Source organism: Candidatus Nitrosotalea sinensis, assembly GCF_900143675.1.
GTDB classification, from domain to species: Archaea; Thermoproteota; Nitrososphaeria; order Nitrososphaerales; family Nitrosopumilaceae; genus Nitrosotalea; species Nitrosotalea sinensis.
The window spans coordinates 57,300-172,642 of record NZ_FRFC01000001.1 but is presented as its reverse complement, the minus strand read 5'-3'; the positions used below and the strand labels follow the sequence as shown (position 1 = coordinate 172,642).

Here is a 115,343-nt window from a genome sequence, read left to right as displayed (position 1 = left end):
TGTTGCAGAGAACCTGACGGCAAAAAAAGAAATTACAATTATAACTGATCAGTATACCTCCCCAACGTACGTCCCAAATCTTAGTCAAATGCTGATAGAAATATCAACAAGAAAAATACTTGGTGTGATTCATCTTGCAGGTGCAACAAGGATATCACGATTTGATATGGCAACCCTTGTAGCCCAGAAACTAGACCTTGAGAAGAATCTGTTAAAACCTGCAAGTATAAATGACATGAACTGGATTGCAAAAAGACCCAAGGACTCTTCCTTGGATGTCTCAAAGGCAACTCAAATCCTCAAAGTAAAACCTCTCTCAGTGGAAGAGGGGATAGATCACTTCATATGTGAAATAAAAACTGGATCAAATTGAAATATACCGCACCTAATAACAAGGATCGAAAATGAAGGGAATCATACTTCATGGCGGTCATGGTACAAGACTGAGACCGCTTACACATGCTGGTCCAAAACAGCTTCTTCCAATAGGAAACAAACCAATGTCACAGTATGCACTTGAGGATTTCAAGGATGCTGGAATTACAGATATTGGAATCATAATTGGTGATGTCTACCCACAGAAGGTAAAGGACTTTTATGGTGATGGAAAAAAATTTGGGGTAAATATCAACTATATCTACCAGGACAAGCCAGCTGGAATCTCGCATGCAATAAAATTATGCAAGGATTTTATCGGAAATGATCGATTTGTAGTGTATCTTGGAGATAACATACTACGGAAAGGATTGGTAGATTATACAAAAAAATTCCAAGCATCCTCTGCAGATGCCATGATGTTATTATGTGAAGTAGATGATCCATCAAGATTTGGTGTAGCAGAGCTTGATGGTAAAAAAATAAAAAAGATAATGGAAAAGCCAAAAAACCCACCATCAAACCTGGCAGTAATTGGAGTCTACTTTCTTACTCCGAAAATATTCGACATTATTGATGTTCTCAAGCCATCCTGGAGGGGAGAGCTGGAAATTACTGAGGCATTACAGCTTTTAATGGAAAAAGGAAATACAGTAGAATATGATATAGTAACAGGCTGGTGGAAAGATACTGGTACTCCTGAAGATATCCTACACGCAAACCAGTTGGTTCTGGATACTATAGGAACACAGAACCAGTTCCGTATAGACAAGGAGACCCAAATACGGGGAAACATTGCTATTGGAAAAAACACAAACATATCAAGAGACTCGTTTATCACAGGTCCTGTCATAATAGGTGAGAACTGTAACATTGGCCCTGCTGCAAGGATAGGACCTCATGTATCAATTGACAACAACTGTTCCATAAAACAGTGCGATATTGAAAATTCTATAGTCATGGCAGACTGTAAGATAGATGCCAAGATCACCATTGTAGATAGCATAGTTGCACATGCATCCGAAATTACTAACCACCATCTAAAGAAGCACCAGTTTCTCTTGGGTGAGAGATCTCAGGTAAGGCTGTAGCTTGGAAAATATACAGGCAGCAGCAATCTGGATAACAGGAATCCCGGCTTCTGGCAAGACTACGCTATCCATGATGCTAAAAGATTATTTCCAGAAAAAAAATATGTCTACTATAATCTTAGACGGAGATGAAATACGAAAAACATTATCTAAAGACCTTGGTTTCTCGCCTGAAGATAGGAAAGAACACAATAGACGAGTAATCGAAATTGCAAAGTTGTTGGTAAAAAATGGAATAATTACAATAGTCCCATTGATATCACCGTATCGAGAAATCAGAAAATTTGCAAGAAAAGAAATTCCAAACTTTGTCGAAGTTTATACCAAAGCTTCCATAGAAGAGTGCATCAAGCGTGATCCAAAGGGATTGTACAAAAAAGCAATGGCAGGAGAGATACAAAACATGACTGGATTACAATCCCCGTATGAGGAACCGCAAAACCCAGAACTTGTCTTAGATACAGAAAAACATTCCAAGGAAGAATGCCTTGAAATGATCCTGTCCAAACTAAAAGAGCTTGGATACCTCAGCAATTAAACTCTGCATTATTGTCATTTTTTCAATATAATCAAAATCCTGTTCAATCTCTGTTTTGCTTATGAAAAGTTTAGTTATCAAACCTGATTTTTGATTTAAACATTTGGTACAATTTGGTAGTACAATTCCTTACTGAACCTTAATACTGATACGGTATCATGCACCTCAAATGAAAAAATTAGTTGCCTTGCTCCTTGTAGCAATACTTGCAGGCTCGGTAACCATTCCAAACGTATTCTCAGATGACGGACAGGATGACCAAAATGACAACAACAAAACCAACACACAAGAAAACTATACTCACAATGAAAATGAAACTTCAGACAACCAAGAAAACGACAACAAACTCCACATGAAATTTGGATACTCTAACGCAACAAGCATAAACATCACACTTCCAAACGGCACCCAGATGACATTCTCATACTCTAATGGAACAAATCCAGGACAGCAGATATCTTCATTTGTACACCAGATACGCGACATCTTCAAGCAACAGGAAAACCTCTCAAAGCAGGCAATAAAAGATTGCAGGCAAAAGGCAAGAGATGCCAGTCCTTCTGACAGGAAAAACATCATGGACCAGTGCAAGACAAATCTCAAGCAGATAAACCAACAGTTCAGATCAAGTCACAAACAGCTTCAAACAGACTTTAAGCAGTTCCGAGAGATGGTAATCACTGACAGCAAGCAAAACCACACAAAATCAACACCACCAAATGACAAAGCACCACACACAATTCAAACTCACACCAAACAACATGGAAATGAACAAAATCCAAGACAGCATGGAAAAGGTCATACACAAAACCATGGAAGACAAGACTAGAAGGCCACCTCTCAACTAATTTTTAATTTTTTTAACCATTAAACACAAAAACGTCTATTTGGCATACCTGTAGATTCCGATGCATTGAAGTCTGACATTACAATAATTGGTGCAGGCATACTTGGTTCTTCGCTTGCCTATTTCCTCTCGCACATGACCACAAAAAAGGTCCTGGTGCTAGACCATGCTCCAAGGGCAGGATATCATACCAGTTCAAGGAACACAGGCAAGGTCCACGCGCCATTTTTGTATGATCCTCAAAAAAAGAAGCTGTTTGCCAAGTCTGCAAGGCTCGGATTTACAATGTGGGAGACTTATGCCAAGCAAAAAAACATTGCATTCAAAAAAGATGGCGTACTTGAAGTTGCACTTGACGAGCCTGGAATACAAAGGCTTGAAAAGTACATGTCATGGGGAGAACAAAACGGACTGGATAAAAATGAGATCTCACTTTTGGACAGCTCTGAAGTAAAAAAACTAGAGCCAGAGGTGGTATGCCAAAAGGCAATCTTTTGCAAAAAGGACGCATCAGTAGACTATGGCATACTGACAGAAAATATTATCAATGATGCTGTAAACCAGGGTGTAACATTTCTGCCAAACACAAATGCCCAAAATATATCAGACAAGGGAGACCATATTGACATACATACAGACAAAGATACGATACAAACCAGTCTGCTGATAAATGCCGCAGGTGGAATGTCAATTGATATTGCGCATATAATGGGTGTAAGAAAAGATCTCACCGACATTCACTTTAGGGGAGAGTACTGGGAAGCAGAGCCTGAATACAAGGACCTGACCAAAACAAGCGTATACTCTGTCCCAAAGCATCTCGAGTATCCGTTTCTTGACCCGCACTGGATAGTGCGCTCTGACGGAAGAAGAGAAGTAGGACCAAACGCAGTCCCAGTCTTTAGCCCCTATGGGTATGATATCTCTGAGAATGTAAAAAAAATGATACCAAAGATGCTTGAGATGCTATCATCTGGTGCATCAAAGATGCTCTTTGACTCTCAATTCATCTCACTTGCGTCAGGCGAATTTTTATCATCTGTATCAAAGACAGTAATGATAAACCGGGTACGGGAATTTCTTCCAAAAGTAGAGCCAAAAAAATTCAAGAAAAGAGGAACTGCAGGAATCCGGGCATCAGTAATTGACAGGAACGGCAAGTTTGTCCCAGATGCACTAGTTGAACAAAGTGGTAATTCAGTTCACATACTCAACTACAACTCTCCTGGAGCAACAGGCGCATTACCGTTTGCCGTATATATCATATCACAAATGCAAAATGCAGGACTGGTCAAGATAGAAAATGACAAGTGCGGTCTGTGGAGCTTTGAGAAGATATCCCAAACACTGGAATAGATATGTCCTAGTTCTAAAAGCAAAGTGATCAGAATCACATAGAAAACGATTCTTCAAAACATGGTTTGTACTGTTGTATGTATCAACAGATAAATAATTGGTAAGACAATCTTACTTTATGTCTAATGATATGATGTTTACTACAGTAAGCAGCAAAGGTCAAATAGTAATACCAAAGAGGGTACGCAAAAAACTGGATATAAAAAATGGTAATATATTTACAATAACAGAAAAGAGAGGTCTAATAGTCCTCAAAAAAATAGATCAGAATCTAAGCCATGATGATATCATGACACTACAATCAATCAATGAGGCATGGGATGAGATTAAAAACAATAAAGGTGGCAAGTCTACAACATCCAAATTCTTTACGGAATTTGCCAAATGGTAATCCAGCAAATAGTATGGTCCGATAAATTCAAAAAAGAAGTTACAAAAATTAAAGATAACAAGTTAAAAGGTACATTACAAAAACAAATCCAAAACTTGGTTGAATGTCCAGAGTTGGGAAAACCATTAAGATACAACTTGAAAGGAGAAAGAACTGTTTATGTCAAGCCATATAGATTAATTTACGCATATGATGGAGCAATTCTCTATCTTCTTCGATTTGAACATAGAAAAAAAGTATACAGGAAATGATACATGCTGGTCTACAATGATATGACACGTGAAATCCTCTCTTGACGACACCAGCCTGATCTAATAATTATATGAAAAAATGATTTGAATCCAGCCCATGAAAATGAAATTGTTTGAATATGTGATACACTAATCTTTGGTTTTATTTTACAATCAATACCGGACACTTGGCATACTGGACAAGTGAGCTTGCAACGCTTCCAAGAACCAATCTCTTAAAGCCTCCAAGACCCCTGGAACCTGATACTATGATATCCACATTATTTTTTTCTGCATATGACAGTATGGCATCTGATACTGAGGATGTCTTTAGTATGACTCCCTTGAATGATACCTCGGCATCTGCTGCACGCAATTCAAGTATTTCAACAAGCCTTGATGCTGCCTCTCTCTGCCTTTCCAGTATTGTTTCTTCTTCTATTGTGGAATATTCTGGGAGCTGATTCTGTACTAGAATGCAGCTTGCAACTAGAACCTTGGAATTGTATTTTTTTGCTATATCTAACGCATACTCAAATGCCCTGTCTGCATTTTTTGAGCCATCATGTGGAACCAAAATCTTACCAATCTTCATTATATCGCAATACCACAGGTTCTCATTTAAACACCAGACCACAATCTCACAGTTGACATGATTGTACCCACAAAACTAATTACTAAAAATGCCAACCGTTGACTTTAATGCTGGTACCAAGTCACAAACAAAATAATGCGCTATACCATAACAGGCGGAGCCGGCTTTATAGGAAGCCATTTGGCAAAAGCCCTTGTAAGTAAAGGCCACTCTGTTGATGTCATAGACAACCTATCAACAGGAAGCATGTCAAATCTTGATGATATCAAAAACAAGATCTCATTTCACAAAACCGACATACTTGATGCTGATTCTCTTGAGGGTATAATACAAAACACAGACGGCATATTTCACCATGCCGCGCTTACATCTGTCCCGGAATCATTTACAAGACAACAAGAGTATGAAAACGTCAACGTAAATGGAACAGAAAATATATTCAAGATAGCAAAAAAACTCCACGTCAAGGTAGTATTTGCGAGCAGCTCAAGTGTATATGGTGATACAAAAACAATTCCAACCAAAGAATCCCACAAGCTGGACCCAATCAACCCGTATGGCATCACAAAACTAAACGCAGAACAACTTGCAACAAAATATTTACAATTTTTTGACGTTGTGGGCCTGAGGTATTATAATGTATACGGAGATACAATGCCAGGCGCAGGTGTAATATCAAAATTCTATTACTGTATACAAAACAACATGCCTCTTGAGATAGACGGGGATGGCAAACAGCTTCGCGACTTTGTGTACATTGATGATGTTGTAAACGCAACCATCTCATCGATGGAAAAAAACACCGGCTCTTGTTTTATCAATGTAGGCTCTGGAGTTGCAACCTCGATTCTAGAGCTGGCAAATTTGTTTTTAAAATATTCTGGCTCTGCTTCAAAAATTATATTCAAACAGCAGGACAAGGGAAATGTGATGACAAGCCAGGCTGATATCTTGTTTGCAAAACAGCTCTTGGGCTGGAAACCGCAAACTACATTAGAAGACTGGATAAAGAATCTATACAAATCATGAAACTTGTCGGAATTCCAGCATACAATGAAGAAAAGACAATAGGAGATATAGTGAAAAAATCACTAAAGCATTCTGATAGAGTCATAGTTGTTGATGACGGATCTACTGATAACACTGCTGATATCGCAAAACAAAGTGGTGCCACTGTAATATCGCACAAAAAAAACCAAGGATATGGCGCATCTGTGATAACATTATTTGACAGGGCACGAGAAGAAAATGCCGACATTCTTACAATAATTGATGGTGACGGCCAACACGACCCGGAACAAATTCCTCTCCTAGTGGATACATTGCAAGAAAATAATGTAGATGTAGTCATTGGATCTAGATTCCTTGAATCAAACTCAACCACGCCAGGATACAGAAAACGTGGAATCAAGATTATCACATCTGCTGCAAACTTTGGATCTGACTTTAAGGTAAGTGACGCCCAGTCAGGTTTTAGATCATACTCTAAAAAGGCAATATCGTCAATTCATCCAACTGAAACAGGCATGTCAGTGTCTACAGAAATTTTACTAAAGATATCAAACAAGGGGCTCTCTATTGCCGAAGTACCAATCACGGTGTCATACAATGGAGAGACATCTTCAGAACATCCAATACCGCATGGCATCTCTGTTCTACTTAACACGCTAAAGTTTGTATCAGTCAAGCACCCGCTTCCATTCTACGGCTTTCCGGGGATAGTCCTTGTCATAGTCGGGTCCGTACTTGGATACCAGTTCCTTGACGCATATCTGAACAAGCAGGCAATCTTCATAGGTTCACTTATGGCCACCATAGTGCTGTTCCTACTTGGTGCAATACTGTGCGTTACTGCAGTTATCTTGTTTTCAATGGCTACACTAATTCGGGAAAAAAGCTGAAAAATCTAATGGGATCTGCAATAAAAGGCCAAATTTGTAAGTTCTATATGGTATTAGAATATATTTTTCATAATTGTACCATCATACATAGAAATTAACTAACTTCATACAAAAAAATGAACAATTCGTCCATTATGCTTATATATCAAATTTCGACCAAAAACTGCAATAACTATGTACAACGAAACAACAAAGAAAATAACTAGTCTAACACTATTAACAATACTTCTAGCTAGCAGCGCTGCAATCGCATTGCCAAACGCAATGCCAGCAGCACATGCAGCAAGTAACGCAAACTTGTTTGTCTCTGCTGAGAACTCTCAATGGAACAACTACTTTGCCGGTCCTCAAGTAATCCAAGTAGTCGTGGCTGATCCTGATATAAACAGATTAGACCAGGCTTATGGAGAACCTGTCGTAACCGTCAACGGTAAGAGATTGAGAATGGCTCAAGCAACAGACGGAAATTGGTATGCATACTTTGCAGATAGCAAGCAGTCTCAGATAGCAGATTCTACACAAGGTTCAACATCCGGTAAGGGTCTTGACTTTGGTAAATTCTGTTCACTAGGCTCTGCACAAACTGCAGCTGGTGTTGATTTCACAGAAACAAAGGGAATTGCAGTAGCAAGAGCAGCAACCGGCGCAACTGACGGTTCTCAGAACCCAAGTGCAACAGTCGGTGCTACATGTACTGCAGCATCTACTGGTTCATTGTTGAATCACGTTATCAGAGAGAACAAAACACTCAACGGTAACGCACCTGGTGGCAAACTAGGTCAGATTGCAACAAACAATGCTGCATTAAACGCAGCTTGGCCAGTAGTCCAGCTCTATGACTTTGCATCACTCCCATCTTCTGTGACAGTAGATTATCAAAAGAACGGAGGCGACCAAATTGTCAATTTGACATTTGACCGAATTCCATCTAACTTGATCACAACTACCGTAGACAGATCAGCATATCCAGAAAATGCAAACGTATTCGTAACAATGAATGATCCACAACTTAACATTGACCCAACTGAAGAGGATTCTTGGACATGGGGTGCAAATGCAACAAATAGTACTTTGTACTACCAAGCATTTAACAGAAACGGTGCAGCAGATGCAGATGGCTCTACAGCAATGCAGAACCTCGTCGGCAACCTGACCAGTTTCATGTTCAACCACAACGGTAAGCTCACCATAAACCCAAGCGCATCTGGAACTCGAGTAATCGACTTCCAAAAGAACGGTAAAGAAGCACTTAGCCCAACAAGAGGTGATCCAGCAGTAGTTCACACAGCATCTGTTGTGAAGAACTCCGAGCCAATCACCTTCATTGAGTCAGGTGGTGTCAATACCGGTGTCTTTGCAAACTGGGACGGTTCCAAGACCGCCAACATCATTACAGTAAACTCTGATGTAATCAGAGGTCAATCTGCAAGCTTGAGATACAATGATATCTCACAAAGCATTGTAGGAGGATTCTCATTTGGTTCTATTACCCAAAGTGTTACAAACAACACCTGGGCATCTGGCCAGAGATCCACTGTAACATTGACTGATGGCGACGCAAACCTCAACAGCAAGCTAACCGAACACTTGAACTTGTATGATCCAAAGGTACTTAGAATATCCACAATGAAGATTGGAACTCCATTCTCATTGTCAAGTGGTAACCCAACTTCACCATCTGAGACTTCGTCTATAGTTGGTGTAACTGGTCCAACCCACACAGGTGCCGGCTTATACTCATTCAACTTTGTAACCGGTAGCAAAGGCAATGCAACAGGTGTAAACCTTGCAAAGGATGAATCATTCAGCTTTAGACCAATATTCAATTACACAAACTCTACAGTTTCAGTAGCAATTAACACAGGCAGTGGAATGTTCGTAGACTTAAAGACAACTGCAGATACACTATTCAAGACCATTCATCCAACAAACGCGACGAATGGTGAAGGATTCAAGGGATTCAATTTCCTCAACTATGACTTGAGATCGCTCTCTGGTCTTAATGGGGCAACTGGAAACTCCATCGCTAGCGTACAAGTATACCTTGTACACAAGAACGGAGCAATCTCTACATCCAGTGGTTTGCCAGTTTCTGGTCTAACAGGCATCTCTGTCGCAAACTCTACCAACTTGCAGGACTTCATCAACCTTAACGTTACAAACGCTAACGTTGATAATCCAAACCAGTTGAGAGCTAACCTATTTGGTACAGTTCCAAAGACTGACAACATAGGTCTGTTATTCGTGTTTACTGTATCTGGAAGCTCCACAAACTCGGTAATTCTATCGACAAGCGGAGAACCAGTAGTGGCTGACTTCTTCTCAGTAGGTTTGATTGGTGATGGCTCAACAAACGCTCAACGAATCAACAACGGAATTTACAGATTTGAACTTGAAGAGACCGGTGACAACACTGGAGTCTTTACAGGTACAAACCAGTATCTGATGTTGAACCAGTTGAACATTTATGATACAAACACCTACACTCAATTGAGAACAATCAACCATGACGTAAAGTTTGTAGCTATACAAGATATGCTCCAATCAGAAGCTCGAGCACCACAAGTCACATACTTGGACTTGGGAGCAGACGGTGTTAACACACAAGTTTCTGCACAGCAAGATCTTCCAACACACACTGGAGTGATATCCTTTGATAGTAAGACATACAAGATAGGCGATACTGTGACAATCACACTTAACGACGCAGACCTCAACGTTGATAATGATTTAATTGATATCTACACAGCAGTCAAACCAACAACTAACGCATTTGGTGCCATTCAACCGAGTGGACAAGATATAGCTACTGACACAGTCGGTAAGGCAAATCTTGGTAAATTATCAGATGGCAGAGCATTTGGTAGACTCGTAGATATACAATTCGGTCAAGCCAACATTAGATGGTCCAACTCCAATATCACAAGTACAACTACAACCCACAATACTGCATCATGCTTCACAAACAGCACTGGTTCATATGTTGACTCAAACGGTGGAACCTCTGCCGGATTTGCAACAAGCTTATCCGCAACAGGATTCTCACTAGTTGAAACTGGTCCATCAACAGGCATCTTCACAGGTACCTTTGAAGTTCCAGATCAACTTTGCCAGGATGGCACTATTGTCGGTGCAGTAGGACAGAACATCAAGGTCAACTATGTTGACTTTAGAGATGCTTCTGGCAAACTTGTTGAAGTATCAGACAATGCCGGTATCAAGGGCAACACTGGTTCAGTCAAGCTTGACAAAGCTGTCTATCCAGTACCATTTGGTACAGTAGGTACAACTGATACAAACGGAGACTTTGCACAGCAAAAATCATCAAGTAGCCTTAATGGTGTATTCCCACTACATCGCGACATTGTCGGACAGACAGCCGCAAACGGTGGAGGCATCATTAATGCAAACGTATTGCCAAGTGGTGATACTATAATCCACATCAGAGTAAATGATCAAGATTATAACACCTCACCAACCGGTACCGACCACATTGCAGTATCCAATGGATTTGCAGCAGGTCACGGTGTCGTTGCAGTACAGATTTCAAGATCTGGCTACTCTATGCTCTTGGCAACAGCTGGAGCCCAATCTGCAGCAACAGGCAAGATCGTCAATCTCAACCAGACCACAGGTCTACCAGCATATGGTAGCCACGTGTGGAGCTTGGTAAGAGAACTCGGTCCAATGACTGAAATCGCTCCAGATGCAGGCATATTCCAAGCTGATTTACCAATCAAGCTAACTGATGGTCCAGCAGGCGCAGACTGTCCTAAAGTGAACAACTATGACGGATCAATTTCCGGTAAATCCGGTTACACCACAAACGTTAACGATAGATTCTACTACGCTAACGGCAACGGTGCAGATCCAAGCGGTAATCCATATTGTGTAAGACAAGGTGATGTTCTCACTGTAACTTACAACGATACAAGCGATGCCTCAGGTCATAGCCAAACTGTCACAGACTCTTCCACATTTGACTTAAGAAACGGTGTACTACAATCTGACAAGTCTGTATACATCATTGGTTCAGACATGATTCTCACACTCGTGGAACCAGACTTTAACCAAGATTCACAGGCAGCAGAAACTGCACCTCTTGACTTGATTGAATGGGATTCCCATGCATTCAAGGGTACAATGGGTACATTGGGTGGACAGGCCTCAGCATTTGATGCCAAGCCAAACACCTTTGTAGAGACCGGTAAAGACACAGGTATCTTCCAATCTGTAATCAAGATTCCAAAATCACTTAAAGGAAACTTGCTAGAGAGAGGAGAACAGATCCACTTAGAATACACTGACTGGGGTCCAGCAGGTTCCAAGACTGTAGGTAAGAACAACCAAGACATACAGTTGACTATCTACACATCCAACTTTGGAGCAACTGTTGAGCTTGACCAGAAGGTATACACATGGACTGACCGTGTCTACATCACCGTAGTTGCACCAGACCACAACTTTGACCCGAACTTGATCGACACCATTGGAGACAATAGTGAGAATCAAGTTACCGTATCAACTCGAGGCAACAACCTCAGCCCATACAAATTGGTTGAGACTGGAGTCGACACAGGTATCTTTACTGGATACGTCATCCTACAAGGTGACAAGTCCATCGTAGGTACAGGTGGAGTTGACGGTGCTGGTATGTTACCAGTCGGTTCACAAGGAGTAGTCTCTGGAAGCGGTCCAACTGATGGATTCCTCCCAGCAACTGAACAAGATGGTGTATCAGTTTCATTTGAATTCACAAGAGACCAGACCGTAACAGGCTCTGCTCTTATCAGATGGAACATCGGTGAGATCAAGTGGTTAGAAGCAAGCTACCCAGCCAACGGCCAGGGAGTATTGCAGATAGTTGACCCAGACATGAACCTTAATCCAAAGGCAGTTGACAAGTTCGACACCAACGTATGGTCTGACTCTGATTCAGGTGGTATCAAACTCACCATGACAGAGACTGGCGAAGCAACAGGTATCTTCCAAGGTACAGTGTACTTTACCACTAACTTCCAGTCCTCTGGAAACAGACTCCACGTTGCTGAAGGTGACACCGTAACAGGTGAATACCGGGACAGAACATTGCCACCGCCATACACACCAAACGATCAATTGAGATTGACAGCTACAACCTTCATTGGTACTATAGTGCCACCACTCGAAAGAGCACCGGCATCTAACCCAAGAATCGTTGACAGCTTTGGCAATGCAATTACTGGTGCAGTCAAATCAGGACAGCAGATACAAATTACTGCTGACTTGACAAACGGCCAGGACAGAGATCAACCATTTGCATACTTGGTACAAATACAAGATGCTAACGGTGTAACGGTGTCATTATCCTGGATCACAGGTACATTGACTGCTGGTCAATCGCTCAATCCGGCACAATCTTGGACTCCTCAATCCTCTGGAACATACACTGCTCAAATCTTTGTATGGCAGAGCATTGACAATCCAAACGCATTGTCGCCGCCTTTGACAACTACTATCAACGTAGCATAAGACTAGTCTAAGCAAAACAATAACTTTCCCCCTTTTTCCTTTTTATCTTAAAACAAAGACCTAACGCAAGTTATGAAATAATTTCTTCAACTCTAAAATCTATGAAGATATTGTATCTTACATAATCAATATCCTCACACGACAAATATCTTGTCACAAATTTTCTTGTACGAGATAATTTCTAATGCGTATATTGTTGTGTACCGTACTATTCTTACTAGTATCATTATCTGCTGCATATGCAGACAAGACTTCTGCTGTTCAATCTATCTATATCACTGATGATTATATTGATGTCAAATCAACTGTAGAAGGCGTACCGCAGTCATTGCATATTCCCAAGTCATCTCTCTTATTTGACATTGTAGGAAACTATGATGATACCAGAACACTTGTCTCACTTTCAATCCAGAAAAAACCTGAACTACAAAATACATACCAAAAAGTAGCTGTTACCAAATATTCGCATGATGCAGTCTTCATTTATCCAAGTTTTACCCAAGCCGCATACGAACATGGGGGATTTTATGATTATTACCGCAAAGAATGTGATGATAAATGCCTTACAGTAAAGATACCTGACAGAGTAAACGGATTCCAGTCCTCAAGCATTACAGGTGCATGGATACTCAAGCTGCTCAACTATTCATATGTAAAAGACCAGGATGTAGACCAAAATCCAGACATATTGCTCCAATACCATAAAGTCATTGTACTACACAATGAATATGTCACAAAAAAAGAGTTTGACGCAATAACACGACACCCAAATGTAGTATTCCTGTATCCTAACGCACTATATGCCCAAGTCAGTACAAACTATGACAACAACACCATAACGCTGGTAAAAGGACATGGCTATCCTGATCCTACAATCAGAAATGGCTTTGGTTGGAATGATGACAATTCACAATACGAGTATGACATAACCTGCAACACCTGGAATGTCTACCAATCTGGAAATTATTCCATGCTAAACTGTTATCCTGAATTTGCGCTATTGCATGATGTTTTGTTGCTAGATACAATACATGACCAAAACCCATCCCACTTTTCAGACGACATTATACACTGGTCAAAAAATCCACGTGACCAAAAATATACAGGTACCTTGTTGCATGATTATCAGATACAGGCAAGTCATATCCCACAATGGGTACATACATGTGCAGATCTCCTAGAATCTAACAAAATATCACAAGATGATTTTTCAAATATGCTCCAGTATTTGTACCAAAAATCCATGCTTGAGTAAATATGTCATATAAAAAGGGGAAACAAAAACTAGTAGAAATTTGTAGCAAAGTAAAAAAACCCGATCATTGGTAATCTACAAAACGCTTAAATAGAAAATTAATTGCACGTCAATTCAGCAAATGAAAAAGATCATTGCTGTTTCAATTATTGCTCTAGTTGCGTTAGCTCTTGTACCCCAGTTTGCACATGCTCAAACTGAAGACAAGTCAGCAAAACAATACATCAACCTCAGAGCAGAGGTATGGAACGAGTTCTTTAGAATGACAACTGCTGCCTTTACAGTAGGTGCAGTGGTCTCAGGCACCATGATATGGCTTGTCTGGAGATTCCGTGAATCCCATCCAAAGAACCAAACCCCTACAAGATGGGAGAAACTTGACGATCCTACCACTGGAACATACGAGAAGGAGGGCCATTAGGTATGGGTCATGATACAGCAGAATGGGTATTTGTCGGCGTTGTTATTGCTATTTTGTTATACGTAGGTGTAGATTCTTGGGTTGTACAAAAAGAAGTAGAAGAAGTTCCAGCAGATGCAGAAACAATCAAGGTTACAGGCCAGCAGTGGTTCTGGAGCTTTGAGCATGAAGATGGAACAAAGGAAATTAGCACTTTACACTTGAAGAAAGGGCATGCGTACAAGTTTGAGATTTATTCAAAGGATGTAATGCACTCATTTAACATTCCAGACTGGGTAGTCTTTGAAGATGCAGTACCAGGCCATGTAAACCATGCATGGTTTGCACCAGATCAGACAGGTGAATTCCCAATCCAATGCAGAGAATACTGTGGACTATTACATTACAACATGAGAGGATCACTAGTAGTGGAGGACGACAAGTCTTGATAATTATCAAAAACATTTTATGTGCAAAAATTTCTGATATGAGAGAGGGAGCAATATGGTTCTAGAATTAAAGAAGCCACGTCCAATTTGGCAAATAATGTTCTCAACACATCACACTGATGTGGGATTGCTCTATACCATTACTGGTCTAGCATTCTTGTTTATGGCAGGAGTCTTGGCAATGATGATAAGAACTCACTTGTTCTTCCCAGGACAAAACTTCCTAATCTCTGATTCTGTAACCTTTAACAGAATATTCACAGTTCACGGTCTTACAATGTTATTCTTGTTTGCACTTCCAGTTGCAAACGGTGTCGGTAACTATCTTGTACCACTAATGGTACGTTACAAAGATATGGCTTATCCAAAACTAAACGCAATTGCATTCTGGATGAACCCAATCGGCGGTGCATTGCTCTGGCTTGGATTCTCTGACACATCCTGGGTATCATACGCACCATATTCAGTCATTCGTGCACCAGGTCCAGCAGCAGACATGATGATATTTGGTTTGAAGATTCTCGGAATTTCTTCAATCTTGTCTTCAATTAACTTCATAGTTACAATACTCAAATGCAAGCACCCAGACATGCCATTGCGCAAAGTCCCATTGTTTGCATGGTCCATGATGACCGTATCATTGATGACACTTGTAGCAATGCCATCATATGCAGCAGCACTTATCATGTTACTTACTGATAGACTCGGAGTATCTGGATTCTTCAATCCTACAGCAGGAGGAGATCCAATTGCATATCTCCACTTGTTCTGGTTCACTTTCCACCCAGAAGTATACATCTTCTTGTTACCGTCTATTGGAATGATGTATGAAATTATTCCACGATTCTCAAGAAAGCCACTCTTCAGCCAAGGCAGTGGTGTCTTTGCATTTGTCATGTTAGGTATGATAGGCTTTGCCTCATGGGGACATCACATGTACTCTACAGGTATGGACTTTACAACCAAAGTTGTATTCATGATTGGAACGTTAGCTGCAGTACCTGCATCAGGTATGCACGTATTCAACTTCCTTGCCACAATGTGGGGAGGAAGAATCAAGTTTGCTGCACCAATGAAGTTTGCAGTAGGTGGAATTGCATTATTCTTCTCTGCAGGCGCAGGTGGTGTGCTCAACTCTGCAATGCCACTTGACTTTATCAGCCATGGAACCTACTGGGTCGTAGGACACATGCACTTGTTCCTTACAGGTACAATTGCATTTGGATTCGTAGGAATGGTATACTACATGTTCCCACTAATTACAGGAAGAATGTACAGCGAGAAACTCGCAAACATCCATTTCATTGGAATGTTGTGGGGTTCTGTCCAAGTCTTCTACACTCAACACTTGCTTGGACTTGAAGGAATGCCAAGAAGAATTTATGATTATCCAGCAGAATACACATCATGGACACAGCTTAACCAGATTGCAACAGTCGGTGCATGGATTTTGGGTGCAAGCTTTGTAGCATTCTTGATAAACTTGATCTACTACTCTGCCAAGGGCAAAGAAGCAAACATGGACGATCCATTTGGCATTGGTGGAAAATACTACTATCCATACCAAGTAAAGAACCCACACCACGTAGGATATTGACATGAGCCACACAGAACACGAAGCTCCTATAATGAGGACAAGCCCTGCTAGATTGGGCAAGATGCTTGCAATCTTGTTAGGTATTATGGTAGTCGGTGGAGCAATCTTTTTCCTCAATTATGATTATTGGAACTCTTATCTTCCAACCGCAGGCAAGATCCAAGAAGGTCTTGGCTCCCATGAAGGAGGTGGAGGCGGTGGAGGTAAAGTAACTGGAAAGACCATTGAAACAAACTTGGAATTCATGGAATCTCCAGACTTTAAGGTATACGCATTTAACGCATTATCTGGTGACGGCAAGAACCCAGAAATTCATGCAAATGTAGGTGACAAGATAGTAATTCATGTTAAAAACGGGGGTAAATCATTCCACGCATTTGGTATCACTGATGCCAAGGAGGGAACAGGCCCAATCATAGATGGTACTGCAGTAGGTACTGCTGACAATCCATTAAAGCCAGGCAAGGGTGGAGATGCAACATTTGTTCCATCAAAAGCTGGTGAATACTATTACATTTGTGTAGTTCCAGGCCACAGAGAACTTGGAATGGAAGGAAAAATAGAAGTTGCTCCAAGTGGTGGAAGCGCAGAAGCATCTGGCGCAGCAGTAGCACCAACTGGAAACAAGGTAGAATTTACAGTAAGTTTTGTAATGAGTGCTGACTTTAAACAATATGCATTTAATGCATTGCCAGGTCAGCCAGGTACTAATCCTGATATCAAAGTAAAGTCAGGTGACACAGTAACAATTCATGTGAAAAATGACAGCAAGTCATTCCACGCATTTGGAGTTGTAGTAGATCCAGACAATCCATCTGATGTACTATGGAACTCTGCAGTTGGCACACCAGACAATCCATTAAAACCAGGAAAGAGTGGTGATGTTACATTTGTAGCAGGAGCACCAGGAACTTATCACTATATCTGTACAGTTCCGGGACATGCGGCACTTGGAATGGATGCCAAATTCATAGTTGAATAATCGATGTACTACAAGTATCTCGCCCTTGCTTCTCTAATCATTCTATATTCTCTAATGTTCATTGGTGGATATTTGCAAGCAAGCGGTCAAGGACTGACATGTCCCAAGTGGCCTTTATGTCCAAGTGGATTGCTACCATCTGCAGAATTTCTCACTGAATGGATCCACCGATTCATTGCTGCAACAACCGGAGTTCTGATAGTTGCAACAGCAGTAGGAGCATGGAGAGTAAAGGGCTCGCACAAAAAAATAAAGATAACCGGTACACTTGCAGGAATCTTTGCAGTATCTCAAATAGGACTTGGAGCAGTAGTGATTAACACACAACTACATGCTGTTGTAGTTGCAATCCACAATGGTGTTGGGATACTACTATTTGCAATGACTTTGCTTACAGTCTTGTTTGCATTTAGAATTCAACGTGGACCAAAGATAGAAACTAGTGCTTAGGCTTTATCTTTCTTCTTGTTATTAATGCCCATGCAACTATAACAACAAACGCAATTCCGCCTGATGATATGATATACGGAAACAGATTTCCAAATATGTTAAGAACTGTAATGTTGTATGTAAAGGTCAAAGTTTTACCGTTTGGACCTACATCGTATAGGTCGACATCAACTACATGGTTTCCTGTTTCATGAAATGTATAATATGTGGACCACTCACCCTTGTCAAAGCTCTGGACTGGAATTGTACCAACAAGCTGATCGTTATAGTATATTCTTGCACCCATTCTGAAATTGCTTACTTCACTTACCTGCGTATTTAGTGAATTGAATATGTTAGATGCTGACTCGTGATTTAATACTCTAAAGCTTAGCTTGAATGGTTGATTTGCATCTGGTATCTCTGGATCTGTTGCCACCTGGACTTCATAGTTTCCAATTGTCTGATCATCTGAATTCAAGTTGTTGTGTGCACTTGCATAGTTTGGAGCAGGTAGTAAAGAGACACCAAGTATCAGAAAAACCATTATCGCAGTACTTTTCAATATCAGGTATAGGATGGTACTTTCTTTAATATAATGTTACAATCATCCGATCAGTGGAAATTAACAAAAGCTTTAAATCAAGTTTAGAGAAGATTGCCAATGATGACCACTGTCACTAAGACAATTGATATCAAAGAAAAGACCTTGAATGTATTCACATACTTTGCAAGACCTGAACACATCTCCGACCAGTTCGAAGAAAGAGTTGGAATGACTGTAGTTCCAATGGATGTCAAGGCAGGAATGGGAGTAGGAACAACATTTAGAGTAATCGGTGACTTTGATGGCAAGAGATTAGAGTGGGACTGTGAGACAACAGAATTCATTCCAGAAAGAAAGGTAGCAGCCAAGATGATTCAAGGACCATTCAAGAAATGGGAAATTGCAGTAAATTTTGAAGACCTTGGTGAAAAATTAACCCGAGTTACCATGACAGTAGACTATGACATGCCATTTGGCCCATTGGGCGCAATAATGGATAAAGCAAAGTTTGCCAAGGTAGCAGAAAAAGGAATGGAGACTGCTTTGTACAGAGTAAGAGGCCTTCTTGAAGGCAACGGATCAATTCCAGTATACATTACACTTGATGCATACAGAAAACTCTTGGCAGAGAAAGAAAAAATGAACAATGCTCCAGTTTCTACTGTACTGACAAAGATATTAGAGAAATATTCTCAAGTCGAAGCAGTAAACTAAATCACTTTCTTTTTGACTCAGTTTAAATAACGAACATAGCGTGAGCTTTCTTGCGGGGTCTATGGCTCAGCCAGGTAGAGCGAGGGACTCTTATGATCTTTCGGAGATATCCCTATGTCGTGGGTTCAAATCCCACTAGACCCGCCTTTATAGTAAAGACCAAAATTATTGTCCGTGATTGTGTTTACGACTGCTACCCAGCTTTCTATTACCTCCTTGATCATCACCACTATGGTGATGTTTAGTATTGTCATTAACTGTTTCATTGATGTTTTCTGTTGTTGTCTCATTCTGGGTAGAGTTGGTCGAATTGATAGAGCCGAACTGTAGCAGGTACTTACCTGAAGAATCAAATTTTTCAACACGATTGTTTCCCGTATCAACAATGTAGACATTGCCTGAATCGTCAAATCGTATTCCATGTGGATTAATTAGTTGACCATTACCGGTACCGTTTGATCCAATCTGTGAGAGATAGTGTTTTGAGAGATCTAGTTGTACAAGACGCCCATTTCCACTGTCAAGAACATAGATGTAACCTGATTTGCCAACATGTATACTAGTGGGATTGTCAAACTGTCCCTTGCCAGAACCTTTTGTACCAAATTGAGATATGTAATTTCCGGAAGAGTCGAATATCTGAATTCGATTGTTTTCGGAATCAGGAACATAGATGTTACCCACGCTATCCCTAGCTATACCTGTTGGATAGTTAAACTGACCATTACCTGAACCTGTTGAGCCAAACTTTACGACAAAATGATATGCTGAATCAAATTTGACTACCTCATTATTTCCGTCGGTGACATAAAAAAAGCCATCTGATCTACTTTTAATTAGAATTGAATGTGGAGAATTAAGCTGTTCGCTACCAAATTGAGATATGTAATTTCCGGAAGAGTCGAATATCTGAATTCGATTATTTCCTTGATCAACTACGTAGATATTGTCTGCATAATCACATTGAATGCCCCTTGGACCATTAAATTGACTATTGCCAGAGCCATATGAGCCAAATCCAAACAAAAAATTCCCTGAACTATCAAAAACTTGAACTCGATCGTTGCCAGTATCTGTGACATAGATATTTCCCAAACTGTTAATTGCTATGCCAATAGGATCTTTAAGCTGACCATTGGGAAAGATAATATTATTTAAGCTAACAATTGCATTTTCAGTGCTGGTTTGATTTGATTGATTGCTAGATGGGTTGATTATTCCATTATTAATCAAATATTGGATCCCTTTAGTAAAATCATCATCTGATATCTGACCTTTTGACCACCATCCAGCATTGGTTCTTACCCACTGCGGTATCGAATGGGATGTGTTTGTCATTGATTGGGAATTTGGAATGGAGATAATCTTTTGTTGTACCAAATATTGAATGCCTTTTAGAAAATCGTCATCCCCAAGCGAGCCTTCGGACCACCACCTTGCATTATTCTTTATCCATGATGGAATGTTGTATTCTTCAGCGAAGGCTATTAATGAAAAAGTCATTGTTATCATCAAAAAAGATGTGATTACTAGAAAGTACCAGTTCATCAACTACTAGTCAAGAATGTAGGAGATTAACCTGTCGGGATTTTATGATTTTAAGGTTCATTGACGAGACGAAGGAAGAGAATTGGATGTAATTTTTGGAACCTGAAATGAACTTTATGGTTACGAATCACACTAGACCAGCTTTTGTTATTCAAAGAATCATTTTGCTGTACTTTTGGTAGTACTAGCCGTCTAACACTTGTATGATGCACATCATCATGTAACTTTACTGCAAGACTCAGGGACTTGCCTGTTTTATTACCACATGATCTTTTTTATTTATCCAACGTAACGAGAGATACCAAAATGCTACAATTGAACCAAGAAAGATGAGATATCCAGAGTACATATGATACGTCTCTAACGTATCATACCCATAATGATATCCCACTATGCCTAAAAGTGGAACTCTCATCATGGATACAAGATATGTTCCAATCCCTCCTCCAACAAAACATACTGCGAGTTTTCTGATGGATGCACGGCGGCCCTGATCGGCCAACATCAGAATGAATGCCGCAAGAAACAAAATGGTTGTATCTGCACCACTACAGCTATTTACTACATCAAATGATTGAATCATTGAATTGCCTGAAAATATTATCTGCCCTCCTGTGTTTGAGACATTATATCCTAAAAGATTCAACACATACACTGAAAATTTTATTGTCACACCAGTAAGAAAGCTACCATATGATGAATTTACTATATAGTCGTGCAGTCCAGTGTCCCATGCCATCCACGACATGAATACTGCAAGGGCCATGAAAAGCATCATGCCTCTAAACTTTGAATAAAAACTTGTGCCAGAAAATCCTACATGAAATCCTGCCACAAATACTGCAATGCCTATTGGTGGAAGAAAAAGCATCTTACCATTGCCTGTCTGATAGATGAAATACAGACCAAAGGCAAATGACATTAAAACTAACCCAAATACTGTCTTTGAGGATAAACGCGACCTTATACTCTGTAACATATGCTTATTCTGATCTAGTATTTTATTAGATTCTTTTGTTTCCCGGTGGTGATTTTCTAGGCAATGACTTGATATCTTCCAGAATAGAAATGATTCCATCCACGGAACAATCCTCGGTGATATGTATTTGGAACTCTCTTGTATCGTATGTGAGAGCCAATATCTGCAGTGGACCAGTTTGCTTTTTTTGGTCCCTGTAAGAGCCATTTCAAAAGTCTTGGGTCTACAGTCATCTTGATGTACTTTGGTATGGTATTTTCAAATTCTGATGAAATTCTCTTAAACCCAGTACCATCTCGAGATATAATCACCATTTCTGCATCTGATATTGGCAACACAATTACAACATCTGAAGTAAAACCAATATTGTTTCTCTCTTTCTCAAATCTCTCATATGCTTGTGGTATCAACTGGTAGATTTCATCAGCACTTGGCACAGGCGTGTTTTCATAATCAAATTTTACACTTGCGAGTTTTTCTCTGGCATACTTTTCTTTTTCTTTTTCATCAATCCTGATGTATTTCTCTGATGTCTCTCCAGTATCAAGATCAAGATAGCTATCATAGTTTAATAAAATTGGTTTGCTATTCTGTGGACCATTTTGTACAAACCAATCAAAAGCAACCTCAAGCTCAGGCTCTCCACGATATCTGTTTAACTGGTAATTCTTTCCAGCAAGTGTGTATCTTCCTGCAAAAGGAATGTAGAACCTAGGCTCTAATATTTCGATATACTTTCTAGCGGATTCAAGCTTATTTTTTTGTTTAATCTCTGCTTCCATTGTCTTTTCTTTGACATCAAGCTCATAGCAATGTGGATATGATGTTGCACTGGAATACCCCAGCAACAATACATCTACATTCTTGTATTGCTGTTTGATCTGAGTTGCAGTACTTTCTCCTATCTGTAGTGGACAATCATTTACATTGACTATTACCTGGCCATCGTCATTATCCATCACTACAATTGTATCTATCTGGGCTGTCTCAAATTTTGACTGGATTCCAACACAACCCATCAACTTACCGCATATCTCTGGATTGCAATTATCTCCTGCAAGTATGTTGATATGAAAATCACCCTTGAGTCTTGTTCTTAAATTATGCTCAAGTTCAATTACTCTAAAACCCATGCTTTCTATGGTATTTTTTAGAAACTTGATTGGAAAGTTGTGAATCAGCACAGGTATTTTCTTGTCAAGCTTCTCAAGTGTCTTGAGGCTGCAGTGGTCAGGATGTATGTGACTGATATATATGAAATCTATTGACTTGAAATTCTCTGCCTTGAAATAATATGGAGGATACATTCCCCATGACCCGAAATATTCCTCTCCTACAAGCCAAGGATCGCACAACACCTTGACTCCTTTATCCTCAATAATCACTGATGCAGAATAAAGTTGGGTTACTTTCATTTTGTCTTTTACTATATTGATATAATTAATTAGGGTTTAGTCTGATATTTTGTGGCATTCTTCTTTTTCTTCTGATATCAAATAAAAAACAAAACAAATTTTCTACAATAATTAATCGTGTAATCGAAAAAACAATTCATGCAAAATAACCGACAGATCTATAAAGAGGGTTTTGGGAGGTTTGCAAATACATGGAAAAATTTGAACAATGGTGGAAAGGTTTGGTTAAAGAACTTGAAGAAGATATTGAAACAATGGGATCAACTATTATAAAATAAACTAGTGATTACACTGACAGTCAACAAGTTTTGTATCAAATGTACAATCATGTGGACCCTCTGATCTCCCGTATGTTGGAATTTTTTTCATACAATCTTCATGTCGCCCCTTTCTGCAAAACCAGCAGATGGGATTGGCAGTCTCATTGCACTCCATGCCATTCTAAAAGACTGTGACATCCCCTGGTGCAGGAGTGCGACTGGATTCCTTGTGAAACTCGACAAATTCCTTGTGAGACTCTTCCTGGTGCTTTCTTAGTGCCTCTAGATTCTCAAAGACATTGCTACAAAGATAACATTTTGGCTTGTGTTGGTCTACCATTGAAAGTACCATTTTCAATAACTTGTTACCTGTCTGACATACTTGAATCTTTCATGCTACTGGAGTAAACCAATCCAAGTATCGCTCATCTTTTCCTCTTGATACCTCAAAGAATGTATCCTGGAGCTTGCGCGTGATCTCTCCTGGTTTGCCGTTTCCAACTGGTACATTATCAATCTCAGTCACAGATTTTACCTCTGCTGCAGTACCTGTCATAAAGACCTCGTCTGCAACATAGAGGTCTTCTCTGTCAATGTCTCGCTCAATTACCTCCAATCCTTCTGATCGTGCAATTTTTATCACACTGTCTCTTGTTATCCCGTCCAGTATTCCTGCATTTAGTGGAGGAGTTGATATCTTGCCGTTATTTACAATAAAAATATTTTCTGCACTTCCCTCTGATACTTTTCCGTGATAGTTTAACATGATTGCCTCATCATATCCATCTCTTAATGCCTCTACTCTTGCAAGAGCGGCATTTGCATAATTTGATGCAGCCTTTGCTTGCATTGGCTGAGATCTTGAATCAATTCTCAACCAACTTGAAACCTTGCATCTTGCTCCACGTGTCTTGCCAGCACTTGATTCTCCTGCGTTCCATTCCCAGCATGCTATTGCAACTTCAACTTTGTTTGGTGTAGGTGTCAGTCCCATAACGCCATGACCATAATATGCAAGCGGTCTGATGTAGCATTCTTTGAGCTTGCTTGCCTTTACAGTATTGATTATTCCTTGTGATATCTCATTTTTGTTGTAAGGCATCTTCATTGAATACATCCTGGCAGACTTGAAGAGTCTCTCTACATGTTCTGGTAATCGAAATATCATTGGGCCTTTTGGAGTATTGTAACATCTAATTCCTTCAAATATTGCAGTTGAATAATGTAACGCATGTGTTAGTACATGTACCTTGGCATTGTTGTATGGTACAAGTTTGCCATTCATCCATATCTTACTCTGTGTTTTCATATCAATTGGCACAAGGTCTGGTAATTTAAAGAATTGATCAACATTCTAAATTGTCATACCTGAAAATAGCCTGTCTTTAAATTATACAAAACCAAATAGTATGTCATGCCTCTATCTGTATTGTCATTTGTCTCAATTGCCTTGTTTGTAATTGGCATTGCAGGAAATGGTTTTGAGATGAGAAAGATTCGTATCTCCTCAGGCAGTGCTGAACCAAAAAATGTCTTTTTAGACAAGCGAAATTTCAAGTGGTATGCATTAATTGGAATTGCCCTTGTACTATGGGCAGTCAATGGTTCCTATAAGTGATCTATATAGATCAGCTCTAAATATTTCCTGATCGTACTGTATATCAGCGCGTGTTTTGGGTAACGCCGGGCTGATTCTAGATAAAGAGGCCCAAGAACAAACCCACTTTGACATCCTACAGGTATGGACTTGTAGGGGTCAAATGTTTATACTATTGATATTTTCAAAAGATAGAAATCCAAGTAGGTTATCTGAAAATATGTCATGGTTGCAAGAAAAACCGGAAAACACAAGCGAAAAGCAGACCAGCGTGCTGCTCGAAGAAAAAGGAAAAAGTAAATCACAATTCTAAAACTTACTATTTGCCTAGACGAACTTTATTTTTGATCTTTCAGCATGTACTGCTCGTATTGCCTTTTCGATGTTATCTCCACTATCTTCTGTTACAATAATTATCCTTGATGTCTCTTCTTGTGCATCCATATTTAGTATGTTCAGTCCGGCTTCTCCTATTCTGGAGCTTGCCTTTGACGCAACCTGCTGGACTCGCCACATCTCATCTCCTATCAAAGTGATTACACCCCTGTTGTATGTAATTGATGCAAGAGAGTCAAACCCTAGTATGTATCGCTCATTTCGCTTGACATAATCACCATCTAAAAATAATATCCTTGTAAATTCAATGTCATCTCTTGTAAATGGAGAAAGTACTACAAACTCACTGTATCTTCTGTCCTTGTCAAGTGAATTAAAGAGACGTTCAGCAGATTCTTTTTCAATTCTTACTATGGCACAATTCTTCTTTCCTGTTACTATCTTGAGTGGGTGACCGTTTTTCTGACCTGGACTGCGTTCTATCTTTGTAATCTTTTCAGGCTTTCCCATGTCTGTAATTATTATTGGCATATCAACGCCGTTCTCAACAATTTCTTTTATTGCAATTGGATCAAGAATCTTCATACCAAACATTCCTGCAATTCTTGCCTCGTTGTATGACAGGCTGGTAATGCTCTCCAGCTCTTCTTTTACAACTCTAGGATCTGCAGACAAGACGGCACTGTCCTTTTCAAAATCAATTCTGGTATCGTATTTTTTACTAAACAAAATGCCAAGATCTGCAGCAGTCCTGTCAGAACCTCCTCTCTCATATGTAGTTTCAAGCCCATCCACCGTCTTGCCGATAAATCCACCTATTGACAGGACATCATTTTGTTCAAGTAGTTTCTCAGTATCGCCCAATCTTTCTGCGGATTCTCTGGCAAGAAAGTTTGCAGATTCCAAGTTGTTATCCGTGATTATAGGCCATGTGTCAAATGGTATGACATTTGATTTTATTTCAGAGCTCTGTATTACATAGTTCATCACATGTGACATTAGTATCTCTCCAGAATATGCAAGAAGTCTTGCCCTGTTTTCATTTGCAAACTCTCTTTTCTGTATTATCTCAGACAGGACTGATTCCACCTTGTCCAAGAAGGAATTGATGGTAGCATTACATTTGTCCTGTAGTTTCTTGTCGACCATCTCAACTATTTTTTGATATGGCTTTTTTACTGCCATTATGTCTGTCCTTTCTCCTTTTTCCGCATTTCGTCCAATCTCCAGCGCAATGTCTGTAAGTGATCTTTGTTTACCGTTATACACAGTAAGTGGAGCAGAAAAGACTGCAATTACCTTCGAGTCTTTTTTTAATTCATTTATTCTCTTGATTATGGTGGGTATCAGTACACCGTCAACCCCCACTGCACTGCCACCAAATTTTGAAACAACTAGTTTTGTCAAAACTTTGTTAACTGATGCCAAGTCCTTCTATAAAGTATTTGATGAACATAAAGCAGATATTCTTACAATCATGCCATGACTAATTTTCTTATCATTTCTGCTGCCTTTTTTGCACCATCAAAGGGTTTAGGCTCTCTTTTTTGGTTTATCTTTTCTAGAATTATTCTATCAAGATGTAATATATCATCATAGGTGTACCCAAGTTCTCTTGCATTGTCTTCTTGCTCAAAGTGTCCCTTTATTGGAATGAATATCCCGGGAGTTCCATAATGCCTTGCTTCATCAATTGTGGACTTGCCTGCAAGAGATACCACTAGATCTGCAGCAAATATTACTTCGTGCAAGTTGTTGACAAACCCAAGATTTCTAATTCCTGGATTATTGATGTCAAGAGATGGTCCTGATACTATGACAAGATCTGTCTCTGACTTTATCTTGGAATGTGCTTCTATTGCTTTTTCTATCAAGAATTTTCCAGAATCAGTTCCTCCAATGCTTACAACAATTGTTTTTCTTGTAAATCCAAGTTTTTCTCGTATCTGTTCTCGTGACTGGGTTGTATCCCGTACAATGGGTCCAACACGCACCATGTTGTCTTGATTATCTCCAGCCTCTGGCAATATGACAAGATCACACTTTTGGATTATTTTCTTCATTGATTTGTTCATCTTTTTCTCAATCAAAGAGCCAATCCCGCTTGCAAAGCTTGTTTCAAGTATGTCTGTCACTAAAATTGTCTTTAATCCCTCTTCTTGTGCAACAACAAGTGATGCAAAATCTTCATCACTTGCAACAACTCTTGGGCTGTACTTTCCAAGTACCTCTGATGATATTGCCTTACACTGTTTGTAATATGAATAATATCCAAACAGCCACCGTAATGGCTTTTCCATCTTTCCGTTTTTCACCATGAAAGGCGGTGGTCTGTACAAGTCCTCCACATCAAATCCATTTTGTGAGATAATTCTTGGAGCAGCACCACCGCTTACAAATCTCTTTGAGATATCTGTAAGATTTCCAGCAATTGCAATGTCTCTTGTTGCATGTCCAAGTCCTATCGGGCTTGTGAAAAACACCAAGTCAAGCATGTATTTGGTATTTTTCTGAGCACCTTTTATCTCTAGGTGATTTCTCAAAGTTTAAATTCATTTTTCATTGGAGCTTGCTTGGGTTCATAGTCCAGGTCGGTTATGACGTCGCCCTTACACGGCGAAGATCCAGGGTTCAAATCCCTGTGGACCCACTTAAAATCCTCTAAAGCCAACCGGTCTGCACAACTCAGGATGTGATTTTAGATATGATATCTTCTCCATCATCGCCTGTTTGTCCTGTGGAAATGTTCCACCTATAGGATACGCATTTGACCCATGGTTTGCACGAAATACTACCTCGGCACTAGGTTCTATCTTAGATACTAGTAATTCGAGCTCTGAAAGTGCCTCAGAGTCATCAATTGGAAGAAACGGCTCCTTGAACTTGGTCAAAAACTCATCACGAATACCGTCCTCCAAATGTAGGGTTAGCGCACCAACATAGTTTGGCGCAGCTGCACTCAAGACTTTTGCAGTATCTTCAATGTGCTGTCTAGAGTATGTCTTTCCTCCAAGGCCCAAAATTATCATACATGATATGGTATATCCTGCATCTTTTGCTTTTTGACATGATTTTATTATTGTCTGACCTGTAGCACCTTTTGTAACTTTTTTCAGTATGATATCAGATCCACTTTCTATGCCAATGTAAAACATGGTCAATCCAGCAGTGTATATTTTCTGTAATTCCTCTGGGGATTTTTTCAAGATATTTTGCGGCATGGCATAACACGAGATGCGCTCAAGATTTGGAAATCTAGGTCGTATGTAATCTAGAATTTGTATCATGGTGTCAGTTGGCAGATTTAATGCATCACCATCTGCAAGAAATATTCTGGTGGTACCAGGCATATGTCTTGCAGCAAGATCTATCTCTGATTTTATCTCCTCTAATGGCCTTTCTGAATATTCTTTTGAACGATACATGTTACAGTATGAACATTTGTTAAAGGAACATCCTAGTGTTACCTGGAATATGAGAGACCTTGCCTCAGACGGGGGCCGGTACAGGGGATAATCATAATCAAACATTTGCATCTTCTTGCTCCTTGTCTACTTATCAGTTATTCGGTTATCCTGAAAAATAATTTTTTCATCATGGTTTTATGATACCTCATATCCAACAACAGTCTATTAATTAACCGAGTATACAAAAAAGACAGATGCCCACAGATCCTCATGCAAAACGTCTGCTGTGGTTTGTATTTGTGGGATCAAAAGGGGGGCTAAACAGAATTCGCCTTGTATCATGTATACGCAACAAACCCCTTAATGCAAACCAACTTGCCAAAGAGATGAATCTTGATTACAAGGCAATCCAGCACCACGTCAAAGTTTTAGAGAAAAACAATCTGATAACTCGAGTAGGAGACAAGTATGGAGCTGCCTTTTTTGTTTCCACCTTTCTTGAAGTAAACATGTCTGTCTTTGATGAAATTGTAAGCAAATTGGAAAAAAGTACATAAACAAAGCAGACTCTAGCTCTTTCAAATGGAACCCACAATGACTGCCAGTACAATAGTGTCAGGTGCAAACATGGTTGCACTTGGAGTTCTCATTGGAGTCTTTGTCAAGATGTATTCAAAGACCAAGGCACAATTGCCTCTTGGAATGATATTTTTTGCAGGTCTTTTATTTTTACACAACATGATTGGAGTCTATGCATACTTTACTATGATGGAACTTTATGCAACAGCCTTGTTGCCATATATGCTGGCAGTACATGTTGCAGAGCTTGCGGGAATACTTGTGTTATTGCGAATCACTCTGCAATAGACTTGATTTATTTGTAAGATGAGAAAACTCATCTTATGCAACAAAAATACAAAGAATATCTCAAGCTAAACAAGAATATACTTTTAGGATTTCTTGCATCAATTGTTGTCTCCGCATTTGTTGCACAAGAATTTGCAAACCAACAAAGCTACGTCAATGCAACAATAACTTTGGGTGTTGATTATGTTGTATATTTTTCCACCTTTGGCATATTGTTTTATTTTGACAACAAGAAAAAATATCTCCTTGATACAGGCAAGCTTGACAAGGTAGGTCTTAGAAGAGACCTTGTAAAAATAATCTCTTCTCTTGGAATAGGTGAGGTTGTCTATACAATTTGCAGGTGGTCTTTACAGTATTATTTACTAACAAATTCCTACCAAGCCTATGTTGCATCTCTTACATCTCAATCAATTTCCACAGTAATCTACATGGCAACTGTAAACTTGAGTGTAAAACTAATGAGGCTGTACAAAGATGGCCATTAGCATATACGTAGACGGCTCAGGAGGACCAAATTCTGGATTTGGTTTTTTCGTAAAAGAGACAGGCAAGTCATATTACAAAAAAGAGCCCAACATAACAAACAACCAGGCAGAATACATGGCAGTAGTGTCTGCACTAGAGCAATTCCTGGGTACCACAGACGAGATTGTCATATACAGTGATTCTAAAAATACAGCAATGCAGCTAAACCACGAGTATGCAATAAACAATGACCAACTTCGAATCCTGGCACAAAAAGCATGGGACTTGATCTCCAAGTTTTCAAATCTAAAGATAATATGGATCCCAAGAAACCAAAACCTAGCTGGCAAAATGATGGGCAGCTAATTCTCTGTGATAAGCTTATTATACAAATAAACTTGAAGCGATCTCGTTCAAATGAGCGAATCAATTTTTCTCTCACCAAAATCTATTGCTATAATCGGAGCCTCTGACAAGGAAGGAAGTGTAGGTAGAGCAATTACGTCTAACATACTAAAAGGATACACTGGAACGATACTTCCAATCAGCCCAACAAGGGATACAGTATTTGATAAAAAGGCATACAAGAGTGTCCTTGATGTTCCAGAACCAATTGATCTTGCAGTTATAGTTACAAAAAATGATGTCGTCCCATCTGTACTTGAAGAGTGCGGAAAAAAAGGAATCAAGGGAGCAATTGTAATCACTGCTGGATTTAAGGAAGTAAACGAGGAAGGTGCCAAGCTTGAAAAAAGACTTGCAGAGATTGCCAAACAGTATAACATCAGAATCATTGGTCCAAACTGTCTTGGTGTGATGAATCTTGCACCACAGACAATGATGAATTCTACCTTTCTCAAGGTAACCCCCAAGTCAGGAGGAATCGCACTTGTATCTCAGAGTGGCGCAATCTGTGCAGCACTTGTAGAAGACGCAAGTGCCCAAGGCATTGGATTTTCATCTGTAATAAGCATGGGCAATAAAGTTGACCTCAACGAGGTTGATATTTTAAAGATGCTTGCAGAACATGAGCAGACCAAAGTAATTGTCATGTACCTTGAAGACATGACAAATGGACGAGAATTCTTGAAGATATGCAAACAAATCACTAGATTGAACAAACTCAAAAAACCAGTTCTTGTACTAAAATCAGGCCGAAGTCCGGAAGGTGCCAAGGCAGCCATGTCACACACTGGTGCACTAATGGGCTCTGATGAAATCTATGATGCGCTGCTTACCCAATCTGGCGCAATCAGAGTTGACACCATGGAAGAGCTCTTCGATTACGCAGTTGCTTTTTCAAAACAACCATTGCCACTAAAAGGCGACCTAGTCATAGTATCAAACGCAGGAGGTCCTGCAATCATTTCAACTGACGCATGTTCTAGAATGGGAATCAAGATGGCAAACATTGAAGATATCAGACCTCAGATAAATGCAGTAATTCCTCCCTGGGGAACATCCAGAAATCCAGTTGATATTGTAGGGGATGCTGATTTTAACAGATTTGATCATGTATTGAATTTGGTTCTTGCACATCAAAATGTAGGCTCTGTAATTGCAATGTGTACACCTTCTGCAACTCTAGATTACAACAAGCTTGCCGAAGTAATTGTTGCAGCATCAAAGAAATACAACAAGACAATTCTTGCAAGCCTCATGGGCCTTGATGAGGGAATACGCAACCGAGAAATTCTTGCAGAGGGAGGAATCCCATACTATACTTATGCAGAAAAAGCAATTCGTGCACTCAAAGCAATGTTACGATTCTCCCAGTGGTCACAAGCACAAGAAGGAACTACACAACAATTCAAAGTAAACAAGAAAAAAGTAGAACAGATATTTGCCAAGGTAAAATCCGAAGGAAGAAAGAACCTGCTTGAAGAAGAAGGACAAGAGGTCTTGAAAGCATATGGCTTTCCGGTACCAAAAAGCATTCTTGCTACAAAAGAAAAAGAGTCTACGGTTGCAGCCAAAAAAATTGGTTATCCAGTTGTAATGAAGATTGCATCCCCGCAAATAATTCACAAATCTGATGCAGGCGGAGTAAAGGTGGGTCTAAAGACACCTCAAGAAGTAAAGAGGGCATTCAAAGAGATAATTAAAAACGCCAAGAAATACGACAAAAAGGCGGTAATCAAAGGAGTCCTGGTACAGGAGATGGTCAAGGGCGGAAAAGAGACAATTGTCGGCTCTAAGCAAGAGCCAGGATTTGGTTCTGTAGTGATGTTTGGCATGGGAGGAATCTATGTTGAAGTACTCAAGGATGTAACATTTAGAGTTGCACCAGTAACGGATGCCGAGGCAGACGAGATGATATCTTCTATCAAGACAAGCAAGCTATTGCAAGGTGTAAGAGGAGAAAAACCATCTGATGTCAAAAAACTATCTGACTGTATCCAAAGAATCTCTCAGCTTGTCACTGATTTCAAAGAGATAAAAGAGCTTGACATGAATCCAGTCCTAGTCTTTGAAAAAGGCAAGGGCTGCAAGGTAGTAGATGTCAGAATCGGTCTTGAATAAAAGAGCCGATCTTTGTTATAATATTTATATTACTTGCAAAGCGATTAGCAGATATGCCAATTAGAACAGCTGAGGAATACATCCAAAGCCTGAGGGGCCGCAACATGAAGGTCTATCTTTTTGGCGAGCTTGTAAAAGAGCCTGTAGACCATCCAATGATAAAACCTTCAATAAATGCAGTAGCAGAAACCTATGCTCTTGCAGAAAGAGACGGAGAGATGGCAACTGCAAAATCATCAATTACCGGATTACAGGTAAACAGATTCTTGCACATTGCAGAAAGTGCAGATGATCTTGTAAATCAAAATAAAATGCAAAGAAAGCTAGGCCAGCTTACAGGAACATGTTTCCAGAGGTGTGTTGGCATGGACGCACTAAATTCATTATATTCTGTTACTTTTGAGATTGACGAAAAATACAAGACAAATTATCACAAGCGCCTGACTGACTTTATCAAAATGATACAGCAGGAGAACTATGTAATTGGTGGCGCAATGACAGACCCCAAGGGAGACAGAAGCAAGGCACCACACCAGCAAGAAGATCCAGATGTATTCCTGCATGTTGTAGAAAAAAATGACAAGGGAATTTTTGTAACAGGTGCCAAGGCACACCAAACAGGGTGCATCAATTCACACTGGATTATAGTAATGCCTACGATGCGACTTCTTGAAGGTGACAAGGATTATGCAGTAGTTGGCGCAATGCCTGCAGACGCTCCAGGAATCACATACATCTACGGACGCCAGTCCTGTGATACTCGAAGCATGGAAGAAGATGACATTGATGCAGGAAACGCCAAGTTTGCAGGACAAGAGGCACTCATAGTATTTGACCGAGTTTTTATTCCGTGGGACAAGGTATTCATGTTTGGCGAGTATGAATTTGCAGCAATGCTTGTAGAGCGATTCACCTGTTATCACAGAAGAAGCTATGTATGCAAGACAGGCCTTGGTGATGTTTTAATCGGTGCAGCTGCTTCAATTGCAGACTATAATGGAGTCCCAGACGTATCTCATGTCCGAGACAAACTTGTAGAGATGACTCACCTAAATGAAACAATATACGCAACAGGAATTGCATCATCCTCACAAGCTCATCGCACCAAGTCAGGTGTCTGGTTAAATGATGACATGCTTGCAAATGTAACAAAACACAACGTTACAAGATTCCCATATGAGATTGGCAGACTAGCACAAGACATTGCAGGAGGATTGGTTGTCACACTTCCATCTGCAAAGGATCTTAACAATCCAACCACAGGCCCAATACTCAAAAAATACCTGCGAGGCCGCAAGGGTGTTGATGTTGAAAATAGAGTAAGAATATTGAGATTAATTGAAAACATGACTTTGGGCAGAAATGCAGTTGGATATCTAACAGAATCTATGCATGGTGCAGGCTCCCCCCAGGCTCAAAGAATTCAGATTGCACGACAAATGCAACTTGGCTACAAGAAAAAACTTGCCAAGAATCTTGCAAATGTAAAAGAAAATCCAGAAAACGACCAAGAGCAATCTGACTATTTCCAGCGAGTCTTTAAAATGAAATAAAATTATCTCAAATCTGCTTTATCATCTGAAGACTTGTCTTCTGGTTCTATACCTGTATAGGAATTGTCTCCTGTAAGACTTTTGCTGTCTGGATTCTCTGTAGAGTCTTTTTTCTCTGAGAGAATATCTGTACCGGATTTTGGTTTTCCAAACTGCTTTACAAGCATTATTCCAATGATTACAGCAATTATGATGTAGTTAATTGGAGGAGTAAGTATTCTTGTCACATAGCCTATCTGGGGAACCACATAAACTACTTTGCCAATATAGTCGCCTTTTGTGATTGGAAAGTCAGTTCCAGGTATAGAACCAGGATTTGCATCTCCCTTTGTTCGTATTACCAAGGGGTCCTTGTTTAGTATCTCCGCTACCCTATGCACTATGACCTTGTCATGCCCATCTGGCCTGTTAAATACAATGATATCTCCGACTTTAAGCTGGTCAAAACTGACATGCCCTTGTACAACTATGACATCAAATATGTTCAAGTTTGGTATCATGCTTCCGCTTGATACCACGTAAAACGGATTTTCAGTTCCAAATGCAACTCTTAATCCAATCCAAATTATTGCAATACCTATTACTACTATTATGATGTCCTTTACAATACCTGATTTGAGAGAAAGTTTACTCAATTGCTACTTGCTTTCTAAATTAGTAAGATAAATCTTGCTTAACAATGATTTGTCTTACTTGAGCTTGTTTCCACAGCTCTCACAAAACTTTGATCCTTGGCTGTTTGTGTATCCACACTTGACACATTTGGAACTGCTGCTCTCAAGTGTACTTCCAAGTAATACAATCTCGCCAATTTTTCTTATCTCATCCCACTTGACTGTAGTTTCAGTTCCATCATTTTTTGTCACAACTAGGACTATACTTGATTGATCAGGCTGAATGCCCATCTCTTTTACAATGCCAACCTTTCTTGCTTCAGTATCATAAACACCAAGGCCTGCAATAGAGCTAAATGTCTTTACACTGCCTGGCTTTGCAGTCTCTACTTGTGGTGTAACACTTGGAACACTTGTAGTAGAAACACTGGCAGAAATACTTGGAGTATCAACAACAGGTATTGCAGCTCCAACTGATGCGGCTTCATCTGGTTTACTAAAGTTTCTATACTCTGCAAGAATCGAGCCACATGTGGTACAGATGTACTGCCCTTTTTCAAGCAAAACTAGATTTTCTGCAACCATCTCGTTTGGACTTTCATATTCTATCTTTGGACTTCCTTCGTATTCTTTTTCACATGTGTTGCAATAATACTTGGAAATCTTCTCAGAATCTAATCTTCCAACTGGAGCCAAAAACAAGTCTGGTCCTCCAAGATTTCCCTTTCTCTGTTGATCATCATTTACTGTGGCCATTACAAAGCCTCCAGATCCTCTTAATTTTTTTAATCTCAATTCGCTGCTCATGTCTTGACTATCTACCTCTTGGATAATTATGTATATCATTTTGATGGGTCAAATCTATACCACGTATCAGAGCAAGAGATTATACAATTTCCAAAATTCATCTAATTTTTTTCAATATTTTGGAAAGAGTTATTAGAGCCAGAAGGGTATGTTAAACAAAAATTGACGGAAATAGGTGTTGAACTTTTCTCTGTCGTTTCAATAAAAAGATGATGAATAAATTTGACCACGTTTGAAGAACTAGGACTAAAAGGTACCATACTTACTGCTCTAAATGAAATTGGTTTTCGTGAACCATTCCCAATACAAGCAGGCGCAATTCCAGTGCTCCTGTCAGGACAGGATGTCATAGGACAAGCACACACAGGAACAGGAAAGACTGCAGCATTCTCATTACCAATAATACAAAATGTAACTCCAAGGGGAGGAGTACAAGCATTAATCATTGCACCAACAAGAGAGCTTGCAGTACAAATCTCTGATGAGATAACAAAATTCTCAAGACATTCTGGAATCAGAAATGTAACAATCTATGGAGGCCAGAGCATGAATGTACAACTGCAAGAGCTATCAAGAGGTGTAGAAATTGTTGTTGCCACCCCAGGACGTCTAATTGATCACATCAAACGCGGTTCCATTAAACTACAAAAAGTCAAGTGGGTCGTACTTGACGAGGCAGATACCATGCTTGACATGGGATTCATTGAAGATATCAAATTTGTACTGGACCTTGTGCCAGAAGATCACATTAACGCATTATTCTCTGCTACCATGCCTGCAGCAATTCTAATGCTTGCAGAAAAGTACATGAAAAACCCACAAAAAATATTCATTGATTCTGATGACCTCAGTGGAGAGGGAATCGAACAAGCATTTCTTGTAATCAAAGACAGGGAAAAGACTGATTATTTGTTCAAATTCATAAAAGAAAACGGTGCAGGACAGACAATTGTATTTTGTTCCACCAAGGACAGAACAAGGCGAGTTGCACACGAGCTTGAGCATGCCAGATTCAATACAGTATCAATCCAAGGAGACATGTCACAGTTTAGACGAGACAAGGCAATGTATCTATTCAAAAAAGGCAAGGCAGACATCCTAGTTGCCACAGATGTAGCAGCTAGAGGAATTGATGTACCAAAAGTTGCACTAGTGATAAACTATGATGTTCCAAACCAGGACATGGTCTATTTCCACAGAATCGGAAGAACTGCTCGTGCAGGAGAAAAGGGCAGAGCAATCACACTTGTATCATATTCATCAATAGGTGATTTCAAAGCAATATCAAACCAAACAAAGGTCCAGATGAAGGACCTCAACAAGGAACTTGGAATCGAGGTCAATATCCCAGATCCACTAAAAAGAGAAGTGCATGCAAGAAGAAGCTTTGGCAGACCAGGTGGAGGATATCGATCTGGTGGTGGATACGGCAGATCTGGAGGAGGTTATGGAAGAGGCGGAGACAGACGAGACAGACGAAGATCTGGCGATAGGAACTATTACGGATTACGAAGTCGCTGGTAAAAATAACCGTTCAATATATTTAGGGATTCGAGATTTTATATCTCATGGATAAAGCAAAACCTGTAAATTCAAATAACTGGGAAAAAGAAGTTATTGCTTCTCCGATTCCTGTGTTTGTAGATTTCTGGGCTGAATGGTGTGGTCCATGCAGGATGGTAAGTCCTGTAATAGAAGAGCTTGCCAATGAATATGCAGGAAAGATCAACTTTGTTAAGGTTAACGTTGACGAAAGCAACGATCTTGCATCAAAGTACAATGTCTTTAGCATACCAACACTTGCATTGTTCAACAAGGGCCAGGTTGTAGCACAACAAATAGGTGCAGCCTCAAAAGGTTCCTACAAGAACATGATAGACAATGCTCTTTCAAAAATCTAATCCTTTCTCTTTTTTCAATCTAAAATAATTAATATCGGTCAAGAAAAGACTTCATATGTCTTTTGGAGATATTGATACTCTAAACCTTCTATTTGACAAACTGCAAAATTTGCTAAATGATACACAAGGATACTATGAATCGTTCCTTGATGCCAATACCATGTACAAGCAAGGAAAGCTCTCCGACAAGGAGTTTTTTGAAAAACTAGGCGACTATGTTGTCTCATACTCATCACTAGAGTTTCTCTCAGTAAAGGTAATCTTTGAGCTCAAAAAATCACTAGATAAAATATCAAGCGGTCGTGCATCAGGTTCTACAGTACCAAGTCCAATGCCGCCTGGCATGGGACCTCAAGCCTCTCAAGTATCAGTCTCTACATTGCCTGGTCCCGGACAACCACCATCTATAATATCTGCAGCTGCAGCATTCTCAACACCGGGTGAGCTTCCACGACCTGACCCTGCATTGATGCCAAAAAGCTCAAGCGGTCCAGTATGCAGTTCCTGCAATTCTTCTGTAAAACCTAACGCCAAATTCTGTCCCAAGTGTGGAAACAAGATCTAATCTTGGTTTGCGCCACATTCAGTACAAAACTTGGCAGATACTGATATCTTTGAACCACATTCGGTACAAAACTTGGTACTTGACTCTGCAGTACTGATTCCTCCATAAAGCCCACCAATTGTCTTCATTGCACCAGTGGGTACAAAGGTGTCATCATCCACAAGCGGGGTAGGAGCAAAATCTCTTTCTTCTACAAAGTTCATTATTCTTGGCATCTGCTGGCCAGGATTTTTTGGATCAGGAACCATGTCTCCCAGCCAAAATGCAAATCTTGTCAGTGTAAGCTCTGGTGTGGAAAAAGTCAATGTATGACTAGACATGTAATCATCTGCCGCAGTTTTACCATTGAATACCTTCATCAAACTTGCTAATCAGACTGGCTGTATATTGTTTTTTGTTTAAATTTCAGGCAAGTATCCATTTTTGAAGAAATGGATGGAAAATATGCTCTAGTATTAGCACCTATTGGATAACAAACCATTTGTTATCGAAATAGATAAAAAGACAAGAACTAGGAAAGATGCGTTGATAAAAAACCTAGATATTTCAGCAAGAAAATTCTTTGTTGCATTACTTGTTCTAGTTCTTACCGCATCTCTTTTTCCACTGGATACTACCGCATTTGCTTCTTTTTCTAGCGGCCAACTTGCATCACATGTCTTAGGCCAATCATCCTTTACTACAAATGTAAATATTGTAACTGCACATGGTCAACAACTTCCAAACAATCTTGCATTTGACTCATCAGGTAACCTCTGGGTTACAGACACTAGTAACAACAGAATTCTAAAATATCCATCATCAAGTCTCAGTACAAACGGAGCATCAGCCACAGTAGAGCTTGGTCAACCAAGTGGTACTGCATTTACAAGCGGTACTGCAAATAACGGCGGAATATCTGCTAGCTCACTTGATTCTCCACAAGGCATTGCATTTAGCTCAGGTAACCTCTGGGTTGCAGATAATACTAACAACAGAGTCCTCATGTATCCATCATCAAGTCTCAGTACAAACGGAGCATCAGCCACAGTAGAGCTTGGTCAACCAAGCGGTACTGCATTTACCAGTAATACTTCAAACAACGGTGGTGTCTTTGTAAACTCGCTCTATGCTCCAAATGGTCTTGCATTTGACTCATCAGGTAACCTCTGGGTTGCAGATGCTGGTAACAACAGAATTCTAAAATATCCATCATCAAGTCTCAGTACAAACGGAGCATCAGCCACAGTAGAGCTTGGTCAACCAAGTGGTACTGCATTTACAAGCGGTACTGCAAATAACGGCGGAATATCCGCAAGTTCACTTGATTCTCCATCATGCCTCGCATTTGACTCATCAGGTAACCTCTGGGTTGCAGATGCTGATAACAACAGAATTCTAAAATATCCATCATCAAGTCTCAGTACAAACGGAGCATCAGCCACAGTAGAGCTTGGTCAACCAAGTGGTACTGCATTTACTAGTAACACTGGCAACAACGGAGGACTGTCTGCTAGCACGCTTTCTTTTCCTAACTGCCTCGCATTTGACTCATCAGGTAACCTCTGGGTTACAGATACTGCCAACCGCCGAGTCCTCATGTATCCATCATCAAGTCTCAGTACAAACGGAGCATCAGCCACAGTAGAGCTTGGTCAACCAAGTGGTACTGCATTTACCAGTAATACTGCAAATAACGGAGGACTGTCTGCTAGCTCACTTAGTTATCCAGAAGGTATAGCATTTAGCTCAGGTAACCTCTGGGTTGCAGATGGTGGTAACAACAGAGTCCTCATGTATCCATCATCAAGTCTCAGTACAAACGGAGCATCAGCCACAGTAGAGCTTGGTCAACCAAGTGGTACTGCATTTACAAGCGGTACTGCAAATAACGGCGGAATATCTGCTAGCTCACTTGATTTCCCACAAGGCATTGTATTTGATTCTTCAAGTAATATCTGGGTTGCAGATGGTGGTAACCATAGGGTAGTAGAATATTTGGCTCCATTTGTAAACGGGGAAAGCGCATCTCTTGTACTTGGCCAATCTGATTTTACCACCCATACAGCTTCTGTCTCACAAAGTGGACTGCACCTAGTAGTGCCTTCTTTTGTTGGTCTTGCATTTGACTCATCAGGTAACTTCTGGATTGCAGATGAAGGTAACAGCAGAGTACTACAGTATTTACTATCAATATCTCCTACAGTACCAGAATTTCCAGCAGGAGGTATGATGCTTCTCTTGGGAGTGTCTGCTATAGGATATCTCGCAGTGCGATATAGAATCATCAGACCATCTAATCTCAGAATAAAGATCTAAGTTACTAGATCAAAAATTACCGACAAAATCTAAACATCTTTTTTCAAAATATAATGTATGGACCGGGGGGGATTTGAACCCCCGACATCCGCGTTGCGAACGCGGCGTCACTACCACTAGACCACCGGCCCTTTTCTTATCAAGAAAACCATCTTCTTTTATTCATTTAGTCAAGACATAATACCGGGTTTTCAACAAAATCTGCAGATGACTGTAGATGCAGTAATCACAGGATCACATGTTGTTCTCCAAAATACCGTAATAGACAGAAACATTGTAATCAATGACGGAAAAATCACTGATATCACAAATGACCTTCCTGCATCTGATCTGAAAATAAAAGGAGACGGCCTTGTCTGCCTCCCAGGAGTCATTGACCCACACATACACTATGGAGTCTACTCCCCAATTGAGCAGGCTGCTCTTACAGAATCAAAAGTTGCTGCAATAGGTGGAGTAACAACAATGATGCGAATGCTCCGTATGGGCGGCTCGTACCGGAGAAATCTTCAAGCTCATCTAGAGGAGAGCTCAAAGGCACACTATGTAGATTATACAATTCATGCATCCATACTTGAAAAACCACAGATAGACGAGATGGAATTTTGTAAAACCAAAGGAATCTCTTCTTTTAAGATATACATGAATCTAGGAGAAGAAATTGGTCATGTCTACATGGACATGCAGCCAGGCGACAAGTCCCTACGAGAAGCTCATGTAGAGATGACACTAGACATGATAACAAAAATAATCCAGACTGCAGCATCATTAAATTGTTCGGTCCTTGTTCATGCCGAAGACTATCACATGTGCTCCTGCGGGATACATACTGCCAAAGAAAAAAACATGGACGGACTTGCCGCATGGTCCCAGAGCAGGCCTGCAGATTCTGAAGTAAAATCAATCAAGACAGTGTCAGAGCTTGCAAGAAAGTTTGGCTGCACTCTATATTTTGTCCATATAGGATCAAAAGCAGCAATTGATGCAATCGCAGAAGAGAAAAGAAATGGCACCAAAATATACGTCGAGACATGTCCTCATTATCTTACATTATCATACGAATCCCAAAAAGGGTACCTTGCCAAAGTAATGCCACCCATACGCTCTACAAAGGATGTAGAATCTGTCTGGAATGAGATACAAAACAACAGAATAGACACCATAGGAACTGATCACGTTGCAAACAGATTGCAACTAAAACTTGGCGGAGACAATGTCTGGGGCGCACTTGCAGGATTTCCAGGAATGGGAACCATGCTCCCGCTTCTCCTAAGCGAAGGAGTCAACAAGGGGAAGATAACTCTGCCCCAATTGTCATATATGACAAGCCTCAACACTGCCAAAATATTTGGCATGTATCCACAAAAGGGCATAATCCAAAAGGGCTCTGATGCAGACCTGGTTCTAGTTGACCTAAAAAAAGAATCCAAAGTATCTGCTAATACCATTGACGGATTTTCAGATTATAACGTATACGAAGGATGGTCCCTCAAGGGCTGGCCTGTAAAGACACTTGTTCGAGGAAACCTCATTGCAGATGATGGCATAATTATCGGCAAACCAGGCTATGGCAAGTTTCTTGCACGGGTATGATTTTTCCTAAATTGTAATAAATCCAGACTTTACTGCAGAAAGTGCAATGTTCAACCCAAACAAGACAAAAGTTACACCATAAAGTGACATCATGGCACCCTTTAGTGCTTTTTCTGAAATCTTTTTCTCAATTATGGTGTGAATAAACTTGCCACCATCAAGTATCGGCAATGGCAGCATGTTGAATATTCCTATGAAAAATGAAAGCATCCACATCCACAACAAGAACATGAACACCTCCGGGCTCCAATGAATATAGTATGGCACTACAGGTTGGTATGACGGAAGTGCTGCCCGTAATATTCCAAGCATTCCCTTTGTCGGGTCATCTTTTGAAGCTGTGACAACAACAGGAATCTGCAATGCCTTCCCGTACCGCAGTACTGATACTGTTGTAGTGTCTCCGGGCTTTAGCTTTACCTTGGCAAAGTCTTGCGGCAGTGAAATTTTATTTCCATCTATTGAAGTTATGATGTCATCTTTTTGCAGACCGGCCTTTTGTGCACCAGAACCATCTGTGACAGATATTATGGGTACACCAAGCGGATCATGGTAAAACATTCCCTTGATTGGGTCTGGCATCACAAGTGCAAATGACGGATTGAATATCAACAGTCCTGCAATTATGAATGAAAACAAAACATTTGATGTGGCACCTGCACCTATCACTCTAAGACGTGAAATCTTTTTTGCCTTGGAAAACTCTTCCTCGTCTGGTTCCACAAACCCTGCAAACAATGCAATAAAGACCGCAAATCCTCCTGTCTTTATCTTTATTTTTTCCAATGTTGCAACTATTCCGTGTGCTCCTTCATGTATCACAAGTACGATAGGAACTGAGAGCAAAAAGTAGATGATATTTGCACTTGACTGTATTGTCACACCTGGGATTAATACAGTCATCTCTGAGAAAGATTCTGGTTTTACAAAAAAGTTTGAGAGATTTGATGCCAAGTACCAAAATGCAGCCCCCATCATCACAAACCCCAAAACCACACTTGTGTTTGAAAAAATTCTTGTCGCACGCTGGGTCTTGTTCAAAATTCGTGTCAATGCAAGCTGGACATTTTGATTCTTGTATGTCAAGCTGTACGGCTTTATCTCAAAACCATGTTTATCAAGCTTGGATGCCTTGGCAATTGCAAAAACAATTACCCATGCAATCAAGACATAGATTATAGAATTATGCGTCAAAAAATCAAGAGCCAAGTTAATTGATACTCTTTTTAGTCAGGGCAAATTTATCGGTTGCTATGGGAGTCATAATTGTATCCACATATCCTGACGCAAAATCAATCTCAAAGGTCGCACATCATATGGTAGAAAAAAAACTGGCAGCCTGTGTCAACTATACTAAAATAAATTCCGTCTATTTCTGGCAAGGAAAAATCCATGATTCTGGAGAATTTCTTGCACTATTCAAGACTACATCAAAATCAAAACAATCACTCAAAAAAGAGATTGCAAAAACTCATCCATATGAAGTTCCAGAAATTGCAGAAATAAAACCAGATGATATCAACATACCATATCTCAAGTGGCTGCAAGACTCAACCCTGAAGGGCAAACCTAAGAAGAGACACAACTCCTCCAAGAGCTGACACCCTCAGTCCCGCATCCGTAGTAGAATCAACTGCATACACCTGAGCTCCTTTTGCCTCTACCTGATTTAGAAACTCTATCACCTTGTCCTCATCCTGGTTCTCAAATATTTTGTCAGAGAAAACCATAGATTCTACTGCACCAGCAGAGTTTGCCCTTGATGTCTCCTCAAAGCCCATCGTAAACTTGTTGCTCTTCTTGTTTGCCCTTGCCATTGTTTCATCTAGTATGGATGAAACCTTTGCAATCTTACTCTCATGCAATGTCTGCTTCATGATGTCAGACTTGATAAACGTGTAAATCCCATCTTCCCCTGACGCATCAATCCCATCAACTACCTGAATCTTGTGCACCTTGACAGACGGAATCTCTCCAAGAAAGTTTGCAAGCCTCTTTTTTGTCTCCCCCGGACCAAATACAATGATACCATCACCGTCCCGAGTTATTGTGGATATAGCACTTGATACATCCTTGAAAAATTCCTCAATGTTAAACTTGGTCTTGTATCTTTTCCCACTTGCACCCGAGTACATGTTTGGCAACAACTTGAGATGTGTACCGCTCAACCTCCCAAGACCACAGTCCGTTGTATCTATTGAAACAAGAACAAACGTACCCTGATCTTTTTTTCCAAAGACAAGTTTTTTCCCAATCTCAGTCCAATTCTTCTTTGTCAGAGTTATCGCATCCCCAATCTTTAATGTAAGAGAATGGTGAGTCCCCTTGCTCACTGACGGATTGTCCGATTCTAGTATTGTTCCCTGGACTCGCAGTCTGTCCACCACATCGTCAATAGAAATTTTCTCAACATCTAGTGCAACTCGAATCTTTATCCTCTCCCCCTTGTCTGGCCTTGCAAAGTCTTTTTCCTGTTTTACAACACGAGACGTATCCCCAACTATCTTGTCTCCACTATCTATTACCCTCCTTAGCGTAAACAAGTCGTCAGACTCTTCTGGTATGAGTGATACTGAATTGTCATCTATTTTTTTTGTTATCAACTAGTTATTCTCTAGAACAGAACTATAATAAAAAAGAAAAGTAATCTAGTTTGAAATCTCGTCAGTCTTGACCTGCTTTTTTTCCTCTGCCTTTTTCCTCAGATAGTTCTGGACCCATTCTTGTGTTATGACTCCAGATTCAGTCAAGTTGACAAGCGTGTTGGTTGAAGCATCACCTACCACCTTGCCTGTGTTTCTTCGTACCTGTCTCCACTTGAGATTGGTGTTACCGCTCTTTGATGAATATATTATTCCAAGCACTTCCTTGGCATTTACAAAAGTCATGTCGCGAATCTTTTTGAGGGTAACCTTGTCTGCTGCTTCTACGTAAATCAAGCCCGGTGATGTCTCGCGTTCTGGAAATACTTCATAGTCGTCCATGTAACTCTCGGGTATAAACGAGTTGCATGTACTTAGGATAACAAACTTCCTAAAACTTTCAAGTGAACACGTTGCATCGATTGTTACCATTTGTCTCTAGCAATCCAGCCGCCTTTTATCAAGCTTCTTGAAAGACTCAAGTAGGAACAAACAAAATTATTTCATTGCAGGCATTGATGACCAAATCCATTTGATTTGATGAGAAGGATCTTGAGTTCTGAGCCTGCACTTGATTTTTATCCATATGTGGTGTCTTGCTATACCATGAAATCCCACACCGAATATCTTACATACAATGTACCATCAAGGAGAGGCTTTGTCAACATCACACCTGATGTACGAAAGATAATTCAAAAAAGCACAATCAAGGAAGGACTATGTCTTGTAAATGCAATGCACATCACTGCTAGTGTATTTATCAACGATAACGAGGGCGGGCTGCACCATGATTATGAAAAGTGGCTTGAAGAAATCGCACCGCATGAACCAATATCTCAATACCGACACAACGATACCGGAGAAGACAATGCCGATGCACACCTAAAAAGACAAGTTATGGGAAGAGAGGTTGTAGTTGCAATAACAAAGGGCCAGCTTGACTTTGGCCCATGGGAGCAAATCTTTTACGGAGAATTTGACGGCAACAGACCAAAACGAGTTCTTGTCAAAGTAATTGGAGAGTGACTCTAAGATAGAGAGCCTCTCTTCTGGGCTCCCTCTTCCAATGGTTTTAGCTTGAAGCTCTGCTCGTGGTTCTGTGCTCCATGATGGCACTTGACACATCCAACCTTGAACCCATTGGAATCCTTGACAAAAGTTTCACATCCGCAAAAACATGTCATTTGCTATCGTTGTCCCAATCTGTGATATAACCCTTAGTTCTTGCAGCAGTTTCCACGAGGTATGTCATTGTTGTGTGGACACTTTCTTGGATGTTTTAGCATAGTGCACAATGCATCTGTAAACTGGGGACTCATATGGTGCTCTATTCCACAAACCATCTCTTCATCAATGTCCACCTTTAATGCGCTATCCATGAGTACCTCAAGTAATCTACTGTTTCGCATCATGTTGGAGCCAATCTCCTCGCCATTTTTTGTCAGCGAGACACCGCTCTTGTTATAGTTGACAAGCTTTGATTCATTTAGTTTCTTTAACATCTGGACAACACTTGGCTGTCTTACATTTAGCATCTTGGCAATGGTGCTTATCTTTACAGGATCCCCTCCTTCCTTGATGTGCCATATTGCCTTTAGGTACATCTCTACATGTTCTGCTTCAGCAGTTCCAACAAACAAGACTTCTTGATCTTTCATGATTCCACTAAACCTTGGTTGATTTTACGTCTTTTGATTCTTTTAACAAGTATTCAAAATATTCCCTTGCAAAGCCTGCCAAGCCTGAATGATCTGCCCATATTGCAACTGCCTCTTTTGTACCGGTTGTCCCAAGCTCCTCACCTAAAAGCAACACCACGTACCTCTTGTCAGATATTATACCTCCACCAAACAATCCCTTTTTGACCTTGACTGTTGCAAGCCTTGAAAGAGACTTGAGCGTTTCTGAATCAACATCCTCTGATACTAGAATAGTAATGTCCACCCCCCTGTCATGGAGCAGTCGAAGTTTTGGAAGAGCTTCTTTTGCAAGCTCTTCTGCTACTTTGGGTATGGCAATCATCACCTCACTTCTGCAAGAATCAACCATCTCAAGTATCTTTGTTGCAATGTTGATTACACCTGAAATTATCCAAATGTCCGGCTTTTCACTTATGCCACTCTGCTCATAAAGAGGAGTGAGTTCTTTGAGTACGATATTTTCATTATTTTTAAATTCCGTCTCAAACTGCTGCCTTGATGTCTGGATTGCAGTTGCTGGTGATTTTGCAAAATATTGCGTAGGCCTTGAATCGTCAGAGCCTATCCAACCCTTCTCCTCAAGCGTACCTAAAACCTCGTATATCTTTGAATACGGGACCCCTGATTTTTGACTGAGATCGGATGCAGTAATTGGTCCTGTCTTTAGCAATGACGAATATGTTTTTATTTCATAACTTGTAAGGCCTATTTTTTCCAGCGCCTTTCTTGTCTTATCAGAGAGGTTCACAGTACAGTTGATCGATATTCTTGTTATATATGTCTAGGATCTCAGTCATTCCACGAACAGGATCTACTAATTCATCTGGTGTCTTGTAGGAAATTGATTAAATACTATCTCCTAAGATATGCGTATAAGACATGGAATTAATTCAGATATCTAATCAGAAGACTCCTACTCTAGGAAAGAAATCAACTATAAGATTTACTCAGAGTATCTGTCCTGACTGTAACATGATACTTGACGCAGAAGTTTTCGAAAGAGATGGCAAGGTCTTCATGACAAAGACCTGCCCAACACACGGCGAATGTGAAGAACTCTATTTTGGCTCTTATGATATGTACAAGAAATTCAGTACATACTGGATTGACGGCAAGGGTGCACATGCTCCAAACGTAATGATTGACAAGTGCTCCTGTCCAAACAACTGTGGTCTATGTTCCAATCACTTGTCCCACAGTGGACTTGCAAACATGATAGTTACAAACAGATGTGATCTTACTTGCTGGTACTGCTTCTTCTATGTAAAGAAGGGACTAGAAGGTGCATACATGTATGAACCATCCCAAGACCAAGTAAGAGCAATGATGAAGACACTCAAGGCAGAAAGACCAATCCCAGGAAACTCGATGCAGATTACTGGTGGTGAACCAATGCTCAGAGAAGATATTGTTGATGTTATCAAAATAATGAAACAAGAAGGTGTTGATCACATACAGATGAACACCAACGGAATCAGATTTGCGTTAGACCCAGAAGCAATGAGAGAAGTCAGACTTGCAGGTGTCAACAACTTGTATCTCAGCTTTGATGGTGTAACACCAAGAACAAATCCAAAGAACCATTGGGAGATTCCATATGCACTAGAAAGTGCAAGAAAGACCGGAACAACTGTAGTATTTGTCCCAACTGTAATCAAATCAATCAATGATCACGAACTTGGCCCAATAATTCGATATGCACAAAAGAACATGGATGTAGTTCACGCAGTAAACTTCCAGCCTGTCTCCCTTACAGGAAGAATGGGCAAGAAAGAGCGTGAAAAATACAGAATCACAATACCAGACTGTATACAAAGAATTGAAGAGCAGACAAATGGTGAGGTAACAGTAGATGACTGGTTCCCAGTCCCAAGCTGCATGCCTCTAACAAATGTCATTGAAGCATTCTCAAGCAAACCAAAGTATGAACTGTCAATCCACTTTGCATGTGGTGCAGGAACATACATCTTTGAAGATGCAGAGACAAAGAAATTTGTCCCATTGACAAGATTTGCCGATATCCAAGGAATGCTTGAGCTCTTTGAAGACAAGGCAGAAGAGATACGCTCCGGCAAGAACAAGTACTTTACAATGCTTGAGGTAGTAAGAAAACTATCAAGCTTTATCGATAAAAAGAAACAGCCTGCAGGTCTTGACCTTGCAAAGATGTTTGGAAGCATACTGATGAAGAGATCATTTAACTCAGTAGGCTCCTGGCATGTCAAGGGATTGTTCCTTGGAATGATGCACTTCCAGGACAAGTACAACGAAGACCTTGAGAGACTCCAAAGATGTGATATTCACTATCTTACACCAGACTTGAGAATTGTACCATTCTGCGCATTTAACGTAATTCCAGAGTGGTACAGAGACAGAATCCAAAAGAAATACTCCATCTCCGTAGAAGAATGGGAGCAAAGAGTCGGTGCCAAGCTAGAAGACGGTCTTTACAGAGGAATCATGAGAAGAGGCTCTGGTGACGAACTAGCAGCAGGCTGTGCAAAGAGCCAGATGATGCACCAAGCATCCCAATCTCTAATGTAGAGTCTCTCTACAATTTCTAAACCCAAAGTTAATTGTAAGGTATATTCTTTACAGATTTCAATGAAGATTGGAATTATCCACGGCTTTGTTGGTGGAGGAGGAGGAACTGAAAAGACACTTGATGCCATAATTGAATCACTAACTAGTACGGGACACACGGTAACACTATATACAATATCAAAACCATCTGTTTCTTTCCCAAATGTCAAGACCGTATCCACACTCCCATTTCATCTGCCAGCCTTTGGCCTCTACCAGAGATACATGGAATCAAAACTAGTTGAAAAGGCAAAAGATGATGACTTGGTAATCCAGGCCTCTGGCGGACTGGCAGTTCCAGTAGATGAAAACCAAAAACTTGTAATCTATTGCCATCATGATTTCCAAAATGAAACAAAAAGGGACACAAGCAAGTACAAGGGTATGTGGTCATGGTACTACAAACCATACTATGCATTGAGCAAAAAATTTCTCAATCGCATATCTGACAAGAACATATTTTTAATATCAAATTCCAAATTCATCCACGATTCCATAAAGGAAAAATTCTCAAAAGATTCCAAAATCATCTATCCCCCAGTTGAGACACAACCATTCCAAAAAAATACACGAAAAACAAATTCTGCCATTACTGTATCAAGATACTCTCAAGAAAAAAATCTTGAATTTGCAGTTGATGTATTCTCTGATGTTGACATTGATTATACAATTGTAGGCAACACAAAGACGCGCCTAAACCAAATTTATTTTGAAAAACTCTCAGCACAGGTAAAAAACTCAAAAACCCACCTGCTACAAAACATCCCAAGACCTCAAGTCATTGAAAACCTCCAGCGCTCCAAAGTTTACTTTCATGCATCTGCTGAAACATTTGGAATATCAGTAGTTGAGAGCATTGCTGCAGGCTGCATACCAATAGTTCCTAATAATTCTGCTCACAGGGAGACTGTCCCATTTGACCAATTAAGGTACAAGCAAGACAACAAACAAGATGCACAAGACAAAATCAAAAAAGCACTTGCAGGAGATTACGACAAGTTCATCCCCTTACTGCAAAGCTCACTTACAAACTATGACAAGAACACATTCAAGTCTACCTTTGTAGATGTAATACAAGAAATCAGCTCTACTGGCTGATCTTGTATTTTTTCCAACGCTCTGTATCAAGACTCATGTCCATTGTAAGTCTGGGACCTGAATATTCCTTGATTGTCATGGGCTCTATCTCAGGTGTTGTCATCTTGGCAAGCTCAAACATTGATATTTTCTTGTCCCCAACTATGTGAACACATCCATCCATATTCTCCATGTGAACGTCTTTTACTCCTTGAGCTACATCTTGGGCAAAAAGATACGTCCCAAACCTGTCCGTGAATGCCTTTGGATACGGCCATCTCTTCTTTGCAACAAAGTTGGTCCTAATTATCAAATATTCTGAAAGCTTGTTTACCTCATATTCTCCAATCAATTTTGTCAGTGCGTAAAAGTTCTCAGGATATGGAATGGAGCTCTCCTTATACATCCCTGTATGCCCATCAAAGACACATGCAGTGCTGATATATACAAACTTGATATTTTTCTTGGCATCCTGTACTACATCAACCAAGTTTTTTGTACCGCCCACATTTGTCTTCCATGCAAGCGCCTTGTTCTCCTCACATGGCCTGATATGAGTAAGTGCAGCAGTGTGTATCACGGTGTCAATGTCATGGTTTTTGATATACTCTTCAACTGACTTTTTGTCAGTTACATCAAGTTCCCGGTGAGTGGGTGCCAATATGTCATCAAGTATTTTTTTTAGCTCCGTACCAAGTGCCCCACTTCCGCCAGTTACAAGAATGCTCATGTGTATCCTTTTATTGTATATGGTATTCTAAGTCTTTTCTAAGATTTGATGTCAAGCCTATCTATCTTGCCACGCAATATGTTGGCAACTCTTTGCGCAGTCTTGCCATCTCCAAGTGCTCTGTTCCATTCCGTGTTGTTCTGGTTTGATGTGACAAGCTCTACTGCAGATTCAATGTTCTTTGGATCAAGTCCTGAAAGTATGTTAGATCCTTCCTCTATGTATTCTGGCCTCTCTGTACTTTCTCGAATAGTCACACAAGGTTTCTTGAAATAAAGCGCCTCCTCTGGAACTGTTCCCGAGTCTGTTATCAAGCAAAATGCATTTTTTTCCAATTTTGAAAAATCAAAAAAGCCAAGAGGTTTTATCAATTTAATATTGCTTGGAATCTTTTGCTTTTTCATCTTGCTTACTGTTCTTGGGTGAATCGGGTATATCACCTGCTTTTTGAATTTTTTTCCAATTGCATTTAATGAAGAAAATATTTTTCCCAATGTTTCCGGATTGTCAACATTCTCACTTCGATGCGCTGTTACCAAAAAATATCCGTCTGTCTCAAGGCCCATCTCTTCCATGATGTTGCTTGCATCAATCTTTGGAGTAAAATGATCTATTACATCTATGATTGGATTTCCCACCACATAGATCTTGGCCGGATGGATGTTTTCCCGAATGAGGTTCTCTCTAGAGTATGCAGTATATGGCAAAAGAAGAGATGACAGATGATCAATTATTATCCTGTTTTTCTCTTCTGGCATCCTAAAGTCATAGCTTCTCATGCCTGCCTCAAGGTGTGCTATTTTGATCTTATGATGTGCAGCAGGAATTGCAGCAAGCCCGCTGTTTGTATCTCCTAAAATCAACAACACATCAGGTCTTTCTTTTTGCAGCACCTCTTCTGATTTTGTTATAATATCTGAAACCTCCGGCCCATACTTGCCAGTCCTTATCTTCAAGTCATAGTCTGGCTTGCGAATCTCCAAATCATCAAAAAATACAGAATTTAGCTCATAGGTATAGTTCTGGCTTGTGTTTACCATCACATGATCAAAATTTTTGTCAAGCAAAGAAAATATCCTGCTCAACCTAATTATCTCAGGTCTTGTTCCAAAGATTGTCATTATTTTCATAAGAGATATGGTTTGTGTTATTGCCAAATTTAAAAGGTTTTCAGGCTTGAACAATCCAGCAAATGGATTAAGACTTATTAAATCAAAAACTATCCATGAATTTGATTTGGATTATTCTTCTGTTCTTGACAACAAAAATATTCTGATAACAGGAGGAACTGGAAGTTTTGGGCACCAAATGATTAAAGAGCTAACAAGGTACAAGCCAAAAACAATTAGAATATTCAGCCGAGATGAAGACAAGCAGCACCTGATGAGACAAGAGTTTTCAGATTCTCCAATATTGAAAAAAATGCAGTTTGTAATTGGTGATGTTAGAGATTATGACAGAGTATACACTGCAGCAAAGGACATTGATATCATATTTCATGCCGCAGCACTCAAGCAAGTCCCAGCTGTCGAGTCTCACCCATTTGAGGCAGTAAAGACAAACATTATCGGAGCATACAATGTTGTCAAGGCATCAGTTGCAAGAAAGGTGCCAAAGGTAGTTGCAATTAGTACAGACAAGGCAGTAAAACCCGTAAACGCAATGGGAATGACCAAAGCACTCCAAGAAAAATTAATTCTATCAGATGATCTGTCAAAAGATAATACAACATTTTGCTGTGTCAGGTACGGAAACGTGCTGGGAAGCAGAGGCAGCATTGTACCTTTATGGGATGCAAAAATTGCCAAAAATGAGCCGCTTCCTGTAACACATCCTCAAATGACTAGATTCATGCTCACACTAAGCCAAGCAATCGACCTTGTCTTTTATGCCGTAAAAAATACCAAGGGGGGAGAGATATTTGTCAAAAAGGCTCCCGCATCAAAGATAGTCGATCTTGCCCAAGCATATGCACAAATAAAAACAAACAAGAAAAATTATCCAATAAAATACATCGGAATCCGTGCAGGAGAAAAGATAGACGAAATCTTGGTATCAGAAGAAGAGATGAGGCGCGTTGAAGAAAGAAAGGACCACTTTGTAATAAAGCGCGAAGAAGAGCTTGATGTTGATTCTCTTGGGAAAAACCTCAAGGTACAAGAATATGGCTCTGCAACTGTCAAGCACCTAAACCAAGATGAATTGATCAAATTAATGAAACAACTCAAATGGGTTATCTAAGTAACTATCTTTCTTTTCTGCGCATGTATGAATTTAGTATCTTGCTTGAAACAGATCGTGGAAGCACCTTGAAAATAATATCTCTTACAACGTGGCGACTTTTTACTGACAATGGTTTTGTCTTTTGATATTTCTTCAGAGATTTTTGGTATTTTTCTTGTAATTGAGGCTCTAATCTCTGTAAAACTAGTTGCCGTATTTTTTTTGCATTTGCCAAGTTCTTGTTCTGGTTTCTCACAGTCAACTGATTCTGATGTACCCTATATCCCATTAAAATTTTTGATACCAAATACAATTTACAATCATGCTGCAAGCACAATCTTAACCATAATTCGTAATCCTCCTGAAATCCTATTGTTTCATCATATAATCCAAACCTGTCAAATATTGATTTATGTATTAGAATTGTACCAGCATTTGCAAAAAAATGATCAAGAAGAATCGTATTTCGCTCAAACTGATTCGTGTTATTGTAATTAGGTTCAATAAACTGTCTGATGACCAGGCCTGTCCCATCTATTATGTCATAATCTGAATAGATGATTGTGTTCTTGTCTTGTATTTTTGCTGCTATGCTGACTAGCTCTTCTACTGCAGTAGGATACAAAATATCATCTGCTCCTAACCACTTGAACCACTCTCCAGTCATCATTTTTATCCCAGTGTTCAGAGCAGAGGCAGTTCCTCCATTTGGCTTTGATATTACCTTGATTTTATTCTCGTATTCTCTTAAAATTTCTAGTGACTTGTCGGTAGAGCCGTCATTTACTGCTATTACTTCAATGTCAGTGTATGTCTGTTCCAGTACTGATTTGACAGCTTCTCTAATGTATTGCTCTGCATTATACACGGGAATTATTACGGATACTTTCATTTTTTACTGATATTTTTTATTGTACGCAAAATCTTCCATCTTGTATATTGTTAATTGATAAAGTTTGAACATTGCACTGAATCGAGTTTTGATGTATTAAATTGTTTTGTGATGACACAGTTCATCTATTATTGTTTACCATCGATTATATATCAAAGTAAACAATAAATCAAAATGTCCAAGTTGCAGTTAAAAAAAGATTCAAATCAAATGGAGCTCCCAAATGTCTGCGAAAAATAACAAAAAACTAAAGATAAATCCTTTCAGAATATGGTATTACGTCAGACAAGGATATGGAACATATCTTGTATTCATCGTCGCAGTAACTAATCTCATGATTACCTCATATTACCTGGCAATCAAGGATATTCCTTCTATACATTACATATTTCCAAATTTTTTGGCCTTTGTATTGTTTGTAATATCCGTAGGGCTCCCATTGAGTTTCCTATTGGGATACTGGCATTACAAGAAAAGCAGAGCACAACATTCACAATTGGAAATTGAAGTTGAGGTCAGCCCCCTTACTCCAATGTTTATCCAAACATTTCTGATTGTTCAAAAACTAGCAAATCGTACAGAATTATCAAAAGAGGACATTGATAGAATAAATGCCATTAACGCAACAATGGACAAAATAATGAAGCGAGTAAAGTCTCACGAATAAATGTATATGCAAAAAGATCTGAACATTACAAGACCAATTCTACAACTTGTATGAATTTTTCATATCCCGTATTGTTCTCGAATCTCTTTTTTGATGAAACTCTGGGCATCCACATCTTTTATCTTTCTAGCAGGATTTCCTACTACAATTGTTCTTGGCAACACATCTTTTGTAACCACTGCACCAGCTGCAACTATTGCTTCTTGACCAATCTCTATGCCTGGACATATGGTTGCACCGGCACCTATGGCACAACCTAACCGTAAATTCGTTAATTGAATTGTATCTGGAACATCTCTTAAATGACCAATTGGGGAGTTATTTGTAAACGTGACATTTGGTCCCACAAATACATATGATTCAATTATGGTTCCATCGCAAACCTGTGTGTGATTGTGGATAACGCATCTCTTTCCTATTAGTACATTATTTTCTATGATGGTGTTCGATCCTATCGATGTATCATCGTCTATTCTTGCCTTCTCTCTTACTATTGCATTATGATTTATCCAACAATTATTGCCAATTGTTGCCTCAAAATATATTGTCACACCAGTTCTGATTAAAACATTCTTGCCTAATGTAATCTTGTATTCATCTATTTTTACATGCTCTTTATCCTTCTGTGATTCTTGGGCCTTGTAGTGTCCTGTTATGGTGCCATATCCTATTAACGAATTATCTTCTACTCTGCAATTATCTCCAATTGAAACAGATCTAAGAATGACATTGTCACCAATTCTACAATTATCCCCAATCAAAACTGATTCTAAAATTGTATTTCTTCCAATTTCACAATTGTTGCCGATCTTTACGTTAGTACCAAAAATAACATTCTCGCTTACTCTGCAGTTTGTTCCTAAAATGGAGTCTGAGTTTGTTTTTCTAATCATAGGTCTCAAATTCTATATGGTGAAATCTACTAGATTAGTGGATTGAAATCCCTCTGCATATTCTTTTCCAGATAAGAATCCCCAATATCTTTCTCTCTCAAATATTTCTCTTTTCCACCTGTCTTGTCTGCGAGCCCACTCTGTTGCATATTGAGATAGTAACTGTTCTTTAAATCTTCTATCTTTCTCATCATAGCTAAAAAACAAATTGGGCGTAAAAATATTCACATGATCGCTATACGAGTTAGATTGATACATAATAAAATTTTTTACATTTCTAAATGATGTTCTAGATATTTCCCATACTGCCCTATGATCTGTATTTACATCACCAAACCAATGAGTAAATACTAGATCAATTTTGTTTTTATTTGCAGCATCTTCCAAAACCTGCATTATTTTTCTATTGTATGCTAGATTGCTATTTGGCTCTTTTGGAGTTGCAATGTATCTTGCTCCTATTGACTGAAATGATCGTAATCCTCCTTCCAACGCCTCTTCTTCTTTCATGCCTTCTTCCATATTTTTTCCATAGTTGGAACTACACACAACAATGGTAAAAACATCATGTCCTTTTTCTTTCAATTTTTTCAAGGTCAAACCACATCCAAGTTCAATATCATCCCAATGAGCTCCTACAGCTAATACATTCATAATTATTTTCACATGTTTTGATTATGTGACATTTTTAAATTTACTGTTAAAACTCATCTTGTGAAAGCCTCAACTTAGAACGCTATAGGCAGATAACCATTTGACTCTCTTTATGTTTTACATAGTTAACTGCATTATAATTTAGTAAGTTTTCCCTGTAGAAATTCATTACACAATAATATAATACTGGTAATCATGTTCTTACATTATTGAACTGGCTAGGTAAAATAATTCAAAGATATGTTTCTACAGATGATACTGTACTTGACTTGGGTTGTGGTATAATGCAGGCCACTACAGACAATCTTGAGAAGATGCTTGGCCAAAATCTAAAAAATCAACTCATAAAAAAGATATCAAAATCTGACAATCTACGATGCAAATCCACGCTTGGTTGTGATCTGTGGGAAAAATATCTAAAGGTAGCAAATAGGCACTGGCCTGTAGTAAAACTCGGGATGAATGAACTGGACAAATTCATCGATGAAAGTTTTGACATTGTTTTATGTATTGATGTTCTAGAGCATCTAGAATTGCAAGAAGCATTGACAGCAATTGATCACATGAAAAGAATAGCCCGAAAAAAAGTAATCATCTATACACCATCTTCATTTTCAACAAATGAACAACATGTTGAAAATGCTTGGGGGCTTGGAGACAACCCGCACCAGATGCACAAGTGTTTTCTTGAACCAAAACTGTTGCAAAACATGGGATTTGAGATATCATTTCCAGAGCCTGACAAAAACACATTTGGCGTATTTACCAAAAGGCAATAGTTCCCTAACTTTTCGCCTCAATAAGTCCTGACATGTTTTTCTGAAAGTTTTCAACTGAAAACTGTTGTATGTGGTTTTTCAAATCGTCTCTTAGATGATCATACTTGCCTGAAATGGCATCTTGCAGTTTCCTGATTGCATCTTCTTTTCCATCAAATCGCAGCTGATCAAATGGGACAGTCTCCCTGTGAGCAGAGTTGTCAGGAACTATTGGTATGCAGCCTGCAGCAATGCTCTCAACAACAGATATCCCAAAAGTCTCTTTTGACGTATGAAAATAAACCTTGGATGAAACCAATAATTTTTCCATCTCCGTATGGGGTATATTGCAATAAAATTTGATGTCAGATCCGCCTTGTTGCGATTTTATTGCCTCAAATAATTTCAACTGGGAATCATATTTTGCATTTCCCACTATGGTGTACGCAAATCCTCCTTCTCTTGCAATCTCTACTGCATCCTCTAATTTTTTTTCTGGAGAATATCTTGATATGGTTATAACATTTTTCTGTTTTGCAGAATCAAAAAATTTCAAAAACCTGCTGATATTTACAGGCGGATACACAACCGACGAATTCTTCCCAAACTGCTTGGATATTTCTTTTCTTGTATATTCTGAATTTGAAATTAGCTCAACATTTCTGTCATGGATACATGATAAACTATTTCTGATATTTCTTTGAAGAATCCTGTAGTAAATTCCCTTCATTCCACCAAACTTCCTCTGAGCAAAGTTATTTTCTTCTAGAAACGTAGAGTGGCAATAAACCAGAACCCTCTTGGCACTAGTCCTTTCAAGCAAGAGTCCTCCACCCATGACAAGAATCAGATCATTTCTCTGAGATTCATCAAATAATTTTTTTGTCTCCAACATTCTCTGATACCTCCACAAACTTGGAAGTTTCTTCTTCTTGGTTACGTGTATCTTGAAATTTCCAGTCTCTGCAACATGAGGAGGCTCTACAGTGTACAGTGTAACCATATTGTCAGTTGTCTTTAGTTTGTCAATTAGCGCAAGCGTAGTCTGCTCTGCACCTCCAGTGACATCAAAAAAGGGATGAATTATTCCAATTTGCAAATGTGTTTTCCTTTTCCCAAGTCTATCATTTATTCTTAGATAAAGCCTATTATTTGTCCAGCCTCAATGAGTAATTGAATTGATTCTAAAAAAAGATCTTGTCTGCGGTCTTGGCGAGATCGGCACTCCTATACTCAAACTCATATCAAAAGCAATCCTTGCAGTAGGGTATGACATTAATCCAAAACTGATGGATGAAAAAAAATTCCTCAAATCAGAATTGCTGCCAACCGAATTGCTGCATGTATGCATACCATATAACAACAAATTTGAAAAAAATGTACTCTCTCTAGTTTCTAAATTCAAGCCCAGCGCTGTTGTAATACACAGTACTATAAGACCTGGTACTACAGAAAGACTTCAAAAACAACTTGCAATTCCTGTGATGTACAGCGCAACAAGAGGAGTCCACAAGAGAATGATACAAGACCTCAAGCGATACCAAAAATTTTACTCTGTATATGATTGGGCTCCAAATGCAAAATGGATGGAAAAAACATACCAAAACAGAATGAAAAAGGCAGGAATCAAAACAAAGGCAATGTCAAGCCCTCTTGTACTTGAGCTTGCCAAAATTGTTGTAGATACATCATACTATGGATGGCTGATTAACTATTCCCAACTCAGTAACATGATTGCCATACAAAACAAAGTAAGCTATGATGAAATGTGGTCTTTTTCAGATGAAATCCACAAATATCTCGGAAATAGGCCGAAAATGTTTCCAGGATTTATTGGAGGCCATTGTCTTGATGGGAAAGAAATCTTATTTGTCAAGACCAAAATTGGAATGAGACCTGTAACAATCAAAGATTACATAGAAAAAGACTATTCAAATGAAATCTTGTCTTATGATACAAAAAGCAAAAAGCCTATCTTTGATATGGTAACTGCCAAGTGGAGAAGAGAGTTCTCTGGAACAATGGTCACTCTTACCTCAAGAACAAATCGCTCCATTACGACAACCGATGAACACATCATGCTAGTCTCTGATAATCTATCAGAAAAGTTTGCAAAAGATGTAACAATAAAAGAAGATATACCATTCGTGACGGACCTACCAGACTTGACAATACAGAAATTCTTTGACTTTTCTACACACAACTGGAGATTTTCTAACATGCCTGATTTCATTACACTCAATGAAGATTTTTGTAGACTCCTAGGATATTATGTCGCAGAGGGCTCTGTCAGCAATTATGGTAAGGGATATTCAATCCGATTCTCTTTTAATAAAAATGAATTACAGTATCTCTTGGATGTATGTAAAATATTAGATAGAATCGGAATAAACTATTACAAAACAACACAAGATAATGTAACACATATTGGAATAAAATCAACACCTCTAGCACTATTTATTGCCGATACTCTGGGTTGTGGACGAAATTCTACTTCTAAATGCCTCCCCGAATTCATCTACTTTGCATCACGAAAATATAAGGAAGAATTTCTCTGTGGATACTTTAGAGGAGATGGCTCCTTCGTACCGGAAATAGGTCTAGTTCAAGCAGGTACAGCTTCTAGAATACTTGCATCTGGTCTTGATCTATTGTTGCTGTCAATGGGATACGTCTTTACATTTACTGAGTCAGTCCACACTCCAAGCATGATACAAGACAGAATTATTCAAGGTGGAAAACTCTATTCTTTACTCTCAAAAAAACAGACACAATACAACAGTCTTGCATCCATTGCAGGTCATGCGCAATCACAACTGCAAACAAGTCATACCAAAAACCTCTGGCATGTGATAAACAATAATCTATACATGATTCATACCACAAAGACTGTACACCAAGAATCAGAACAACAAGTCTATTCTGTTGACACAAAAAACCACCTCTTTGTATCAACTGGAGGAAGGCTAATCCATAATTGTGTGATACCAAATCTTGATCTGATGGATAACAAGACACTTGACCTAATACGAGATATCAACAACGACTATGCAAAGATACTAAAAAAGCGACAATCTCAAGGCAAAAAATACTAGAATCATTTGTTATTTAATTTGAAATAATATATAGCATAGTCAAAACTTGACAAATACACATGGATTCAGCAATTCATCCAAGCCTTAGAACCGTAGAATGGAAAGATAATTCCGTAATAATGATTGATCAAACCAAGCTGCCAAATGAGCTAGTCTATGTAAAATATACTGATTTTAAAGACGTAGCAGAAGCAATAAGAAATCTAATAGTGCGTGGTGCCCCTGCAATAGGCGTTTCAGGTGCATTTGGCCTTGCCCTTGCCGCACTACAAAGCAAAGCAACTGACAGAGACTCTTTAATCCATGACATGGAGGAAGCAAAAAAAATTCTCTTTGAGACAAGGCCCACTGCAATAAATCTAGCATGGGGCCTGGAAAGAATAATGAATGTTGCACGAACAGCCAAGACCGTATCTGAAATCCGGGACGCTGTTGTAAGGGAAGCCAAAATCACTGCAGAAGAGGATATCCAAATAAACATGCGCATGGGAAAAAACGGCTCTACATTATTTGACAACAATGACACCATCATGACCCACTGCAATGCAGGAGCTCTTGCTACTGTGGCATATGGTACCGCACTTGGAGTGATTCGGGCAACAAGAGACAGCGGAAAAAGCATCAAAGTAATTGCAACAGAGACACGACCTGTCATGCAAGGATCAAGGCTTACTGCATTTGAGCTCAAACATGACGGGATTGATGTCAGCCTCATACCAGATACTGCAGTAGGTTATTCCATGGCAAATGGACTTGTATCCAAAGTAATTGTAGGTGCTGATAGAATACTTGCAACAGGTCACGTGTACAATAAAATCGGAACATACCAAGTAGCTCTTATGGCAAAGCAGCACGGCATACCATTCTATGTTGCAGCACCTCTTTCCACATTTGACATGAAAAGTACTCCCAAGGATGTAGTAATAGAGCAGAGAAAGTCAACCGAGGTTACAGGAGTTGCAGGAAAAAAGACTGCACCTGATGATATCAAAGTGATAAATCCAGCTTTTGACATGACTCCTCCCGAATTGATATCGGGAATCATAACTGAGGCCGGTGTTGCCAAGCCTCCGTTTGAAGAATCAATAAAAAAATTATTTGCCAAGCTGTAAAGTATTTATTCCATAATGGAATCAAACCAATCCATGTCTACTGTAAAAGACACTCAAATTCTGGATTCATTGCGACAATGCATGGACCCAGAGATACCAATAAGCGTAGTAGACATGGGACTGATTTACGGAATCACAATAAAAGATGATAACAAAGTTGACATCAAAATGACAATGACAACAAGGGGCTGTCCATTGCATGACACACTGGTAAATGATGTAAAACGATATGCTTCCAAAGTCCCAGGTGTCACAGGCGTTAATGTCGAGATTGTATGGGAACCTGCCTGGACTCCTGAGAAAATGTCTGAAGAGGGTAAAAAGATGATAAACTATGGTAAAAACAAAACAGTGGCACCGATAAATTACGAAACTGCAATGCCACAAGGTGTAGGATCCCTTGTAAAGCAAGAAGACGGTTCCCTGATTCTAATGGATGAAAAACAACAAGGGTTTATGGTAAATCAAGCAATTGTGGAATTTTGGAAACTATGCAATGGACAAAGAAGAATCACAGAGCTTGTAGACATGTTCTCAAAACAACTAGGTCTTCAGAGAAACCAGATGGAAAAAGAAGTCCTACAACTGGTGCAACAACTCCGAGACGGCGGGCTGATTGTAATCAAAGAGCCTGAAGTATCAAACGTGCAGTTTAGAAAATAACCTAAATCTCGTTAATCTCAGTTATAGTGCCCTGTACCGAATCCATCTTTACTATGGCCCTCTTCTCGCCAAATCCTAGTGCCACATACCAATCTCCGCCATCGGAATCAAATTTTGTCTCAAGCGTCTTTATCTCCTCTGATTTGACGCCATACTTTTGCACAATGCCTGACACCGCAACAGGTATTGCCTCTTTCTCTGTTGGCAGCCTTCTTTTCATCAATCCAATGCCTGGGCTCATAAAATACCTAACCTGCATTCCTGTATAATAGTATCACTACAAAATCTCTATACTTGAAATCCTCAAAACCCAATGATAAAAATTTTGCAACAACATCGTATATACATTGTACCTGTAAAAGAAATCTCAGATTCTAAGCATGGTAATATCCAAAATGATACCAAAATCACTGCTCTTACGAAAACATGATATCTTGTTTCTAGCATCAATCCTGGCAGTTCTTGGAACTTTTTCTGTACTTGCAGGAGGAATATGGGATTCTGCATCACATGCACTACGAATTCCAGATAATTTCTGGACAATTCAGCATGTAACGGTATACACAAGCGTAAGCATTGTAGTTTTATCTTCTTTATTCGGAGTCCTACTTTCTCTACAAAACAAAAAAATGCTCTCAAGTATGATGATACTGCTTGCAGGATCGTTGTTGCAGCTAGGCGGCGGATATGTAGATTATAATTTTCATGAAAAATACGGCATTGATGGACTTGTAACATCCTCTCATCTTACAATTGAATCAGGTCTACTGCTTGCCTCTGTTGGAGGATATCTCACACTTGCAAAATTTGGCTATGAAAAATCAAGTAAAATTGCGCCGTTTGCAATTGTAAATATCCTATTTTCTGCAACTTGGATTGCATTTAACTTGTCATTATTGATTGGAGCTACTATTTTGTGCATACCCGTCTATGACCTGTTCTCATCTGGATGCTCTGTAATGTAGTTTTTTAGTTTCTTGTATCCTTCAAAAACCAAGATCAACGCACCTGTAAACATCATTATTGCAGGAATGGTAACCTCCTTAACGCGAGTGTCTCCTATTGTACCTGATACTTGTACTGGCTTGTCTGAGAGGTTGGTCAACTCCAATGTAACCTGGTCGTCATGATTGAAGCGAAAATAATCCACTGTTACCTTGTTTGTTATTTTTCGTATGTCAAGTGAGTTTCCATGCGAATCAGTAACCTTTGCAAGAATGTCATTTTGGTAATTGCTCAAAGATATGGTGTAAAACCCAATCCCACTTCCCTTGACTTTTACTGATATGCTCTTGGTATACTGATCATCAAGAACAAAACTATCCGAGTTCCTAGTGGTGTCATACAAGATGATTGCTGCTCCAATTGATCCAATTATCACTAGCAATATTCCTATGTAAAATAACGGAACTCCGAACATCACTGTTGTCAGAGTCCAAGTACTATCTATTTATTATCAAGGGCCCGGTGGGATTCGAACCCACGACCTGATGGTCCGAAGCCATCCGCACTATCCGGGCTGTGCAACGGGTCCGATCAATTAAGAATTTAACGGGGCTAAATATCTGTCTAGTAATTGAAGATATCACAGCGAGTTGCAGGGGTCGAGTATGCAATACGTGACATTGCATTAGAGGCACGAAAACTCCAAAATCAAGGAAAAAAAATTACCTATCTTAACATAGGCGATCCACTACAATATGGATTCCAGCCCCCTGACCGCGTCAAGGAGGCAATGATAAAGGCAATCAAAGAAGGTCAAAATTATTATGCATCCTCAGAAGGCTTGCCAGAACTGCGTCAAGCCATAACGGAAAAAGAAAAAGCCAAAGGACTACAGGTGCTCCCAGATGACATCCTTGTAACAAATGGAGTCTCAGAGGGACTTGAAATGATAATGGCCTCAATTGTAGAGCCTGGCGATGAGGTCTTGATACCAGGACCATATTATCCCCCGTACGCATCCTATGTCCGATTATTTGGAGGAAAGCCAATAGAATTTCTAGTTGATCTGCACAACTCCACACCAAACCTAGATGACATACGATCAAAAATTACTGAAAAAACTGTAGCAATCTGTCTTATCAGTCCCAATAATCCTACAGGTGTTGTATTTAGCGAAAAATCACTTCGAGATCTAATAGATCTTGCCAATGAATATGATTTGTATGTCATATGTGACGAGATATACGATCAAATAGTCTTTGATGAAAAATTTACAGGAATAGGCAAAGTAAGCAGAGACTCTCCTGTAATTTTACTAAATGGATTTTCCAAAGTCCATCTCATGTCAGGATGGAGAATTGGATATATCGCATTTAACCAATCTCCAAAACTTGATCTCTTGCGAGAAAATGTACCAAAATTATCGCGTGTACGTATTGCAACAAATCTCCCTGTTCAGTATGCTGCACTGGAATCACTTCGAGGCCCACAAGATTACATATCAAAATTTGTCTCTGAGCTCAAAAAAAGGCGTGATTATACCATCAAGAGATTAAATGAAATTCCCGGCATGAGCTGCTCAAATCCAAAGGGAGCATTTTATGCATTTCCAAAGATTGAAAATAACAAATATGGTTCTGACAAAGAATTTGTAACCGAGTTGCTCAAAGCAACTGGCATTCTCACAGTTCACGGGTCTGGATTTGGAACCCAGTATGGTACAGGACACTTTAGGATGGTTTTCCTACCTGATATTCCAATACTGCAGCAAGCTCTTGACCAGATTGAAGATTTTGTAACCTAGTATTGCCACGTTGTAATTTTTTTTGGCATGATCTCTATAATACAATCTGTCTGTGACAAGAGTTTTTGAGCAGACTGATTTCTCATACTTGAAAAATATCTAAGAAGTATCTTTTCTGCTATTTTGCATACCTCTGATTTTTTTATTATTATCTTGGCTTTTCCTGTTCCCATCACGCCAAATATGTCAGGTGATCGTATTCCGGTATCTATGCAAAATGACACTTGAGGATTTTTTTTTATGTTTTTTGCCTTTTCCGTATTTGTATTTGTTCCAATGTAAAACCTGCCTCTTGCATACATGTACCAGACAGGAACAATGTGTGGATTCCCGGATGGGCTAATTGTTGCAAGTCTTAGAATCTTTTGCGATTTCAGGAACTTATTCCTCATAAGTTTCTCCGCGTAACCCCAGTGTTATTAGAAACCCTGCTATTCCAAATATGCCAACTGAGATCTTCTCACTGGTGATATCCTGAGAGGTAAAAAAATCGGCAGTAAATTCTGGACCCCAAATAAACAGGTCTCGTATAATTGCAATTGCCCCTACTACTAGAAACAAAACTCCCATTGCAGTAAACCAGTTCTTTCTTCTGACTTTGCCCATGTTTAGCTAATTGTACGACAAACTAGATTATCTTTATGCCTGGATTCTTCATCTTGTTTTTAATCATTGCATTGAGAAGAATTGGGGTTGCAACTTCTGCCAAATATGAAAGAGAGCCAGGTCCTAATAATATCGGCCTTAGATTTCTTATCTCTGTTATTAGTTGACGAGTTATAGATATGGAATCTTCTGCATCCCCGCAAACAAAAATGTCAGAATCTAGTATCAATTTTGGATCTACCAGCTTTTTCTCTGAAACTGTATGAAATGCCGAAACCAATCTTGATTTGTTCTTCATGTGATTATGAACCAACTCAAATGCTGATGGTTTCTTGTCCTTAAACGAAATAAACTCAAAACCGACATCTGTCTTTGTTAATGGCACTATTGGTGATATCACAGTACAGCTGTCCTTTACGTTTGGCAAAAGCTGAGAGCATATTGCATCTATATTTTCATATGGAATTGAAAGCACAAGTACATCGCTTTCCTTTGCAACTGTGATGTTATCTTTTCCAGTTATTGTCCCCTTGAAAGTCGAATATTCTTTTTGTGCTAGGCTTGTATATTCTCTGGCAGCTTCTTCTGCTTTGCTTGATTCTCTTGATCCTATCAAGATGTCATGATTCTCGCACCATCTTAATGCAAATCCCTTGCCCATGCCTCCAGTTCCACCAATAATTCCAATCTTCATGAAATGAGGCACAGGTAATGTTATTATTATCTCTATTCAATAACTGCAATTATTCTTGGCACTAATTCTTTTCCTACGACACGGCCAAGCCAAAAATAATGTTGAACGAATCCTGGCAGGGCGCAGTAAAGGTTTTCCTCTTACCGATGTAGGAGTACAACAAGCTGAAAACATTGGAAATTTCCTAAGACCGCTTAACATATCAAAAATATATTCCAGTCCAATTGAACGAGCAGAACAGACTGCAAAAATAGTTGCAAACAAGGTAGGTCTTGATTGCACCATAGACCAAAGACTAACTGAAATAGATATGGGTTCATTTTCAGGAATGCATTATGACGAAATGTTTGCAAAACATGGAAATGTATTTCTTAAATTCTATCAAGGTCATCCAATAGTTGAAACAAATGGAATTGAAACATTTGCAAATGTAAAACAAAGAGTCCTGGATGCAGTCTCACAATATTCACAAAAACATGAAAACGAAACTATTCTGTTTGTCACCCACATGGATCCGATAAAATCTATGATATCTACAATTCTCCAACCAAAACCTGAATTATTGTATGAAATGATAATAAGAAATGCATCATTGACAATACTGAAAAATGAACAATCAAATTTCTCAATGGTTGCAATAAATTCCATGAATCCCGAGCGATACGCTAGCGAATAAAGAATAACATACACGCAAACTAACAGAACCAATATCTATGGGATGGCAAAATTATCTTTAGATTGAAATTACTTGTATTTGGATTGCTGCTTCTAGTCTCTGCAAGTGCTTTTTTAGATGAGGCATTTGCATTACAACTATCTACAGACAGGGAAGTGTATTCTAAAGGACAACCTCTCCTTGTGTACGGCCAAGGTTTACCAAATGAGCCAATTATAATACGATTGTTTGCACCAGATGGGACTATTGCCCAGTTTAACCAAATAAATGCAGATGAGACTGGCGCTTTCAGTCATATTCTAATCAAATGGCCAAATGCCACCAGCACATATTCTTATGGTACGTATTCTGTCGAAGCAATTGCCACAAAAGAGCAGGGAATATCAAAAAAAATTGATGTTAAATTTTCATCAAACTCATCTCTAGTCCAAGTCCCTCTACAAAGAATTGTGCTTGTATCTGTATTTGCACCGCAAACTGCCGCAATCAATCAAACTTTTAGAGTATTCATCCAAGTTACAAGTGATGGACTGCTTGTGGCAGGAAGTCCGGCCACACTACTTAGTTCATCACATGTTCACATGCCTGATGGAAGCGTAGTTAGTCTGTCTGATTCTATAAAGACTCTGCATCAAGGGCTGTTCTATGTAGATTTTACTCCTACACAGGAAGGCACATACGTATTTCACATAACAGCCAATAGCCAGGGCACTATAGCAAATGGATCTGTTGCAACTCTTGTTCTCAAACAAAGCATAGAGGGCATCTCTAACCAAATTCTAAAACTAAATGCAGTTCTGGATTCCACCTCTCAAGAACTAGACAAGTTAAAATCTGAAATTCAAGGATTTGGAAATGTACTGGATTCTAGTCAACAGTCAATCGCACAAGCAAACCAAAACCTAAACAAGAGTGTGAGTACAATGTCTGAATCTGTTAAAAATATTGATGATGCATCTACTCAACTAAACTCCTTGTTTCTTCCAGTTGTAGCTTTGATAGCAATAATTATTGCTCTGCAAATAACAATACTTGCTAGGCGACGATAGTTCACATGATGAAAAGCATCTCTGTCTCAAAAACAGGGATTTTACTGGTTTGCATATTGTTATTTTCTCTTTTTCCAAAAACAGCTATAGGATCATATGATACGGATCTCTTACAAAGTAATAATCCAGTTCAAAACAATTATCCTGTACAAACTGAACAAAAATCTGATCTCATAACCTTTCAGCCTGCATCCTCTCAGGAAATTATAAAAAGATACATTATTTTTGGTCACGGGCCTGCTAAAAATATTGTTTCACAGGCAAGTAACGTAATTTATGATGTAAATTATAATTCCGGTTCTTATGTCATTGGTTTTTTCAATCAATCCCAAGTCTCTAATCTTAAACTAAATGGATACAATGTAATTGAAGATCTACCTCTAGAGTTTGATTCTGTAAAACCTGATACTCCTGTTGCAGACGCATCTAGAATAGACACAATTCTTGGCTCAGACAAGGTTGTCTCCAAATATGGGTATACTGGAAATGGAATAAGAATTGGAATTGTAGATACCGGAACTGATTTTTCAAATCCTGATGTTCAGAGCTCTCTGGCTAGAGATAAAGACAATGTACCTGTCATGATAGATGCTGATGGCCAAGGCTTGGTATTGACAAACGCTACTTTTGTTGCAAATATCAACAGCAAGGGAATAATACAAAACTATACCAAAACCATTCCAAAAAATGTAACTTCGTTTGTTTATGTTACATCTAATGGCGTGTTTCTTAGCATGCATAAAAAAGACAAGGGGACATACATTCAGGTATACAATTCATTATACCCAAAGGGGGGAGTTCCTGTTCTAAACGGTACTGCATCAAGTGATTACAAAATTGGTAAAGACTCTAGGCACTTTATTGTTTCAAAGAGTGGTGTGTATCACTTTGGAATGGCATATGAGAGTGTATCCCAGGGGCAGTTTTTCAGGCTTCAATTAGTTCCAGTCTTGGTTGTTGACTCTATGATTCCTGGATTATATGATACTATAATTGCAGACATGTCTGATTCTTGGAAAGACTATAACAAATTTGACACCAACATCGTCCCAAAATATGATTTTGATTTTACTGATGAAACTCCAATAACACTGGGAGGCGGTCATGAAATTCTTGTCTATGATTCAAATCATGATGGACGTTATGATTATGATGCAGGAACAGTAGGTGCTCGTGTACTTGATGTCTATGGTGTGATAACAAATTCTTCTGTAATGGATAAAAAACTTGGTGCCATACGTGGTACACTTTTACCTCCTCTTGATCCACATGGAAACTTTTTTGGAATAATGTATGATTTTGGCGGTCACGGTACCGGAACTGCCGGTTCAATAACATCTGGAGGAAAACAAAGTTATGATGTATATGCAAACTCTACAAAATACAATATACGTGGAGTTGCACCTGGTGCAAAAATAGTTCCAATAAAAGCGCTATGGCTTGGTGATGCAATTTATGGATGGTTGTGGGCCGCAGGATTTGATCAAGAACAAAATCAATGGAAATACACCGGAAATACTAGAGTGGATATACTGTCAAATAGTTGGGGAATCTCTACTTTTCCTGCACTCCAATCTGCTCCTGGACTTGATGTGCAATCTCTATTGCTTGATGCATTATGCGTTCCTCATTCCCTTGATGTGAATTATCCTGGAGTGCTAGTAGTAAATAGTGCAGGTAATGCAGGACCTGGTTATGGAACAATAGGAACTCCTGATGCTGCGTCATTTGGAATCACTGTAGGTGCTGTTACCGATAATGTCTTTGTAGGCTATGGTCCATTTAAGAATCAACCTAGATTTGGCAACAGCACGTCTCATTATGGAGAAATATCTGGATTCTCAAGTAAAGGTCCATCTATTGTAGGAGACCCCAAACCAGATGTGATGGCAGTTGGTGAATATAGCTATATTCCAACATCCATAACTAGAACCGCTAAAAACAATACTGGGGAGTATGGACTGTTTGGCGGAACAAGTCTAGCAGCGCCGCTTGTTGCAGGTTCTGCCGCAATATTGATGGAAAGCCTCCGCGACAAACATATACCGTACAATTCTTTTACTGTTAAAAATATTCTAATGTCCACTGCCACTGATCTTGGAAATGATCCGTTTTCTCAAGGATCTGGATTGGTAAATGTTACAAGAGCTGTTGATTTTGTGTTAGGAAATAATGACACCTTTGAAGTTACAAATGATGCCTCATATGCTAACACAAAGAAAGTTTTGGATTCAGCTTTGCAATCTGTAAATTCTTCCTCTGTAGGCTTGAATAAAATACGACTTGCTGATACTACTATTCCTGAAACGTCTTGGTTTGCAGGAAGACTAAATCCTGGGGACAGAACTTCTGCTACTTTTACAATTGTAAATCCAACTAATCATACACTTGAGATTAGTATTAAACCGGAGAATCTGGCACTGATAAAAGCAGATGTCTATAACGGAACTACGCAGGTAAGGCTGCAAGATCCTCTGATATCAAAAACAGGAGTTTATAGACCAGACTATGTCCTGTTGCACGAAATTAAAAATTATACTGGACTTGGAGATTTCTTTGAGAAAACAAATCCTATTCCAAATGATGCCTCATTAATGATTCTAAATTTGGCACTTCCATTCTCAGATTTCATGAATTCATCTGCCAAAACATATGCTGATGACATGAAGATATCGTCACTGTATCTGTATGACTGGGACAAGAAAAATACAAACTCCACCCCTGTTTCAAGAGATTTGTCCCTGATTAACAGAGGTGGTTCATGGGGAACAGTACAGGAACTTCGAGTCACAAATCCTTCCGTACAAATAAAACATACTCCTCTCATAGGGGTGTACCCAGTTCCTACTCGATACTCATATTGGACAGGGGACACAAAGAAAAACTCTACATCTTCAAACTATACTTTGACTGCAAGTTATTACAAGCAAGTGCCATGGCAAGGAGTCTGGTTAGATTCTACAAATATTCAGGTAAAGGCACATCAGACAACAAAAGTAACTGCCACACTACTTGTTCCATCAGACGCAATACCTGGAGTCTATCAAGCATTCATCAACTTTTATGACAAGTCAAACAAAGTGCATGTCCCGGTCTCATACGGTGTATTAAAGAAACTGCAACCAAAAGATCTTCCCACTGTTATATCGGGCCAAGAAGGTAATGCACTATACGGTAACGGATATGTTGGTGGAGGATTTGACATGTCAAATAGGTATAATGCAGGTGATTGGCGTCAATATTATTTTGATGTTACCGACAAAACAATTAATTCACTTGCAATGACCCTGTCTTGGGAAGATCCAAATACCAATTTGTCAGTATTTGTAATAGATCCACAAGGAAAAATAATTCAAACAAATACTCCACCTGGAGTACTTGGACAATTTCAAGGATGGCCAACTGGCGACTGGCTTGGCCCCAGCACACCATTTAGCGAAGGTGGAGGATTTTATCCTATAAAAAATAAAGATGACACATCCACTGCAATATTTGCATCCATAAACCAAACGGGAGTATATTCTGTATTGATTCACACACCTCTGTTTGGAGGAAAATCAATTGCAGAACCTGTAACCATTACTGCAAAATTTTCTTCTCTATTTCCAATAGAATCTCCACCAGAATTAACTCTGAATATTCCGCTTTTTATTAACAATAACTATACTCTCAACCCAATAATATCGGGACAAAGTGTACAGGATCAGAAATATTTTCTTGATAACAAAGATCCACAAATGATAAGCAAATCAAACCTAATGAAAGATATTAAAAATTTGCCTGAGGGAGAACATGACATCAAATTTGTAATATCTGATACTGTTGGACATCAAATATCAAAAGAATTCAAATTTGTTATTGATAATACTCCGCCGCAAATACTGATCAAATCCCCTCAAAATAATTCTCTAGTTTCAGGCATGGTTCATATCGATTTAGATGTCAATGAACTAAACCCAGATCAAAAAAACTGGCTAGTTGTGCGTACTCCAAACCATGTCTTTACTGATATGAAAAATATTGATTTCAATACCACTTCTATTGCTAATGGGAATTATACGATAGGTATTACTGCAAAGGATAGGGCTGGAAATACTGGGATTGAAAATATAATGTTAACCGTAGATAACTCGAGTAACGTATCTAACACTGTTAAAAGCGATCAAAGTCTGACAACCTTGATCGAGATACTGGTTGGGATTGCAGTTGCCACTGTAGCAATCACTATTCTCTGGAAAAAGCTACGAATTTCGAAAAAAAGCTAGACAAGGTTTATATGCAAATTTTCAAGAACGGAGCTTTGGATGTCTGAGCAAGATTCTGCCAAGGATGCCCTATCACGTCGTGATTTTCTCAAATTACTTGGCGCTGCAGGAGTTGCTTTAACTTTTACACCTTTTGTTCCATGGGGAAAATACATGCCAAATCCATCCAATGCTTCTCTAGAGAAGGCCCAAGTTATACTACCTGATGGAACACAAGCAAATGTCAAAACTTTTCCAAAAAATCATTCTGAGGTTATCACTTATCCAAAAACAGGAGATTCTGTATTAGATCAAGAAGCATTCAAGAAATGGCAATTTATACGACTTCCCGAAGAACTCGGTGGAGACAAGGATGATGTGAGTGCCTTTAGGGTGTATAGTATGGTTTGTCTGCACTTGTGGTGTTTATGGAAGTACTGGCCGCAGGAAGGTAGAAAAAGAGGCGAATGTCCATGTCATGGAAGTATGTATAATCCGTTAAATGGCAAAGCATTTGCAGGTCCTGCTTCTCTCCAAGCTGCTCCTTCAAATGTATTGGCAACTCTCTATCTTGAAGCTGATAATGATGGTAATTTATGGATTAAACCAGCTGTATGGAATGTTAACGAAAACGGTGTAGTGGGATATGGTCGTTTCCTTAAAACGTAGAAACGGTCTAGTAGATTTCTTCTACTGGATTTGGGACGGACTTGAAAGAACTGTATTCATTGGTACAAAATTCTCGTTTCCAGCCAGATTTGTAAGTCCATTTGGATTCTTGGGAATGCTGACATTTGTAATATTTGTGATTCTCGGAATATCTGGCGCATTGTTGATGTTCTATTATCAACCTATATTGGATAGGGCGTGGGACAGTGTTGCCAAAATTAATGATACTGTACCATATGGCTTTATGATACGTAATATTCACTATCATGCTTCAAATGCAATGGTGCTTCTTGCAGTACTTCACATGTATTACCAATATTTCAGTGGAAGATACAAGATACGAAATGAAATAATCTGGGTTACCGGTGTAGTACTTGGTACTGTAACAATCTTGGAAGCATTTACTGGATATGATATTATATTTAGTGAAAGAGCAGAACTTGCAATCAGTATAGCGGCATCTCTTACAAACTCGATGCCAGTTGTAGGGCCAACCATAAGGGACGCCATGTTCGGTTCTGGATTTGCCGACTTTATTCTCAGGTTCTATACAATGCACGTATTCCTATTACCTATAGTGATGCTTGGATTGATGGCAGTACACATGCCGAGATTCCTTGTATTTGATGTTCCTATGGTGATGGCAATAGCAGGAGCAATATTCCTAACAGGAGGAGTCTTCCCAGTAGATCTGGGTTCCAAGTTTGAACCTACGGTACCTCCTGGTATCACGGTACCTGAATGGTATCTTACTGGAATCTATGCATTCCTTAGAACTCAATATGACAAGTTTGTAACGGGTGTGCTGTGGCCAGGTGTGTTCATTGTAGCCATAGCTATGACCCCGTTCATTGATAGATACAAAAAATTCTCATGGAAGGACAGGCCAATAGTTACAGCATTTGGAATTACAGGTATAGCACAAGTTATGGTAACTACCTATTGGGGATTCTATATCACACCTGATACTACAAAACCACTTGTTGCAAGACTTGTAATCGATCCGATCTTTTTCTACTTGGTAATGTTGTTGCTGGTTCCAATTGGCTTTGGATTCTCTTACATGATGATACTGCTTGCAAAAGAATCTGAAAGAAAGGCAAAGCTAGCAGCTTCCAAGGCTCCACATAGATCATCACCAATTAATCTATCTGGCAAATGGATAAACTGGCTTATTGTAGGCCTATTGGCATTTCAAGTGTATCTGAACATTGCTGCATATAATGCGGCATTAAGTGGCATGAAGAACTTTGCACTATTTCTAACAGGTTTAATTCTGATGGTCTTTGCTGGCATGTTCCATCTCTACAGGCATGGATTGAATGAAGCAAAGAAGATTCCTACACCGCCACCCGCAGAATCTGAATCTCCAAAACCACTTGACAGTAAAGAGTAATTTTTTATTTTTCTATATCGTATCTGCAAATTTGCTTTGTATAGCTTTATAAGGCAACAAGCAAAATTGAAAAATAGTTGAGCCTACCATCATCAAGTCACGCGTATGGAATAGGATTGATTGCAGTTATTGTAGGTGCTGCCATTGGAGTTTCTTATTATCAACTTTATTTCATTCCTGAACTTAATGCAAAGCCAATAATCCCGGACAAAATACTTCATCCTGGAGATACTACAACAATAATTATCGTTCCAGGTGCAGAAAATCAAGCACAAGACCAAAACTTTGTTCCCAAAACCACAAAAGCACAACTTGGAGTAAATAATTTAGTAATATGGAAAAATACTGGTGACACAGCCCATACTGTTACGCCTGATAAACCATTTAAAGATCAATACAGTGGCGACTTTGGATCTCCGGGAGTAATCAAACCAGGTACTAGCTACAAATTTGTCTTTACTCAAGAGGCAGTGATTCCATATCATTGTGAACCTCATCCCTGGATGAAAGGGCAAATAACTATAGAGCACGGTGCATTAACATCTTAGTACTCGAGCCTGATTTTTAGGGCATTAAATTTCCGAAAATTACGTCACTTTCAATCTCTTTATGTTCTTGAATTACGGATGCCCTAAATTTTATCTCATGCGTCTCTTTTGGTTCAAATTCTATCGAGGCGGTAAATTCAGCTACATTATTTGGCATATCATTCTTGTTGATAAACAATCTTGAAAGATTCTGAGTTATCGATTTGTTATTGTATGATCTGTATACTATGAGTTGATTGGAGCCTAAAATTTGGGTATTTACAACCACTCCGTCATACCTTCCAGAATAATTCACTTGAATTTTTCCCTTGATTATCTCATGAGCCTTGAATGATAATTTTTCCAATTTTATTTCGATTTCCTTCATACTTTGTTGTTTGGATAAAGATAATTAAATTGTTGTAACATATGCGACTGTCTCATCGGCGGTATTGTTTAAAAAACCCCTCTTGACATTTATCTTGATGTCTCTTTGTAATGTTATTCAAAGTAAAGATTTAACGGTAAAACAACTTATCAAACCGATCGAATTCACGGCATCTTTTTCGAAACCATGGTTAGTAAAATGCAATGATGATCAGCAATATGTTTTGAAATTTTTTAATGGTAGTGATGATACGTTGGCAAATGAATTTCTCTGTAATAGGATTGCTCAGGTAATGGGACTAACAGTGCCAGAAATAGCCGTTGTTTCTATTGAGAAAGAAAATGTACAAAGAATTAACGTAAATAGAAAAAATCTAAATGAATATCAGATCTCTCCAGGCAAATACTTTGGAACTAGGTTTATTGACAGTACGTATACATTAGAACATGAGATCTATAGGAAACTGAAACCATCTACAATTAAAAATATACGTGAAGTACCAGGAATGATTGTTTTTGATATCTTTATACAAAATATTGATAGACTAAAACAAAATGTGCTAATACATATGCTGCCAAAAAGACAACTGACCTTTGAGTATGTGTTGATAGACCATGGTCATTGCTTTGGAGGCTCAAACTGGAATGTAAATACCATGAAAGATTTTCAATTCGATCTACTTAATATTCATTGGAAACATGATCTTTTCATTTATGATAGTCAATTCAAAGATTATGTAGAAAAATTACAAAATTTGGATAAAAGATTTTTCAAAGAAGTAATTGATGAAATACCAGTGGAATGGAAGAAACAACCTCATGAATGTAATGAATTTGTAAATGCTCTTTCTTCCATGGATGCAAGTAAGATATTGCCTCTACTAAAGAAACATAAACGAGAATTACTTGTTAAAAATTTGAGAACTAGAATTCCTAAATTTGATCAGTGCTTGTCCTTTATCGATGATGTGAAAAACAAATATCACGATCTTGCTAACTGATTAATATTAATTCAAATATACAGAATAAATGAAATCTTCATTATTGGTTATGAACAACTATTGTTAATTGTGACTTTGAATAGAATTAAAATGAATCTATCATCCACAATATTGTCGTACATGTGATAATTTTTCAAAATAATCAACTGTTGAAAATGTATTTACATTCATTTTGGAATGCAAAAAAGAAAATAATGCTCTTTTTTCATTTGTGAATTTTCTTTATAATGTGGATGATTCACACGGTGAATTTGATAAAGAGGACTCAAAATATTCTTAATTTCTAATCCTATGATGGATGAATGTATTTCAATGAAAATGCTAGGCCTGTATTTTTTTATAGTTTCTGACGCACCCTTTATCACATCAAGCTCAAATCCCTCTACATCTATTTTCATAAAATCAGGTTTCATTATATCCATGCTGTCTATTTTTTCACAATCTATTGTGACATTTTCAATTAATTTGCCCCACATGTTTTTTATCGCTCCTTCATATGCGACTAATTGACCTGATCTCCAAGGAATTTCTCTTTTCTCCATGATCAGTTTTCCATCATGATCGCTGATTGCTACATTTAAAGTGTGAATTTTTTTGTTTCTAGATGTATTCCTTTTTAATTTTTTATATGCTGAGGAGGGCTCAAAAGCATACACATTATCAAAATTTCTGCTCATAATGATGGAAGTGTAACCCATGTTGGCACCTATGTCATAACATGTTTTTCCTTCAAACATAAGTAACATCATGTTGATTGGCTCGGGGTCTAGATTATAGATCTGTGGTAATAGTAAGATGCATTTGAGATTGTATAGAATATAGTGGTACCACCAGAAACGAAATGCTGTCCTTAAGCTCTGTGTTGATTTATATCTAAAATAGAAGGCTATTGGAGAAAAAATCAGCGATACTAATCTATTTTTACGCTTAGTCAATCCGTTATAAAATATCTTGTCATAATCAAATTGATTCATTATTGCCTTTCCATCCCATCTTACCATGCTGTAATGGGTGCCTCCTGTGTTAGTGATTACACATTTGTAGCCTGAGATCTCTACTATTTGCTTCAGAAACTTGTCTTCATACACATGAAGTATTTTTGGTATCTTAATCCATTCTGGTATTGCATCAAGTCTAATCAGCGTATCATGTGTACCTCCACGTTGCTCAAATTCATGTTTTAGATATCCTTCATAATCAAAATCTGAAGCCTTTTTTGGTGGATATTTTTTTTGGTACCACTTGTCGTATTTCTTGTCAAGTTTACGTCTGATCAGTTTGTCTATGTTGAACCTCGGTATGTTGACGGAATTAAGATAATTAATCCAATTCTTTCGCGTATCATCATGGTCCCAATTTATGCCCCATATCATACCTACATTTGGATCATTCATGTATTGTGATACATCCGACCACCATCCATCATTTAGTACAAAATCATCATCAACAAAACATATCCAATCAAAGCCTTTTTTCCGTGCATCATCGATGCATATCTGACGACCTTCTGCTCTGGTCTTCCCATCTTTTATAATGTGACATGGAAAATCACCCATTTCGCGTTTTATGGCGTTTATGCAATCAGAAAACTTGGGATGATTCCTATTTGTGATAACATACACTCCTACTTTTTGTGTTGTTTGCAATGAACGTATCCAACATGCGTGGGTATTTATGAGTCATATGAAAAAATGCCATTCAACATAATACGCTTGTAAAAACCCTGATTTCTATGTCTGATTTTTTGTATTCTATGTGGTGAATTTTGATCAAAAAATAGCCTGGGCTCGTAGCACACGTAATACGGGCCCGAAGGGCTTCGATCCCTTGACCACTGGATTAGAAGTCCAGCACTCTATCCAAGCTGAGCTACAGGCCCAAATATCGGGCAATTGGTATCCATATTAAGGGTTTACAGCCAACTTTTTTTGTTAAGATCTCTTTCCATCTTGAAGAGAAATTGTTGTGAGTATCCTGCATATGGACCGAAATATTTCACAATATCATCATGAAGTTTTTCGTATTTCTTTTCCGTCAATGGTTTTTCTGATACGTCACAAAAAATGTCTTTGTAATATTTTAACAAAATTCTTTGAGTCCATCTATCAATTGGAAATGCCTCTAATTTATCTAAAGAAAATAACGCAATACAATCTGCAACCTTATTTCCTATCCCGAGAATATTCTTAAGAGATCGTATGGCAGTTTGATAATCTAACTTTCGCAACTCTTTGAAATCTATCTTGTTTGAATTAACCGCAAGAGAAGCTTCTTTGACATATTTTGCTCTGAATCCTAATCTGCAATCTAAGAGCTCATTCATTGTGGCATTTGCAAGTGTCTCTACTCTTGGAAATGTGTGGAGTTGATATTTTCCGAATTCTTTTTTTACCCCAAATTTTCTACACAAATTTTCTAGCATGGATTTGATATTTTGTATTGATGAATTTGACGAACAGATAAAAGATATGTAGCATTGAAAAGGATCCTGCCTTATCAACCTCAAACCTGAAGATTGTTTGATTGCATCTCTTACTGTTCTGTCTGTGCTAATGTTTTTCAATATTTTTTCTAAATTATCATCTCTTCTTAAAAAATTATCAATATTACCTGATGATTTGAGGCTGTAAGGCTTTTGTCTTAATATCATGATATCTTGGCCGTCTATTCCTACCCATTGTTCTCCAATCTTGTTCCATAAAAACACCTGTCCACTATTAATGGTAGTTTCTATGTTGATTGAATCTGTCTTCTGCATCTTATACTGTTATTGTTTCGCCTGCATCTGGCGCATAAGCGTCAAATCCAAATTTCGTATGCAATTCTTCAGCAAATTTTGTACAGGAATCCTTATCACCATGAATCGTGAGTACTTTGGGGTTTCCTTTGATCTTCTTCATCATTTCGAAAAGGGAATCTCTATCTGCATGACCTGAAAACTCAAACTGTCTTACCTCTGCTTCGCACTTGAATTCTTTTCCTCTAGTACTCACTTTTCCAGTGTCCAATAACTTTCTTCCCGGTGTCCCTTCACCTTGATAAGACACTAATGCTATCCCATTTCTCTTGTCTGCTGCCAGGTGTTGTAAATAAAATACTGCAGAACCTCCGACCAACATGCCTGCAGGTGAAATTATTACTGATGGCTCATCTAATGCATTCTTTCTTTCTTTTTCTCCCTTTATCCAAACTGCCTGATGCACAGCATCCGAAAAAACTTTTGAATCTCGCAAATATTCTGGATAGTTCAGCATTATCTCATTTACTTTAACTGCCATACCGTCCATTACCACTCTATGTTTGAATCCTACACTCTTGAGTACACATGCAATCTCTTGAGATCTCTCTACTGAAAAAGCTGGCACAAAAAGGGAGCCTTTTCTATCTAACACATCGTATGCAAATTCTATGAATTTTTCCTCTGATTCTTTCCTAGGCATCTGGTTTGTTTGTGAATAGGTACTTTCTGTTATGACCATGTCTACTTCGCCAAAATCAAGATCTGCTTCTCTTAGCATTCTTGATCCTCGTGGATTGATATCTGCAGTATAAAACAATCTCTTATTTTCAGATTCTACTAGAACTGATGCTCCTCCTAAAACATGACCTGATTCAAGCAGTTGAAAAGAGGCATTACCGCGCTCAACTTTTTCTCTGTATTTTATTTCACGTGCATGCATCATCATTTTTGATACACTTTCAAAATCATATGGAAGTTGATTTTTCTGTATTCGTATCATATCTTCAATCAATAATCTTGACAAGTCAAACGTTGGAGATGTGGCATAAACATCAGTACTTCCATTCACAAAGAGTGATGGCATATTCCCAGAATGGTCCAAGTGAGCATGAGTTATTATGGCCGCATTAATCTCATGTGGATTAACTGCAATTGGGTATGGCGTTTCTTTTTTTAATTCTACTCCATAATCTAATAGAAAATTAGCCCCATCACAATTAACTTGGAACGCTGATCGGCCGACTTCCTTGGCAGCCCCTAAAACTCTTACTTGCAAGAATTCAAAACTTTTCCAAAGTACTTTTAAATCTTTAGCACCTGATCTCGTGACATATCATATTGATTGTATAATTTACAAAAGACTTAATTAGATCAAAAAAAAATGATCCGAGTATGGGTAGAACTTTTGAACAATGGTGGAGTACAATCCCAAAAGACCTCAGAGACAAAGTTCGAAGAGGCGATGAAGGAAACAAACCATTATTGAATCAAATAAACTGGATTTGGGTTCACAATATGATGAATCAGAAGGGAGATCTAAATCCTACATCTGCGGAATTGCTTGACTGGGTAACATCAGGCCAGATTGAAGCAATGCGCCAACTAAAGAAGTAAAATATCATTTATACCTTCTTTTTGTTTTTCTTTTCTTTTTGAAATTGAAACAATTCTATAACTCCGTTATGAATTTTGCAGATCATTTAAATAGCAAACGATGAATGATCAAAAACAGAATGCCAATCGCAATTCTTCCAGACGTTGATGAGCAGAGATGTATAGGTTGTGCACTTTGTGTAGAAATCTGTACTTCTCTCGGCCCAGACGTTCTTCGTGTAAAACCAGTAGATGGTTGGAAGAGAGGTAAAGCATTTGTATTTTATCCAGAAAGATGCATCTCAGACGGAGCATGCATCGGTGTATGCCCAACAAAGGCAATCTTCTGGATGAGACCAATGACTTACACTCCAGGTCAACCAGTACCTCTACACAAGAATGGTATATTCGTAAAAGGCTGGGCAGAAGACGCCGCACTATAAGCGGATCTATTCTCTTTTTTATTATTTTTTCATATTGAAAAATTTAATTTTTGTTTTCGCACCTTTTGAGTGATGTTTCAAAAATTCATCCTGTACCGCATAAATGTATTTGAACTGATTGTGTTTTAGAAACATTTTCCATGTTTTGGTAAATTCTGGAAATTCATCATGCTGTGATTCAGAGTCTGCCATGACATAATGGGCAGCTGGATAAATGTCTGATATCTCTACTGGGATAATTCCAAGATATTTGTTATATTGACAAAATTGTATATCGTCTATTTTGGCAGAGAATTTTTTTCTTAATTTGTTATACTCTGATGAGGTATAAAATGGCCTCATTCCACCGTCTGGCATCATAACTAGAGTTTTTTTCTTTGTTCTAAATTTGCGAACAATTGTATGGAATCTAAAAATCTCAGGTCTAAATTGGTCTTCCTTGGAAAAAAGAAACACGGCATTATCTTTGTACCTAGGAGTAGTTTCTGTAAAATATGATGTATTTTTAGTAAATATTGGCATGCTTTCAAATAATTTGGGATGTGCCCTTGCTTTCCGTATTGTGTATTCCCATAGTCGTCCTTCATGAATGGCTTCTTTTACTCTGTCTACTTCTGCTTTTATCGCATATAGATTATGTAGTGCTATTTTGTTAGTCCTTTCATCTTTTTCCAAAGATTGCATTTCCTTTGGCTTTATCTTGACACAAACCTCACAACTGCAAGAAAAATACGCAATTTCAGATAGATGTGCAGTACTATCCTCCATGATGTATCTATCATGTTTTGCATATAGCATGTATGATGCAGAGTCAAATGTATCACAACCAAGTGCTACTGCAAGTGGTATGGTGAGTGGATGACCTGCTCCAAAGAGATGTAGAGGAATGGAATCCGGAATATTTTTCTTTGCAGTTATTATCATCCTTGCAAGCAAGTTGTACTCGTATGACTCCATGAATTCTACAGGGCTTCCAAGAGCCAACATCTGAAAACCATCATTCACCAGTGCTCTAGTAGATTTCTTGACAAGATCAGAATATTCACTACCTTGTATGGGACCTACCCATATCTGCCCATTGGGATCTCTTCCATCTAGAGTTTCTTTTGATACTTTTAGTGTATGTTGAACATATTCGACTGCCTTCTTTTTTGCAAGTCCTAGTCCCGTAGGTCTATCTAAAGGAATTGCGATGTCTGTACCTATTCCTTTTTCAAAAGCTGCGATTTTTTTATAATCAACATCTATGTCGCCATATTCTAAAACCTGGTATCCTCCAGAATCTGTCATGACTGCCCCGTCATAATCAATTATCTTGTGTATGCCTTGTCTTATTGCTTCGTCACCATATCTCTTTAATGTGATATATGCATTTGTTATGACCAGATCAAATCCCATTTCTCTTAATTTTCTGGCAGGAATTTTTTGTTTTACTGGGTGAATGACTGGAACAAATGCGGGCGTTTCAATTTTACCATGATTTGTATGTAGTATGCCAATTCTTGCTGCAAGATCTGTTTTTTTTATCTCAAACATTTTACATTATGGCTTGATATGACGTAATTTGAATCTAGTATGGGAAAAATCTCTTCATATCTCCTTTCTTGAGAACCACTTGTAGCCAATTAATGGTATCATCTTTTCTATCTCCTTTGAAAATTGATTCCACTTTTTTCAACGTTGACGAAATTGTTCTATTGCTGGTATCGACTTGAAATGTTTTTGTTTTACCAAATTTCCGTATTGTATCATAGTATATGATATCTAGTATTTCACTACCTGTATTTTCAAGTGATTTCTTACTACTGTATTTTCTTGCCTTGTATACTGATTGGAGCTTGTATGGATTCTTTCTTAATACTATTACAAGTTGAACATTTTTTGGTGATATTGCATATGGAGCAAGATGTCCTACTAAAATAGAATCTTTAGATGCTTGTCTATCTATTATTTTTTTTAGTTTTTGAGTGTCTACGTCAAGAACTCCATCGATTTTCTTAAAGATTTTATTTTCTATCACAACTTTGTTGATATCAATTATTTCAAGATCCATCTTTCTTGCAATTAATCTTGCTATGGTGTGCTTCCCTGTGCCTGGATTGCCTGTTATTATTTTCAATACATGATTGTAAATTGGATTGAAAATAAACACTTTTGGAATACTAATAAGAGCACATGTCGGACATTATGCATGCAAATTGGGCTTCTGGGGAAAACAAATGTAGGCAAATCAACATTCTTTTCAGCTGCTACCCAAACAACTGCGCAGATTGGCAATTATCCTTTTACTACTATTGAACCTAATGTAGGAATTGGATATGTAAAAACTGATTGTGCCTGTAAACATTTTGCTATATCTCATGCTCACCCATTATGTATTCATGGAACTAGATATATCGCAATAAAGATAGTCGATGTGGCAGGTCTTGTTCCCGGGGCTCACGAGGGAAAGGGTCTTGGCAATAAGTTCCTTGATGATGCCAGAACATCTGAAGTTTTGATTCACGTGATAGATGCATCTGGTTCTACTGATATACAAGGACAGTCAGTGCCAGCTGGAACTCATAATCCACTAGAGGATGTGCAATTTGTAGAAGATGAATTTGATCAGTGGATGAAACAAATACTTCAACGCGAATGGCAAAAACTTTCAAGAGAGTTAGAAAGCAAGAGTGGAAAGGTAATTCACGCGATATCACAACGATTCAGTGGACTTGGAATTGATGAATATGATGTAGAATATGTATTACATAACCTAAATCTACAATCTAAGAAACCGCATGATTGGAACGAAAATGATATTGATGTATTTGTTAGAACTCTTAGAAAAAGAACCAAACCCATCATCATTGCTGCAAATAAATCTGATCTTTGTCATGATCTGAATATTATCAATGAATTGCAAAAAATACATCCGACCATAGCATGTAGTGCGGAAACTGAACTACTTCTCAGAAAAGCAACCAAAAATGGAATTATAGAGTACCTTCCAGGGGACAAGTCTTTTAAAATAAAAGATGGCATAACTCTAAATTCTCAACAGCAAAATGCGCTTGAATTGGCACAAAAAGTAGTATCTAAGTTAAATGGAACCGGAATACAACAAACGCTTGATTATGCATGTTTTAATCTGCTACAACTAATTACGGTATTTCCTGTAGAAGATGAAACAAAATTAACTAATAAGAACGGTGAAGTACTCCCAGATGCAAAACTTCTTCGACCAGGTTCTACTGCAAAAGACTTGGCACAATCTATACACCAAGATCTTGCTAAAGGATTTCTTTTTGCAATTGATGCTAAAACAAAACAAAGAGTAGGTGCTGAACATGTACTCAAAAATGGTGATGTGATAAAAATTATGTCAACTCTTAGCAGGGGATAAAATGCTCAGTCTTGGAATTGAAAGCACTGCCCACACATTTTCATGTGCCATCATAGAAAAAAATGGAAAAAAAGTTCGAATATTATCTGATGTAAGAAAGATCTATCGACCACCTGAAGGGGAAGGAATACACCCTAGAGAAGCATCACGACATCATGCTGAAAATTCTCCTAATGTGCTTTCAGAGTGTCTTGATAAAGCCCAGGTAAAGATTAACGATCTAAACATTATATCATATGCCGCAGGTCCTGGACTTGGGCCATGTCTGAGAATTGGAGCAATAGTGGCAAGATCACTTGCTTCGTATTATGACATTCCAATATACCCAGTAAATCACGCATTGGGCCATATTGAACTTGGGAAGATGCTGACAGGTGCAAAAGATCCTCTTGTCTTGCTTGTTTCAGGAGGCCATACTATGATACTAGCTTTTCTTTCACAAAAATGGCGAGTCTTTGGTGAAACGCTTGACATTACAGTAGGGCAATTACTAGATCAGGTTGGGAGATATGCTGGATTTGCATCACCATGTGGCCCAAAAATTGAATCTCTTGCATTGTCATCAAAACACTACATGCCATTACCTTATGTGGTAAAAGGAAATGATGTGTCATTTTCTGGTTTACTGTCTGCCACTAAAAGAATAATTCCAAAAGGAATCGAATCAGCTTGCTTTTCATTACAAGAAACTGCATTTTCTATGATGGGAGAAGCAGTAGAAAGGGCTCTTGCATTTACAGGAAAAAAAGAACTACTTGTTGTTGGAGGAGTTGCAGCAAATAAGAGATTGTCTGATATACTTACAAGTATTTGTAAAAGACATGGCTGCAAATTCTTTGTTGCACCTAAAGAATATGCTGGGGATTGTGGATCTCAAATATCTTGGCTAGGGATCTTAGAATCGTCAACAAAACCTGGTGAAGATCTTGCAAATACTTTTGTAAAACAATCTTGGAGACTTGATACAGTAAAAGTTCATTATTAGGGTGTATACTTAGACATAGCTTCCTTTACGTCTTTTTCCCATTTTCCTGTATTGTATACTCCGAACTTGTATGTTTTCTCATCTTTGTCTGTCTTAATCTTTATCCTCACTTTTTTTATTAATCTGCCCTCTTTTGCTACTTCTGTTATCTGATTAAGGTTTGCTTCTAGGATTGTTTTTCCAAACCTCTTTGAAAAATCAATTATTCTTCCTTCTGTTTTATCAAAGGCAATTCTCTTGTTTGTTAACGTAAGAATTCCTGGACCTAGAGAATCTTCAGAGCAATCTTCCTGTGTTATGCGCTTCTCATCTGGATCCATACTGTTGTTTTTCTATTCTGCATTATAATTGTATATTTGTAAACTATCTGACAAACGTATTCTTCACAAAAATACAATTTTAACTTAAATTATGTTTATTTTGTCTTAATTTTATTGAAACTTATCAAAAAAGGTGCAGAAGCAGATATCTATTTGGCATCTTGGAATGGGCAAACCTCAATTTTGAAAATAAGAAAAAAGAAAGAATATCGTATTGATTCTCTTGATCAACGAATACGAACACTACGAACTATTCGGGAAGCAAGATTAATTTCCGAATCCAAATCTTTTGGGATTACTACACCGATTGTTTATTTTGTTGACGAGAGAAAATGCATGATCTATCTACAGTTGATACACGGAAAACTGGTTAAAGATCTGCCTCCTAAGAAAATCATCACGATATCTACAGAGATTGGAAAACTGATTGGAACCCTTCACAAAAATGGCATTATGCACGGAGATCTGACCACTTCGAATTTTATTCTCTCTAAAAATCGCTTGGTAATACTTGACTTTGGTCTGGCTCAAAAAACTGACAAAATTGATGACTATGCAATTGATCTACGATTATTCAAAGAGGTCCTAAATAGTGCTCATGTCCAAATTATGGAGGATGCATGGAGTTCATTTGTAAACGGATACAGAATTATGCTTGGAACACATGTCACAGAAAAGGTCGTAAGTCAGGTCTCCATCATAGAGAGTAGGGGTAGATATGCAAATGTCATATGATGTCTTTTTTGTAAGCTCAAATAAACACAAATTTGAAGAAGTTGAAAAGATTGTATCAAAATTTGGCCTAAAATTGGGATTGCTGAAATTACATCTGCAAGAAATACAGGCAGGTGATCTTGAAGACATTGCAAAACATAAGGCAATTCATGCTTTTTCTTTATGTTCTAAGCCTGTGATTGTAGAGGATGCAGGACTTTTTATAAAATCGCTACATGGATTTCCGGGACCATATTCATCATATGTTTTTGATACAATTGGTAATGATGGAATTCTTAAACTATTAGATGTCAAACGAGATGCGATATTCAAATCAGTCATTGCATACTGTGAAAGATCTGGTGTTGTTCACTTGTTTGGTGCGTCTGTTTCTGGAATTATATCTAGAAAAAAATATGGAACAAAATGGGGATTTGATCCAATATTTATTCCGCGCGGGAAAAATAAACCGTACTCTAAACTTGCAGAAAAAAATCAAATATCACATAGATATCTAGCGTTGGAGAAATTCTCTAATTGGTATCTGAATAAGAAGAAATCCAACGATCTGTGAATCGTTGTTGATTTTGTAACACCACTATTCTTGAAATTTCACTTTCATCCATGATTGAATATGTTTTACTTTCTCTTGATAGTTTGTCTACAAAATCTCTTACTTCTGCTATGCTCAGAGAATTTGAATATTGTAATCTGTTAGTTGATCTGCCTACATGCATGTATGATTTTATTTCTATAAAGTGTACATTGGAGCGATTTATCATCTCTGAATATGAAGGAATTAATTTTTCATCGGAGTTGTAATCTTTAATCAGGGTAAATCGTAATACTGTTCTTGTGTCAAGTTCTGACAAAAGTTCAAGACTTGTATTCCATCTTTGCCAAGCATCTTGATATTTTGGCCTATTTACTAATGCAAATATCTCTTGATTCGGTGCATTTGTAGACAAATACAACTGTGTAGGCAATGCGTTCTCATCTCTTAACCTCTCTAACATTTCTGGTTCCTGCCCATTTGTTACTAGAAATATTGACTTTGTATTCTTGAGACTCTTTAGATATTTTATAAGATCAGGTAGTTGTGGATACATTGTAGGTTCTCCTGATAATGAAATGGCATAATGACTTGGAAGTAACGATTCATCGAGTTTCTCCTTGTTGCTTTTTGGATCACCGTAATGACCCATGATCAACTTGTTTCTCTCTTCCATTAAATTGACCATGATAACTTCTGGTGGCGCAACTTTCTCAACTGGCATCTTCATAGCACTGTAAAACTCCATTGGTCTCCAACAATACACACATCTGTTTTCACAGAACATCCCAGCTGGTGAAAATTCCATGCATCTATGTGTAGAAATTCCATAAAACTTGTGCTTGTAACATTGACCTTCATCTTTGAATGATTTTTTTGTCCAATGACACAGTTCCACTGTAGCGTGATCTGAAACTCCGTACTTTGCTTTCTTCAGCTGGCCTAAAATCAATGGCTTGATCTGAATGAATTCATTATCAACCTCAAGAGTCTCTCCAGAACAACTCATGGTCAACTAGATGTTTGCAGTGGCTTAAATAAATCTAGATGGGATTCTATTTCAGGAACGATACACATGGAGCATTTTCCATTGGAACACAAAGAACTGTACCTAGGTATATCATGGCATAAAATACCACACCTGCAGCGATTCCCATGGAAACCCACCACATTCTCAACTTCATAATTGCGGATAGTTTTTCTGTTGCTAATAAACCTAACCTTGATTTTCATCAAACATTTGATGACAATATGCAATACAAAGATCTAAAGTAATCCTGATCTGATCTTGTATTCACAAAACTATCTTATATTACATATTGGTAGGTCATTACATGAATGCTGCAAGAATAGTCAAAGTGAAAGAACCTTTGGAAATTCAATCTCTTCAAACTCCTACTCCGCGTGGTTCTCAAGTTCTTATCAGAGTAGAATCTGCCGGTGTGTGCCACAGTGATATACATCTCTGGGATGGTGGATATGAAGGTCCTGCAGGCTCATTTATGAAAACCACTGATAGGGGTGTAAAATATCCGTTGACTCCTGGACATGAGGTAGCAGGAGTAGTAGAAAGCATGGGTGAAGATGTGGAAGGATTTGTGAAAAATGAAAAAGTCCTAGTATTTCCTTGGATTGGAGAAGGTTTGTGTCCTGCTTGCAGGGTAGGTGAAGAAAATCTTTGTGATAAACCACGATCTTTGGGAGTGTATAATGATGGGGGTTATGCTGAATATGTACTTGTTCCAAGTTACAAATATCTTGCAAAAATAAATGATATGGAAACTGATGTATGTGCACCGTTATCTTGTTCAGCTCTTACTGCTTATGGAGCAATTAAAACAGCTAAATTGAATCCTGATGATAATGTAGTAGTTGTTGGCGCTGGGGGCCTTGGATTGATGGGAATCCAATTGGCAAAAGCAATTAGCGGTGCAAGAATAATCTCACTTGATGTTAATGATGACAAGTTGAAAATAGCAAAACAAAGTGGTGCCGATGTTGTTATCAATTCAACAAAAGAAGATCCTGTAAAAGCAATAATGGAATTGACAGGTAACTTGGGTGCTGATGCTGTAATTGATTTTGTAAATGCCACTAAATCTGTTGAAACTGATATGCAAATACTACGACGTAGAGCACGTGTAGTTCTCGTGGGTCTTTTTGGTGGTTCTTTGCAACTGAATCTAGTTACTATGCCTACTAGAGCATACAAAATTATGGGCTCATACACTGGCTCTATGACGGATATGATTGAATTGATCTCGCTTGCACGTAGGGATATAATAAAACCTGTTATCTCAAATAGATTCAAACTCAATCAAGCTACCGAGGCACTAACAATGCTAAAAGAAGGAAAGATAATTGGTAGGGGAATTATCAATCCCTAAACTATTGACATAACTGATATCTCTTCTATTGGCTTGATTGCGTTAAGATTAATACTGGATTGACAACGATTTTCTTTATGTGGCCCTTGTAGTACAGTGGCGAGTATAGGGGACTGTGGATCCCCGGACAGGGGTTCGATTCCCCTCAAGGGCCTTTATTTTTGTAATATTGCAAGGACTGAATTATTGATCAAAATATGCCGAACTTGCTTGATTCCATTTCTTCTTTTATAGCTAACTTGACTTTGAGATTTTTTTGCATCACCTTATCGGTTAGCCATGTCAAAAACTTGTGTTCCATTCCCTTCCCCTTTATTTTTTCAAAATCTGGTCCCATCTGATCTGATAATTTTTTTACAAGTGACTTGTTTACACAAACCACGTAGAAATGCCATCCAAAAGCAAATTCTGAATCTGTCACTATGAAATCATTTTCACCATGAACCATCTTCTCTACGCTGTCTAGTGTTGAAATGATTGCCTTGCTAGTATTTTCATAGTCTATTGCTGATACATTGATGTTTATCCTTTCTTGCATGCTGTATGCTCTATGGTATTCTGCAAATAAAAGCATGACTGAGATGTTGTCTATTTGAGAAGGTGTTCAACTTCAATGTTGAAAAATGTCTTAAGGATTCCAATGTAGCTTTTCACAGGATCTGGTATGTCGTCCCCACAGGCAACTCCAAGATTCTTTGCGTTTATCCATATGACAAGTGTTTGTAATATTGTCAAAAATCTGTCGTTTTCCGAATCTCTGGAACTTATCGCTTTTGAATATCTGTCTGCAAACTCCCATGCCACTGCAAAATCTATGCAATCTGTATCGAATATGGCAAGCATTTGTTGTCGTAGTGATTCTGCTTTTTTAAATGGCGTGATATTTAGAATAAAAGGAAAATCCACTTTATCGGGCATATGTCCTGCAAGTGGTCCCCATATTGTTATGATTCTACATCCTGGGTTCAATTTTTTGAACCTATCCGTCATTGTCTGAATTATCTTTTCATCCGAAAACCAAAAAAGTATCACAGTGGCATCATTCATGTCTGAAATTGTTATGTCTTCATGTATGAGCGATCCACTTGTGATATGTTTGTCCTTTAGAAATGTTTGTCCTTCTAATATCTTGGTCTTGTTGCTGTCAATCCCTATAGCTTTCTTTACTCCGAATTCTTGTACTGCAATGGCAATACCTTTGCCTGTTCCACATCCCAAGTGATAAAAAACATCCTTCTCTTGTAAACCTGCAAACTTGAGCATATCTCTTATTGTATTGTCTGGTAACTCTATATCGTCACCATTAATTATTGAACTTGGAAGAGACGAAAGATATTCTTCGATTTTCATGATTTCTTCATGATACGTACACGCTGAATTTATTCTCTTATTCTTTCCAGGGCAGAAACTGCTTGCCATAATGTGACCCTGACATATGACGGCATGTTTGGATCCTGCGATATGTCATCGAGTATGCTTATTGCATTTGCAGCCCTTACAGATACTGGGAAATCCTGTTTTTTCAATTCTGCTACAAGATCAGTCAAGTCTTTCTTGATGTTTCTCGGTGTAGAAGGATTTGAGGCAATTTCTGCTAATGTGTTGATGGCCGTATTTAGAGTATCAATATTTGGATCCTTTTTTTCGACCATTGAGCATTCAAGCTTATGCTAATTGAGCTTATTTTATAAAGTTTGCATTATACTTCTACAAAGACATTTTCTGATTCTATAATCACTTTGTATGAATTCAAATCTTTTACTTTGACTGGAAATTCTGCAAGTTTGCCTGTTCTGCAATCAAATTTTGCATTATGCCATCCACACGTCACAATTTGTCCGTCTAAATTCCCTTCTGAAAGACTTGCTCCTGCATGCGTACAAGTATCATTTATTGCATAAAGCATCCCATCTATATTTGCAACAAGAATGTCTTTTCCATCTATAGTGACTTTTTGCATTTTGCCAGGTACAAAATCACTAGTTTTTCCAATTATTATTTTTCCCATGTAGTGAAACTGTATTACGTCTTAATAATTTTAATGCATGAATAAAATTCTGTTACACGAACTTGACTGTATTTTGTAATTTTCCAAGATGTTCTATTTCCATCTCTATTTTATCTCCGTCTTTTAAAAATACTGCATCTGGTTTATTGAGCATGACTCCTGCTGGCGTTCCAGTTGATATTATGTCTCCTTTTTCTAATGTCATTGCTTTGCTTAGTAGTGACACAATTGAATATACCTTTAGATGCATGTTTGATGTAGATGAATTTTGTCTAATACTTCCATTAACTTTGGTCATCATTTTCAAATTCTGAGGTTCTGGTATTTCGTCCGCAGAAGTTATCCATGGTCCACATGGTGCAAATGTATCAAAACCTTTTGCTCTGGTAAATTGTTTATCTTTTGCTTGTATGTCTCGTGCAGAAGTATCGTTTAAGATCATATATCCGAAAATAGATTCTTTTGCCTCTTTTTCTGATATGTTTTTACAATCTTTGCCAATTATTACTGCAAGTTCTATTTCATAATCAAGCTTTGAAACAAATGATGGACATATGATGTCTGATGTAGCTCCGTTAAGTGTTGTTCTGGGTTTGATTACTATGGCCGGCTCATCCGGGGGAATCAAATTCTGTTCTTTTGCATGATCTTTGTAATTGAATGCCAAACAAATTATTTTTGATGGATTTGGAATCGGAGGTAATAATTTGTAATCTGCCAAGTTTTCAGTATATTGTAAATTCTTTACATTGTTTTTTATCTCATCATACCATCCATCAAACAAAAAGTCTTTGATACTTTGTGGTATGGGAATTCCTGTCTGAGCTGTCATATTTTCTCTTGTCAGAACTTTGTTCTCGTTGACAAAAGCATATGTTTCCATATTTTGTCTAAGCAATCGTGCAATTTTCATTTTCTTCACTTGTGTGTGTATATCGCTTGGTTTGCAGAATCTTTTCTGCAATATCCGAATCTTATGAACTGAATTTCTGATCCCACATTTAATTCTAAGTAGTATTGCTCTGTTAAAGCCTTCTTGACTTCTAGACTATCTTCGTTAAATTGGTCATCATTGAATAGTATTTTTGGTATCAACACCTCTAAATTCACAGGATTTTTTTGTGTAATCCATTGTATCTTTGGTATATTTGATTTATGACCTGTATCAATAACCTCACATTCTATTTCTTGTCCTATCTTTGTTATTCTAACATTATATGCTTCAAGTAATCTTATCTCCTCTCCAATCTTCAATGTTTTTGCATCGTCTCCTGATATGTAGAAAGTTCCATCTATTGCAATCTTTCTTTTACCCATCTCTGTTTGTGGATGATTTGAAATCTCTATCTCGGTAAGATTATTGTTGATGACTCTTAGCTTTACAGGATCAAAAACAATGAACAATCTTACACTGGTAGGATCAACTATCTTTCTGTTAAACGATTCAAGTGTCTCAAATGGTGGCATAGTATCAGATTTGGTAAATCCTAACGAAAGAATAAATTTTCTAATAGCTTCTGGAACAATACCTCTTCTACGTAATCCCTCTAAAGTGGGAAGTCTGGGATCATCAAACCCTGATACTTTTCCCTCCTCTACTAACGGTTTCAAAACTCGTTTGGATACGGGCATCCCTTGAAATTCTAATCTTGAAAACTCTAACATCTTTGGTTTCCGCATATTCATTTTATCAAGTAATGTGTAATAGAGCTCTGTTCGTAATTCATATTCTTTTGTTCTAAAAGCATGTGTTATTCCATCTATGCTGTCTTCTATTGCTACTGCAAAGTCATAATTTGGCCATACTCTGTACTTATCCTTGTGAATTGGATGAGATTCGTCTATTATTCTAAGTAACGTAGGATCTCTCATCACTGTATTGTCTGAATTCATATTTCCTCGGAACCTTACTATTGCTTCTCCCGGCTTGAATTTATCGAACATTTTATTCCATCGAGTTATGTTTTGATCCTTATCTCCTAAACTACACTTGCATGATTTCTTCTCTCTTCTATTGTTGCTAATTGTCTCTTTGTCACATGTGCATACGTATGCATCGCCTGAATCAATAAGTTCTCTAGCTTTACTGTAGATTATCTCCATGTCATCAGAAGTATTTTTTACACGATCATATTTGACTCCAAGCCAATCTAGGCCTACTTTTATGGCCGCATAATATTCTAGGCGCTCCTTTTCTGGATTGGTGTCATCAAATCTTAGAATGAGTTTTCCACCATACATTTTAGCATATTCTTCATCTATGATTGAAGCCTTTGCATGACCTATGTGTGGATAACCATTTGGCTCTGGTGGAAATCTGGTTATTACATTTCCTTGTTCTGCTCCTTCAAGTGGTGGAAGCCCAGTTCTTTCTTGTTTTGGTTTTGTTACTAAAAGTTCTGCATATTTATTCTTGAGTTCCTCTTTTTGTAATTCAACTGATAATTTGTTAACTTCTTCTACAATTTCTGAAATGAGCGGAATTATCTCTTTGATTTTTGAGCGAAGTTCTGGTTTGATTCCCATCACTTTTGGAATAACTGAATCATTTCTAGTCTTACCATCATGTTCTGATGCATTAAGAAGAGCAATACCTCTTATTACTCTCTTTACATCATCACTCAATTATAGGCTCCTCTCTACCACGAAATCAAGTAATGAGAGTAATTCATTTTTTGCTGTTCCATTGTATGTTGATATTGATTTCTTGGCAACATTGGAATGTTGCAGAGCTTTATGCTTGATTGCACTCTCAATTCCAAGGGCAGCAATTGTTGATACTGCCTTTTGTACTTCTGTTTTTGAAGCAGTATGATTTCCAAATGCTTTGAGGATGATTCTCCTTTCTTGCTTGCTTGCTTTTTTTATTGCCATGAGAATTGGTAGTGATTTTTTTCCTTCCCTGATGTCATTTCCTACTGGTTTTTTTGTAATCTTTGGATCCCCCGTGACACCGATTAAATCATCAATTATCTGAAACGCAATTCCTAAATTTCTTCCAAATGTGGATAATCTTTTGACATCTGCATCATTTTTGTCGGCTGATATTGCTCCCATAGCACAAGATGCTACAAATAATGATGATGTCTTTTTTTCAATCATTTTTATGTATTGATCCTCACTTGGTATCTTACTTGATTTTGCCATGTTGATGTCAAGCGTTTGTCCTTCACATACATCAGTACAAGCCTTTGCTAGGGTAGATACTAAATTCAAACCAATACTGGCTGTCTTACCAAAATATGGATTTGATATAGTCTCAAATGCCCTAGAGAATAATAAATCTCCAGCTAGAATTCCCACCGGCATTCCAAATCGCATGTGAACTGTAGGAACTCCATGTCTCATCTCATCATTATCCATTATGTCATCATGAACAAGTGTGAAATTATGCACCATTTCAACTGCGGCAGCAGCAGCCATTGCCTGTTTCTTATTTCCTCCTACAATTTGACAGCTTTTGATCACCATGTATGGTCTGAGTCGTTTTCCTCCGTGTTCTATCAAATAGCTCGCAGCACTGTATAATTCTCTTGGTTCTCCTCTGAGTCTGGATGCAAGAAATGAATCTACAGTAGATACTGTTTTTGTAATATTTTCAAATTTCATTCTTTTTTAAGCTCCCATTTATGATCTGGAAAATGATACTCTAATGATTTTTCTAGATTGTTTCTAAGTTGCTCATTATTTTTCCACTTGTTGATAATCTCTTTGTGTCTATCGTTAATGTTTTGACTTGACTCTGATAAGAAATAGAGTGCAACTAACATCCAAGGACAGAAAATCTGCGGTGAATTAATAATCTCTGCTGATACTTGTTCTAAAGATACCCATCTTATGTCTGAAATCTCATCTTTTACAAGTTTTATTCCTGTAGGATCATCTAGTATTCCAATCAATGTTCCGCAAACTTCGTTTTCTGATCCTATGTCTTTGTATGGTACATGGTATTCAAATTTATAGAGATAGTCTAGCTTGCATGTTACTCCTAATTCTTCTGGTAATCTTCTTTCTGCAGAAGAGATGTAATTTTCTGATTGCCTTGGATGGCTTGCCACAGTTCCATCCCAGTCTCCAGGCCATAGCATCTTACTCATACTTCTTTGAGTAAGCAAAAGTTTTCCTTCCCTGTTGAACAAAAATATGGTAAAAGCTCTATGAAGTTTCCCGTTAGGCAAATGGCATTTTACTTTCTCTTCAGTTCCTATCTGTTTATCATTACTATCTACTAGGATTAGATATTCCATACTATCCCCTGAATATAGTCCCCTCAAAACTCTTGCCATTTATTGCATTTGTTATTCTTTTTGGATGGTTTCCATTTACAAAGAAAACATTGATTCCATTCTTTGATATGGTAAATGCTTCCTTTATTTTACGAGACATACCTCCCGTTACGTCCATTTTTACCTCTGAAGTTATTGGCATCTCCTTAGTGATTTCATTTAGGAGTCTCTTACTTTTCATGTCTGCATATACTCCATCCACATTAGTAACAAAAATTACCAGACGTGGACGTAATAGTTTTGAAAGAATCCCCATTATTTTATCTCCTGATAAAATGTAAAATTTGTTCTTTCCAAACCACATTGCATCTCCGTATGAAACTGGTATTAAACCGGTCTTGGCTATCTTGGGAATCTCTTTTACTTTTTCTGTATTTGGTTTATTCCCTATCATGAAATCACTAGGGGGTAAACAATATGGATTCAAACCTGATTCAAAAAATAATTCTAATACAATTCTGTTAAGATCTACCATGGAATTCTTTACTGCTGCAACTCCTTTTGGTTGATGTTTCTGAGGTTTTGTATGCATATCATACTTGACTGACCAATAATGTCCAAAAGAACCACCGCCATGTACTATTATGATTGGTTCTTTTACATTTCTGAGACTTGATGCAATTTTTCTTATTGCATTTCTATTGGGCGTTAATGGTTTTTCCTTGTTTGTGATTATTGAACCTCCAAGCTTAATTAGGATCATGATTTTTATCAATGATGTATACTGTTTTAAAAAGTATCTCTCTAAAATGACATGTCATGTCAAGACTGTTCGTATCTTAATCCTGAGTGATCTATTCTTGTGATAAAGCAATCTGAAATTTTCTGTAGATTGTTTAGTGTTTTCTTTCTATTGTGATCATCTACCAGGGATATTGTACATCCGCCTCCCCCTGCTCCTGTTATCTTTGCTCCGTATGATGTCAATTTTGCTTCGTTGATCATCAAATCTATCTTCTCTGTAGATACTCCTATTTTCTTTAATAACTCGTGATTCTTTGACATCAATAAACCAAGTTCGTTGATATTGTTTTTTTCTAGAGCTACAGTCGCATTTCTGATTATCTCTTCTTCTTGCTTACATAGATTGAAAAAAAGACTCTCATTTTTTTCTTTGAAATTTTTAACTTGTTGCACAACTTCTTCAGTATTGTGGGTTTGACCTGAATTTGATATTATAAAGTTCAAATTATTTTTTGATAATATGTTGTGAAATCCAGTACTTCGATCATATGATGCTAATCCTCCAAATACTGATATTGATGCATCTGCTCCTGAATTCTGTTCAAAAATTGTTCGTTCTGCCTCGATGGCAATTTTTAATACTTCTTCCCTTGTTAATTTACCAAACAAACCGTTTACCGAAGCTGCTACTGCAACGCAAGCGGCAGATGACGATCCTAAGCCTACTCCTGCCGGTATTTGGGACTCTAAAACTACTTCGATACCTGTGCTTTCATTTCTTTCTTTCATTGTTTTCTGTATGATGTAAAAAAAAGGCTTCATGAATTTTGGTGATATGCTGTCTAAACCCTCTAATGCATCAAGTTTCATACTTGATTCTCCTAAGGATGATTTTATTTTGATTATTTTTTCATCTATGCACTGAGATGTGGCAATTATTCTTTTATCTATAGAACATAGTATGGCCTTTACTCCGTATACCACAAAATGTTCCCCAAAAAGAATAATCTTTCCGGGTGCTGATGCTACTGATTTCATGAAAAAACTATCGATGCATATCCGACCACTGAGCTCTTATCTCCTGATATGTCACCACTGGTAGCATATCTGATTAATGTCCCACTGTTTGCTCCAAGCTCTTTACAAGCCATCATGGTGGATGCAATCGCTCCATATCCACAAGCACTGATCTGTTTTTTTTGCAAAATATTATAAAATTTATTCACGTTCAATTCTACTATTGCATCTATCAAAGATTTGTCTTTCTTATGTGCTATGTCATTTGGTTCGTAATGTGTAAAATCTGAAGATCCTATCACTATTGTTTTTCTGTTTTTTGCAATTTTTGCTATGCTTTTACCAACCTCTAGAGCAGTTTCTAACCTCTGATCATTCAAAATTATTGGTAAAATCTTGAATGTGTGCTGAAATATTTTTTGAAGCATAGGAATTTGTACTTCCAAACAATGATCCTTTGAATGCGCAAAGAAATCTAGCTCTATGTGTTGTACCATGTTATTGATTTCTATTGCAGCTTGAGTGTCTACCTCTATGTCTCCCATGGGAGTTCTCCATGTGCATTCTTTCATGGTTGCTATGTTCTGTCCAATTCCCCAGTGATTCGGTCCTATGATTATGACCAGATCTGGTTTCTGTCCTGATATTTCATAATAAGAATTTGCAGCTATTGGACCTGAGTATTGATATCCTGCATGAGGACATATGATGCCAATAATTTTTTTATCTGTATGAGAAGGTGGTAATTTTTCTGGTCCGTATTTATGTAAAAAACATTTTTCTATTGTTGTCTCTAATTCTTGCTTGTCTTTTGGGTAGAACATACCTGCCACAGCAGGCGTCCTTACCTGCATTGTTATTGCCTCTGTGTTCTTGTTCTCTGAGGGGGAATTCGTTCTGTCTCTTCTTCTAACTCTTCTTCTGTTATTTTAGTTTCAAAGTCATCTATTTGATATTGCATGGAATCTGCATTTTTTATCTTGCCTTTCTGCAATAGTATTTCTCTTGCCAAAAGCCAATATATTGCGGCCAATGATTTTCTACCTCTGTTATTTGCTGGTATTACAAGATCTAACTTTGATGTAACGTTGTCTGTATTGGAAATTCCTATTACTGGAATACCTGCATTGGTGGCTTCAATTACTGCCTGTTCATCTACCTGTGGATCTGACACAAAAACTAGTTGTGGTTCTATGTAGTATGGTAATGATGGATTTGTCAAAGTTCCAGGCATAAATCTTCCAAGCATTGGAGTTGTACCTGTAACCTCACAAAATTTTTCAACAGGGGTGCTAGCATATTCTCTGCCTGAACAGACTATTATCTTTGTAGAATCTGATCTGTTGATGAACTTTGCAGCTGTTTGAATTCTGGATAATGTCTTTTTACTGTCAATTATGTAAAGTCCCTCATTAGTAGCCTTGGTAACAAATGGAGTCATGAATTTTGTTTTTACTTGTGTTCCTACTCGTATTCCAGTAGATAGCACATATTTCTCCATGTGATCAAGTTCTTCTTGTTTACTCATTCTGTGTTTTTAAATCTCGGCCATTCCACGTATTAAATCATACTCTGAAAGTCGTACAAGTTCATTTAATTTTGCTATTCGTTCTCCGCCTATTATCCCCACCTTGAGCATCTTTGACTTGGTGGCAAGTCCTATGTGAGATATATGCGAGTCTATGGATTCACCAGATCTGTGTGATGTAATCAATCTCACGTTGTTCTTATTTGCTTCTTTTGCAAACTCCAATGCATCGTATAAGCTTCCCGCCTGATTTACCTTTAATATTGCACCGTTACAGGCCTTGATTTTTATTGCTTTTTTAAGAATTTGAGTATTTGTCACTAGTAAATCATCTCCGGTTATGAGTACACGTGGAAATCTTTTGGTTAACACTGACATATCATTGAACGCTTCTTCGTGGACAGCATCTTCAGCATACACAAGTTTGTATTTTTTTATTATGCTTGAAGCAAATTCGATCTGTTCTTCTGGTGTGTTTTCGAATCCTGCTCTATTGTAAACATATTTTTTCTTTTTCTCATTCCATTGAGTCGATGAAGCGAAATCTACTCCAAGTGAGACTTCTTTTCCCAATGTGAAACCTAGTTGTTCACATGCTTTTGCTGATATCTCTAATGCTTCATCATTTTTTAATTTAGGAGCCCACCCTCCTTCGTCACCTCTTCCATTTGTAAAACTTGGATCTCTTTTTGCAAGAATTTTTCCAACTTCTTTGTGTATGGACAAATTAGTTTCTATTGCATCTTGAATATTTTTAGATCCTGTGGCGCAGACTAGTATTTCCTGAATATCTGGTGTGCCAGGTCCTGCATGAGCTCCTCCACCAAGAATGTTTCCAAGTGGAAGTGGATATCTAAAGGTTGAATCTTTTGATAATATTTGGAACATGGGTGTTTCTAATGCTCTTGCTGCAGATTCTGTTGCTGCAATGGTCAATGCAAATGCCAGTGAGCCACCTATTTTTGAATAATTAGGAGTTTGATCAATATCTCGAAGTGTCTCATGAATTGTTTTGAGATCTGATGAATCTAATCCAATGAATTTTTTCTTATTTTTTTGTAAAATGTCGATGCTTTTTTCAGGTTTATCCTGAGGAAAACTTTGTGCTTCATGTTTTCCAACACTTGCACCTGATGGGGCACAAACTCTCCCCAGATATTTTTCATCTGATATTACATCAACTTCTATTGTTTTACTTCCTCTGCTATTGTATAATATTCTGCCCGTTATCGATGTGATCCGTGGCATTCTATTCTAATTCAGATCTTACTTCTTGTTCTCTTCGTTTAATAGCTTCGTAAAATGGGATTACTTGATGAATTGTTTCAACTGATGTCAAAATCATAGATCTGCAACAATATCTCTTAAAACCAAAAGAATCTAAAACTTTGCCCGGATCTTCTCCTCCCTTGACACGACTCTGATATTCCTTAAACTTGTCGGCAATTAAATTTCCACAAGTAAAACATCTGACAGGAATTAACACAGTCACAAAAAGTAATCAAGGCTTATAAAAACCATACATGGGTAAAACCAATTGCGGGAGTCGCCCAGCCTGGTCAAAGGCGCTAGCTTGAGGGGCTAGTATCTTAGGATTTCGAGGGTTCAAATCCCTTCTCCCGCATACAAATTTACAAAAATGCCCTGACTGAACACATCATTTTTGAATAATTTGAAATCTTGTTTTGCAAAATAAAATTCTGGTCGTTTGTTCATTCTCAATAATGTACTCCTATTGATCTCTGTTCAACCCTAGTAAACCACTATCTTGATAATTCTTTGATCTATGTAATTGGTAAAGCCCTTATTTGACATGAAATTCAATATTGATATGGAAATTACTGTTAAGCAAATGATGCAAATTGAAGAGAATGGTCACCAAATGGGTTTCTTCAGAAAATTAATGATGGAAAATGCTGGAGCTATCACTACAAGACATATTGTTGAACGTTATCCTGATTTACGATCTGTGAAGATATTTGTTTTTGCTGGATTGGGGAATAATGGGGGAGATGCCTTTGTTGTTGCTAGACATATTGCAGCATTTGATGGTAATCCAACTGTGGTCCTTTTAGGAAATCCTGACAAGATAAAAACAGAGGAAGCAAATTCTAACTGGAAAATTCTAGAAAAAATGAACTCAATAAATCTCATCATTACTTCTGATCCTAGTAAAATCATGCTTGATGCAGATGTAATAGTGGATGGGATTTTGGGTACTGGGATATATGGTAAAATCAGGGAACCGTATTCCTCAGCAATAGACTTGATAAACAAATCTAATGCCTTCAAATTATCTGTTGATGTGCCATCAGGACTTGATCCTGATACTGGAATAGTACATGACAAATGTGTAAAGGCTGATCTAACTATAACTTATCATAAAATGAAAATTGGAATGCCTAAGGGTCAGGATATGTGTGGCACGATTGTGGTTGAAAAGATAGGTATTCCTCCTGAGGCAGAGATTGGTGTATTATCTTGAAAGTGCATCAACTTCAAGTTGGCAACATGCAAAATTTTACATATGTTGTTGAGGATGAGGAAACAAAAGAATCTGTTATAATAGATCCCTCTTGGGATCTAGATCTTGTAATTGATATTATTGAAAAGAACAATCTCAAAATTAAGTATGTGATAAACACACATCATCATTTTGACCACACTGTGGGAAATGATGCGATGGTAAAATACACCAAATCTAAAATTATACAACACAAGTCATCCACCTTGAAAAATGATATTCCTGTATCCAACGGGGACAAAATACTATTTGGTAAATCAGAACTTGTTGTAATTCATACACCCGGGCACTCTGAAGATAGCATGTGTCTAATTGGTGACGGCAAGATTTTCTCTGGTGATACTCTCTTTGTAGGAAATTGTGGAAGAATTGATCTACCTGGGGGAAGCGGGAGGGAACTGTATCACAGTTTATTCGATGTCCTTTACAAACTTGATGATAATTTGATATTGTATCCAGGACACGATTATGGAAATTCTCCATACTCCAGCATTGGAAAGGAGAAAAAGACAAATTTTGTATTACAGCCTAGAACTGAATCGGAATTTTTAGATTTCATGGGCAGTGATTAATTGATATCAGATATAGAAATACTTGGGAATACACAAAAAGGTATTGAATTCATCAAACGAACTGAACAGAAAAAGTTTCTCTTCTCTCTAGTGATATCATATACTGCAACATCTGAAATACCTGGAATAACCATAGCCGGTGAACATCCTGATCTTATAAAATTCACAGGTCCAGCAGATGCAGAATTTATTCACTATGGGTATTGCAGAAGCATATCTGTCATTCCAATGACTCCTGATGGAAAACCAACACCAGCACTGCTAACAAAAACTGCGCTGGAAGCAGCAAGTATTCCGAGTGTAATAATAAATGCTGGTAGTAAATTATCTCCAAAACTTCCTTTCATCGATATGAATTTAGATTATGGGAAAAATATTGGGAAAGAACCTGCTCTTAGTCTTGATGATGTTGGTAAAGCAGTTGAATATGGAAGAATAATTGGAAGATTTCTTGGAGCTTCAACTGATTGCTTGATAATAGGTGAAAGTATACCTGGTGGTACTACCACTGCAATGGGAACACTTGCAGGATTGGGTGTTACAGGATTGGTTAGTAGCAGCATGCCACAAAATCCTGTAGAATTGAAAAATAAAGTTGTAAAAGATGCACTGCAAAGATTGAACTCAACAGATCCTTTTGAAGTAATCTCACAATTAGGAGATCCAATGATACCGTCTGTTGCAGGTATTCTTAGTACAGCTTCTGAAATCACTAATGTTCTACTAGCAGGAGGCACACAAATGGCTGCAGTGCTTGCCTTTGCAAAAAGCATTGGATTTGAAGGTAAAAACACTGCTGTTGGCACTACTTCTTATGTCGTTGAAGACAAGTCTGCAAACCTTGTAGAAACTATATCTCAAATATTTGATATTCCTATATTGGTTGCAAGGCTTAAGCTTGCAGAATCTCAAATTTCAGGATTAAAATCTTATTCTGAAGGATTTGTAAAAGAAGGTGCAGGTGCTGGAGGCGCATCCATTGGTTGTATGCTAAAAACTGGAATTGATGCTATCAGTCTTTTAGGTCTAATAGAAAAAGAATACCGGAAAATTACTTGACAGTTACTGATTTTGCTAAATTTCTTGGATAATCGGGATCAAAGTCTCTGTCTACTGCAGAATGATATGCAAGAAGTTGTATTGGCACTATTTCTACTAGGGGATACAATGATTCACTGACGCTTGGAATGTCTAACCAATAATCATATACGTCACTTGGCATGTCTGAAATTCCTATTATCTTGGCTCCTCTTGCTTTGATCTCTCTGGCTGATGTTAATGTGTCATTATATGTAGAATCGTTTGGGTTTATGATCAATACGTAAGAATTTGAATCCATCAATGCTAATGGACCATGCTTTAGTTCTCCACCCGGAAGTCCCTCTGCATGTATGTATGTAAGCTCTTTTAACTTCAATGATCCTTCCAAAGCAATTGGGTAATGTATGCCTCTTCCTAATACGTAGATATCTGATACATTTTTCAATCTTTTCGCAACTTCTTTGATTTTCGAATCATTCGATATGATTTTCTTTATTGCTTCTGATGCATTTGTAAGATCTAGTCCTATACAACCATTACATATGTTGTCAACTATTTTGTAAATTACAACCAGTTGTGATGTGAAACTCTTTGTTGCAGCAACTCCTATCTCTGGACCACAATTGAGTCCCATGGCAACAGATGATTGATGTACTAGTGACGATGTCATGATATTAACTATTGATATAATTTTTGATCCTGTTTTTTTTGCTATGTTTACTGTCTCTAACACATCTGCACTTTCTCCACTTTGCGATACTGCAATTAAAATTGATTTTTCTTCAAATATGTCTGGTGAAAACTGTGCTTCACTAGAAATAACTGGGTCTATCTTTATCTTTGCATATTTTGAAAAAAGAAACTTTGCAATTAATGCAGCATTATAACTTGTTCCACTTCCCGTAATGTACACATTTTTTGCATGTTTTATCGAATCTGCTGCTAAATCAATTTCCAGTCTTGTATTATTTCCTGCATTCAGTATTGTTGACGGTTGCTCTGAAATTTCTTTTAAAGTGTAATGTGCATATTCTCCTTTGTATGCATCTGCAAATTCTTTTGATACCTTAGTTATGCTATGTTGTACTGGATTTGCATTAAAATCAAAAATCTTTAGACCGTTGTTATCTATTGTTACAAATTCCTTGTTATCTATGTAAATTACTTCGTCAGTATATTCTACAAATCCTAGCACATCGCTTGAAATGAAATACCCGTCTTTGCTTATCCCTACTATTAACGGTTCATGAAGTCTAGCTGCTGCTAATGTGCCATCTTGAAATACTGCCACAAATGCATAACTTCCTTTCAATTCTGATACTGTATCTGTAATTGATTTCTTAATTTCTCTGGTCTTATCATAGTTGTATTGAAGAAGATTTGCTATTACCTCACTGTCTGTTTGGCTCTTGAATGTGTATCCTTTGTTTTGGAGATCTTTTTTTAACTCTTCGTGATTCTCAATTATTCCATTGTGTACAATGGCCACTTCTCCTGAGCTTGATGGATGAGGATGGGCATTTGTGTCTGTGACCATTCCATGAGTAGCCCACCTTGTATGGCCTATCCCTGTAGTTCCAGAAAGTTCGTCCAACTTTGCAGTTTTGTTCACCTCTAAGACCTTTCCTACTCCTTTTCTTACATTGATCTGATGCTCCGAAAATGTTGCCACTCCTACGCTATCATAACCTCTGTACTCCATCCTCTTCAGGCCCTTTACTATTATGGGAGCAGCTGAACTTACTCCTAGATACCCTATAATTGAACACATCTTGACATGTAATACATCTTATTGCTATAACAATTATTCTATTGTTATTCTGACGGTTGCTCTGTTTTTATTTCTTGAGTCTGTTGGTGTTTTGTTTTACTCAGATCTAGTTTTGGGGACAAATGAATCTGATCTTCTTCTTCCACTTTGACTGTGTATGACGGAATTGTTACTATTCTATCTCCAATCATGACATGGCCGTGTACTACTATTTGTCTTGCTAGATATGGACTCTTTATCGATTCTTTTTTCTGAATGAAAGTTTGTAATCTTCTTGATAAAAAGTCTGTCACCTTGAGATTTAACACGTCATCGAGAGTTGAATTTTCCTTAACTAATCCGACTCTTGCCAGTGATTTCATGAGTATTGGTTCTTTTTTACTTCTAACATCTTGTGTTAATGCTAATAATGATCTTGCTTGATTTCTAATTCTTGAAAGCTCTGTGTGTGCCTTCCATAACTCTCTCTTATTTTTGAGTCCAAAAGTTCCCAACACATGTAATTCTTCGTTCAATAAATCATAATTGAGTGGACGTTTTGGTTTTCTCCACATCTTGCGTGAGTTCTTTGGATGATCTCCCATGTGTTACACCTACTTCTTTTTCTCCGCAGCTGGTTTTGCTGCTGCAGGAGCTGCACCAGCTTTTGGAGCTGCTGCCGCTGCCGGAGCTGCAGCTGCTGCAGGAGCTGCACCAGCTTTTGGAGCTGCTGCACCTTCAGCTGGAGCCCCTGGAGAACCAGCTGGTAAAACTTTACCTCCTTTCTTAACTCCTACTGCACCTCCTTTTCTACCGGTGGTGCGAGTACTCTGACCTCTTACTTTTAATCCATATGTATGTCTAAATCCTCTCCAACTGTTCATACCTTTTTCTCGTTCAATGTCATTTCTCACATTAAAATCAATATCTGAAGTTATCAAATGAAAATTATTGCCTGTGTCCATATCTTTTCGTCTGTTTAGAAACCATGCTGGGATGTTGACCGATGTTGGATCTCTCATGGCCTTTTCTATTTCCTCTACCTGAGACTCTGTAAGAAAACCAACATTGCTGTTTGGATTAATCTTCAATATTTCTAAAAGCGATTTGGCAAAATTGTATCCTATTCCTTTTACTTGGCCAACTCCTATGATAGTCTTTTTAGTACCTGGTATATCCTTACCAGCAATTCTAACAATGTGTCTAAACTCTTGTGAAGACAAGTATTAAAAAATCCCCTATATCCCCGATAAAAACTATGCTAAAACAATAATACTTTAAATCGTATTCGAGGAGTAATTTACCTGAATGTCTTCAGAATATGAAATTCTTGTCAACCGGAGTTATAGTTCTGAACCAAAATATGCTGAAATAATGGCTGGAGTTCCTGAAGATTATGCTCAAATCAAAACACTACGCGATCTTCTAGAAATTAATTACAAAATAGTAGGTGCTAAAGAGCAACTACGCAGAAACTTGATTGCAAAGATAAGATCAAAGAATATTGCATATCCTGGAATACTTGGCTTTGACAATGATGTTGTTCCAGCTCTAGACCGCGCAATATTGTCATATCATGATATGATCTTGGTTGGTCAGATAGGACAAGCGAAAACAAAACTAGCTCAAATAATTGCCGCCAATCTGCTTTCTCCAATGCCTGTCATAAAAGGTAGCATAACTAATGACTGCCCAATGGATCTTCCCGCCCATAATTTAGTATCTCTGCTGGAAGACAAAGAAAATCGTATGTCTATTCCACAATTTTATGTTGATGGTGATAGCATGGAAAAGATTCGTAATGACAAACTTGATACTAAAATAGAATGGGTTGATGGTTTGCGTAGATTCAAGTATGTATTGGCAACCCCAGACATATCTGTTAAGGATCTGGTTGGTCAAATAGATGCAATTCGAGTAACAAAAAAAGGTACAGAAATGTATGAAATTGAATCTTATTTTCCAGGGCAACTAATGCAGGCAAAACATGGATTATTCTGCATTGACGAGTTGCCTGTTCTTGATACTAGAAAACAAGTATCTCTGTTGTCTGTTCTACAAGAAGGTAGATTCACCACTGGTGCATATCCTGTTATATTTGAACCAAAAACAGTATTTTTTGCAACGGCAAATCCTATTGACTACACACATTCTGGAAAAATAATAGAACCACTATATGATAGATTGAAAAGTCACATCCAAACTCATTATCCACGATCTCTTGATGAAGAAATGATGATCATTATTCAGGAAGCAAAAATTCCAAAAGCATTCATCCCGATATTTTTGCTTAAGATTCTCGCAAGAATTGTACAAACAGCTCGTTCTAGTACTGACATAAATCAAGATAAAGGAGTAAGTGTTCGTATAGGGATACATTGTTTAGAACTACTTGTTGGCGAATCAGAAAGAACTCGATCCATAATTAATAATGTGCTAGCTGTTCCAAGACCATGCGATATATTTTCTATTGATCAATCTATAAAATTTGGACTCGCTGAACTTGATGATACATTTGAAAATAGGTCTCAAATCATACGAATTCTCATATCTGACTCCATAAAACACACCTCTTTAGAATACCTGAGTACTGTAGACCCCGCTGTTCTTAATTCCATAAAACAAGAATTTTCAGGAAAATCATTTCATGTGTCTCAAACAATTCTTGGTTCAGGTGATCTCTCTCTATCTTATAACAATCAATTGAAAGATTTCAATTCACTAAAAGATCTTATTTCTAAGATATTCCAAAGGGTTGTATCTGATCAAGAGATGTTTGTCACAGAAATTAAAAAGTATGGAATTTCAAGTGATTCGATGAAAATATCTGAAAGGGTAAATGATGAATTCAAAGCTGGCGTAGTAGAATTAATTCTTGATGGTCTTTGTTGGGTTGAACCAAAAATTCTTGATAGAAAAGATGGTATGTATTTTGGCAACCAGTAATACTCGATTCACGTATTTTCAAAATAATGACAATGCATCTACAAACAACTCTTCTTCTGTTATCTCTGATAAAAAAATTAAACAAGCTCTCAAAATTATCGCAACACAAACTCTAAAAGAAAAAATTCCATCTTTGGCTGATCTACAAAATATGCTTGATAGTGCAATGCCAAATTCTTCAACAAGTAAGTCAGAAAGCAATTCTGAACAAATATCTCAAGTCAGTGATAGTGATGAACCAATTACAAAACGCTTACAAAATCTTGGATATCTTAAAGCCGATAAAAAATGGCTAACAAAAAAAGCTTTTTTTGAAATTGGACAAAAAATTCTTGAAGATGTAATAAAAATAGTTGAAAAAGATACACACGGCTTTCATGAAACTAGGAACATTGGATATAGTAATACAATTCTTGATACAAGCAAAAAACTTGAGATAGGAGATGATATCAAACATCTTGATATTCCTTCTACTGTGTTAAATGCACTTCAACGACAAAAAAGAAAACATGAGATATTGAAACTCCCTTTAGAAATAGATCTTTCTGATTTTGAAAAATTTGAAACAAAAGAAGAAGTAAAGATTGCAATAGTTTATTGTATAGATTTAAGCTCTACCATGAAGTATTCCCTAATCTCCGGTATGGGAACTAGGATAGAAGCTGCAAAAAAAGCCCTATGGGCACTATATGTGTTAAATAACAAATTTTTCCCAAATGATTCTATATACGTAATAGGTTTTGGTTCATTGGCGTCACGTATTGCTCCTCGTGACATCCCGTATTTGAAAACATTTGATGCAAATGATAACTTTCTTCATTATACTAATTATCAAGCAGCATTCAGACTGGCATTGAAAATTCTAAAAAAAGATGGTTCACAAAATAAAAGAATTGTTATGATTACTGACGGTCAACCAAGTGCATGTTTTATAGATGATGAATTACAAAAAAATCAAATCTTGACTGACAAACCATATTCTAATTTCTATAGACCTGATCAGGCAACTATGTCTAAAATAAAAAATGAAAAAGATCTCAATCTGGAAATAAAAAATGAATCTGTGTATCTATGTTACCGCTATAAACAAGTTGATCCTGTAGTGGATGTATCTACATTAAAAGAAGCAAAGAAATGCAAAAAAGAAGGAATTGAAATTGACACTATAATGGTAAGTGATGAACCAGAATTGCTAAACTATGTTGAAAATCTCGAAAAACACCTACAAGGAAGAGCGTATTACATTAATCCTGAAAAAATTGATCAAGTCCTGATAAATGATTTTATATCTAATAAGAAAAAGGCAGTATATTCTAGGACCGGGTAATGAATTTGAGCGCCGATTTTGATAAACAAAAAATGATGGAAACTTTAACGGATCCTGATGTGTCATCCATCCTTGTAGAACTTGAAGAAGGCGGAAAAAATTCCACGTATTTGGCAGATAAGCTACAATTATCTGTTGATCAAATAAAAAATCGGCTTTCATATTTAATAAAATACAATTTTGTGTTAGTGCTACAGACTGATGAGGGCGAATTCCTACAGGCTGATCTAAATAAACTGAATAAAATTATGGAAAACGATGACAACTTTACAAGTGTGATAGATGGGTTAACTGAGCTCGATCAGTTTCTAAATTAAGTTCTGACACGGTTTTTTATGAGATACATCATGCCTACTGCAAGCCCACTTAGGCCTATCATGAGTACTATGAATCCTGATATATCTAAAATTTCTATTCCTTTTGGATAATATCCTATTATTCCAAGTACTTGCACTTGTTGTTGACCTTGATTCTCAATCTGTAATGTATAATTTCCAGTAGAGGTGATATCAAACATCTTCTGAATAGGACTTTTTGTTATTGACTCTGTTGTGGCAGAACCACTAGGATCTATTAGTGTAGCTTTTATTTTATCATCGCTCTTCAAATCAGTTATTTGTATGGAATATACTCCCATCTGATTGTTATTTTTATCCATATTTTTTGTAACCTTCATCTGTGATCCTGTAGAAAGCATATTTTGTTCATTTGTAAGATTCTCTGAAGTGATCTGAGATTGATATGCCGTTATTGCAATACCTATCAATACCAATATCCCACTTACTATTATGATCACCTTTGGTTTGATCATCATATTGTGACTTTCCTAGAACCCTAGTTAAAACTTGGCATACGATTAACATTCATTAATGATATCGACGAATTATTCGACAACATTATCTTCTACATCATCTTACGTCGTATTATTGCAAAAAATCTGGCTAATTCTTGTGTTATCCTCCTCACTACTTATACAACCAATGTATTTGCCAAATGTAAAAGCGTATTCTGATCATCCTAATCTTTTCGTTTCTGCAGAAAATAGTTTATTTGATAATCATTTCTATGGGCCCATGGTTGTAGAAGTTATCGTACGTGAAGACAATACTCAATTAGATCAAGCATTGGGTCAACCTGCTGTCACAGTGGACGGTAAAAATCTTCAGATGGTTCAAGGTTCTGATGGTAATTGGTATGCTTTTTTTGCTAATACTGACAAAGCAAAACAGGCTGATCAAGCCGCATTATCTGGTCTTCCTGGACAAAGTGTTGATTTTGGAGTATTTTGTTCTGGTTCTACACCATCTACTGTTTTGGGAATGGATGTTTCCCGAACTGACGGTGTAGCAATTCCGGATTCTGCTGGTTTATCTGGTACAACTCAAGGAACTGCAGGTTTTAACTCTTGTAGTGGTATTCCAACTGCTCCTTCAAATCAAAATAATGTTGTTAGAAATATTCCGTCTCTTAATACTAATTCCAAAGTTCCAGTAGGCCAAACAGGCATAAATCAAAACGTATGGCCTGTTATCCAACTTTTTACATTCAGCGATAATGTACGTGTAGAATACGATCGGTCAACAGGTTCACAAAGTGTGGATCTTAATTATTCTGATATTCCAAACGTTTCCTTAAGTCTTGATCGTACGGGATATCCTGCAGGCGCTGATGTTTTTGCAACCATACATGATGCTGAATTGAGTATAGATCCTACGTCACAAAACTCTTGGACGTTTAATGTAGGTCCTAATTCTGCTACATTCTATCAAGCTTTTTCAGTATCTGGTAAGAGTGCAAGTGGTTCTGGCTTGGTGAATCTTCTACCATATCTTAGCACTCTTGGCTTCAAAGACAATGGTAAACTAAGCATGGATACTTCAGATGTTGTTAATTTGAAAACCAATTCTGTTCAAACCAGTTCCTCACTTAACGGTGTATACAATAAGTTGGTGACCTTTATAGAAACTGGTCCACATACTGGAATTTTCCAAAGCTCATACGGCAGCGTATCCACAATAGGCATACTCCCAAATGCTCCTCGTTCTCATTCTGGATCAATTACATATAACCTCCAGAGTTCTTCCATAGTGTCTGGTACTTCTACTACAAGTTTGACTGTAGGTAATAATCAAAATCAATTCGGTCCTGGTCAACGAGAAACCATTACTTTGACTGATAATAATCAAAACATCAATTCTAATATGATTGATCAGCTTGATGTTTTCAGATCATCTGCAAAGATACCTACTTTGAAAATTGGAAATCCCATAACACTAAGCAGTGCATCAAATGTGCAATTTTATGGAAATGCGGGTTCTCTTACCGTGCCATCTTCTGTTTTTGATTCCAATTCATTGAGACTCATAATCGATACTAGAACACAATCTATGACTGATTTTCAGAAAATTACATTAAATCTAGGTATCTCAACACAATCGCTTAAAGATCTTCTTGTTGATCCTAGTCAGTCCAATTCAAAAGGAACTAACTGGGTAAATTATGACTTGAGGTCATTCCAAAAACAACTTGGAATATCATCTTTTTCCAGCACTACTATGACATTATATTTCGGGTCGATTGGTTCATCTCCCGTCACAATTGTAACACCGGGAATGATTGTAACTGGAAATGGCCTAGTTCAGATAAGTGATTCTGCTATTACTTCGATAGAGTCTATGCCATCTGGTTTACCTGTGTTTTTAGAAATTAATTTTAATACTTCTGGTACATTCTCAAATCCTACGGATACTCAACCCATTGTATTTGATCTGTTTTCTTTTGGGGCTAGTAATAATAAACAAATCAACAATGCTATCTACCGAGCAGAGTTACAAGAAACATCTCCCAACTCTGGAGTATTTTCTGGAACGATTGAATATGCTGTGATAAATCAATTAAATCAATTTGATCCAAATCTGATAAAAAGTCTCAGTACTTTTGGTGATAACATCAAATTTCTTGTAAACACCGAACTCACAGACTCTAACGCAATACATTTTTCAGTTTTAGGAACTCAAAGTAGTGCACCTGTCACAGTAACTTCACAAAATAATCTTCCTACACATACAGGTGTGGTTACTCTTGATTCTAACAATTATAGAATTGGTTCTGATGTAACAATCACCATAAATGATCCTGATCTTGCCACTGATTCTAATTCTATCGTGACTTACACAAGTGTAAATGATCCAAACTCCCCCGCATTAGATACTGTAGGTGATAATAGTGGAAACATACTCTTAGAAGTGTGGATTAAGGGATTTCGTTTTCATCAATGTACAATAAATGGGGCAACAACAGGAGGGCTTGCATCTACAGGTTTTACTCTGACTGAAACTGGACCTGGAACAGGAATATTCAAAGGGGTTTTCAAAATGCCTTCGTGGATATGTAATCAAGATGGCACGGGTTTGATGTCTCCTGTAGGGGGCACTGTTCAGGCTTGGTATCATGATTTCAGGGATCAATATGGAAGATCTGTAGTTATTGGATCCATAGTATCACCTACAACTAAAACATCTACAACATCCCCATCTCCATACATACCATCTGCTATGCCTCCAAAGATTACAAAATATACTCAAATTAATGATCAGTCTGGAAGACCACTTTTGGAAAGTCCGCATGTTGGGCAAACTATTGTCTTCAACAGTATGTTTTCAAACACAAATTATCAAAATTCTCAAAAAATATCATACATTGTACAGATAAAAGATAGCAATAACAAGATCGTCTTTCTCAAATGGGTGGATGATTATTTGGTAAATTATTCCACTAGTGAATCAATCCAATGGATTCCTACCTCATCTGGAACTTATACTGCTGAAATTTATGTATGGAATGGGATGGACTCTCTAGTTCCTCTTGTGGATCAAAACCAATACGCAATCAAAGTTGTACAGTAATATAATCTCTAATTAAAAATTATATTTATTTTTGTAGGGTGACACTGCACGGAGTTCTCTTACTACTTTCTTTAAAATATCTACTGCATTGTCTATTTCTTGTTCTGTATTTGTTATCCCTACTGTAAGTCGTAATGATCCTGTTACCTGTTCATGTGAAAAACCCATTGCTTTTAAAACATGTGATGCCTTTTGTATCTTGACAGAACATGCAGAACCTGTAGATGCTGATATTTTATTTTCATCTAATTTTATTATTAGATCTTCTCCATTGACACCTAGAAAAGTAAAATGTGTGTTATTAGGAATTCTCTTATCTGGATGCCCATTGAGTGTCGTATGTGATATCTCTTGGACAACCCTTGAGATTAATCTATCACTTAATTGTTTGAGGTATACCATATTCTCATCCATGTGATCTTTTGCAAGTGCACATGCAGCACCAAATCCTACAATGCTTGCAACATTCTCAGTACCGGATCTAAGACCATTTTCCTGTCCTCCTCCTAGTATCAAAGGTGATATTTTTGTACCCTTTTTGATGTATAACGCTCCAACACCTTTTGGACCGTGGATCTTATGTGATGATATTGAAAGCAGATCAATTCCTGACTCTTTCACGTCTATGGGTATCTTTCCTACTGCCTGAACTGCATCCGTATGAAAAATAACATTATTTTCTCTTGCTATGTGCGATATTTCTTTGATTGGTTGTATGGTTCCTACTTCATTATTTGCATACATTATTGTAATCAAACAAGTATCCTCGGAGATCTCTTTCCTAAGATCATCCGGATCTATCAAACCGTATTTATCCACTGGGAGATAAGATACTCTGTACCCCTCTCTTTCAAGTCGTTTGCATGGTTCAAGTATTGCATCATGTTCGATGGATGATGTTATGATGTGTTTACCTTTATTTTGTGATACTGCGCCATAAATTGCGGTATTGTTTGATTCTGTTCCGCCTGATGTTAAGAGTATTTCCTTACTGTCTGCATTGATGAGTGATGCAATTTGTTTTCTAGCATTTTGGATTGATGTACTTGCAAGTCTACCATGACTATGAATGGAAGATGGATTTCCATACTGCTCTCTAAAAAATGGTATCATTTTTTCTATTACTTTCTCATGAACCTGGGTCGATGCAGCGTTATCTAGATAAATCAATCTGTTATCACGTTTAATTTACCAGGTCTATAGCCGTTAGGATCTATTGCTGTACTAAGAAATCCAAGCCTATTCAAATATTCATCAAGTATTCCCATTTTTTCTTTATCTTGCAGTAAAGTAATTTCATTCTTATCTACTTCTATGCTTGCATTGTTATTCAAATCTCTAACTCTTACCTGTCTTATCCCAAAAAGTTGCTTTATCATAATTTCGCTTTTTTCTATTCTTGCAAGTTTTTCAGCAGTCACAGTGGTACCCCATGGAATGCGTGATGCCAAACAAGAATTTGACGGTTTGTCATGTATTGATAATCCTACTTCTCTTGCAACATGTCTAATATCTGATTTTGTAAATTTACTTTCCACCAATGGACTTTGGACTCCATTTTTTTTCAATGCAACTATTCCTGGTCTATATTCTGTAAGATCATCGAGATTGGTACCGTCTACAATTATCTTGATATTTTCTTTTTCTGATATTTCAAGAAGATGATCCGCAAGCTCTGTTCTGCAATGAAAACATCTGTTTTTATCATTTTTCACAAACTCTGGATTTTCAAGTTCGTTATACTCTATGATTATATGTCTAATTCCTATCTCTTGACAAACTTTTTTTGCAATCTCTAATTCTTCCTGAGACAGTGTCTTGTAGTCTGCAGTTACCGCCACTGCATGTGTGCCTAATGCCTTGTAAGCTGCGTAAGCTACTAAAGCACTATCAACTCCACCTGAGAGGGCTACTAGTACATTTTGTTTTCCTACAAACCACTCAATCAAATCATCTATTTTTTTCATTTTGTGTTTAACCTATGTTTTACTTCCTCATTTATCAAATCTTGTACTTGTCTAAATGGAAGTAATAATGAGTCTGCAACCAATTTTATATCATCTGACTCTACTTTGAAATGTCTTATGCTATCATTATTCTTTGCAATCTTGCATCTTATAGAAAAATTCTTTCCATGTATTGCAATTGGAATTGTAACGATTGTTCTTGGAACAATGTAGCGATTAGATGATCTCACTCTTACTCCAAGAGTTCCTGTCTCTAAAACCAATATGTTGATCAAATTATCAATGGTTGATGAATCACATATTATGGAAACAAGATTGGTTGGCCTTCCTTTTTTTGTAATGCCGTTTGTAACTGTAACATCTTTCGCACCATTTATCATTAATTTGTCAATCATGTACCCTATTACCTCTCCTGATACATCATCAAGATTTGTTTCAAGAACTTGAATGGTATCTGATTGGAATTCATCAATGCTGTGACCTTTTACAATCTTCAAAATGTTAGGAAACCTATCAAAGTCTTTATTTCCTGCTCCGTATCCTATTGCTTCTATCTTCATCCCGGGGTAAAATTCTACACACTCATCTGCCAAATTTACAAGTAGACTAGCACCAGTTGGTGTAGTCATTTCTTCTCTTGCCTGTCCGCCAACTATTGCTATGTTTGAATCTCGAAATATTTCTAAAATGGCACTTGCAGGATTTGATGTAATTCCATGAGAAAATTCTAAATTTCCTCCTCCGACTGCTACTGGTGTTGCAATAATTTTTTCTGCAAATAAATTTAAATCATCTAATGCAATGGCAGTGCCTACTATGTCTATGACTGTATCAATACTTGATGCTTCATGAAAATGCACTGATCCGAGAGGCTCACCATGTATTTTTGCCTCTGCATGTAGTAATGATTTCACACTCTCATGGGCAAAAACTTTAGCTTTCTCTGATAATCCAATTTTATCTGACATTGATAATATACACTCTTGAATTTCAATCCCTTTTCTTTCATGGTATTTCTCATCTGTTTCTAAAACAAGGTGTG

The 115,343-nt window shown here is 37.9% G+C and carries 121 protein-coding genes, 7 tRNA genes and 2 pseudogenes (2 of these 130 cut by a window edge); 66 read left to right on the top strand and 64 right to left on the bottom strand.

Features of this window, described 5'->3' with window-relative positions; genetic code table 11:
- From rfbD to NSIN_RS00925, 7 genes are all read left to right on the top strand, one after another.
- Nucleotides 1-373, top strand: the 3' portion of a protein-coding gene (rfbD, locus tag NSIN_RS00955; protein WP_101008934.1) for a dTDP-4-dehydrorhamnose reductase. The gene continues 515 nt to the left of window position 1, outside the view; the window shows 373 of its 888 coding nt (coding positions 516-888); the start codon falls outside the window, past its left edge; it ends in the stop codon at nt 371-373.
- Between the two features lie 31 nt (nt 374-404).
- The gene (locus tag NSIN_RS00950; protein ID WP_101008933.1) at nt 405-1,466 is read left to right on the top strand and encodes a glucose-1-phosphate thymidylyltransferase; all 1,062 of its coding nucleotides are present in this window, start codon (nt 405-407) and stop codon (nt 1,464-1,466) included.
- A 1-nt stretch (nt 1,467) separates the two neighbouring features.
- Nucleotides 1,468-2,004, top strand: coding sequence for an adenylyl-sulfate kinase (gene cysC, locus NSIN_RS00945; protein ID WP_101008932.1), 537 nt, complete (start codon nt 1,468-1,470; stop codon nt 2,002-2,004).
- A 169-nt stretch (nt 2,005-2,173) separates the two neighbouring features.
- Nucleotides 2,174-2,833, top strand: coding sequence for a hypothetical protein (locus tag NSIN_RS00940; RefSeq protein WP_101008931.1), 660 nt, complete (start codon nt 2,174-2,176; stop codon nt 2,831-2,833).
- Nucleotides 2,834-2,917: 84 nt separating this feature from the next.
- Nucleotides 2,918-4,207, top strand: a complete 1,290-nt coding sequence (locus NSIN_RS00935) for an NAD(P)/FAD-dependent oxidoreductase (RefSeq protein ID WP_101008930.1) — start codon at nt 2,918-2,920, stop codon at nt 4,205-4,207.
- A gap of 118 nt (nt 4,208-4,325) precedes the next feature.
- Nucleotides 4,326-4,598 (top strand): AbrB/MazE/SpoVT family DNA-binding domain-containing protein, encoded by a 273-nt coding sequence (locus tag NSIN_RS00930; RefSeq protein ID WP_101008929.1) that lies wholly within the window; start codon nt 4,326-4,328, stop codon nt 4,596-4,598.
- The gene (locus NSIN_RS00925; RefSeq protein ID WP_101008928.1) at nt 4,592-4,849 is read left to right on the top strand and encodes a type II toxin-antitoxin system RelE/ParE family toxin; all 258 of its coding nucleotides are present in this window, start codon (nt 4,592-4,594) and stop codon (nt 4,847-4,849) included. The genes NSIN_RS00930 and NSIN_RS00925 overlap by 7 nt, the downstream gene beginning before the upstream one ends.
- A gap of 142 nt (nt 4,850-4,991) precedes the next feature.
- Here the strand turns inward: NSIN_RS00925 and NSIN_RS00920 are convergent, their stop codons facing one another.
- Entirely contained in the window at nt 4,992-5,423 is a 432-nt protein-coding gene (locus tag NSIN_RS00920) for a universal stress protein (RefSeq protein ID WP_101008927.1), read from the bottom strand.
- 135 nt (nt 5,424-5,558) lie between these two features.
- Here NSIN_RS00920 and NSIN_RS00915 point away from each other — a divergent pair, with 135 nt between their 5' ends.
- From NSIN_RS00915 to NSIN_RS00875, 9 genes are all read left to right on the top strand, one after another.
- On the top strand, nt 5,559-6,452 hold the full coding sequence (locus NSIN_RS00915) for an NAD-dependent epimerase/dehydratase family protein (RefSeq protein WP_101008926.1): 894 nt from the start codon (nt 5,559-5,561) through the stop codon (nt 6,450-6,452).
- Complete coding sequence (locus NSIN_RS00910; RefSeq protein WP_101008925.1) at nt 6,449-7,324, top strand: glycosyltransferase family 2 protein; 876 nt, start codon at nt 6,449-6,451, stop codon at nt 7,322-7,324. Before NSIN_RS00915 ends, NSIN_RS00910 begins: the two co-directional genes overlap by 4 nt.
- A 174-nt stretch (nt 7,325-7,498) precedes the next feature.
- Complete coding sequence (locus NSIN_RS00905; RefSeq protein ID WP_101008924.1) at nt 7,499-12,835, top strand: hypothetical protein; 5,337 nt, start codon at nt 7,499-7,501, stop codon at nt 12,833-12,835.
- Nucleotides 12,836-13,019: 184 nt separating this feature from the next.
- The gene (locus NSIN_RS00900; protein ID WP_133124021.1) at nt 13,020-14,090 is read left to right on the top strand and encodes a hypothetical protein; all 1,071 of its coding nucleotides are present in this window, start codon (nt 13,020-13,022) and stop codon (nt 14,088-14,090) included.
- Between the two features lie 121 nt (nt 14,091-14,211).
- Complete coding sequence (locus NSIN_RS00895) at nt 14,212-14,511, top strand: heme transporter CcmC (RefSeq protein ID WP_101008922.1); 300 nt, start codon at nt 14,212-14,214, stop codon at nt 14,509-14,511.
- A 2-nt stretch (nt 14,512-14,513) separates the two neighbouring features.
- Nucleotides 14,514-14,939 (top strand): cupredoxin domain-containing protein, encoded by a 426-nt coding sequence (locus NSIN_RS00890; protein WP_101008921.1) that lies wholly within the window; start codon nt 14,514-14,516, stop codon nt 14,937-14,939.
- A 55-nt stretch (nt 14,940-14,994) separates the two neighbouring features.
- Nucleotides 14,995-16,536 (top strand): cytochrome c oxidase subunit I, encoded by a 1,542-nt coding sequence (locus NSIN_RS00885; RefSeq protein ID WP_101008920.1) that lies wholly within the window; start codon nt 14,995-14,997, stop codon nt 16,534-16,536.
- A gap of 1 nt (nt 16,537) precedes the next feature.
- Complete coding sequence (locus tag NSIN_RS00880; protein ID WP_101008919.1) at nt 16,538-17,518, top strand: cupredoxin domain-containing protein; 981 nt, start codon at nt 16,538-16,540, stop codon at nt 17,516-17,518.
- A 3-nt stretch (nt 17,519-17,521) separates the two neighbouring features.
- Entirely contained in the window at nt 17,522-17,968 is a 447-nt protein-coding gene (locus NSIN_RS00875) for a COX15/CtaA family protein (RefSeq protein ID WP_101008918.1), read from the top strand.
- Here NSIN_RS00875 and NSIN_RS00870 read toward each other — a convergent pair.
- Entirely contained in the window at nt 17,958-18,512 is a 555-nt protein-coding gene (locus NSIN_RS00870) for a hypothetical protein (RefSeq protein ID WP_133124020.1), read from the bottom strand. The two genes, NSIN_RS00875 and NSIN_RS00870, sit on opposite strands and share 11 nt — an antisense overlap.
- A gap of 102 nt (nt 18,513-18,614) precedes the next feature.
- Between NSIN_RS00870 and NSIN_RS00865 the strand changes: the two genes are divergently transcribed.
- Together NSIN_RS00865 and NSIN_RS00860 are read left to right on the top strand one after the other, a co-directional pair.
- Nucleotides 18,615-19,208, top strand: a complete 594-nt coding sequence (locus NSIN_RS00865) for an SRPBCC family protein (protein WP_101009019.1) — start codon at nt 18,615-18,617, stop codon at nt 19,206-19,208.
- Nucleotides 19,209-19,263: 55 nt separating this feature from the next.
- Nucleotides 19,264-19,352 (top strand) — tRNA-Lys (locus tag NSIN_RS00860).
- Nucleotides 19,353-19,373: 21 nt separating this feature from the next.
- Here NSIN_RS00860 and NSIN_RS00855 read toward each other — a convergent pair.
- From NSIN_RS00855 to NSIN_RS00840, 5 genes are all read right to left on the bottom strand, one after another.
- A complete protein-coding gene (locus tag NSIN_RS00855; RefSeq protein ID WP_101008916.1) occupies nt 19,374-20,756 on the bottom strand; it encodes a 6-bladed beta-propeller in 1,383 nt (460 codons plus the stop codon).
- 238 nt (nt 20,757-20,994) lie between these two features.
- Nucleotides 20,995-21,735 carry an archaeosortase/exosortase family protein gene (locus tag NSIN_RS00850; protein ID WP_245871855.1) on the bottom strand — a complete coding sequence of 247 codons (741 nt, stop codon included), beginning with the start codon at nt 21,733-21,735 and terminating at the stop codon, nt 20,995-20,997.
- A 56-nt stretch (nt 21,736-21,791) separates the two neighbouring features.
- Nucleotides 21,792-23,150: an MBL fold metallo-hydrolase gene (locus NSIN_RS00845; RefSeq protein WP_101008914.1), complete on the bottom strand. Its 1,359-nt coding sequence runs from the start codon at nt 23,148-23,150 to the stop codon at nt 21,792-21,794.
- 441 nt (nt 23,151-23,591) lie between these two features.
- Nucleotides 23,592-23,762, bottom strand: a complete 171-nt coding sequence (locus NSIN_RS09365; protein WP_165775211.1) for a hypothetical protein — start codon at nt 23,760-23,762, stop codon at nt 23,592-23,594.
- A 39-nt stretch (nt 23,763-23,801) separates the two neighbouring features.
- The gene (locus NSIN_RS00840) at nt 23,802-24,719 is read right to left on the bottom strand and encodes a branched-chain amino acid transaminase (RefSeq protein ID WP_101008913.1); all 918 of its coding nucleotides are present in this window, start codon (nt 24,717-24,719) and stop codon (nt 23,802-23,804) included.
- 105 nt (nt 24,720-24,824) lie between these two features.
- Between NSIN_RS00840 and NSIN_RS00835 the strand changes: the two genes are divergently transcribed.
- Nucleotides 24,825-25,028 carry a hypothetical protein gene (locus NSIN_RS00835; RefSeq protein WP_101008912.1) on the top strand — a complete coding sequence of 68 codons (204 nt, stop codon included), beginning with the start codon at nt 24,825-24,827 and terminating at the stop codon, nt 25,026-25,028.
- 306 nt (nt 25,029-25,334) lie between these two features.
- Here the strand turns inward: NSIN_RS00835 and NSIN_RS00830 are convergent, their stop codons facing one another.
- Nucleotides 25,335-26,750, bottom strand: coding sequence for an amino acid kinase family protein (locus tag NSIN_RS00830; protein ID WP_101009018.1), 1,416 nt, complete (start codon nt 26,748-26,750; stop codon nt 25,335-25,337).
- Between the two features lie 68 nt (nt 26,751-26,818).
- The gene (locus tag NSIN_RS00825; RefSeq protein ID WP_101009017.1) at nt 26,819-27,838 is read right to left on the bottom strand and encodes a glycosyltransferase; all 1,020 of its coding nucleotides are present in this window, start codon (nt 27,836-27,838) and stop codon (nt 26,819-26,821) included.
- Between the two features lie 80 nt (nt 27,839-27,918).
- Between NSIN_RS00825 and NSIN_RS00820 the strand changes: the two genes are divergently transcribed.
- A tRNA-Val gene (locus NSIN_RS00820) sits at nt 27,919-27,993 on the top strand.
- A 1-nt stretch (nt 27,994) separates the two neighbouring features.
- On the opposite strand, the gene NSIN_RS00815 is transcribed toward NSIN_RS00820, so the two are convergent.
- Nucleotides 27,995-28,873 (bottom strand): radical SAM protein, encoded by an 879-nt coding sequence (locus NSIN_RS00815; protein WP_101009016.1) that lies wholly within the window; start codon nt 28,871-28,873, stop codon nt 27,995-27,997.
- A 131-nt stretch (nt 28,874-29,004) separates the two neighbouring features.
- Here NSIN_RS00815 and NSIN_RS00810 point away from each other — a divergent pair, with 131 nt between their 5' ends.
- Genes NSIN_RS00810 through NSIN_RS00785 form a run of 6 tightly spaced genes read left to right on the top strand, consistent with a single transcriptional unit; the run spans nt 29,005 to nt 34,161 of the window.
- On the top strand, nt 29,005-29,307 hold the full coding sequence (locus tag NSIN_RS00810; RefSeq protein WP_101008910.1) for an ArsR/SmtB family transcription factor: 303 nt from the start codon (nt 29,005-29,007) through the stop codon (nt 29,305-29,307).
- 25 nt (nt 29,308-29,332) lie between these two features.
- Nucleotides 29,333-29,617 carry a hypothetical protein gene (locus NSIN_RS00805; RefSeq protein ID WP_101008909.1) on the top strand — a complete coding sequence of 95 codons (285 nt, stop codon included), beginning with the start codon at nt 29,333-29,335 and terminating at the stop codon, nt 29,615-29,617.
- A gap of 35 nt (nt 29,618-29,652) precedes the next feature.
- Entirely contained in the window at nt 29,653-30,105 is a 453-nt protein-coding gene (locus tag NSIN_RS00800; protein ID WP_101008908.1) for a hypothetical protein, read from the top strand.
- Complete coding sequence (locus NSIN_RS00795) at nt 30,095-30,451, top strand: reverse transcriptase-like protein (protein WP_101008907.1); 357 nt, start codon at nt 30,095-30,097, stop codon at nt 30,449-30,451. Before NSIN_RS00800 ends, NSIN_RS00795 begins: the two co-directional genes overlap by 11 nt.
- 51 nt (nt 30,452-30,502) lie before the next feature.
- Nucleotides 30,503-32,608 carry a 4-hydroxybutyrate--CoA ligase gene (locus NSIN_RS00790; protein WP_101008906.1) on the top strand — a complete coding sequence of 702 codons (2,106 nt, stop codon included), beginning with the start codon at nt 30,503-30,505 and terminating at the stop codon, nt 32,606-32,608.
- Nucleotides 32,609-32,661: 53 nt separating this feature from the next.
- On the top strand, nt 32,662-34,161 hold the full coding sequence (locus tag NSIN_RS00785; protein ID WP_101008905.1) for a 4-hydroxyphenylacetate 3-hydroxylase family protein: 1,500 nt from the start codon (nt 32,662-32,664) through the stop codon (nt 34,159-34,161).
- A gap of 2 nt (nt 34,162-34,163) precedes the next feature.
- Here the strand turns inward: NSIN_RS00785 and NSIN_RS00780 are convergent, their stop codons facing one another.
- Together NSIN_RS00780 and NSIN_RS00775 are read right to left on the bottom strand one after the other, a co-directional pair.
- Nucleotides 34,164-34,796 carry a signal peptidase I gene (locus NSIN_RS00780; RefSeq protein ID WP_101008904.1) on the bottom strand — a complete coding sequence of 211 codons (633 nt, stop codon included), beginning with the start codon at nt 34,794-34,796 and terminating at the stop codon, nt 34,164-34,166.
- 54 nt (nt 34,797-34,850) lie between these two features.
- The gene (locus NSIN_RS00775; RefSeq protein WP_101009015.1) at nt 34,851-35,582 is read right to left on the bottom strand and encodes a zinc-ribbon domain-containing protein; all 732 of its coding nucleotides are present in this window, start codon (nt 35,580-35,582) and stop codon (nt 34,851-34,853) included.
- 222 nt (nt 35,583-35,804) lie between these two features.
- Here NSIN_RS00775 and NSIN_RS00770 point away from each other — a divergent pair, with 222 nt between their 5' ends.
- From NSIN_RS00770 to NSIN_RS00760, 3 genes are read left to right on the top strand one after another with little or no spacing between them, the layout of a single operon-like run.
- The gene (locus tag NSIN_RS00770; RefSeq protein ID WP_101008903.1) at nt 35,805-37,106 is read left to right on the top strand and encodes a DEAD/DEAH box helicase; all 1,302 of its coding nucleotides are present in this window, start codon (nt 35,805-35,807) and stop codon (nt 37,104-37,106) included.
- Nucleotides 37,107-37,150: 44 nt separating this feature from the next.
- On the top strand, nt 37,151-37,483 hold the full coding sequence (gene trxA / locus NSIN_RS00765) for a thioredoxin (RefSeq protein ID WP_101008902.1): 333 nt from the start codon (nt 37,151-37,153) through the stop codon (nt 37,481-37,483).
- A gap of 55 nt (nt 37,484-37,538) precedes the next feature.
- Entirely contained in the window at nt 37,539-38,048 is a 510-nt protein-coding gene (locus tag NSIN_RS00760; RefSeq protein WP_101008901.1) for a zinc-ribbon domain-containing protein, read from the top strand.
- Here the strand turns inward: NSIN_RS00760 and NSIN_RS00755 are convergent.
- Nucleotides 38,045-38,407, bottom strand: a complete 363-nt coding sequence (locus NSIN_RS00755; protein ID WP_101008900.1) for a zinc ribbon domain-containing protein — start codon at nt 38,405-38,407, stop codon at nt 38,045-38,047. The two genes, NSIN_RS00760 and NSIN_RS00755, sit on opposite strands and share 4 nt — an antisense overlap.
- A gap of 106 nt (nt 38,408-38,513) precedes the next feature.
- On the opposite strand from NSIN_RS00755, the gene NSIN_RS00750 reads away from it, so the two are divergent.
- The gene (locus NSIN_RS00750; RefSeq protein WP_101008899.1) at nt 38,514-40,346 is read left to right on the top strand and encodes a hypothetical protein; all 1,833 of its coding nucleotides are present in this window, start codon (nt 38,514-38,516) and stop codon (nt 40,344-40,346) included.
- Between the two features lie 58 nt (nt 40,347-40,404).
- On the opposite strand, the gene NSIN_RS00745 is transcribed toward NSIN_RS00750, so the two are convergent.
- Nucleotides 40,405-40,477 (bottom strand) — tRNA-Ala (locus NSIN_RS00745).
- A 76-nt stretch (nt 40,478-40,553) separates the two neighbouring features.
- Between NSIN_RS00745 and NSIN_RS00740 the strand changes: the two genes are divergently transcribed.
- Nucleotides 40,554-41,939, top strand: a complete 1,386-nt coding sequence (locus tag NSIN_RS00740) for a dihydroorotase (RefSeq protein WP_101008898.1) — start codon at nt 40,554-40,556, stop codon at nt 41,937-41,939.
- Nucleotides 41,940-41,945: 6 nt separating this feature from the next.
- Here the strand turns inward: NSIN_RS00740 and NSIN_RS00735 are convergent, their stop codons facing one another.
- Nucleotides 41,946-43,148 carry a site-2 protease family protein gene (locus NSIN_RS00735; protein ID WP_245871854.1) on the bottom strand — a complete coding sequence of 401 codons (1,203 nt, stop codon included), beginning with the start codon at nt 43,146-43,148 and terminating at the stop codon, nt 41,946-41,948.
- 44 nt (nt 43,149-43,192) lie between these two features.
- Here NSIN_RS00735 and cutA point away from each other — a divergent pair, with 44 nt between their 5' ends.
- Nucleotides 43,193-43,540, top strand: coding sequence for a divalent-cation tolerance protein CutA (gene cutA / locus NSIN_RS00730; RefSeq protein WP_101008897.1), 348 nt, complete (start codon nt 43,193-43,195; stop codon nt 43,538-43,540).
- Here the strand turns inward: cutA and NSIN_RS00725 are convergent.
- Nucleotides 43,490-44,542, bottom strand: a complete 1,053-nt coding sequence (locus NSIN_RS00725) for a pelota family protein (RefSeq protein ID WP_101008896.1) — start codon at nt 44,540-44,542, stop codon at nt 43,490-43,492. The two genes, cutA and NSIN_RS00725, sit on opposite strands and share 51 nt — an antisense overlap.
- A gap of 45 nt (nt 44,543-44,587) precedes the next feature.
- Nucleotides 44,588-45,013, bottom strand: a complete 426-nt coding sequence (locus NSIN_RS00720; RefSeq protein ID WP_101008895.1) for a hypothetical protein — start codon at nt 45,011-45,013, stop codon at nt 44,588-44,590.
- A gap of 174 nt (nt 45,014-45,187) precedes the next feature.
- On the opposite strand from NSIN_RS00720, the gene NSIN_RS00715 reads away from it, so the two are divergent.
- Nucleotides 45,188-45,607, top strand: coding sequence for a secondary thiamine-phosphate synthase enzyme YjbQ (locus NSIN_RS00715; protein WP_101009013.1), 420 nt, complete (start codon nt 45,188-45,190; stop codon nt 45,605-45,607).
- Between the two features lie 2 nt (nt 45,608-45,609).
- Here the strand turns inward: NSIN_RS00715 and NSIN_RS09360 are convergent, their stop codons facing one another.
- Genes NSIN_RS09360 through NSIN_RS00705 form a run of 3 tightly spaced genes read right to left on the bottom strand, consistent with a single transcriptional unit; the run spans nt 45,610 to nt 47,029 of the window.
- Nucleotides 45,610-45,765, bottom strand: a complete 156-nt coding sequence (locus NSIN_RS09360; RefSeq protein ID WP_165775210.1) for a hypothetical protein — start codon at nt 45,763-45,765, stop codon at nt 45,610-45,612.
- Nucleotides 45,766-45,798: 33 nt separating this feature from the next.
- Nucleotides 45,799-46,239 (bottom strand): metal-dependent transcriptional regulator, encoded by a 441-nt coding sequence (locus NSIN_RS00710; RefSeq protein WP_101008894.1) that lies wholly within the window; start codon nt 46,237-46,239, stop codon nt 45,799-45,801.
- 7 nt (nt 46,240-46,246) lie between these two features.
- Nucleotides 46,247-47,029, bottom strand: a complete 783-nt coding sequence (locus tag NSIN_RS00705; protein ID WP_101008893.1) for a TrmB family transcriptional regulator — start codon at nt 47,027-47,029, stop codon at nt 46,247-46,249.
- Nucleotides 47,030-47,160: 131 nt separating this feature from the next.
- Here NSIN_RS00705 and tes point away from each other — a divergent pair, with 131 nt between their 5' ends.
- Together tes and NSIN_RS00695 are read left to right on the top strand one after the other, a co-directional pair.
- Nucleotides 47,161-48,825 carry a tetraether lipid synthase Tes gene (tes, locus tag NSIN_RS00700; RefSeq protein WP_177346279.1) on the top strand — a complete coding sequence of 555 codons (1,665 nt, stop codon included), beginning with the start codon at nt 47,161-47,163 and terminating at the stop codon, nt 48,823-48,825.
- Between the two features lie 60 nt (nt 48,826-48,885).
- Nucleotides 48,886-49,962 (top strand): glycosyltransferase, encoded by a 1,077-nt coding sequence (locus NSIN_RS00695; protein WP_133124019.1) that lies wholly within the window; start codon nt 48,886-48,888, stop codon nt 49,960-49,962.
- Here the strand turns inward: NSIN_RS00695 and NSIN_RS00690 are convergent.
- Together NSIN_RS00690 and wecB are read right to left on the bottom strand one after the other, a co-directional pair.
- Entirely contained in the window at nt 49,952-50,671 is a 720-nt protein-coding gene (locus NSIN_RS00690; protein WP_101008892.1) for an SDR family oxidoreductase, read from the bottom strand. The genes NSIN_RS00695 and NSIN_RS00690 overlap by 11 nt on opposite strands.
- Nucleotides 50,672-50,709: 38 nt before the next feature.
- Entirely contained in the window at nt 50,710-51,828 is a 1,119-nt protein-coding gene (wecB, locus tag NSIN_RS00685; protein WP_245871853.1) for a non-hydrolyzing UDP-N-acetylglucosamine 2-epimerase, read from the bottom strand.
- A gap of 79 nt (nt 51,829-51,907) precedes the next feature.
- Here wecB and NSIN_RS00680 point away from each other — a divergent pair, with 79 nt between their 5' ends.
- Entirely contained in the window at nt 51,908-52,912 is a 1,005-nt protein-coding gene (locus tag NSIN_RS00680; RefSeq protein ID WP_245871852.1) for an SDR family NAD(P)-dependent oxidoreductase, read from the top strand.
- 4 nt (nt 52,913-52,916) lie between these two features.
- Here NSIN_RS00680 and NSIN_RS00675 read toward each other — a convergent pair whose 3' ends face one another.
- Entirely contained in the window at nt 52,917-53,786 is an 870-nt protein-coding gene (locus NSIN_RS00675; RefSeq protein WP_101008891.1) for a glycosyltransferase family 2 protein, read from the bottom strand.
- Nucleotides 53,787-54,009: 223 nt separating this feature from the next.
- Here NSIN_RS00675 and NSIN_RS00670 point away from each other — a divergent pair, with 223 nt between their 5' ends.
- Entirely contained in the window at nt 54,010-54,453 is a 444-nt protein-coding gene (locus NSIN_RS00670) for a hypothetical protein (protein ID WP_101008890.1), read from the top strand.
- Nucleotides 54,454-54,569: 116 nt separating this feature from the next.
- Here the strand turns inward: NSIN_RS00670 and NSIN_RS09730 are convergent.
- The 3 genes and pseudogenes from NSIN_RS09730 to NSIN_RS00660 all read right to left on the bottom strand — a co-directional run.
- Nucleotides 54,570-54,701: pseudogene (locus NSIN_RS09730) on the bottom strand (DapH/DapD/GlmU-related protein); the annotation flags it as partial.
- A gap of 87 nt (nt 54,702-54,788) precedes the next feature.
- Nucleotides 54,789-55,346, bottom strand: a pseudogene (locus NSIN_RS00665) (DapH/DapD/GlmU-related protein); the annotation flags it as partial.
- A gap of 12 nt (nt 55,347-55,358) precedes the next feature.
- Nucleotides 55,359-56,000: a PIG-L deacetylase family protein gene (locus tag NSIN_RS00660; protein ID WP_101008888.1), complete on the bottom strand. Its 642-nt coding sequence runs from the start codon at nt 55,998-56,000 to the stop codon at nt 55,359-55,361.
- A 209-nt stretch (nt 56,001-56,209) separates the two neighbouring features.
- Between NSIN_RS00660 and NSIN_RS00655 the strand changes: the two genes are divergently transcribed.
- Complete coding sequence (locus NSIN_RS00655; RefSeq protein WP_101008887.1) at nt 56,210-56,779, top strand: class I SAM-dependent methyltransferase; 570 nt, start codon at nt 56,210-56,212, stop codon at nt 56,777-56,779.
- 4 nt (nt 56,780-56,783) lie between these two features.
- On the opposite strand, the gene NSIN_RS00650 is transcribed toward NSIN_RS00655, so the two are convergent.
- Nucleotides 56,784-57,857, bottom strand: coding sequence for a glycosyltransferase family 4 protein (locus NSIN_RS00650; RefSeq protein ID WP_101008886.1), 1,074 nt, complete (start codon nt 57,855-57,857; stop codon nt 56,784-56,786).
- A gap of 79 nt (nt 57,858-57,936) precedes the next feature.
- Between NSIN_RS00650 and NSIN_RS00645 the strand changes: the two genes are divergently transcribed.
- Genes NSIN_RS00645 through NSIN_RS00635 form a run of 3 tightly spaced genes read left to right on the top strand, consistent with a single transcriptional unit; the run spans nt 57,937 to nt 61,628 of the window.
- Nucleotides 57,937-59,853, top strand: a complete 1,917-nt coding sequence (locus tag NSIN_RS00645) for an LAGLIDADG family homing endonuclease (protein WP_101008885.1) — start codon at nt 57,937-57,939, stop codon at nt 59,851-59,853.
- Between the two features lie 59 nt (nt 59,854-59,912).
- Nucleotides 59,913-60,965, top strand: a complete 1,053-nt coding sequence (gene mtnA / locus NSIN_RS00640) for an S-methyl-5-thioribose-1-phosphate isomerase (RefSeq protein WP_101008884.1) — start codon at nt 59,913-59,915, stop codon at nt 60,963-60,965.
- A gap of 33 nt (nt 60,966-60,998) precedes the next feature.
- A complete protein-coding gene (locus tag NSIN_RS00635) occupies nt 60,999-61,628 on the top strand; it encodes a PqqD family peptide modification chaperone (protein WP_101009008.1) in 630 nt (209 codons plus the stop codon).
- A 1-nt stretch (nt 61,629) separates the two neighbouring features.
- Here the strand turns inward: NSIN_RS00635 and NSIN_RS00630 are convergent, their stop codons facing one another.
- Nucleotides 61,630-61,869, bottom strand: coding sequence for a hypothetical protein (locus NSIN_RS00630; protein WP_101008883.1), 240 nt, complete (start codon nt 61,867-61,869; stop codon nt 61,630-61,632).
- A gap of 154 nt (nt 61,870-62,023) precedes the next feature.
- Between NSIN_RS00630 and NSIN_RS00625 the strand changes: the two genes are divergently transcribed.
- Nucleotides 62,024-62,593: a hypothetical protein gene (locus tag NSIN_RS00625; protein WP_133124018.1), complete on the top strand. Its 570-nt coding sequence runs from the start codon at nt 62,024-62,026 to the stop codon at nt 62,591-62,593.
- Here NSIN_RS00625 and NSIN_RS00620 read toward each other — a convergent pair.
- The gene (locus NSIN_RS00620; RefSeq protein WP_101008881.1) at nt 62,557-63,051 is read right to left on the bottom strand and encodes a hypothetical protein; all 495 of its coding nucleotides are present in this window, start codon (nt 63,049-63,051) and stop codon (nt 62,557-62,559) included. The two genes, NSIN_RS00625 and NSIN_RS00620, sit on opposite strands and share 37 nt — an antisense overlap.
- 36 nt (nt 63,052-63,087) lie before the next feature.
- Nucleotides 63,088-63,162, bottom strand: a tRNA-Arg gene (locus NSIN_RS00615).
- 42 nt (nt 63,163-63,204) lie between these two features.
- Between NSIN_RS00615 and NSIN_RS00610 the strand changes: the two genes are divergently transcribed.
- Nucleotides 63,205-64,377 (top strand): aminotransferase class I/II-fold pyridoxal phosphate-dependent enzyme, encoded by a 1,173-nt coding sequence (locus NSIN_RS00610; protein WP_101008880.1) that lies wholly within the window; start codon nt 63,205-63,207, stop codon nt 64,375-64,377.
- Here NSIN_RS00610 and NSIN_RS00605 read toward each other — a convergent pair.
- The 3 genes from NSIN_RS00605 to npdG are packed head-to-tail and all read right to left on the bottom strand — an operon-like array spanning nt 64,374 to nt 65,677.
- The gene (locus tag NSIN_RS00605; RefSeq protein WP_101008879.1) at nt 64,374-64,769 is read right to left on the bottom strand and encodes a pyridoxamine 5'-phosphate oxidase family protein; all 396 of its coding nucleotides are present in this window, start codon (nt 64,767-64,769) and stop codon (nt 64,374-64,376) included. The two genes, NSIN_RS00610 and NSIN_RS00605, sit on opposite strands and share 4 nt — an antisense overlap.
- A complete protein-coding gene (locus tag NSIN_RS00600) occupies nt 64,759-64,983 on the bottom strand; it encodes a hypothetical protein (RefSeq protein ID WP_245871851.1) in 225 nt (74 codons plus the stop codon). The genes NSIN_RS00605 and NSIN_RS00600 overlap by 11 nt, the downstream gene beginning before the upstream one ends.
- 22 nt (nt 64,984-65,005) lie before the next feature.
- Nucleotides 65,006-65,677 (bottom strand): NADPH-dependent F420 reductase, encoded by a 672-nt coding sequence (gene npdG, locus NSIN_RS00595; protein WP_101008878.1) that lies wholly within the window; start codon nt 65,675-65,677, stop codon nt 65,006-65,008.
- A 55-nt stretch (nt 65,678-65,732) separates the two neighbouring features.
- Here npdG and NSIN_RS00590 point away from each other — a divergent pair, with 55 nt between their 5' ends.
- The 6 genes from NSIN_RS00590 (at nt 65,733) to NSIN_RS00565 (ending at nt 74,259) form a co-directional block, all read left to right on the top strand.
- Nucleotides 65,733-66,353 (top strand): histidine phosphatase family protein, encoded by a 621-nt coding sequence (locus tag NSIN_RS00590; RefSeq protein ID WP_101008877.1) that lies wholly within the window; start codon nt 65,733-65,735, stop codon nt 66,351-66,353.
- Between the two features lie 62 nt (nt 66,354-66,415).
- Nucleotides 66,416-67,402, top strand: a complete 987-nt coding sequence (locus tag NSIN_RS00585) for a methyl-accepting chemotaxis protein (RefSeq protein ID WP_245871850.1) — start codon at nt 66,416-66,418, stop codon at nt 67,400-67,402.
- A gap of 5 nt (nt 67,403-67,407) precedes the next feature.
- Entirely contained in the window at nt 67,408-71,667 is a 4,260-nt protein-coding gene (locus tag NSIN_RS00580; RefSeq protein ID WP_101008876.1) for a S8 family serine peptidase, read from the top strand.
- 39 nt (nt 71,668-71,706) lie between these two features.
- A complete protein-coding gene (locus tag NSIN_RS00575; RefSeq protein ID WP_101008875.1) occupies nt 71,707-72,315 on the top strand; it encodes a twin-arginine translocation signal domain-containing protein in 609 nt (202 codons plus the stop codon).
- Nucleotides 72,293-73,711 carry a cytochrome b gene (locus NSIN_RS00570; protein ID WP_101008874.1) on the top strand — a complete coding sequence of 473 codons (1,419 nt, stop codon included), beginning with the start codon at nt 72,293-72,295 and terminating at the stop codon, nt 73,709-73,711. Before NSIN_RS00575 ends, NSIN_RS00570 begins: the two co-directional genes overlap by 23 nt.
- Nucleotides 73,712-73,788: 77 nt before the next feature.
- Nucleotides 73,789-74,259 carry a cupredoxin domain-containing protein gene (locus tag NSIN_RS00565; protein ID WP_101008873.1) on the top strand — a complete coding sequence of 157 codons (471 nt, stop codon included), beginning with the start codon at nt 73,789-73,791 and terminating at the stop codon, nt 74,257-74,259.
- A gap of 16 nt (nt 74,260-74,275) precedes the next feature.
- Here the strand turns inward: NSIN_RS00565 and NSIN_RS00560 are convergent, their stop codons facing one another.
- Entirely contained in the window at nt 74,276-74,626 is a 351-nt protein-coding gene (locus tag NSIN_RS00560; protein ID WP_101008872.1) for a hypothetical protein, read from the bottom strand.
- Between the two features lie 97 nt (nt 74,627-74,723).
- Here NSIN_RS00560 and NSIN_RS00555 point away from each other — a divergent pair, with 97 nt between their 5' ends.
- A complete protein-coding gene (locus tag NSIN_RS00555; protein WP_101008871.1) occupies nt 74,724-75,626 on the top strand; it encodes a HipA family kinase in 903 nt (300 codons plus the stop codon).
- A 167-nt stretch (nt 75,627-75,793) separates the two neighbouring features.
- Here the strand turns inward: NSIN_RS00555 and NSIN_RS00550 are convergent, their stop codons facing one another.
- From NSIN_RS00550 to NSIN_RS00535, 4 genes are all read right to left on the bottom strand, one after another.
- Nucleotides 75,794-77,272, bottom strand: coding sequence for an FkbM family methyltransferase (locus NSIN_RS00550; RefSeq protein WP_101008870.1), 1,479 nt, complete (start codon nt 77,270-77,272; stop codon nt 75,794-75,796).
- A gap of 158 nt (nt 77,273-77,430) precedes the next feature.
- A tRNA-Arg gene (locus NSIN_RS00545) sits at nt 77,431-77,505 on the bottom strand.
- 33 nt (nt 77,506-77,538) lie between these two features.
- Nucleotides 77,539-78,384 carry a DNA-3-methyladenine glycosylase 2 gene (locus NSIN_RS00540; protein WP_101008869.1) on the bottom strand — a complete coding sequence of 282 codons (846 nt, stop codon included), beginning with the start codon at nt 78,382-78,384 and terminating at the stop codon, nt 77,539-77,541.
- Nucleotide 78,385: 1 nt separating this feature from the next.
- Entirely contained in the window at nt 78,386-79,642 is a 1,257-nt protein-coding gene (locus NSIN_RS00535) for an MBL fold metallo-hydrolase (protein WP_101008868.1), read from the bottom strand.
- Nucleotides 79,643-79,758: 116 nt separating this feature from the next.
- Here NSIN_RS00535 and NSIN_RS00530 point away from each other — a divergent pair, with 116 nt between their 5' ends.
- The gene (locus tag NSIN_RS00530) at nt 79,759-79,980 is read left to right on the top strand and encodes a hypothetical protein (protein WP_101008867.1); all 222 of its coding nucleotides are present in this window, start codon (nt 79,759-79,761) and stop codon (nt 79,978-79,980) included.
- 119 nt (nt 79,981-80,099) lie between these two features.
- Complete coding sequence (locus NSIN_RS00525; RefSeq protein ID WP_101009005.1) at nt 80,100-80,402, top strand: ATP-binding protein; 303 nt, start codon at nt 80,100-80,102, stop codon at nt 80,400-80,402.
- Between the two features lie 21 nt (nt 80,403-80,423).
- On the opposite strand, the gene tgtA is transcribed toward NSIN_RS00525, so the two are convergent.
- Nucleotides 80,424-81,938, bottom strand: a complete 1,515-nt coding sequence (gene tgtA, locus NSIN_RS00520) for a tRNA guanosine(15) transglycosylase TgtA (RefSeq protein ID WP_101008866.1) — start codon at nt 81,936-81,938, stop codon at nt 80,424-80,426.
- A gap of 34 nt (nt 81,939-81,972) precedes the next feature.
- A complete protein-coding gene (locus tag NSIN_RS00515) occupies nt 81,973-82,521 on the bottom strand; it encodes an adenylate kinase family protein (RefSeq protein WP_165775208.1) in 549 nt (182 codons plus the stop codon).
- A 72-nt stretch (nt 82,522-82,593) separates the two neighbouring features.
- Between NSIN_RS00515 and NSIN_RS00510 the strand changes: the two genes are divergently transcribed.
- Complete coding sequence (locus NSIN_RS00510) at nt 82,594-83,787, top strand: redox-regulated ATPase YchF (RefSeq protein WP_101008864.1); 1,194 nt, start codon at nt 82,594-82,596, stop codon at nt 83,785-83,787.
- A 1-nt stretch (nt 83,788) separates the two neighbouring features.
- Nucleotides 83,789-84,772, top strand: coding sequence for a KEOPS complex N(6)-L-threonylcarbamoyladenine synthase Kae1 (gene kae1 / locus NSIN_RS00505; RefSeq protein ID WP_101008863.1), 984 nt, complete (start codon nt 83,789-83,791; stop codon nt 84,770-84,772).
- Here the strand turns inward: kae1 and NSIN_RS00500 are convergent.
- Nucleotides 84,769-85,092: a hypothetical protein gene (locus NSIN_RS00500; RefSeq protein ID WP_101008862.1), complete on the bottom strand. Its 324-nt coding sequence runs from the start codon at nt 85,090-85,092 to the stop codon at nt 84,769-84,771. The genes kae1 and NSIN_RS00500 overlap by 4 nt on opposite strands.
- Nucleotides 85,093-85,206: 114 nt before the next feature.
- On the opposite strand from NSIN_RS00500, the gene NSIN_RS00495 reads away from it, so the two are divergent.
- Both NSIN_RS00495 and rdgB read left to right on the top strand, forming a co-directional pair.
- A complete protein-coding gene (locus NSIN_RS00495; RefSeq protein WP_101008861.1) occupies nt 85,207-85,827 on the top strand; it encodes a KEOPS complex kinase/ATPase Bud32 in 621 nt (206 codons plus the stop codon).
- On the top strand, nt 85,817-86,380 hold the full coding sequence (rdgB, locus tag NSIN_RS00490; RefSeq protein ID WP_320410659.1) for an RdgB/HAM1 family non-canonical purine NTP pyrophosphatase: 564 nt from the start codon (nt 85,817-85,819) through the stop codon (nt 86,378-86,380). Before NSIN_RS00495 ends, rdgB begins: the two co-directional genes overlap by 11 nt.
- Here rdgB and twy1 read toward each other — a convergent pair.
- Nucleotides 86,340-87,368, bottom strand: coding sequence for a 4-demethylwyosine synthase TYW1 (gene twy1, locus NSIN_RS00485; protein WP_101008859.1), 1,029 nt, complete (start codon nt 87,366-87,368; stop codon nt 86,340-86,342). The two genes, rdgB and twy1, sit on opposite strands and share 41 nt — an antisense overlap.
- 46 nt (nt 87,369-87,414) lie before the next feature.
- On the bottom strand, nt 87,415-87,543 hold the full coding sequence (locus tag NSIN_RS09635) for a hypothetical protein (RefSeq protein WP_281259584.1): 129 nt from the start codon (nt 87,541-87,543) through the stop codon (nt 87,415-87,417).
- Nucleotides 87,544-87,693: 150 nt separating this feature from the next.
- On the opposite strand from NSIN_RS09635, the gene NSIN_RS00480 reads away from it, so the two are divergent.
- On the top strand, nt 87,694-88,746 hold the full coding sequence (locus NSIN_RS00480) for an alcohol dehydrogenase (protein ID WP_101008858.1): 1,053 nt from the start codon (nt 87,694-87,696) through the stop codon (nt 88,744-88,746).
- Between the two features lie 82 nt (nt 88,747-88,828).
- Nucleotides 88,829-88,900, top strand: a tRNA-His gene (locus tag NSIN_RS00475).
- Between the two features lie 36 nt (nt 88,901-88,936).
- Here the strand turns inward: NSIN_RS00475 and NSIN_RS00470 are convergent.
- From NSIN_RS00470 to NSIN_RS00405, 14 genes are read right to left on the bottom strand one after another with little or no spacing between them, the layout of a single operon-like run.
- Nucleotides 88,937-89,284, bottom strand: coding sequence for a hypothetical protein (locus NSIN_RS00470; protein WP_101009004.1), 348 nt, complete (start codon nt 89,282-89,284; stop codon nt 88,937-88,939).
- A gap of 50 nt (nt 89,285-89,334) precedes the next feature.
- Entirely contained in the window at nt 89,335-90,096 is a 762-nt protein-coding gene (locus tag NSIN_RS00465; protein WP_101008857.1) for an SAM-dependent methyltransferase, read from the bottom strand.
- Between the two features lie 29 nt (nt 90,097-90,125).
- Nucleotides 90,126-90,398: a UPF0147 family protein gene (locus tag NSIN_RS00460; protein ID WP_101008856.1), complete on the bottom strand. Its 273-nt coding sequence runs from the start codon at nt 90,396-90,398 to the stop codon at nt 90,126-90,128.
- Nucleotides 90,399-90,445: 47 nt separating this feature from the next.
- On the bottom strand, nt 90,446-90,754 hold the full coding sequence (locus tag NSIN_RS00455; protein WP_101008855.1) for a Rieske (2Fe-2S) protein: 309 nt from the start codon (nt 90,752-90,754) through the stop codon (nt 90,446-90,448).
- 52 nt (nt 90,755-90,806) lie between these two features.
- A complete protein-coding gene (locus tag NSIN_RS00450) occupies nt 90,807-91,667 on the bottom strand; it encodes a fumarylacetoacetate hydrolase family protein (protein ID WP_101008854.1) in 861 nt (286 codons plus the stop codon).
- A 5-nt stretch (nt 91,668-91,672) separates the two neighbouring features.
- On the bottom strand, nt 91,673-93,379 hold the full coding sequence (locus tag NSIN_RS00445) for a glutamate--tRNA ligase (RefSeq protein ID WP_101008853.1): 1,707 nt from the start codon (nt 93,377-93,379) through the stop codon (nt 91,673-91,675).
- The gene (locus NSIN_RS00440; protein ID WP_101008852.1) at nt 93,380-94,363 is read right to left on the bottom strand and encodes a polyprenyl synthetase family protein; all 984 of its coding nucleotides are present in this window, start codon (nt 94,361-94,363) and stop codon (nt 93,380-93,382) included.
- Nucleotides 94,360-95,001, bottom strand: a complete 642-nt coding sequence (idi, locus tag NSIN_RS00435; protein ID WP_101008851.1) for an isopentenyl-diphosphate Delta-isomerase — start codon at nt 94,999-95,001, stop codon at nt 94,360-94,362. The genes NSIN_RS00440 and idi overlap by 4 nt, the downstream gene beginning before the upstream one ends.
- 1 nt (nt 95,002) lies before the next feature.
- Nucleotides 95,003-95,743: an isopentenyl phosphate kinase gene (locus NSIN_RS00430; RefSeq protein ID WP_101009003.1), complete on the bottom strand. Its 741-nt coding sequence runs from the start codon at nt 95,741-95,743 to the stop codon at nt 95,003-95,005.
- A gap of 59 nt (nt 95,744-95,802) precedes the next feature.
- The gene (gene mvk / locus NSIN_RS00425; RefSeq protein WP_101008850.1) at nt 95,803-96,762 is read right to left on the bottom strand and encodes a mevalonate kinase; all 960 of its coding nucleotides are present in this window, start codon (nt 96,760-96,762) and stop codon (nt 95,803-95,805) included.
- On the bottom strand, nt 96,759-97,595 hold the full coding sequence (amrB, locus tag NSIN_RS00420; protein ID WP_101008849.1) for an AmmeMemoRadiSam system protein B: 837 nt from the start codon (nt 97,593-97,595) through the stop codon (nt 96,759-96,761). Before amrB ends, mvk begins: the two co-directional genes overlap by 4 nt.
- A 2-nt stretch (nt 97,596-97,597) precedes the next feature.
- Nucleotides 97,598-98,269, bottom strand: a complete 672-nt coding sequence (rpsB, locus tag NSIN_RS00415; RefSeq protein WP_101008848.1) for a 30S ribosomal protein S2 — start codon at nt 98,267-98,269, stop codon at nt 97,598-97,600.
- A gap of 9 nt (nt 98,270-98,278) precedes the next feature.
- Nucleotides 98,279-99,517: a phosphopyruvate hydratase gene (eno, locus tag NSIN_RS00410; protein ID WP_101008847.1), complete on the bottom strand. Its 1,239-nt coding sequence runs from the start codon at nt 99,515-99,517 to the stop codon at nt 98,279-98,281.
- Between the two features lies 1 nt (nt 99,518).
- Nucleotides 99,519-99,755 (bottom strand): DNA-directed RNA polymerase subunit N, encoded by a 237-nt coding sequence (locus tag NSIN_RS00405; protein ID WP_101009002.1) that lies wholly within the window; start codon nt 99,753-99,755, stop codon nt 99,519-99,521.
- Nucleotides 99,756-99,808: 53 nt separating this feature from the next.
- On the opposite strand from NSIN_RS00405, the gene NSIN_RS00400 reads away from it, so the two are divergent.
- From NSIN_RS00400 to cobT, 4 genes are all read left to right on the top strand, one after another.
- Nucleotides 99,809-99,893, top strand: a tRNA-Leu gene (locus NSIN_RS00400).
- Between the two features lie 207 nt (nt 99,894-100,100).
- Nucleotides 100,101-100,754 (top strand): NAD(P)H-hydrate epimerase, encoded by a 654-nt coding sequence (locus NSIN_RS00395; RefSeq protein WP_101008846.1) that lies wholly within the window; start codon nt 100,101-100,103, stop codon nt 100,752-100,754.
- Nucleotides 100,751-101,365: an MBL fold metallo-hydrolase gene (locus tag NSIN_RS00390; RefSeq protein WP_101008845.1), complete on the top strand. Its 615-nt coding sequence runs from the start codon at nt 100,751-100,753 to the stop codon at nt 101,363-101,365. The genes NSIN_RS00395 and NSIN_RS00390 overlap by 4 nt, the downstream gene beginning before the upstream one ends.
- A gap of 3 nt (nt 101,366-101,368) precedes the next feature.
- On the top strand, nt 101,369-102,424 hold the full coding sequence (cobT, locus tag NSIN_RS00385) for a nicotinate mononucleotide-dependent phosphoribosyltransferase CobT (protein ID WP_101009001.1): 1,056 nt from the start codon (nt 101,369-101,371) through the stop codon (nt 102,422-102,424).
- Here cobT and glmS read toward each other — a convergent pair.
- The 3 genes from glmS to NSIN_RS00370 are packed head-to-tail and all read right to left on the bottom strand — an operon-like array spanning nt 102,417 to nt 105,379.
- The gene (gene glmS / locus NSIN_RS00380; RefSeq protein WP_101008844.1) at nt 102,417-104,177 is read right to left on the bottom strand and encodes a glutamine--fructose-6-phosphate transaminase (isomerizing); all 1,761 of its coding nucleotides are present in this window, start codon (nt 104,175-104,177) and stop codon (nt 102,417-102,419) included. The two genes, cobT and glmS, sit on opposite strands and share 8 nt — an antisense overlap.
- 44 nt (nt 104,178-104,221) lie before the next feature.
- The gene (locus NSIN_RS00375) at nt 104,222-104,761 is read right to left on the bottom strand and encodes a 30S ribosomal protein S4 (RefSeq protein WP_101008843.1); all 540 of its coding nucleotides are present in this window, start codon (nt 104,759-104,761) and stop codon (nt 104,222-104,224) included.
- Nucleotides 104,762-104,770: 9 nt separating this feature from the next.
- Nucleotides 104,771-105,379 carry a 30S ribosomal protein S13 gene (locus tag NSIN_RS00370; RefSeq protein ID WP_101008842.1) on the bottom strand — a complete coding sequence of 203 codons (609 nt, stop codon included), beginning with the start codon at nt 105,377-105,379 and terminating at the stop codon, nt 104,771-104,773.
- Between the two features lie 85 nt (nt 105,380-105,464).
- On the opposite strand from NSIN_RS00370, the gene NSIN_RS00365 reads away from it, so the two are divergent.
- From NSIN_RS00365 to NSIN_RS00355, 3 genes are read left to right on the top strand one after another with little or no spacing between them, the layout of a single operon-like run.
- A complete protein-coding gene (locus tag NSIN_RS00365; RefSeq protein WP_133124017.1) occupies nt 105,465-107,102 on the top strand; it encodes a sigma 54-interacting transcriptional regulator in 1,638 nt (545 codons plus the stop codon).
- On the top strand, nt 107,089-108,429 hold the full coding sequence (locus tag NSIN_RS00360) for a VWA domain-containing protein (RefSeq protein ID WP_218192576.1): 1,341 nt from the start codon (nt 107,089-107,091) through the stop codon (nt 108,427-108,429). The genes NSIN_RS00365 and NSIN_RS00360 overlap by 14 nt, the downstream gene beginning before the upstream one ends.
- A 5-nt stretch (nt 108,430-108,434) precedes the next feature.
- A complete protein-coding gene (locus NSIN_RS00355) occupies nt 108,435-108,746 on the top strand; it encodes a hypothetical protein (RefSeq protein WP_133124015.1) in 312 nt (103 codons plus the stop codon).
- On the opposite strand, the gene NSIN_RS00350 is transcribed toward NSIN_RS00355, so the two are convergent.
- Nucleotides 108,743-109,243 carry a hypothetical protein gene (locus NSIN_RS00350; RefSeq protein WP_133124014.1) on the bottom strand — a complete coding sequence of 167 codons (501 nt, stop codon included), beginning with the start codon at nt 109,241-109,243 and terminating at the stop codon, nt 108,743-108,745. The two genes, NSIN_RS00355 and NSIN_RS00350, sit on opposite strands and share 4 nt — an antisense overlap.
- A gap of 259 nt (nt 109,244-109,502) precedes the next feature.
- Between NSIN_RS00350 and NSIN_RS00345 the strand changes: the two genes are divergently transcribed.
- Nucleotides 109,503-112,334 (top strand): peptidase, encoded by a 2,832-nt coding sequence (locus NSIN_RS00345; protein WP_133124013.1) that lies wholly within the window; start codon nt 109,503-109,505, stop codon nt 112,332-112,334.
- 12 nt (nt 112,335-112,346) lie between these two features.
- Here the strand turns inward: NSIN_RS00345 and NSIN_RS00340 are convergent, their stop codons facing one another.
- The 3 genes in view from NSIN_RS00340 to larC are tightly spaced (each overlapping or abutting the next) and all read right to left on the bottom strand, a layout consistent with a single transcriptional unit that may run on beyond the window.
- Nucleotides 112,347-113,504, bottom strand: coding sequence for a cysteine desulfurase family protein (locus tag NSIN_RS00340; RefSeq protein WP_101008836.1), 1,158 nt, complete (start codon nt 113,502-113,504; stop codon nt 112,347-112,349).
- The gene (gene larE, locus NSIN_RS00335; protein ID WP_101008835.1) at nt 113,501-114,301 is read right to left on the bottom strand and encodes an ATP-dependent sacrificial sulfur transferase LarE; all 801 of its coding nucleotides are present in this window, start codon (nt 114,299-114,301) and stop codon (nt 113,501-113,503) included. The genes NSIN_RS00340 and larE overlap by 4 nt, the downstream gene beginning before the upstream one ends.
- Nucleotides 114,298-115,343: the 3' portion of a nickel pincer cofactor biosynthesis protein LarC gene (gene larC, locus NSIN_RS00330; RefSeq protein ID WP_101008834.1), read on the bottom strand. 187 nt of this gene lie beyond the right edge of the window; 1,046 of the gene's 1,233 nt are visible here — the last part of the coding sequence; its start codon lies off the right edge, out of view; its stop codon occupies nt 114,298-114,300. Before larC ends, larE begins: the two co-directional genes overlap by 4 nt.

Bases quoted from the DNA above. Each gene is read 5' to 3' on its own strand.
- NSIN_RS00950 (WP_101008933.1), top strand. From the start codon at position 405: ATGAAGGGAATCATACTTCATGGCGGTCATGGTACAAGACTGAGACCG.
- NSIN_RS00940 (WP_101008931.1), top strand. From the start codon at position 2,174: ATGAAAAAATTAGTTGCCTTGCTCCTTGTAGCAATACTTGCAGGCTCG.
- NSIN_RS00930 (WP_101008929.1), top strand. From the start codon at position 4,326: ATGTCTAATGATATGATGTTTACTACAGTAAGCAGCAAAGGTCAAATA.
- NSIN_RS00925 (WP_101008928.1), top strand. From the start codon at position 4,592: ATGGTAATCCAGCAAATAGTATGGTCCGATAAATTCAAAAAAGAAGTT.
- NSIN_RS00920 (WP_101008927.1), bottom strand. From the start codon at position 5,423: ATGAAGATTGGTAAGATTTTGGTTCCACATGATGGCTCAAAAAATGCA.
- NSIN_RS00915 (WP_101008926.1), top strand. From the start codon at position 5,559: ATGCGCTATACCATAACAGGCGGAGCCGGCTTTATAGGAAGCCATTTG.
- NSIN_RS00910 (WP_101008925.1), top strand. From the start codon at position 6,449: ATGAAACTTGTCGGAATTCCAGCATACAATGAAGAAAAGACAATAGGA.
- NSIN_RS00905 (WP_101008924.1), top strand. From the start codon at position 7,499: ATGTACAACGAAACAACAAAGAAAATAACTAGTCTAACACTATTAACA.
- NSIN_RS00900 (WP_133124021.1), top strand. From the start codon at position 13,020: ATGCGTATATTGTTGTGTACCGTACTATTCTTACTAGTATCATTATCT.
- NSIN_RS00895 (WP_101008922.1), top strand. From the start codon at position 14,212: ATGAAAAAGATCATTGCTGTTTCAATTATTGCTCTAGTTGCGTTAGCT.
- NSIN_RS00890 (WP_101008921.1), top strand. From the start codon at position 14,514: ATGGGTCATGATACAGCAGAATGGGTATTTGTCGGCGTTGTTATTGCT.
- NSIN_RS00885 (WP_101008920.1), top strand. From the start codon at position 14,995: ATGGTTCTAGAATTAAAGAAGCCACGTCCAATTTGGCAAATAATGTTC.
- NSIN_RS00880 (WP_101008919.1), top strand. From the start codon at position 16,538: ATGAGCCACACAGAACACGAAGCTCCTATAATGAGGACAAGCCCTGCT.
- NSIN_RS00875 (WP_101008918.1), top strand. From the start codon at position 17,522: ATGTACTACAAGTATCTCGCCCTTGCTTCTCTAATCATTCTATATTCT.
- NSIN_RS00865 (WP_101009019.1), top strand. From the start codon at position 18,615: ATGACCACTGTCACTAAGACAATTGATATCAAAGAAAAGACCTTGAAT.
- NSIN_RS00855 (WP_101008916.1), bottom strand. From the start codon at position 20,756: ATGAACTGGTACTTTCTAGTAATCACATCTTTTTTGATGATAACAATG.
- NSIN_RS00850 (WP_245871855.1), bottom strand. From the start codon at position 21,735: ATGTTACAGAGTATAAGGTCGCGTTTATCCTCAAAGACAGTATTTGGG.
- NSIN_RS00845 (WP_101008914.1), bottom strand. From the start codon at position 23,150: ATGAAAGTAACCCAACTTTATTCTGCATCAGTGATTATTGAGGATAAA.
- NSIN_RS09365 (WP_165775211.1), bottom strand. From the start codon at position 23,762: ATGGTACTTTCAATGGTAGACCAACACAAGCCAAAATGTTATCTTTGT.
- NSIN_RS00840 (WP_101008913.1), bottom strand. From the start codon at position 24,719: ATGAAAACACAGAGTAAGATATGGATGAATGGCAAACTTGTACCATAC.
- NSIN_RS00835 (WP_101008912.1), top strand. From the start codon at position 24,825: ATGCCTCTATCTGTATTGTCATTTGTCTCAATTGCCTTGTTTGTAATT.
- NSIN_RS00825 (WP_101009017.1), bottom strand. From the start codon at position 27,838: ATGCTTGACTTGGTGTTTTTCACAAGCCCGATAGGACTTGGACATGCA.
- NSIN_RS00815 (WP_101009016.1), bottom strand. From the start codon at position 28,873: ATGTTTGATTATGATTATCCCCTGTACCGGCCCCCGTCTGAGGCAAGG.
- NSIN_RS00810 (WP_101008910.1), top strand. From the start codon at position 29,005: ATGCCCACAGATCCTCATGCAAAACGTCTGCTGTGGTTTGTATTTGTG.
- NSIN_RS00805 (WP_101008909.1), top strand. From the start codon at position 29,333: ATGGAACCCACAATGACTGCCAGTACAATAGTGTCAGGTGCAAACATG.
- NSIN_RS00800 (WP_101008908.1), top strand. From the start codon at position 29,653: ATGCAACAAAAATACAAAGAATATCTCAAGCTAAACAAGAATATACTT.
- NSIN_RS00795 (WP_101008907.1), top strand. From the start codon at position 30,095: ATGGCCATTAGCATATACGTAGACGGCTCAGGAGGACCAAATTCTGGA.
- NSIN_RS00790 (WP_101008906.1), top strand. From the start codon at position 30,503: ATGAGCGAATCAATTTTTCTCTCACCAAAATCTATTGCTATAATCGGA.
- NSIN_RS00785 (WP_101008905.1), top strand. From the start codon at position 32,662: ATGCCAATTAGAACAGCTGAGGAATACATCCAAAGCCTGAGGGGCCGC.
- NSIN_RS00775 (WP_101009015.1), bottom strand. From the start codon at position 35,582: ATGAGCAGCGAATTGAGATTAAAAAAATTAAGAGGATCTGGAGGCTTT.
- trxA (WP_101008902.1), top strand. From the start codon at position 37,151: ATGGATAAAGCAAAACCTGTAAATTCAAATAACTGGGAAAAAGAAGTT.
- NSIN_RS00760 (WP_101008901.1), top strand. From the start codon at position 37,539: ATGTCTTTTGGAGATATTGATACTCTAAACCTTCTATTTGACAAACTG.
- NSIN_RS00755 (WP_101008900.1), bottom strand. From the start codon at position 38,407: ATGAAGGTATTCAATGGTAAAACTGCGGCAGATGATTACATGTCTAGT.
- NSIN_RS00740 (WP_101008898.1), top strand. From the start codon at position 40,554: ATGACTGTAGATGCAGTAATCACAGGATCACATGTTGTTCTCCAAAAT.
- cutA (WP_101008897.1), top strand. From the start codon at position 43,193: ATGGGAGTCATAATTGTATCCACATATCCTGACGCAAAATCAATCTCA.
- NSIN_RS00720 (WP_101008895.1), bottom strand. From the start codon at position 45,013: ATGGTAACAATCGATGCAACGTGTTCACTTGAAAGTTTTAGGAAGTTT.
- NSIN_RS00715 (WP_101009013.1), top strand. From the start codon at position 45,188: ATGAAATCCCACACCGAATATCTTACATACAATGTACCATCAAGGAGA.
- NSIN_RS09360 (WP_165775210.1), bottom strand. From the start codon at position 45,765: ATGACATGTTTTTGCGGATGTGAAACTTTTGTCAAGGATTCCAATGGG.
- NSIN_RS00710 (WP_101008894.1), bottom strand. From the start codon at position 46,239: ATGAAAGATCAAGAAGTCTTGTTTGTTGGAACTGCTGAAGCAGAACAT.
- tes (WP_177346279.1), top strand. From the start codon at position 47,161: ATGGAATTAATTCAGATATCTAATCAGAAGACTCCTACTCTAGGAAAG.
- NSIN_RS00695 (WP_133124019.1), top strand. From the start codon at position 48,886: ATGAAGATTGGAATTATCCACGGCTTTGTTGGTGGAGGAGGAGGAACT.
- NSIN_RS00690 (WP_101008892.1), bottom strand. From the start codon at position 50,671: ATGAGCATTCTTGTAACTGGCGGAAGTGGGGCACTTGGTACGGAGCTA.
- NSIN_RS00675 (WP_101008891.1), bottom strand. From the start codon at position 53,786: ATGAAAGTATCCGTAATAATTCCCGTGTATAATGCAGAGCAATACATT.
- NSIN_RS00670 (WP_101008890.1), top strand. From the start codon at position 54,010: ATGTCTGCGAAAAATAACAAAAAACTAAAGATAAATCCTTTCAGAATA.
- NSIN_RS00660 (WP_101008888.1), bottom strand. From the start codon at position 56,000: ATGAATGTATTAGCTGTAGGAGCTCATTGGGATGATATTGAACTTGGA.
- mtnA (WP_101008884.1), top strand. From the start codon at position 59,913: ATGGATTCAGCAATTCATCCAAGCCTTAGAACCGTAGAATGGAAAGAT.
- NSIN_RS00635 (WP_101009008.1), top strand. From the start codon at position 60,999: ATGTCTACTGTAAAAGACACTCAAATTCTGGATTCATTGCGACAATGC.
- NSIN_RS00630 (WP_101008883.1), bottom strand. From the start codon at position 61,869: ATGAGCCCAGGCATTGGATTGATGAAAAGAAGGCTGCCAACAGAGAAA.
- NSIN_RS00625 (WP_133124018.1), top strand. From the start codon at position 62,024: ATGATACCAAAATCACTGCTCTTACGAAAACATGATATCTTGTTTCTA.
- NSIN_RS00605 (WP_101008879.1), bottom strand. From the start codon at position 64,769: ATGAGGAATAAGTTCCTGAAATCGCAAAAGATTCTAAGACTTGCAACA.
- NSIN_RS00600 (WP_245871851.1), bottom strand. From the start codon at position 64,983: ATGGGCAAAGTCAGAAGAAAGAACTGGTTTACTGCAATGGGAGTTTTG.
- npdG (WP_101008878.1), bottom strand. From the start codon at position 65,677: ATGAAGATTGGAATTATTGGTGGAACTGGAGGCATGGGCAAGGGATTT.
- NSIN_RS00580 (WP_101008876.1), top strand. From the start codon at position 67,408: ATGATGAAAAGCATCTCTGTCTCAAAAACAGGGATTTTACTGGTTTGC.
- NSIN_RS00575 (WP_101008875.1), top strand. From the start codon at position 71,707: ATGTCTGAGCAAGATTCTGCCAAGGATGCCCTATCACGTCGTGATTTT.
- NSIN_RS00570 (WP_101008874.1), top strand. From the start codon at position 72,293: ATGGTCGTTTCCTTAAAACGTAGAAACGGTCTAGTAGATTTCTTCTAC.
- NSIN_RS00560 (WP_101008872.1), bottom strand. From the start codon at position 74,626: ATGAAGGAAATCGAAATAAAATTGGAAAAATTATCATTCAAGGCTCAT.
- NSIN_RS00555 (WP_101008871.1), top strand. From the start codon at position 74,724: ATGTCTCTTTGTAATGTTATTCAAAGTAAAGATTTAACGGTAAAACAA.
- NSIN_RS00540 (WP_101008869.1), bottom strand. From the start codon at position 78,384: ATGCAGAAGACAGATTCAATCAACATAGAAACTACCATTAATAGTGGA.
- NSIN_RS00530 (WP_101008867.1), top strand. From the start codon at position 79,759: ATGGGTAGAACTTTTGAACAATGGTGGAGTACAATCCCAAAAGACCTC.
- NSIN_RS00525 (WP_101009005.1), top strand. From the start codon at position 80,100: ATGCCAATCGCAATTCTTCCAGACGTTGATGAGCAGAGATGTATAGGT.
- tgtA (WP_101008866.1), bottom strand. From the start codon at position 81,938: ATGTTTGAGATAAAAAAAACAGATCTTGCAGCAAGAATTGGCATACTA.
- NSIN_RS00510 (WP_101008864.1), top strand. From the start codon at position 82,594: ATGCAAATTGGGCTTCTGGGGAAAACAAATGTAGGCAAATCAACATTC.
- kae1 (WP_101008863.1), top strand. From the start codon at position 83,789: ATGCTCAGTCTTGGAATTGAAAGCACTGCCCACACATTTTCATGTGCC.
- NSIN_RS00500 (WP_101008862.1), bottom strand. From the start codon at position 85,092: ATGGATCCAGATGAGAAGCGCATAACACAGGAAGATTGCTCTGAAGAT.
- rdgB (WP_320410659.1), top strand. From the start codon at position 85,817: ATGTCATATGATGTCTTTTTTGTAAGCTCAAATAAACACAAATTTGAA.
- twy1 (WP_101008859.1), bottom strand. From the start codon at position 87,368: ATGAGTTGTTCTGGAGAGACTCTTGAGGTTGATAATGAATTCATTCAG.
- NSIN_RS09635 (WP_281259584.1), bottom strand. From the start codon at position 87,543: ATGAAGTTGAGAATGTGGTGGGTTTCCATGGGAATCGCTGCAGGTGTG.
- NSIN_RS00480 (WP_101008858.1), top strand. From the start codon at position 87,694: ATGAATGCTGCAAGAATAGTCAAAGTGAAAGAACCTTTGGAAATTCAA.
- NSIN_RS00470 (WP_101009004.1), bottom strand. From the start codon at position 89,284: ATGCAAGAAAGGATAAACATCAATGTATCAGCAATAGACTATGAAAAT.
- NSIN_RS00465 (WP_101008857.1), bottom strand. From the start codon at position 90,096: ATGAAAATCGAAGAATATCTTTCGTCTCTTCCAAGTTCAATAATTAAT.
- NSIN_RS00460 (WP_101008856.1), bottom strand. From the start codon at position 90,398: ATGGTCGAAAAAAAGGATCCAAATATTGATACTCTAAATACGGCCATC.
- NSIN_RS00455 (WP_101008855.1), bottom strand. From the start codon at position 90,754: ATGGGAAAAATAATAATTGGAAAAACTAGTGATTTTGTACCTGGCAAA.
- NSIN_RS00450 (WP_101008854.1), bottom strand. From the start codon at position 91,667: ATGAAAATTGCACGATTGCTTAGACAAAATATGGAAACATATGCTTTT.
- NSIN_RS00440 (WP_101008852.1), bottom strand. From the start codon at position 94,363: ATGAAATTTGAAAATATTACAAAAACAGTATCTACTGTAGATTCATTT.
- idi (WP_101008851.1), bottom strand. From the start codon at position 95,001: ATGGAATATCTAATCCTAGTAGATAGTAATGATAAACAGATAGGAACT.
- NSIN_RS00430 (WP_101009003.1), bottom strand. From the start codon at position 95,743: ATGATCCTAATTAAGCTTGGAGGTTCAATAATCACAAACAAGGAAAAA.
- mvk (WP_101008850.1), bottom strand. From the start codon at position 96,762: ATGAAATCAGTAGCATCAGCACCCGGAAAGATTATTCTTTTTGGGGAA.
- amrB (WP_101008849.1), bottom strand. From the start codon at position 97,595: ATGCAGGTAAGGACGCCTGCTGTGGCAGGTATGTTCTACCCAAAAGAC.
- rpsB (WP_101008848.1), bottom strand. From the start codon at position 98,269: ATGAGTAAACAAGAAGAACTTGATCACATGGAGAAATATGTGCTATCT.
- eno (WP_101008847.1), bottom strand. From the start codon at position 99,517: ATGCCACGGATCACATCGATAACGGGCAGAATATTATACAATAGCAGA.
- NSIN_RS00395 (WP_101008846.1), top strand. From the start codon at position 100,101: ATGGAAATTACTGTTAAGCAAATGATGCAAATTGAAGAGAATGGTCAC.
- glmS (WP_101008844.1), bottom strand. From the start codon at position 104,177: ATGTGTTCAATTATAGGGTATCTAGGAGTAAGTTCAGCTGCTCCCATA.
- NSIN_RS00375 (WP_101008843.1), bottom strand. From the start codon at position 104,761: ATGGGAGATCATCCAAAGAACTCACGCAAGATGTGGAGAAAACCAAAA.
- NSIN_RS00365 (WP_133124017.1), top strand. From the start codon at position 105,465: ATGTCTTCAGAATATGAAATTCTTGTCAACCGGAGTTATAGTTCTGAA.
- NSIN_RS00350 (WP_133124014.1), bottom strand. From the start codon at position 109,243: ATGATGATCAAACCAAAGGTGATCATAATAGTAAGTGGGATATTGGTA.
- NSIN_RS00345 (WP_133124013.1), top strand. From the start codon at position 109,503: ATGGTTGTAGAAGTTATCGTACGTGAAGACAATACTCAATTAGATCAA.
- larE (WP_101008835.1), bottom strand. From the start codon at position 114,301: ATGAAAAAAATAGATGATTTGATTGAGTGGTTTGTAGGAAAACAAAAT.